This window comes from Azotobacter beijerinckii (assembly GCF_900110885.1).
In the GTDB taxonomy this organism is placed as follows: Bacteria; Pseudomonadota; Gammaproteobacteria; order Pseudomonadales; family Pseudomonadaceae; genus Azotobacter; species Azotobacter beijerinckii.
In genome coordinates this window covers 1-112,530 of record NZ_FOFJ01000007.1, presented here as the reverse complement: position 1 = coordinate 112,530, position 112,530 = coordinate 1, and the positions used below count along the sequence as shown (strand labels likewise).

General features: G+C 67.3%; 99 protein-coding genes and 4 pseudogenes (1 of these 103 only partly in view). 47 read left to right on the top strand and 56 right to left on the bottom strand.

Annotated elements, in window-relative coordinates; genetic code table 11:
- The 13 genes in view from BMY22_RS05740 to BMY22_RS05680 are tightly spaced (at most 45 nt apart) and all read right to left on the bottom strand, a layout consistent with a single transcriptional unit that may run on beyond the window.
- Positions 1-610 carry the start of a hypothetical protein gene (locus tag BMY22_RS05740; protein ID WP_090620258.1) on the bottom strand. Its footprint begins 1,319 nt before the window's first position, so only the first 610 of its 1,929 coding nucleotides appear in the window; the start codon lies at positions 608-610; the stop codon falls past the left edge of the window.
- The gene (locus tag BMY22_RS05735) at positions 607-1,908 is read right to left on the bottom strand and encodes a lipopolysaccharide biosynthesis protein (RefSeq protein WP_090620257.1); all 1,302 of its coding nucleotides are present in this window, start codon (positions 1,906-1,908) and stop codon (positions 607-609) included. Before BMY22_RS05735 ends, BMY22_RS05740 begins: the two co-directional genes overlap by 4 nt.
- Complete coding sequence (locus BMY22_RS05730; RefSeq protein ID WP_090620255.1) at positions 1,895-2,962, bottom strand: polysaccharide deacetylase family protein; 1,068 nt, start codon at positions 2,960-2,962, stop codon at positions 1,895-1,897. The genes BMY22_RS05735 and BMY22_RS05730 overlap by 14 nt, the downstream gene beginning before the upstream one ends.
- Before the next feature lie 22 nt (positions 2,963-2,984).
- Entirely contained in the window at positions 2,985-4,136 is a 1,152-nt protein-coding gene (locus BMY22_RS05725) for a glycosyltransferase (RefSeq protein ID WP_090620254.1), read from the bottom strand.
- On the bottom strand, positions 4,129-5,094 hold the full coding sequence (locus tag BMY22_RS05720) for a glycosyltransferase (protein WP_090620253.1): 966 nt from the start codon (positions 5,092-5,094) through the stop codon (positions 4,129-4,131). The genes BMY22_RS05725 and BMY22_RS05720 overlap by 8 nt, the downstream gene beginning before the upstream one ends.
- Positions 5,091-6,467, bottom strand: coding sequence for an O-antigen ligase family protein (locus BMY22_RS05715; protein ID WP_090620251.1), 1,377 nt, complete (start codon positions 6,465-6,467; stop codon positions 5,091-5,093). Before BMY22_RS05715 ends, BMY22_RS05720 begins: the two co-directional genes overlap by 4 nt.
- 4 nt (positions 6,468-6,471) lie before the next feature.
- Complete coding sequence (locus BMY22_RS05710; protein WP_090620250.1) at positions 6,472-7,584, bottom strand: glycosyltransferase family 4 protein; 1,113 nt, start codon at positions 7,582-7,584, stop codon at positions 6,472-6,474.
- Positions 7,557-9,158, bottom strand: coding sequence for a GumC family protein (locus BMY22_RS05705; protein WP_090620249.1), 1,602 nt, complete (start codon positions 9,156-9,158; stop codon positions 7,557-7,559). The genes BMY22_RS05710 and BMY22_RS05705 overlap by 28 nt, the downstream gene beginning before the upstream one ends.
- A 15-nt stretch (positions 9,159-9,173) precedes the next feature.
- Positions 9,174-10,187, bottom strand: coding sequence for a polysaccharide biosynthesis/export family protein (locus tag BMY22_RS05700; protein ID WP_090620247.1), 1,014 nt, complete (start codon positions 10,185-10,187; stop codon positions 9,174-9,176).
- A 22-nt stretch (positions 10,188-10,209) separates the two neighbouring features.
- Entirely contained in the window at positions 10,210-10,881 is a 672-nt protein-coding gene (locus BMY22_RS05695) for a CpsD/CapB family tyrosine-protein kinase (protein WP_090620246.1), read from the bottom strand.
- A gap of 45 nt (positions 10,882-10,926) precedes the next feature.
- Positions 10,927-11,694, bottom strand: coding sequence for a sugar transferase (locus BMY22_RS05690; protein WP_090620245.1), 768 nt, complete (start codon positions 11,692-11,694; stop codon positions 10,927-10,929).
- Positions 11,651-12,769 (bottom strand): NAD-dependent epimerase, encoded by a 1,119-nt coding sequence (locus BMY22_RS05685; RefSeq protein WP_090620243.1) that lies wholly within the window; start codon positions 12,767-12,769, stop codon positions 11,651-11,653. The genes BMY22_RS05690 and BMY22_RS05685 overlap by 44 nt, the downstream gene beginning before the upstream one ends.
- On the bottom strand, positions 12,766-14,118 hold the full coding sequence (locus BMY22_RS05680) for a UDP-glucose dehydrogenase family protein (RefSeq protein ID WP_090620242.1): 1,353 nt from the start codon (positions 14,116-14,118) through the stop codon (positions 12,766-12,768). The genes BMY22_RS05685 and BMY22_RS05680 overlap by 4 nt, the downstream gene beginning before the upstream one ends.
- Positions 14,119-14,478: 360 nt before the next feature.
- On the opposite strand from BMY22_RS05680, the gene hslO reads away from it, so the two are divergent.
- From hslO to BMY22_RS24825, 3 genes and pseudogenes are all read left to right on the top strand, one after another.
- Positions 14,479-15,372 carry an Hsp33 family molecular chaperone HslO gene (hslO, locus tag BMY22_RS05675; protein WP_090620240.1) on the top strand — a complete coding sequence of 298 codons (894 nt, stop codon included), beginning with the start codon at positions 14,479-14,481 and terminating at the stop codon, positions 15,370-15,372.
- Positions 15,373-15,626: 254 nt separating this feature from the next.
- Positions 15,627-17,171: a phosphoenolpyruvate carboxykinase gene (locus BMY22_RS05670; RefSeq protein WP_090620239.1), complete on the top strand. Its 1,545-nt coding sequence runs from the start codon at positions 15,627-15,629 to the stop codon at positions 17,169-17,171.
- Positions 17,172-17,400: 229 nt separating this feature from the next.
- Positions 17,401-17,628 (top strand): annotated as a pseudogene (locus BMY22_RS24825) (TSUP family transporter); the annotation flags it as partial.
- A 96-nt stretch (positions 17,629-17,724) separates the two neighbouring features.
- On the opposite strand, the gene BMY22_RS05660 reads toward BMY22_RS24825, so the two are convergent.
- The 5 genes from BMY22_RS05660 to BMY22_RS05635 form a co-directional block, all read right to left on the bottom strand.
- Positions 17,725-17,973: a DUF2790 domain-containing protein gene (locus tag BMY22_RS05660; protein WP_244158803.1), complete on the bottom strand. Its 249-nt coding sequence runs from the start codon at positions 17,971-17,973 to the stop codon at positions 17,725-17,727.
- Between the two features lie 281 nt (positions 17,974-18,254).
- The gene (fabF, locus tag BMY22_RS05650; protein WP_090620236.1) at positions 18,255-19,544 is read right to left on the bottom strand and encodes a beta-ketoacyl-ACP synthase II; all 1,290 of its coding nucleotides are present in this window, start codon (positions 19,542-19,544) and stop codon (positions 18,255-18,257) included.
- A gap of 122 nt (positions 19,545-19,666) precedes the next feature.
- Positions 19,667-22,756, bottom strand: coding sequence for an efflux RND transporter permease subunit (locus BMY22_RS05645; RefSeq protein ID WP_090620234.1), 3,090 nt, complete (start codon positions 22,754-22,756; stop codon positions 19,667-19,669).
- Complete coding sequence (locus BMY22_RS05640; RefSeq protein WP_090620233.1) at positions 22,753-23,868, bottom strand: efflux RND transporter periplasmic adaptor subunit; 1,116 nt, start codon at positions 23,866-23,868, stop codon at positions 22,753-22,755. The genes BMY22_RS05645 and BMY22_RS05640 overlap by 4 nt, the downstream gene beginning before the upstream one ends.
- A gap of 83 nt (positions 23,869-23,951) precedes the next feature.
- Complete coding sequence (locus BMY22_RS05635) at positions 23,952-24,569, bottom strand: TetR/AcrR family transcriptional regulator (RefSeq protein ID WP_090620232.1); 618 nt, start codon at positions 24,567-24,569, stop codon at positions 23,952-23,954.
- A gap of 104 nt (positions 24,570-24,673) precedes the next feature.
- Here BMY22_RS05635 and BMY22_RS05630 point away from each other — a divergent pair.
- Positions 24,674-26,114, top strand: a pseudogene (locus tag BMY22_RS05630) (efflux transporter outer membrane subunit).
- Between the two features lie 278 nt (positions 26,115-26,392).
- Positions 26,393-27,844, top strand: coding sequence for a cardiolipin synthase (cls, locus tag BMY22_RS05625; RefSeq protein WP_090620231.1), 1,452 nt, complete (start codon positions 26,393-26,395; stop codon positions 27,842-27,844).
- Between the two features lie 68 nt (positions 27,845-27,912).
- Here cls (BMY22_RS05625) and BMY22_RS05620 read toward each other — a convergent pair whose 3' ends face one another.
- The gene (locus BMY22_RS05620) at positions 27,913-28,389 is read right to left on the bottom strand and encodes a hypothetical protein (RefSeq protein ID WP_090620229.1); all 477 of its coding nucleotides are present in this window, start codon (positions 28,387-28,389) and stop codon (positions 27,913-27,915) included.
- A 231-nt stretch (positions 28,390-28,620) separates the two neighbouring features.
- The gene (gene yrfG, locus BMY22_RS05615; protein ID WP_090620228.1) at positions 28,621-29,286 is read right to left on the bottom strand and encodes a GMP/IMP nucleotidase; all 666 of its coding nucleotides are present in this window, start codon (positions 29,284-29,286) and stop codon (positions 28,621-28,623) included.
- 159 nt (positions 29,287-29,445) lie between these two features.
- Between yrfG and nudE the strand changes: the two genes are divergently transcribed.
- Positions 29,446-30,012 (top strand): ADP compounds hydrolase NudE, encoded by a 567-nt coding sequence (gene nudE / locus BMY22_RS05610; RefSeq protein WP_090620226.1) that lies wholly within the window; start codon positions 29,446-29,448, stop codon positions 30,010-30,012.
- Positions 30,009-30,830, top strand: coding sequence for a 3'(2'),5'-bisphosphate nucleotidase CysQ (cysQ, locus tag BMY22_RS05605; RefSeq protein WP_090620225.1), 822 nt, complete (start codon positions 30,009-30,011; stop codon positions 30,828-30,830). The genes nudE and cysQ overlap by 4 nt, the downstream gene beginning before the upstream one ends.
- A 45-nt stretch (positions 30,831-30,875) precedes the next feature.
- On the opposite strand, the gene BMY22_RS05600 is transcribed toward cysQ, so the two are convergent.
- The 3 genes from BMY22_RS05600 to BMY22_RS05590 form a co-directional block, all read right to left on the bottom strand.
- The gene (locus tag BMY22_RS05600; RefSeq protein ID WP_090620223.1) at positions 30,876-32,774 is read right to left on the bottom strand and encodes a beta-ketoacyl synthase; all 1,899 of its coding nucleotides are present in this window, start codon (positions 32,772-32,774) and stop codon (positions 30,876-30,878) included.
- A 310-nt stretch (positions 32,775-33,084) separates the two neighbouring features.
- Positions 33,085-34,275: a methionine adenosyltransferase gene (gene metK / locus BMY22_RS05595; protein ID WP_090620222.1), complete on the bottom strand. Its 1,191-nt coding sequence runs from the start codon at positions 34,273-34,275 to the stop codon at positions 33,085-33,087.
- Between the two features lie 49 nt (positions 34,276-34,324).
- A complete protein-coding gene (locus BMY22_RS05590; protein ID WP_425265960.1) occupies positions 34,325-35,353 on the bottom strand; it encodes an ArsR/SmtB family transcription factor in 1,029 nt (342 codons plus the stop codon).
- Between the two features lie 262 nt (positions 35,354-35,615).
- Here BMY22_RS05590 and tkt point away from each other — a divergent pair, with 262 nt between their 5' ends.
- The 7 genes from tkt (at position 35,616) to BMY22_RS05555 (ending at position 44,308) form a co-directional block, all read left to right on the top strand.
- Positions 35,616-37,613: a transketolase gene (tkt, locus tag BMY22_RS05585; protein ID WP_090620219.1), complete on the top strand. Its 1,998-nt coding sequence runs from the start codon at positions 35,616-35,618 to the stop codon at positions 37,611-37,613.
- A gap of 111 nt (positions 37,614-37,724) precedes the next feature.
- Positions 37,725-38,771 (top strand): erythrose-4-phosphate dehydrogenase, encoded by a 1,047-nt coding sequence (epd, locus tag BMY22_RS05580; protein WP_090620217.1) that lies wholly within the window; start codon positions 37,725-37,727, stop codon positions 38,769-38,771.
- A 32-nt stretch (positions 38,772-38,803) separates the two neighbouring features.
- Complete coding sequence (locus BMY22_RS05575) at positions 38,804-39,964, top strand: phosphoglycerate kinase (RefSeq protein ID WP_090620216.1); 1,161 nt, start codon at positions 38,804-38,806, stop codon at positions 39,962-39,964.
- A gap of 233 nt (positions 39,965-40,197) precedes the next feature.
- Positions 40,198-41,262, top strand: a complete 1,065-nt coding sequence (fba, locus tag BMY22_RS05570; protein WP_090620214.1) for a class II fructose-bisphosphate aldolase — start codon at positions 40,198-40,200, stop codon at positions 41,260-41,262.
- A 136-nt stretch (positions 41,263-41,398) separates the two neighbouring features.
- The gene (locus BMY22_RS05565) at positions 41,399-42,745 is read left to right on the top strand and encodes a Fic family protein (RefSeq protein ID WP_167363704.1); all 1,347 of its coding nucleotides are present in this window, start codon (positions 41,399-41,401) and stop codon (positions 42,743-42,745) included.
- Positions 42,742-43,233, top strand: a complete 492-nt coding sequence (locus BMY22_RS05560) for a YgjP-like metallopeptidase domain-containing protein (RefSeq protein WP_090620211.1) — start codon at positions 42,742-42,744, stop codon at positions 43,231-43,233. Before BMY22_RS05565 ends, BMY22_RS05560 begins: the two co-directional genes overlap by 4 nt.
- Before the next feature lie 139 nt (positions 43,234-43,372).
- Positions 43,373-44,308, top strand: coding sequence for a DUF808 domain-containing protein (locus BMY22_RS05555; protein ID WP_090620209.1), 936 nt, complete (start codon positions 43,373-43,375; stop codon positions 44,306-44,308).
- Positions 44,309-44,317: 9 nt separating this feature from the next.
- On the opposite strand, the gene BMY22_RS05550 is transcribed toward BMY22_RS05555, so the two are convergent.
- The 3 genes from BMY22_RS05550 to yccS form a co-directional block, all read right to left on the bottom strand.
- Complete coding sequence (locus tag BMY22_RS05550; protein WP_090620208.1) at positions 44,318-44,800, bottom strand: GreA/GreB family elongation factor; 483 nt, start codon at positions 44,798-44,800, stop codon at positions 44,318-44,320.
- 159 nt (positions 44,801-44,959) lie between these two features.
- Positions 44,960-46,354: a cytochrome B6 gene (locus tag BMY22_RS05545; RefSeq protein WP_090620206.1), complete on the bottom strand. Its 1,395-nt coding sequence runs from the start codon at positions 46,352-46,354 to the stop codon at positions 44,960-44,962.
- A 116-nt stretch (positions 46,355-46,470) separates the two neighbouring features.
- Positions 46,471-48,645 (bottom strand): YccS family putative transporter, encoded by a 2,175-nt coding sequence (yccS, locus tag BMY22_RS05540; RefSeq protein ID WP_090620205.1) that lies wholly within the window; start codon positions 48,643-48,645, stop codon positions 46,471-46,473.
- Between the two features lie 162 nt (positions 48,646-48,807).
- Here yccS and BMY22_RS05535 point away from each other — a divergent pair, with 162 nt between their 5' ends.
- The 7 genes from BMY22_RS05535 to BMY22_RS05505 all read left to right on the top strand — a co-directional run bounded on the left by BMY22_RS05535 (position 48,808) and on the right by BMY22_RS05505 (position 54,708).
- Entirely contained in the window at positions 48,808-50,187 is a 1,380-nt protein-coding gene (locus BMY22_RS05535; RefSeq protein WP_090620203.1) for an NfeD family protein, read from the top strand.
- Position 50,188: 1 nt separating this feature from the next.
- Positions 50,189-50,947, top strand: a complete 759-nt coding sequence (locus BMY22_RS05530; protein WP_090620202.1) for a slipin family protein — start codon at positions 50,189-50,191, stop codon at positions 50,945-50,947.
- A gap of 86 nt (positions 50,948-51,033) precedes the next feature.
- A complete protein-coding gene (ald, locus tag BMY22_RS05525) occupies positions 51,034-52,155 on the top strand; it encodes an alanine dehydrogenase (protein ID WP_090620200.1) in 1,122 nt (373 codons plus the stop codon).
- 71 nt (positions 52,156-52,226) lie between these two features.
- On the top strand, positions 52,227-52,814 hold the full coding sequence (locus BMY22_RS05520; RefSeq protein ID WP_090620199.1) for a TetR/AcrR family transcriptional regulator: 588 nt from the start codon (positions 52,227-52,229) through the stop codon (positions 52,812-52,814).
- 47 nt (positions 52,815-52,861) lie between these two features.
- On the top strand, positions 52,862-53,548 hold the full coding sequence (locus BMY22_RS05515; RefSeq protein WP_244158802.1) for a glutathione S-transferase family protein: 687 nt from the start codon (positions 52,862-52,864) through the stop codon (positions 53,546-53,548).
- A gap of 13 nt (positions 53,549-53,561) precedes the next feature.
- Complete coding sequence (locus BMY22_RS05510) at positions 53,562-54,251, top strand: glutathione S-transferase N-terminal domain-containing protein (RefSeq protein ID WP_090620197.1); 690 nt, start codon at positions 53,562-53,564, stop codon at positions 54,249-54,251.
- 211 nt (positions 54,252-54,462) lie between these two features.
- Entirely contained in the window at positions 54,463-54,708 is a 246-nt protein-coding gene (locus BMY22_RS05505; protein ID WP_090620196.1) for a DUF6566 family protein, read from the top strand.
- 439 nt (positions 54,709-55,147) lie between these two features.
- On the opposite strand, the gene BMY22_RS05500 is transcribed toward BMY22_RS05505, so the two are convergent.
- Positions 55,148-57,022, bottom strand: a complete 1,875-nt coding sequence (locus tag BMY22_RS05500) for a diguanylate cyclase (protein ID WP_090620194.1) — start codon at positions 57,020-57,022, stop codon at positions 55,148-55,150.
- Between the two features lie 186 nt (positions 57,023-57,208).
- The gene (gene mdtD / locus BMY22_RS05495) at positions 57,209-58,633 is read right to left on the bottom strand and encodes a multidrug transporter subunit MdtD (RefSeq protein ID WP_090620193.1); all 1,425 of its coding nucleotides are present in this window, start codon (positions 58,631-58,633) and stop codon (positions 57,209-57,211) included.
- Positions 58,634-58,813: 180 nt separating this feature from the next.
- On the opposite strand from mdtD, the gene BMY22_RS05490 reads away from it, so the two are divergent.
- The 3 genes and pseudogenes from BMY22_RS05490 (at position 58,814) to BMY22_RS05480 (ending at position 61,231) form a co-directional block, all read left to right on the top strand.
- Entirely contained in the window at positions 58,814-59,119 is a 306-nt protein-coding gene (locus tag BMY22_RS05490; RefSeq protein ID WP_090620191.1) for a hypothetical protein, read from the top strand.
- 31 nt (positions 59,120-59,150) lie between these two features.
- A complete protein-coding gene (locus BMY22_RS05485) occupies positions 59,151-59,912 on the top strand; it encodes a TraX family protein (RefSeq protein ID WP_279626347.1) in 762 nt (253 codons plus the stop codon).
- A gap of 341 nt (positions 59,913-60,253) precedes the next feature.
- A pseudogene (locus tag BMY22_RS05480) lies at positions 60,254-61,231 on the top strand (Bug family tripartite tricarboxylate transporter substrate binding protein).
- A 37-nt stretch (positions 61,232-61,268) separates the two neighbouring features.
- Here the strand turns inward: BMY22_RS05480 and BMY22_RS05475 are convergent.
- From BMY22_RS05475 to BMY22_RS05460, 4 genes are all read right to left on the bottom strand, one after another.
- Positions 61,269-62,156: an acyltransferase gene (locus BMY22_RS05475; protein WP_090620188.1), complete on the bottom strand. Its 888-nt coding sequence runs from the start codon at positions 62,154-62,156 to the stop codon at positions 61,269-61,271.
- Between the two features lie 70 nt (positions 62,157-62,226).
- Positions 62,227-62,949 (bottom strand): 3'-5' exonuclease, encoded by a 723-nt coding sequence (locus tag BMY22_RS05470; RefSeq protein ID WP_090620187.1) that lies wholly within the window; start codon positions 62,947-62,949, stop codon positions 62,227-62,229.
- Positions 62,946-64,880, bottom strand: coding sequence for a putative nucleotidyltransferase substrate binding domain-containing protein (locus BMY22_RS05465; RefSeq protein WP_090620185.1), 1,935 nt, complete (start codon positions 64,878-64,880; stop codon positions 62,946-62,948). Before BMY22_RS05465 ends, BMY22_RS05470 begins: the two co-directional genes overlap by 4 nt.
- A 244-nt stretch (positions 64,881-65,124) precedes the next feature.
- A complete protein-coding gene (locus BMY22_RS05460) occupies positions 65,125-67,299 on the bottom strand; it encodes a malate synthase G (RefSeq protein WP_090620184.1) in 2,175 nt (724 codons plus the stop codon).
- Positions 67,300-67,590: 291 nt separating this feature from the next.
- Here BMY22_RS05460 and BMY22_RS05455 point away from each other — a divergent pair, with 291 nt between their 5' ends.
- Complete coding sequence (locus BMY22_RS05455) at positions 67,591-68,109, top strand: glycine cleavage system transcriptional repressor (RefSeq protein WP_090620182.1); 519 nt, start codon at positions 67,591-67,593, stop codon at positions 68,107-68,109.
- A 169-nt stretch (positions 68,110-68,278) separates the two neighbouring features.
- Here the strand turns inward: BMY22_RS05455 and BMY22_RS05450 are convergent, their stop codons facing one another.
- Both BMY22_RS05450 and BMY22_RS05445 read right to left on the bottom strand, forming a co-directional pair.
- Positions 68,279-69,253, bottom strand: a complete 975-nt coding sequence (locus BMY22_RS05450) for a serine/threonine protein kinase (protein ID WP_090620181.1) — start codon at positions 69,251-69,253, stop codon at positions 68,279-68,281.
- A 93-nt stretch (positions 69,254-69,346) separates the two neighbouring features.
- Positions 69,347-70,063: a ComF family protein gene (locus BMY22_RS05445; RefSeq protein ID WP_090620179.1), complete on the bottom strand. Its 717-nt coding sequence runs from the start codon at positions 70,061-70,063 to the stop codon at positions 69,347-69,349.
- A 133-nt stretch (positions 70,064-70,196) separates the two neighbouring features.
- Between BMY22_RS05445 and bioB the strand changes: the two genes are divergently transcribed.
- From bioB to BMY22_RS05395, 12 genes and pseudogenes are all read left to right on the top strand, one after another.
- On the top strand, positions 70,197-71,255 hold the full coding sequence (gene bioB, locus BMY22_RS05440; RefSeq protein WP_090620178.1) for a biotin synthase BioB: 1,059 nt from the start codon (positions 70,197-70,199) through the stop codon (positions 71,253-71,255).
- 112 nt (positions 71,256-71,367) lie between these two features.
- Positions 71,368-72,543, top strand: coding sequence for an 8-amino-7-oxononanoate synthase (gene bioF, locus BMY22_RS05435; RefSeq protein WP_090620176.1), 1,176 nt, complete (start codon positions 71,368-71,370; stop codon positions 72,541-72,543).
- Entirely contained in the window at positions 72,540-73,262 is a 723-nt protein-coding gene (locus BMY22_RS05430; protein WP_090620175.1) for an alpha/beta fold hydrolase, read from the top strand. The genes bioF and BMY22_RS05430 overlap by 4 nt, the downstream gene beginning before the upstream one ends.
- Positions 73,255-74,058, top strand: a complete 804-nt coding sequence (bioC, locus tag BMY22_RS05425; RefSeq protein WP_090620173.1) for a malonyl-ACP O-methyltransferase BioC — start codon at positions 73,255-73,257, stop codon at positions 74,056-74,058. The genes BMY22_RS05430 and bioC overlap by 8 nt, the downstream gene beginning before the upstream one ends.
- Before the next feature lie 80 nt (positions 74,059-74,138).
- Positions 74,139-74,762: a CDP-alcohol phosphatidyltransferase family protein gene (locus BMY22_RS05420; protein WP_090620172.1), complete on the top strand. Its 624-nt coding sequence runs from the start codon at positions 74,139-74,141 to the stop codon at positions 74,760-74,762.
- 31 nt (positions 74,763-74,793) lie between these two features.
- Entirely contained in the window at positions 74,794-75,486 is a 693-nt protein-coding gene (locus tag BMY22_RS05415) for a lysophospholipid acyltransferase family protein (protein WP_090620170.1), read from the top strand.
- A 1-nt stretch (position 75,487) separates the two neighbouring features.
- Positions 75,488-76,420, top strand: coding sequence for a phosphatidate cytidylyltransferase (locus BMY22_RS05410; protein ID WP_090620169.1), 933 nt, complete (start codon positions 75,488-75,490; stop codon positions 76,418-76,420).
- 86 nt (positions 76,421-76,506) lie between these two features.
- The gene (locus BMY22_RS23660) at positions 76,507-77,328 is read left to right on the top strand and encodes a hypothetical protein (protein ID WP_143068460.1); all 822 of its coding nucleotides are present in this window, start codon (positions 76,507-76,509) and stop codon (positions 77,326-77,328) included.
- Positions 77,329-77,440: 112 nt separating this feature from the next.
- A complete protein-coding gene (locus BMY22_RS05405; protein ID WP_090620167.1) occupies positions 77,441-78,274 on the top strand; it encodes an arylamine N-acetyltransferase family protein in 834 nt (277 codons plus the stop codon).
- Between the two features lie 31 nt (positions 78,275-78,305).
- Positions 78,306-78,498, top strand: a pseudogene (locus BMY22_RS24290) (phosphatidate cytidylyltransferase); the annotation flags it as partial.
- 334 nt (positions 78,499-78,832) lie between these two features.
- Positions 78,833-79,828 (top strand): phosphatase PAP2 family protein, encoded by a 996-nt coding sequence (locus BMY22_RS05400; RefSeq protein WP_167363703.1) that lies wholly within the window; start codon positions 78,833-78,835, stop codon positions 79,826-79,828.
- A gap of 396 nt (positions 79,829-80,224) precedes the next feature.
- Entirely contained in the window at positions 80,225-81,031 is an 807-nt protein-coding gene (locus BMY22_RS05395) for a hypothetical protein (RefSeq protein WP_090620165.1), read from the top strand.
- Positions 81,032-81,134: 103 nt separating this feature from the next.
- Here the strand turns inward: BMY22_RS05395 and BMY22_RS05390 are convergent, their stop codons facing one another.
- The 3 genes from BMY22_RS05390 to BMY22_RS05380 all read right to left on the bottom strand — a co-directional run bounded on the left by BMY22_RS05390 (position 81,135) and on the right by BMY22_RS05380 (position 83,682).
- On the bottom strand, positions 81,135-81,923 hold the full coding sequence (locus BMY22_RS05390) for a glycosyltransferase family 25 protein (RefSeq protein WP_090620163.1): 789 nt from the start codon (positions 81,921-81,923) through the stop codon (positions 81,135-81,137).
- A gap of 210 nt (positions 81,924-82,133) precedes the next feature.
- The gene (locus BMY22_RS05385) at positions 82,134-82,679 is read right to left on the bottom strand and encodes a lipocalin family protein (protein ID WP_090620162.1); all 546 of its coding nucleotides are present in this window, start codon (positions 82,677-82,679) and stop codon (positions 82,134-82,136) included.
- A gap of 109 nt (positions 82,680-82,788) precedes the next feature.
- Entirely contained in the window at positions 82,789-83,682 is an 894-nt protein-coding gene (locus BMY22_RS05380; RefSeq protein WP_090620160.1) for a PA4780 family RIO1-like protein kinase, read from the bottom strand.
- A gap of 333 nt (positions 83,683-84,015) precedes the next feature.
- Here BMY22_RS05380 and BMY22_RS05375 point away from each other — a divergent pair, with 333 nt between their 5' ends.
- The gene (locus tag BMY22_RS05375) at positions 84,016-84,540 is read left to right on the top strand and encodes a flavodoxin (RefSeq protein ID WP_090620159.1); all 525 of its coding nucleotides are present in this window, start codon (positions 84,016-84,018) and stop codon (positions 84,538-84,540) included.
- Positions 84,541-84,588: 48 nt separating this feature from the next.
- On the opposite strand, the gene BMY22_RS05370 is transcribed toward BMY22_RS05375, so the two are convergent.
- Complete coding sequence (locus BMY22_RS05370) at positions 84,589-85,263, bottom strand: thiopurine S-methyltransferase (protein ID WP_090620308.1); 675 nt, start codon at positions 85,261-85,263, stop codon at positions 84,589-84,591.
- 448 nt (positions 85,264-85,711) lie between these two features.
- On the opposite strand from BMY22_RS05370, the gene BMY22_RS05365 reads away from it, so the two are divergent.
- Together BMY22_RS05365 and bioD are read left to right on the top strand one after the other, a co-directional pair.
- A complete protein-coding gene (locus BMY22_RS05365) occupies positions 85,712-86,212 on the top strand; it encodes a transcriptional regulator (RefSeq protein ID WP_090620158.1) in 501 nt (166 codons plus the stop codon).
- Positions 86,213-86,264: 52 nt separating this feature from the next.
- Positions 86,265-86,948, top strand: a complete 684-nt coding sequence (gene bioD / locus BMY22_RS05360) for a dethiobiotin synthase (RefSeq protein WP_090620156.1) — start codon at positions 86,265-86,267, stop codon at positions 86,946-86,948.
- Between the two features lie 27 nt (positions 86,949-86,975).
- On the opposite strand, the gene BMY22_RS23655 is transcribed toward bioD, so the two are convergent.
- On the bottom strand, positions 86,976-87,122 hold the full coding sequence (locus BMY22_RS23655; protein ID WP_139204295.1) for a lmo0937 family membrane protein: 147 nt from the start codon (positions 87,120-87,122) through the stop codon (positions 86,976-86,978).
- Positions 87,123-87,357: 235 nt separating this feature from the next.
- On the opposite strand from BMY22_RS23655, the gene BMY22_RS05355 reads away from it, so the two are divergent.
- Positions 87,358-88,086 carry a Crp/Fnr family transcriptional regulator gene (locus BMY22_RS05355; RefSeq protein ID WP_090620155.1) on the top strand — a complete coding sequence of 243 codons (729 nt, stop codon included), beginning with the start codon at positions 87,358-87,360 and terminating at the stop codon, positions 88,084-88,086.
- A gap of 22 nt (positions 88,087-88,108) precedes the next feature.
- Here the strand turns inward: BMY22_RS05355 and BMY22_RS05350 are convergent, their stop codons facing one another.
- The 3 genes from BMY22_RS05350 to BMY22_RS24285 all read right to left on the bottom strand — a co-directional run bounded on the left by BMY22_RS05350 (position 88,109) and on the right by BMY22_RS24285 (position 89,436).
- A complete protein-coding gene (locus tag BMY22_RS05350; RefSeq protein ID WP_090620153.1) occupies positions 88,109-88,267 on the bottom strand; it encodes a DUF3309 family protein in 159 nt (52 codons plus the stop codon).
- A gap of 514 nt (positions 88,268-88,781) precedes the next feature.
- The gene (locus BMY22_RS05345; protein ID WP_090620152.1) at positions 88,782-88,979 is read right to left on the bottom strand and encodes a hypothetical protein; all 198 of its coding nucleotides are present in this window, start codon (positions 88,977-88,979) and stop codon (positions 88,782-88,784) included.
- Positions 88,980-89,283: 304 nt separating this feature from the next.
- Positions 89,284-89,436: a hypothetical protein gene (locus BMY22_RS24285; RefSeq protein ID WP_167363702.1), complete on the bottom strand. Its 153-nt coding sequence runs from the start codon at positions 89,434-89,436 to the stop codon at positions 89,284-89,286.
- 178 nt (positions 89,437-89,614) lie between these two features.
- Here BMY22_RS24285 and BMY22_RS24625 point away from each other — a divergent pair, with 178 nt between their 5' ends.
- The gene (locus BMY22_RS24625; protein WP_208599233.1) at positions 89,615-90,142 is read left to right on the top strand and encodes a hypothetical protein; all 528 of its coding nucleotides are present in this window, start codon (positions 89,615-89,617) and stop codon (positions 90,140-90,142) included.
- 701 nt (positions 90,143-90,843) lie between these two features.
- Here the strand turns inward: BMY22_RS24625 and cls (BMY22_RS05335) are convergent.
- The 3 genes from cls (BMY22_RS05335) to BMY22_RS05325 all read right to left on the bottom strand — a co-directional run bounded on the left by cls (BMY22_RS05335) (position 90,844) and on the right by BMY22_RS05325 (position 93,437).
- On the bottom strand, positions 90,844-92,244 hold the full coding sequence (gene cls / locus BMY22_RS05335) for a cardiolipin synthase (RefSeq protein ID WP_244158801.1): 1,401 nt from the start codon (positions 92,242-92,244) through the stop codon (positions 90,844-90,846).
- A gap of 21 nt (positions 92,245-92,265) precedes the next feature.
- A complete protein-coding gene (locus tag BMY22_RS05330; RefSeq protein WP_090620149.1) occupies positions 92,266-93,093 on the bottom strand; it encodes a BON domain-containing protein in 828 nt (275 codons plus the stop codon).
- A 134-nt stretch (positions 93,094-93,227) separates the two neighbouring features.
- On the bottom strand, positions 93,228-93,437 hold the full coding sequence (locus BMY22_RS05325) for a CsbD family protein (RefSeq protein WP_090620148.1): 210 nt from the start codon (positions 93,435-93,437) through the stop codon (positions 93,228-93,230).
- A 265-nt stretch (positions 93,438-93,702) separates the two neighbouring features.
- Here BMY22_RS05325 and BMY22_RS05320 point away from each other — a divergent pair, with 265 nt between their 5' ends.
- Positions 93,703-95,508, top strand: coding sequence for an acyl-CoA dehydrogenase C-terminal domain-containing protein (locus BMY22_RS05320; RefSeq protein WP_090620147.1), 1,806 nt, complete (start codon positions 93,703-93,705; stop codon positions 95,506-95,508).
- A 140-nt stretch (positions 95,509-95,648) separates the two neighbouring features.
- On the opposite strand, the gene ahpC is transcribed toward BMY22_RS05320, so the two are convergent.
- The 6 genes from ahpC to glnA all read right to left on the bottom strand — a co-directional run bounded on the left by ahpC (position 95,649) and on the right by glnA (position 101,868).
- The gene (ahpC, locus tag BMY22_RS05315; protein ID WP_090620145.1) at positions 95,649-96,212 is read right to left on the bottom strand and encodes an alkyl hydroperoxide reductase subunit C; all 564 of its coding nucleotides are present in this window, start codon (positions 96,210-96,212) and stop codon (positions 95,649-95,651) included.
- A 269-nt stretch (positions 96,213-96,481) separates the two neighbouring features.
- On the bottom strand, positions 96,482-97,918 hold the full coding sequence (gene ntrC, locus BMY22_RS05310) for a nitrogen regulation protein NR(I) (RefSeq protein WP_090620144.1): 1,437 nt from the start codon (positions 97,916-97,918) through the stop codon (positions 96,482-96,484).
- Complete coding sequence (gene glnL, locus BMY22_RS05305; RefSeq protein ID WP_090620142.1) at positions 97,915-99,000, bottom strand: nitrogen regulation protein NR(II); 1,086 nt, start codon at positions 98,998-99,000, stop codon at positions 97,915-97,917. The genes ntrC and glnL overlap by 4 nt, the downstream gene beginning before the upstream one ends.
- 183 nt (positions 99,001-99,183) lie before the next feature.
- On the bottom strand, positions 99,184-99,807 hold the full coding sequence (locus BMY22_RS05300; protein WP_208599232.1) for a DUF4124 domain-containing protein: 624 nt from the start codon (positions 99,805-99,807) through the stop codon (positions 99,184-99,186).
- The gene (locus BMY22_RS05295) at positions 99,804-100,322 is read right to left on the bottom strand and encodes a DUF4124 domain-containing protein (protein ID WP_090620141.1); all 519 of its coding nucleotides are present in this window, start codon (positions 100,320-100,322) and stop codon (positions 99,804-99,806) included. Before BMY22_RS05295 ends, BMY22_RS05300 begins: the two co-directional genes overlap by 4 nt.
- A gap of 142 nt (positions 100,323-100,464) precedes the next feature.
- Positions 100,465-101,868, bottom strand: coding sequence for a glutamate--ammonia ligase (gene glnA / locus BMY22_RS05290; RefSeq protein WP_090620139.1), 1,404 nt, complete (start codon positions 101,866-101,868; stop codon positions 100,465-100,467).
- A 322-nt stretch (positions 101,869-102,190) separates the two neighbouring features.
- Here glnA and thiI point away from each other — a divergent pair, with 322 nt between their 5' ends.
- Together thiI and typA are read left to right on the top strand one after the other, a co-directional pair.
- Positions 102,191-103,648 (top strand): tRNA uracil 4-sulfurtransferase ThiI, encoded by a 1,458-nt coding sequence (thiI, locus tag BMY22_RS05285; RefSeq protein ID WP_090620137.1) that lies wholly within the window; start codon positions 102,191-102,193, stop codon positions 103,646-103,648.
- 143 nt (positions 103,649-103,791) lie between these two features.
- Positions 103,792-105,612, top strand: coding sequence for a translational GTPase TypA (gene typA, locus BMY22_RS05280; protein ID WP_090620136.1), 1,821 nt, complete (start codon positions 103,792-103,794; stop codon positions 105,610-105,612).
- 149 nt (positions 105,613-105,761) lie between these two features.
- Here typA and BMY22_RS05275 read toward each other — a convergent pair whose 3' ends face one another.
- From BMY22_RS05275 to BMY22_RS05255, 5 genes are all read right to left on the bottom strand, one after another.
- Positions 105,762-106,199 (bottom strand): cache domain-containing protein, encoded by a 438-nt coding sequence (locus BMY22_RS05275; RefSeq protein ID WP_090620134.1) that lies wholly within the window; start codon positions 106,197-106,199, stop codon positions 105,762-105,764.
- Between the two features lie 165 nt (positions 106,200-106,364).
- Positions 106,365-107,900 carry a glycerol-3-phosphate dehydrogenase gene (glpD, locus tag BMY22_RS05270; RefSeq protein WP_090620132.1) on the bottom strand — a complete coding sequence of 512 codons (1,536 nt, stop codon included), beginning with the start codon at positions 107,898-107,900 and terminating at the stop codon, positions 106,365-106,367.
- Between the two features lie 276 nt (positions 107,901-108,176).
- Positions 108,177-108,932: a DeoR/GlpR family transcriptional regulator gene (locus BMY22_RS05265; protein WP_090620131.1), complete on the bottom strand. Its 756-nt coding sequence runs from the start codon at positions 108,930-108,932 to the stop codon at positions 108,177-108,179.
- Positions 108,933-109,037: 105 nt separating this feature from the next.
- Positions 109,038-110,555 carry a glycerol kinase GlpK gene (gene glpK, locus BMY22_RS05260; protein ID WP_090620129.1) on the bottom strand — a complete coding sequence of 506 codons (1,518 nt, stop codon included), beginning with the start codon at positions 110,553-110,555 and terminating at the stop codon, positions 109,038-109,040.
- 28 nt (positions 110,556-110,583) lie between these two features.
- Positions 110,584-111,423: an MIP/aquaporin family protein gene (locus tag BMY22_RS05255; RefSeq protein WP_090620127.1), complete on the bottom strand. Its 840-nt coding sequence runs from the start codon at positions 111,421-111,423 to the stop codon at positions 110,584-110,586.
- 474 nt (positions 111,424-111,897) lie between these two features.
- On the opposite strand from BMY22_RS05255, the gene BMY22_RS05245 reads away from it, so the two are divergent.
- On the top strand, positions 111,898-112,224 hold the full coding sequence (locus tag BMY22_RS05245; protein ID WP_090620124.1) for a hypothetical protein: 327 nt from the start codon (positions 111,898-111,900) through the stop codon (positions 112,222-112,224).
- Between the two features lie 91 nt (positions 112,225-112,315).
- Positions 112,316-112,530: transposase family protein (locus tag BMY22_RS05240; RefSeq protein ID WP_143068459.1), on the top strand; the 215-nt coding region annotated here is incomplete at its 3' end.

Here is a 112,530-nt window from a genome sequence, read left to right as displayed (position 1 = left end):
CGCGCCCCTGCAGGACCAGGCTCCAGAGCTGGTCCTCGGCCGACACGGGCAGCTCGAGACGGTCGCTCTGGCTGTACTCGCCGTCGCGGGACAGCGGCAGGTAGAGGCTGCGGCCGTCGCTCGGGCGTTCGGCATACAGTCCCTCGACGCCCCCGTGGTACTTGCCGGCCAGCACCGCGTGCTCGCCGGCAAGTACCCGGAAGTACAGGCGCGTGCCGGGCGGCAGTTCGGCGCAGAAGTGCAGCTTGACCGGCTCGAACAGCGCGGCGGTGTCGTCGGCATGCCGGACCCGGTAGCGGCGGAAGCTGTAGCCGGGGATCTCCAGGCGCTGGTCGCCGTCCTGGCGGTGCAGCGCCCAGCGCTGCCGGCCGTGGGTTTCCCCGGCGGCGATGTCGCGCCGGGCCAGCAAGCGCCCGTCGCCGGCCTGCAGGTAGAGGTGCTCGGCATTGGCCTCGGCCTGCCAGGCCGGCTGCCAGTCGATCTGCAGGCTGTCGTCCCGCGGGGCGCGCAGGTACAGCGCACCGTCGCGGATGCCGGGCCACTCCTGGGCCTGCGCCGGCAGCAGCGCACCGAGCAGCAGGCCGCCGAGCAGGGCGGATCGCCCGTTCATGTCGCCGGCCTCAGTTGCGCGCGGAGCAGGCGCAGGTCGCTGGGCAAAATCAGCAGGGTCTGGCCGATGGCGATGCCGCTGACCCGTCCGTAGAGCAGCAGCATGGCCAGGGCAAGGGCGGTGTAGGCGACCGACGAGGCGATCGCCGCGCCGACGATGCCCCAGCGGGGGATCAGCAGCACCGCCAGCAGGAGATCCAGCGCCGCCGCGCCGCCGGCGAACACCGAGAGGGTGCCGGGCCGCTCCTTGCCGAGCAGGTCCAGGTGCAGGATGCTCGAGTAGCACAGGCTGAACATGCCGGGTAGCAGGGCCAGCAGGGCCGGGTAGGCCGGCTGGAAGGCGCTGCCGAAGAGCGTCACGATCAGCCACTCGCCGATCAGCGCCAGACCCAGGCAGGCGGCGAGCATCGCGGTGCCGGTCAGGCGCAACGCCAGCGGGGTGAGCTGATCGATGCCCTCGCCCTGCTGCAGCAGGCGCTTCATCAGCGGCGTGGTGACCGCTTCGGGGACGATGGACAGCAACTCGGCGGCGGCGGTGGCCATGGCGTAGTAGCCGAGCCTCTCGCTGTCGAGCAGCAGGCCGATGAGCAGGTAGTCGGCGCGCATCAGCAACTGCTGGAACAGCACGTCGGGGTGGCTCCGGCTGCCGAAGCGCAGCAGCTCGCCCTGGCTGCCCGAGTCCCAGCGCAGGCGGATGTTGTGGTAGCGGGCGAGCAGGCAGAGGCCGACCGCCACCACCAGGGCCAGGCCGCCGAGCCAGCTGATCAGCGCGGCGCTCAGCGCGGCATGCGGCCACATCCAGAACAGGGCGAGGAACAGCAGCAGCGGCACCAGCGACTCCAGCAGGCGCAGGCCGTTGAAGGTGCCGACCCGGCCGTCGGCGTTGTGCAGGGTGAGCAGGGCGCTCTTCAGTACGAACAGCGGCACGGCCAGCAGCAGCAGCCAGGCGAAGGGGCCGAGCTGGTGCATGATCGCCAGGTCCTGGCCGAACAGCTGCATCATCTCCACGCCGAACAGGGTCGCCAGCGCCGAAGCCAGGCAGCCGTAGATCAGCATCAGCGTCAGCAGCAGCCCCATCGGATGCTGGCGCGCGGCCTGGTAGCCCACGGCGGTGTTCAGCCCGCCGCTGGTGATCGCGCCGATCAGCTCCGGCAGGGCGCCGAGCAGGGCGAACAGGCCGCGATCGGCGGGGCCGAGGATGCGTGCCAGCAGCACGTTGCGCAGCAGGCGCAGGGCGAGCATCGCCAGCTTGGTACCGATACTGAGGATCAGTTGGCGGATATAGTCATTCGACTTCATTGCCGCATTCCTGCAGGTCGTTGCTCTGCGCCGCAGGCGCCGGTGCGCCCGATTGACGGGCGCCTTGCAGGAGGCGCCAGCCGAGCAGGGAGGGCTGGCAGGCGATCCGGTGGCTGACGCCGATGCGCGGCAGCGACAGCGAGGCCGCCTGCCGGCTGAAACGCAGTCCGGTGCGAGTGCCCAGCGCCTGGCTGTAGCCGTGCCGCCGGAGCGCGGCGCAGACCCGCGCGTCGTGGTCGCCGTTGGGATAGCAGTAGACCGGCAGCGGCGCCTGGCAGTGCGTGCCGATCGCTTCGTGCGAGCGCCGCAGCTCGGCCTCCAGACTGTCGTCGTCGAGGCCGGTGAGAATCGCATGGCTGGCGCCGTGCGGGCCGAAGCGGATCAGCCCCGAGGCCTCCATCGCCTGCACCTGCTGCCAGTCCAGGGCGTGCGGCTCGGGCGGGCTCGGGCAGCCGTCGGCGAGTTCCTGCAGGGTCGCCGCCGACAGGCCTTTCAGCTGCTGCAGGAACTGCTCGAGGGCCTGGCTGCGCCGCTGCCCGGCGCTCGCCGTGCGCAGTTCCTCCGGCAGGCTCAGGTGCTGTCGCAGCCGTTCGCCGAGCTGCTCGCGGGCCTCCTCGCCGAAACTGCCCCAGAGGGTTTCGCCGATGGCTTCCCACCAGAAGCGTTGCGGGCTGCCGATGAAGTCGGTGGAGAGGAAGATGCTCGCCGGCAGCCCGTGCTCCTGGAGCAGCGGAAAGGCATGCAGGGCGTTGTCGCGCCAGCCGTCGTCGAAGGTCAGGGCCAGGCGCGGCGGCCCGTTCGCCGGGCCGCTCGGGTCGAGCAGTTCGGCGAGCGGCACGCAGTCGAAGCGGCGCTTGAGCCAGCGCAGCAGGTTCGCGAAGGCCGGTTTGCCGATGCACAGGGCGTTGCGGTGCGGCAGGGCCGCCTGCGCGTCGTCGGCCACCACCCGGTGCAGCATCAGGATGGTGTCGGTCCCGCGCAGCAGGCGCTGCCCGGCGGGGGTGTTGAGGCAGAGCCAGCCGGTGCCGGCCTTGATCAGCTGCTTGAGTGGCATGGGGCTTCCTTAGGGTTAGACCCTAGCGGTTTTGTTGTGGATTCCAGTGCCGATAGCGCCGCCCGCCGAGGAACTGCCAGACGCCGGCGCTCATCGCGGCCAGGGTCACCAGCAGGTAGGCGGCCAGGTGGAAGGGTTTCGGCAGGTGTCGGCGCTGGCCGAGCAGGCCGATCACCGCCAGCCCGTAGCCGGCGAGCTGGGCGAGCAGGGCGAGGCGGTAGAAGACGCCGGCGTTCCACAGCCAGAAACTGCTCAGCAGCAGGGGAATCAGCAGGATCGGCGCGAGCCGGCGGATGAGCTTGTGGGTGAGCAGGCCGAGGGCGAGCAGGCCGTGCCGGCGCGGGTCGAGCAGTTCGCGGCGGTGGGCCAGGCTGCGCAGGCCGCGGGTGGTGATCCGGCGGCGGCGACGGAACTGGTTGTCGGCGCTTTCCACGCCGGCATCGGCGACCCGGGCGGCTTCGGCGAAGACGATGCGTTGCCCGGCCACCGGCGCGCAGGTGCTCAGGAAGAAGTCGTCGGTGACATCCGCCGGCACCGTCTGGAACAGGCTGCGACGCAGGGCCTGCAGCCCGCCGTCGGCCGAGGCCAGGCAGCCGGTGCGGCTTTCCAGGCGGCGCAGCCAGGATTCGTAGGCGCGATAGAGCCGGTCGCCGATGGCCAGCGCCCGGCCTGCGGCGGGGAGGGTCACGTTGCCGATGGTGGCGCCGACCTGCGGGTCGGCGAAGGGGGCGATCAGCGGGCGCAGGGTGTCGCCGGTCCACAGGGTGTCGGCGTCGCTGAACACCAGGATCTCGCCGTCGGCCACCGCCACCGCGTCGTTCAGCGCTCCGGCCTTGCCGCTGCGCGGCAGGTCCAGCACCAGGATGTCGTCCCAGGGGCGGAGCTGGGCGACGCGCCGGGCCAGCGCCACGGTGGCGTCGCCGGAGCCGTCGCTGGCGACGATGATCTGCCGCCGCTCGCGCGGGTAGGCGTCGTCGAGCAGCGAGCGCAGCTTGGCCACGATGTTCCGCTCTTCGTTGTAGGCGGCGACGATCACGCTGACCCGCGGTAGCGCCTGCGGCGCGCCGGCCGGCGCGGGGCGGCGGAACTGGGCGTACAGGGCCAGCAGGGCCGGGTAGCCCAGGTAGGCGAGGAGCGGCAGGAGCAGGCACAGCCAGAAAGTCGCTTCAGCCACGGGAAGGCCTCCGTGCGTTCAGATCGACCAGCCCCATCAGCAGGGCGATGCCGGCGACGTGCAGGCGCAGCCAGTGAAGCACCGTGAGGCGCACCGCCAGCAGCGGGCGCTGTCGGGTGTAGCGGTGGCGCAGGGTCAACAGGACGGCCGGCAGCCAGCCCAGCGCGAAGGCGCCGAGGGCGGCGGCCGGCTGGCCGAGCAGCAGGCCGAGCAGCGCCAGCGCGTCGAGCGCCCAGTGCCCGGCCGCGAGCAACGGGAAGCGCAGCCGGCGCAGGCTGGCGCGGCCCTTGCGCAGCAGTTGGGCCTGACTGCTCTGCCGCCAGAGTTCCTTGCCCAGCCATTCGCCCCAGCTGCTTTCGAAGCCCCAGTTGAGCACCGTGGGGGCGGGCAGGCTGAGCAGGCGCGCGCCGGCCTGGCCGAGGCGCAGGCCGAGGTCCTTGTCCTCGCCGCTGCGCAGGCGCTCGTCGAAGCCGCCGACGCGCTCGAACCAGGCGCGCTCCAGGCACAGGTTGGCGGTCGGCAGCCAGTCCAGCAGCGCCGGCCGGTCGCGCTCGGCGGCCAGCCGCTGCAGCCAGGCGCGGGCGTACCAGGGCGCCTGGGGGGGCGCCTGGTGGAGCAGGCCGAGCACCTCGGCGCGGTCCTCGGCGCGCACCGCGCGCCAGGTGGTCAGCCAGTCCGGGGGCATCTCCATGTCGGCGTCGAGGAAGGCCAGGCAGTCGCCGCTACTCGCCGCGGCGCCGCGGTTGCGCAGGGCGCCGATGCTCATCCCGGGACAGTCCAGCACCCGTGCGCCGAGGCGGCGGGCCAGCGCCTGGCTGCCGTCGCGGGAGCCGTTGTCCGGGACGATCAGCTCGTACTCGAGGCCGGCCTGTTCGGCGGCGCGCCGCGCGGCCTCGAGGGTGCGGCCGAGCCGGGCGGCTTCGTCGAGGGTCGGGACGATGATCGCGATCCGTTTCATGGCCGTGCTCCGGCGGCGTCGTCGTCGGCCTGCAGGCGCAGGACGCTGGTTATCCCGAGCATCACCCAGAGGTACTTGTGGCTCGGCACGCTGAGGAAGAACAGGAAGCAGGCCAGCGCCAGGCAGGACAGGCCGAAGTGGGTGGCCAGCGCCGCCCGTTCGGGATCGCCGCGGCTCAGCCAGTGACGGCGGGCGACCTGGCAGTTGCGCAGGCCGAGCAGCAGCAGGCCGGCGAACAGCAGGCCGCCGGGCAGGCCGATCTCGCTGAACATGCTCAGGTAGGTGTTGTGCGCTTCGCGGAACAGTTGCGTCGGTATGGGCTGGTTGGCGAAGGCGATGGCGTAGCCGGTCCTGGCGAAATGCAGGGGGAAGGTGCCGGGACCGCTGCCGAGCAGCGGATGCTCGGCGATGATCTCGCCACCCACCACCAGGTAGGCGCTGCGCCGGGCCAGGGAGTTGTCGGCGTGGGACTTGACCCCGGACTTCAGGCTGGTGAGGACCTCCAGGCGCTGGATGAAGCTTTCCGGCAGCAGCGCAGGGCTCAGCGGCAGGACGATCGCCAGGGCGAGGATCAGCCAGCCGAGGTGGCGGGTCAGCAGGTGTTTCACGCCGTCGCGGTAGTGCCAGGCGGCGATGGCGGCGGTCAGCACCACCACCAGCAGGCCGGAGCGCGAGCCGGTGCGGCCGAGAGCGGCGAGCAGCAGCACCAGCTGCGCCAGCCATAACAGCCGTTGCGGCCAGCGCGGCGCACGCAGCGTCAGGAGCAGCGCCAGGGGGAAGGCGACGCTGATCAGCAGGGCGAAGTAGTTGGGGTCGGAGAGCAGGCCGATGGCCCTGCCGTCCGGCTGGTGGCTGGCGGAGGCCAGGGCGACCACGCAGGTGCTGGCCACCGACAGCACCACCGCGCGGGCCAGGGCCGGCAGGTCGAGGTCGTGGCCGAGCAGCACGCTGAGGGCGAACAGCACCAGGCCGACGGCGAACTGGCGCAGGTGCTGCAGCGACAGGCCAAGGTCGCTGCTGAACGCCAGGCTGAGCAGGTAGCAGGCCAGGAAGGCCAGCAGCACCGGCCACAGGTTGCTGCGCAGGCGCTGTGCCGGCAGCTGGCGCAGCAGCAGTTGCAGTCCGGCGATGGCGATCAGCGCCAGGCCGAGCAGCTTGTTCGCGGTGACGCCGCCACCGCCGGCGGCGGCGAACAGTCCTTCGAAGGGCACCAGGGCGACCAGCACGAGCAGGCCCCAGACCGGTTTGCGGTAGAGCAGGGCAAGGCCGGCGAGGGCGGGAAGGGCCAGTGGCGCCAGATAGGGATAGGGGCTGGCCAGGAGCAGCAGGCAGGCCAGGCCGAGCAGCAGGGCCAGGGGCAGTACCAGGGGCATCGCATTACCCTCCGACCGCGTTGCAGTACAGCTGGCGCCAATGCTCGGCCTGGGCCGGCAGGTGGTAGTGGCGGAGCTGGGCGAGCCGGGCCTGGTCGGTCAGCGTCTGGCGCAGCGGCTTGTCGAGCAGCAGACGCCCGACCTGGGCGGTCAGCCCGGCAAGGTCGCCGGGCGGGCTGAGCAGGCCGGAGGCCTCGTGCTCGAGCATGTCGGGAATGCCGCCGACGGCGAAGGCGGCGACCGGCACGCCGGCCTGCATGGCCTCGAGCAGCACCATCGGCGTGCCTTCGCTGCGCGAGCTGATGACCAGCACGTCGAGGGCGCGCAGCCAGGCCGGCAGGTCCGTCCGGTAGCCGGGCAGGGCGATGCGCCCGCGCAGGCCGGCGGCATCGATGGATTGCTGCAGGGGATCGCGCAGCGGCCCTTCGCCGAGCAGTACGGCGTGCAGGCGGGGATCGCGATGGCAAAGTGCGATGGCCAGTTCGACGAACAGGTCCGGCCCCTTTTCCGCGCTGAGGCGTCCGACGAAACCGATCAGCGGCGCGGCGGGGGCCGTCGGCGGGCGCAGGTAGACGACCTCGGGGGCGGGCGGCAGGCCGTTGGGCAGCACGTGCAGCTTGCCGGCGCCGACCCCGGCCGCGCGGTGCTGGCGGGCGATGCTGTCGGCCACGCAGACCACCGCACGGACCTGCGGGGTGCGGCACAGCCGCAGGCTGAGCCAGGCGTAGAGGCGCTGCTTGCGGCTGCGCGGCGTGAAGCCGTGCTGGGTGGCGACCAGCGGCAGGCCGAGGCACCATGCACTCAGCCAGCCGTAGAGCAGCCCCTTGAATCCGTGGCCGTTGAGCAGCGTCGGCCGCTCGTCCGGCGGTCCCATCTGGCGCAGCAGGCTGCCCAGGCCGGTGCAGCGGGTCAGTTCCACGCCGGCCTCGCGAAAGCGCCGGGCCAGCGACTCCGGGCCGTCGAGCAGGAGCACCCGGTGTTCGCCGGGGGCGTACAGGCAATGCTCCAGGAGCATCCGCTCGAGGCCGTAGAAGCCGCCGCTGCTGAGCAGATGGGCGACCCGCAGCGGGGTTTTCTCCTGGCTGGCGCTCAGTCGCCGGCCCAGTGTCGAATCCATGGCAGGCTCCCGGGTTTGTGCGGATTGGGCAGCGCGCTGGGCTGCTCGGCATTGATGGTCATCAGCACGGGCAGGCCGAGCTGGCGCAGGAGCTGTTCGGGATGCTTGAAGCGATGGTCGAAGAACTCGCGGATGTAGCCCACGGCGACGGCCAGCAGCAGGGCGGTGAGCAGGCCGAGGGGGATGATCAGCAGGGGCTTGGGAAAGCTCGCCTCGGTGGGCTCGAAGGGCCGGCTGAGGACCTTGGCGTTGGACAGGCCGCCCTCCAGCTGGCTGCGGCTGCGGCTTTCCTCGTAGCGCTGGGTGTAGGTGAAGAAGGCCTGGTGGAGGGCCTCGATCTCGGTGTTGAGCTGGCGCAGGCCGCTCTGCGCGTCCTGCAGTTCGCGGATGCGGCCCTGGTACTCGTCGATCCGCGCGGTCTTCTGGGCGATCACCCCAGCGATGATTTCCAGGTCCTTGGTGCGCTCGCTGATGCGGTTGCTGACCACTTGGAGGAACTGTTGGCGGGTCCGGCTGATCTGCGCGTAGAGGTTTTGCATCGGCACGCTGTCCGAGCGGTAGACGTCGCTCTCGGCACCGTACTGGCCGATCTGCTCGATCAGCCGGTCGCCGAGCTGGCGGATCTCGCGGTCCTCGAAGGCGACCTTGTCGATGGTGCTGGCGAAGGTGTAGGGAAAGCCGTAGTCGGTCAGCCTGGCCTTGCGGGCCACGGCCAGGCTGTTCTGCAGGTAGTCCACCCAGCGCTGGTTCTCCAGCTGGCGGTCGCGGTACAGGTTGAGGGCCTGCTCTTCCTGGTTGATGGCGTTGAGGCGGAAGGTGATTTCCTCCTCGGGGTTGGCCGCGCGGATCCGTTCGAGCAGGGCGAGGCGCTGGCCTTCGAGGCCGCCTAGCTGTTCCTGGTACTGGGTCTTCTTCTGTTCGTAGAAGGCTTCCGGCAGGTCGTTGGAGTGCAACGCCTGGCGCCGCACCAGGTAGGTGTCGAGCAGGCGGTTGACGAACAGGGTGCCGAGGGCCGGATCGCTGGCCCGGTAGTGCACGGAGATGACGTTGGAGCCGGGCAGCGGGACGACGTCGAGGTCCTCCAGGGTCTCCAGGGTCAGTTTGTCGAGGCGGCTGTCGCGGGGTGGATCGACCGTGAGGCCGAGGGCACTGCGCAGCGGATCGAGCACCTGCGCGCGCAGGGGGACGAGCAGGTGCTCGCGCAGCGGAGCGAGCAGCCGATTGAGCAGGCCGTCGTCCTTCAGGACGAGGCCTTCCCCGCGCAGCGTGTCGAGGGTTTCCCGGACCAGCTCGGGGGAACTCAGGATGCTGCTTTCGGTTTCCATGTCGGCCAGGGTCGGCGGCAGGAACTTGTCGGTTTCCTGCTGCAGGGTGGCGCTGTTGGCCTCGGTCTGGGCAACCTTCTTCGACTGCACCATGACTTCCGCAGTGATCTCGAACGACTCCCGAAGCAGCAGCGGCAGCAGCAGGGTGAAGGCGGCGAAGACCAGGAACACCCGCTTGATCAGGCGTCGGTTGGCGAACAGCGTGGAGAAGAACTCATACAGGTGGTTCTCGGTCCTGAGGGCGTCCATCGCGAGGGGTCCTTGTCAGTTGGTTTTATACGTGAAGCCGAAGTTGAAGCCGCTGAAGAGCACCATGTTGGCCAGCTGGCGGGCGGTGTCGCCGGCGCGGACCAGGCCGGCCCGCGGCACGAAGAGCAGGTCGTCCGGCTGCAGGTAGGCCACGCTGGCCGCGGCGGCGTCGTCCTTGAGCAGCGACTTGAGGTCGTAGGTGCGCGCCAGCACCTCGCCGCCGCGGCGGTGCAGGACCAGCACCGAGTCCAGATCGGCGGTGACGGGGTTGTGCCCGCGCGCCAGGGTCAGCGCCTCCAGCACCGACACCGGCCGGCGCACCGGATAGGCGCCGGGCTGGCCGACCTCGCCGAGCACGTACACCTCGTTGGCGGCGGTGGACTTGAGCAGCACGTCGACCTGGATCGGCCCCACTTCGGTGCGGTAGCGCTCGTTCAGTTGCCGCTCGAGTTCGTCGCGGCTCATGCCGCCGAGCTGCATGCTGCCGAGCATCGGGAAGCTGGCGCGGCCGTCGGCGCCGACGGAGATTTCCCGGCTCATCCCGCTGTTCGGGCTGAACAGGGTGTCGCGCAGGTTCTGCGTGCGGCTCTGCGCCTTGGCCACGGAGACGGTGATCAGCGGCGTGCGCAGGGTTTCCCGGTAGCGCTCGACCATCAGGGCCTGGGCGTCCTCGACGGTCAGGCCGGCGACCTTCAGGCTGCCGACGTATTCCAGGTTGACGGTGCCGTCGGGCATCACCGTCTTGATGCCGGTCAGGCCCTTGGCGGTGGCGAACTGGATCTCCAGCTGGTCGCCGGGCTGGATGCGGTAGGCGTTGGGCGAGTCCATCTCGATGTGGAAGATCACGTCGAGCACGTCCTGCGGGCGCAGCACCTGGGTCACCGGGATCAGTTCGGTCTGCGTGGCCTGCGCCTCGGGGGCGGTCAGGAGGGTGGCGGGGATCGTGCGGCTGCTGGGCGGGCTGGAGCAGCCGGCCAGGCCGGCAAGGGCGAGGGTCAGGGCGAGCAGGCGGCGTGTCGGATTCTTCATGGCGTCGGTCCTGTCTGCAGGGTCAAAGAAGCTTGTAGAGCCACTTCGGCATATAGAACTTGCGGGCGTTGAACACGCTGCCCAACAGGTTGGCGTTGGCCTGCCGCAGGCGCTGCACGGCGGCCTGGGCGACTTCCCAGCGGGTTTCTTCGGCGCGGACCACCAGCACCACGCCGTCGGCCATGGCCGCCAGGGTCAGGCCGCTGGTGCCGCTGTAGACGGCTTCGGCGTCGATCACCACGAAACGGTAGCGGGCGGCCAGGCAGCCCAGCAGGCGCTGCAGGTCCTCGGCGGTGAAGCGGCCGCTCGCCGGGGAGGGATGGCCGAGCGGCAGCAGGTCGAAGGGCAGGTCGGGATGGCGCTGGATGCAGCGCCCGAACTGCTGCTCGGGGTGTTCGCTGTGCAGCAGTTCGAACAGGCCCGGGTCGGCCGCCATGCCCAGGCGCGAGCTGAGGCCGGTGGCCGACGGGCTGGCGTCGACCAGCAGGAGCTTGCCCTTGGCCGACTGGGCCAGTTGCCGGGCCATGCTCAGGGCGCTGGAGGTGGTCCCGCAGCCGCTGGTCGGGGCGATCAGCAGCAGGGTCCGGCAGGCCTGGTCGAGCACCGTGGCCGTCAGGTTGACTTCGCTGGGACTGAGGACGCGCTTGTCCTGCTCCAGCAATAGCTTGGTTTCCTCGGAACGGAGCATGGTCATGATGCTGACTCCCTGGTGCGTACACGGCCTGGATGGGATGAGGGTTCAGCTGGCGCCGTGGCCGCTGAACACTTCGATAGGGGTCTTCAGGAGAATCCACAGGTCCAGCAGGGGGCCCTGTCGGCGGATGTAGGCCATGTCGAGTTCGACCCGGTCGTCGAAGTCGACGTTGCTGCGCCCGGAGATCTGCCAGAGGCCGGTCATGCCCGGATAGATGCTCAGCCGGCCGAGGTGGTGCTGGTGGTAGCGGCTGGCGTTGAACGAGGTGGGCCGCGGGCCGACCAGGCGCATCTCGCCGCGCACCACGTTGATCAGGTTGGGTAGCTCGTCCAGGCTGGTGCGGCGCAGCCAGCGGCCGATCGGCGTGACCCGCGGATCGGCGTCGATCTTGAAGTCGATGGACTCGGGGCCGTGCTTGTTCAGATGGCGCAGCGACTCCTTGAGGGCCTCGGCGTTGGCCACCATGCTGCGGAACTTGAACATGCCGAAGCGGCGTCCGCGAAAGCCGGTGCGCTGCTGGACGAACAGCACGGGACCCGGGCTGCCCAGCTTGATCAGCAGGGCGATGCCCAGCAGCAGGGGAGAGAGCAGCAGCAGCAGCAGCAAGGCGGCGAGCGTTTCGCTGAGGCGCTTGGTGCGCGAAAGGGTCCAGGGGCGACCGCCTTGGCGCCCGATAAGCCAGCCGTGGTTGTGCACCCAGAGGGCGTTCTGGATTTTCTCGCGTTGCGAGGGGTCGATGCGTTTTTCCTGGGGGCTGGTTTGTCCGTCCTTAGCGAGGCTGGGTCCTTGGAGTGAGTTTCCCGGGGCATTCATTGCGCATTACCTCGTACGGCAGCTCCCCGCTCGCGGCGGGTTGAGGGGCCGCGGCATCGGGGCTGCCGATCCTGTAGTAGTGGCAAAACCAGGCGACGAAGCGCGCGAGGCCTTCTTCGAGGCTCACCTGGGGCTGAAAGCCGGTGTCCCGCTGTAGTTCCGAGACGTCGGCATAAGTGTCGAGCACGTCCCCGGGCTGCAAAGGCAGCAATTCTCGCAGGGCCTTGCGGCCCAGATGCCTTTCCAAGGTATCGATGTAGTCGGTGAGGGCGATCGGTCGATGCCCGCCGATGTTGTACAGGCGCCAGGGCGCCATGCTGCTTTCCGCCCGGGGCCGTTCGCGGTCCCAGAGCGGATCGGGCTGGGGCGGCTGCGGGAGCAGCCGCACCAGTCCTTCGACGACGTCGTCGATGTAGGTGAAGTCGCGCCGGTGCTGGCCATGGTTGAACAGGCGCAGCGGCCGCCCCTCGACGATGGCCTGGGCGAACTGGATCGGCGACATGTCCGGCCGGCCCCAGGGGCCGTAGACGGTGAAGAAGCGCAGGCCGGTGGCGGGAATGCCGAACAGGTGGCTGTAGCTGTGGGCCATCAGCTCGTTGGCCTTCTTGGTCGCGGCGTACAGCGACAGCGGATGGTCGACGTTGTCCTGCACCGAATAGGGGGTGTGCTGGTTGGCGCCGTACACCGAGCTGGACGAGGCGTAGATCAGGTGCTGCACCGGCTGCCGGCGGCAGCCTTCGAGAATGTTCAGAAAGCCCGCCAGGTTGCTCTGCACGTAGTCCTGCGGATGGCTCAGCGAATGGCGCACGCCGGCCTGGGCGGCGAGGTGCACCACCGCCTCCGGGCGCTGGCTGGCGAAGAGTTCGGCGATGCCGGTGGCATCGTCGAGATCCAGCCGCCACAGCGGAAAGTCGCCGGCCTCGCGGCGCACCCAGCGCACCCGGTCCTCCTTGAGGGCCGGGTCGTAGTAGCCGTTGAAGTTGTCCAGGCCGATCACCCGATGGCCGTCGAGCAGCAGCCGGCGCACGCAGTGGGCACCGATGAAGCCGGCGGCGCCGGTGACCAGGACCTTCATTGCGCGCCCCCCTGCGGGTCGACGTAGGGCAGGCCGATGCCCAGGTAGCGCAGGCCGGCGGCCGCCGCTTGCTGGGGGCTGTAGAGGTTGCGTCCGTCGACGATCAGGCGGTCGCGCAGTTGGTGGGCGAGCAGTTCGAAGTCGACCACCCGGAAGGCCTTCCATTCGGTGCAGATGACCAGCGCGTCGGTGTCCTGCAGGGTGTCGTCGCGGGTAGCGCAGAGCACCAGATCGTCGCGGTAGCCGTACAGGCGCCGGCATTCGGACATCGCCTCCGGGTCGAAGGCGCGCACCGTCGCGCCGGCGTGCCACAGCGCCTCCATCAGGTAGCGGCTGGGTGCCTCGCGCATGTCGTCGGTGTTCGGCTTAAAGGCCAGCCCCCAGAGGGCGATGGCCTTGCCGGCCAGTCCCTCGGGGTAGAGCTTCTGCAGCTTGTGGAACAGCACCAGGCGCTGCGTTTCGTTGACGTCCTGGACGCTCTGCAGCAGGCGCAGCGGCTGGCCGCTGGCGCTGGCGGTGTGCAGCAGGGCGCGCAGGTCCTTGGGAAAGCAGGAGCCGCCGAAGCCGCAGCCGGGGTAGATGAAGTGGTAGCCGATGCGCGGGTCGGAGCCGATGCCCCGGCGCACCGCCTCGATGTCGGCGCCCAGGCGCTCGGCGAGGTTGGCCAGCTCGTTCATCAGGCTGATGCGCGTGGCCAGCATGGCGTTGGCCGCGTATTTGGTCAGCTCCGCGCTGCGGTTGTCCATGAAGATCAGCTTGTCGCGGCTGCGGCAGAAGGGCGCGTAGAGCTCGGCGAGCTGGGCGCGGGCCAGTTCGTCGTCGCTGCCGACGATGATCCGGTCGGGACGGACGCAGTCGTTGACCGCGCTGCCCTCCTTGAGGAACTCCGGGTTGGAGACCACCCGCACCGCCAGCCGGTCCTTGCCCAGGCGGTCGAGTTCGGCGCGGGCGACCGCTTCCACCTGGCTGGCGGTACCCACCGGTACGGTGGACTTGATCACCAGCGTGCAGTCGGCCTGCATGTGGCTGGCGATCTCGCGGGTCACCCCCAGCACGTGGCGCAGGTCGGCGGAGCCGTCCTCGTCCGAGGGGGTGCCGACGGCGATGAAGATCAGCTGGCCGTGGATCACCGCATCGCTGGCCTGGGTGCTGAAGAACAGCCGCCCCTCGCGCAGGTTGTCGTCGATCATCGCGGAAAGACCGGGCTCCTGGATGGGCGGTACCGCCCGCTGCAGCTGCTTGATCTTCACTTCGTCGATGTCGACGCAGAGAACGCGGTGCCCGACGTCGGCCAGGGCAGCGGCCTGGACCAGTCCGACGTATCCGGTACCGAAAACGCTCACATCCATGTTTGGTGTGCCTCGTTGAGAGGGAATGCGGTGATACAGGTATAGGCGGTCGAGCGAGGACACTGTCAAGCACGGAGCCTGATGTCTCCGTGCCACTCGTGGGGTGGCATAACGATGGCCGCCTTGACCCTGTAACCCCTTCAATTCCTTATATTTTTAAGGGTGGTTGGAGTATCGGTTAGGAGCGGGAAATTATCGCTTCACCCGACGAGTGGTAGGGTATGGCCGAATAATGACGGAAAGCTTGGAGGTCCCGGCCTTTCTTCCTAGAATTCCCCGGCGAGTCGGCCGCCTGTGGCGGTTGTTCCGACTTCGCGGACTGGCCATCGCCAGCCCCGTCTCCAGCCATGGCCAGCCGATATGCCCGATTTCGATTTCACCCAACGCTTTCTCTTTGACGACACCGACGTGCGCGGCGAATTGGCCGACCTGCGCGGCAGCTACGCCGAGGTGCTGGCCAAGCACCCCTATCCCGAACCGGTCGCCCAACTGCTCGGCGAGCTGCTCGCCGCCGCTGCGCTGCTGGTCGGTACCCTCAAGTTCGACGGCCTGTTGGTGTTGCAGGCGCGTTCCTCGGGGGCGGTGCCCCTGCTCATGGTCGAGTGCTCCAGCGAGCGCGAGGTGCGCGGCATCGCCCGCTATCACGCCGAGCAGATCCCGACCGACGCCGGGCTGCGCGAGCTGATGCCCGAGGGCCTGCTGACCCTGACCGTCGATCCCGCCCAAGGGCAGCGCTACCAGGGTATCGTCGAACTGCAGGGCGACAGCCTGGCCGACTGCCTGTCCGGCTATTTCGCCAGCTCGGAGCAGCTGCCGACGCGCTTCTGGCTCAACGCCGACGGCCGTCGCGCCCGCGGTTTCCTGCTCCAGCAGCTGCCCGGCGAGCGCCTGAAAGATGCCGAGGCGCGCGCGGCCAGCTGGGAGCACCTGGTCACCCTGGCCGATACCCTGACCGCCGAGGAACTGCTCGGGCTGGACAACGAAACCCTCCTGCACCGCCTCTATCACCAGGAGGCCGTGCGCCTGTTCGAGCCGCTGCCGCTGCGTTTTCACTGCAGCTGTTCGCGCGAGCGCTCGGCCAACGCCCTGTCCAGCCTGGGGCACGCGGATGCCGAGCAACTGCTGAGCGAGCGCAGCGGTCTGGTGGTGGTCGACTGCCAGTTCTGCAACCAGCGCTACGAGTTCGATGCCACCGATATCGCCCAGCTGTTCGCCGGTGGCGGCAGCGAGGAGCCCTCGACGACGCGGCATTGAGTGCTCGGCGGGGTTACCCGCAACGGCGGTTTCCTGCTCGTCCCGGGGGATTCCTGTCGTGCTTGTGATCCATGGCAACGATGTGGCACGGCTTGGGGCGCAGCATTGAACCTTTGCCGGACTAACGGCTCCTACTGTGTCGTCGGCTTTTCTGGCATAATCGACGCACTTTTTTTATCTTTTATCTGTAGCGTGACCGGATGTCGCGCTACAAAAACGTATGGAGGAATCGGCCACAAGCCGATCGGACGCACATGACGCAAGCCACTCAAGCCGTGTTTACCGACATCAGCGCCGCCCAACTGGTAGAAGAAGCCATCCGCCGCGGAGAGGGCGAGCTGGCCGCCAACGGCTCGTTGGTGGTCCGGACCGGCCATCGTACCGGGCGTTCCCCGACCGACCGCTTCATCGTCGAGGAGCCGGGTACCCAGCACAAGATCGCCTGGGGCAGCATCAACCGTCCGTTCCCCGTCGACAAGTTCGAAGCGCTCTGGCTGCGGGTCGAAGCCTATCTCGCCGAGCGCGATCGCTTCGTTTCGCACGTCCATGTAGGTGCCGACCCGGAGCACTACCTGGCGGTCAAGATGAGCACCGAGACCGCCTGGCATAACCTGTTCGGCCGCTGCCTGTTCATCAATCCGGAAAAATTCAATCCCGCCGGCAAGAGCGAATGGCAGATTCTCAACGCGCCCTATTTCGAATGCGTGCCGGAGCGCGACGGCACCGCCTCCGAGGGCTGCGTGATCATCAACTTCGCCGCCAAGAAGGTCCTGCTGGCCGGCATGCAGTACGCCGGCGAGATGAAGAAGGCGATGTTCTCCGTGCAGAACTTCCTGCTGCCGGAACTCGACGTGCTGCCGATGCACTGCGCCGCCAACATGGGCGAAGAGGGCGACGTGACCCTGTTCTTCGGCCTGTCCGGCACCGGCAAGACCACCCTCTCCGCCGACCCGGGCCGCTACCTGATCGGCGACGACGAGCACGGCTGGGGTGTGGGCACCGTGTTCAACATCGAGGGCGGCTGCTATGCCAAGTGCATCGACCTGTCCGAGAAGAACGAGCCGGTGATCTGGAAGGCCATCCAGTTCGGCGCCGTGCTGGAAAACGTGGTGCTCGATCCCCGCAGCCGCCAGCCCGACTACGCCGACAGCAGCCTGACCCAGAACAGCCGCGCCGCCTATCCGCGCGAGCTGATCGAGAAGCGCGTGGCGGACAACCGCGCCGGCGAGCCCAATGCGGTGATCTTCCTCACCTGCGACCTGACCGGCGTGCTGCCCCCGGTGTCGATCCTCGACAACGAGCAGGCGGCCTACCACTTCCTGTCCGGCTACACTGCGCTGGTCGGCTCCACCGAGATGGGCTCCGGCAGCGGCATCAAGTCGACTTTCTCGACCTGCTTCGGCGCGCCTTTCTTCCCGCGCCCGGCCGGCGAGTACGCCGAGCTGCTGATCAAGCGCATCCAGGGCTACGACTCCAAGGTGTATCTGGTCAACACCGGCTGGACCGGCGGCGGCTACGGCGTCGGCAAGCGCTTCAACATCCCGACCACCCGCGGCGTGATCGCGGCGATCCAGAGCGGCGCGCTGATCGGCGTCGAGACCGAGCGCCTGCCGATCATCAACCTGGACGTGCCGAAGGTGGTGCCGGGGGTCGAGACCCAGCTGCTCAACCCGCGCAACACCTGGGCCGACAAGAGCGCCTACGACGAGGCGGCGCGCACCCTGGCCAGGCAGTTCATCGAGAACTTCAAGAAGTTCGACGTCTCCGACGCCATCCGCAACGCCGGTCCGCTGCTGTAAGCCGCAGCGCGTGGTGAAGAGGCCGCCTCCGCAGACTGTGTGAAAACCTGGCAGTCGGTGGGGCGGATGAGGACAATGCCCGTATCGTAAGATACGGGCATTGTCATTTATGGCTTGCATCCGCAGCCAATCCCCCGACCAGGACAGCCTCGGCGCGCCGGCAACTGAGCATCAAGCAGCTCAAGCGTCAGCAGGCGGCCCTGTCAGGCCCTGATGGAGGCGCAGTAGTAGCCAGGTCGTCGCCCAGGGCCTTTCGCTGGCGCTGGCCGCGCCCAGCACGGTGGTCAGCCTGGTCACCTACGCCCTGCACGGACGGGTCGACTGGATGCTGGGCATTTCCCTGGCGATCGGCGGTCTGTTTGGCGTTGGCGTTGGCGTTGGCGTTGGCTGGGGCGTGCGGATGGCCCATGCGTTGCCGGAGCGGGCATTGGTTCTGCTGTTCTGCGGTCTTATGTCGTGCTTCTGCTGCTCGACTAATGCAGCCAGCACGGCAAGGAGGGAGTCCCGTCAACTCCTGTACCCCACGTCCCTGTGGGGACAGGAAGGCGGCGCATCAGGTCTTCAGGAGACAGCCGGCGGATAGTTTGCGATAGGCGACGACCTTGGTTTCGCCGGCGGAGTCCAGGTAGGTCATCCTGGCGTCGACGATCCTGCAGACATAGGGATCGTAGGGCGTCTCGATGGAGATGACCCTGGCGATATCCAGGGGGAGGCCGTAGCGGTACTGCTGGACGGGCGGTTCGGCGGCCTGGGCGAGGGAGACCGCGCAGCAGAAGGGCAACACCAGATACGAACGTTTCATGTCGATCACTGTCGTTCTCAGGAGGTGACTGCACGGAATGTCAGAAGAAACCTTACCGGGTTGCCAACTGCAATCACGCGGGTGAGCTCATAGATCGGGAGGTTCCATGGCTCCACCGCGAGCAGGACGCCGATCGGGTGGAATTCGATCCAGCTATCACCAACGTCATTGGCGAAAGGTCGTAGCCGAGCGGTGCGAAGGCCTCGCTCGCCGCCTGTACCAGCCTCTCGCCGCCTGGCCAACCGGGCCTCTTGCAATCCAGGCTTCCCGGGTCAGAGGTTTCATCGGAATGGTTCCCAGCGACGAAACAGCACGCTGGCATTGACACCACCAAACCCGAACCCGTTTGACAGGGCGTACTGGATCGGCATTTTCCGCGCGACCAGGCCAACCAGATCGAGTCCGTCAGCCGCGTCGTCGGGATCAACGAGGTTCAGTGTGGGTGGGACGATCTGATCGCGTAGCGCCAGGATGGTGAAGATGGCCTCGATCCCGCCTGCCGCCCCCAGTAGATGGCCGGTACTGGATTTGGTCGATGTGATCGCCACGCCCGATCCGGTCCCGAAGACGGACCGAATGGCGGCCAGCTCGCCCCGGTCTCCAACTTGAGTGGAGGTCGCATGTGCATTGATGTGCTGCACATCGCCCGAGGCAATACCGGCCTGCCGCAACGCCTGCTCCATTGCGCGTCGAGCGCCGCTACCGTTCTCCGGGCCCGCGGTCAGGTGATAGGCATCGGCGCTGGTGCCGTAGCCGACCAGTTCCGCCAGTGGCCGTGCGCCGCGTGCCAGCGCATGTTCCAGCGATTCGATCACCAGCAGGCCGGCGCCTTCGGCCATGACGAAGCCATCCCGGTCGCGGTCGAACGGACGCGACGCTTGCTGGGGGCGGTCGTTGAATCCAGTGGACAACGCACGCGCCGCAGCAAAGCTTCCGAGGGTAACGCGATGGATCGCGGCCTCGGTCCCGCCGCACACTGCAATATCCGCTTCGCCGCTACGGATCAGCCGGGCCGCATCACCGATGGCTTGCGCCCCGGCCGCGCAGGCGGTCACCGGTGCCCCGAGCGGCCCCTTGAAGCCGTGCCGGATGGAGACGTGCCCGGCCGCCATATTGGCGAGAAACGAAGGCGCGGTGAATGGCGAGAGCCGGCGCGGCCCGCGCTCGTCCGTGGTGCGCACGGCCTCGGCGATGGCACCGAACCCACCGACACCGGATGCAATGATGGTTGCGGTTCGCTGCCGTTGTTCCTCGTCTGCCGGCTGCCAGGCCGCCTGCGCCAAGGCTTCCTGAGCGGCAACGAGCGCAAACTCGATGAAGCGATCCATCTTCTTGCGCTCCTTGGCGGCGACGATTCGCTCCGGGTCGTAGCCCGCCTGTCTGTCCTCCTCCAGCGTTGGCACCCGCCCGCCTACAGCGCAGCCGGTACCATCGGCCAGATCGGCAGGCAGGGCACGGATGCCCGACTGTCCCGCCAACAGACGGGACCAGACCGTCTCGGTGCCGCACCCCAGTGGTCCGACGGTACCTGTCCCCGTCACCACGATACGAACTGCATTACGGACACTCATCGTCTACCTCGCTTGTCACACGGTCGGCTGCCTCGCAGCGAGCACCGTTTGCTTCTTTCTGGCCGCATATCGGTTATCTCTGGTGAGCGAACACATCTACATCCGATCACCTCAAGCCCCGGTCATGCGTGCTGCGCCTCCATGGGGCGGGTGACTGTGCCGGGCCCGATCTTGAACCAGATGGAATACATGGCCGGCAGGAACACCAGGGTCAGTACGGTTCCTGCGAACGTGCCGCCGATCAGCGTGTAGGCGAGCGTTCCCCAGAACACCGAATGGGTCAGCGGGATGAAGGCCAGGATTGCCGCCAATGCGGTCAGGATCACCGGGCGGGCACGCTGCACGGTTGCCTCGACGACTGCATGAAACGGGTCCAATCCCGCCTGCTCGTTGTGGTGGATCTGTCCGATCAGAATCAGCGTGTTGCGCATCAGGATGCCTGATAGCGCAATCAGACCGACCAACGCATTGATGCCGAACGGCTGCTGAAAAAGAATCAGCGTAGGCACCACGCCGATCAGCCCCAGCGGACTGGTGAGAAAGACCATGGCCATCGCGGAAATCGAGCGCACCTGAAAAATGAGGATGATCAGGGTGATCGCCAGCATGATGGGAAACAGCGGCAACATCGCCACCGTCGCCTTGCCTGACTCTTCGATGGAGCCTGCCTGCTCGATGCGATAGCCGCTCGGCAGTTTCTCCATGATGGGCTGTAGCTGCCGGGTGATGGCCGTTGACACATCCGGCGGCTGCAAACCATCGGCAATGTCGCCCCGCACGGTGATCGTCGGCATGCGGTCGCGCCGGCGCATGATCGGTTCCTCCGTGCGCACATCGACCTTGCCGACCTGCGACAGCGGGATGCGTTGCCCGTTGACGCCCGCCAGGGTGAAGTCCGCGATCCTGGCCGGATCGAAGCGGGTGTCCCCGGCCGAACGGGCCACTACCTGCACCGTGCGGATGTCCTCGCGCACGGCGGTAACGGGCACACCGCTCAGCAGGAACTGCAGTTGTTGCGCGACGGCGCTGGAGGTCAGCCCCACAGCCTGCAAGCGGTCCTGCTGCAAGGTGAAATGCAGCGTGGGCGTGCGCGTGCCCCAGTCGGTGTTGACCGTGCGCATCATCGGGCTGGCATTCATGACCTGCTGCACGTCGGTGGCGATGTCGCGCAGCTTTTCCGCATCCGGGCCGGTGACGCGGTAGGCGACCGGAAACGGCGAATACGGGCCGAACACGAGTTGGGTGACACGCACGCGCGCCTCGGCGGCGAGGCCCTCGGAAATCGCCTGGCGCAGCCGATGTTTCAACGCCTCGCGCTCTTCCTGGTTGTCCGTGCGGACCACGATCTTGGCAAATGACGGATCAGGCAGTTCCGGCCCCATTGCCATGTAGAAGCGCGGCGCGCCCTGGCCGACGTAAGCCGTGACGATCCTGGCTTTGTCCTGCCCGGCCAGCCAGGCTTCCACCTTCGCCGTGGCGGCGCTGGTCTGGGCGATCGAGGTGCCGTAGGGCATCTGCACCTCGACCAGCACCTCGGGCCGATCGGAGATCGGAAAGAACTGCTTCTTGACCAGCCCCATGCCGAGTATGGCCAGGACGAAAAGGCCGACCACCGCACCGGCGACCAGCCATTTGTATGCGATGACGCGCCCCAGCACCCGGCGAAAGCGGTTGTAGCGCGGCGTATCGTAGAGCGCCTCGTGGCCGCCTTCGACCTTGTTGAAGTGAGGCAGCAGCTTGACGCCGAAGTAGGGCGTGAAAACCACCGCCACCAGCCACGACGCAACCAGTGCGATGCCGACGATCCAGAACATATTGCTGGTGTATTCGCCCGCCGTGGAGCGGGCGAAGCCATTGGGCATGAAGCCCACGGCCGTCACCAGCGTGCCCGACAGCATCGGCGCGGCGGTATGGCTCCAGGCATAGGCGGAAGCGGCGATGCGGCTGTAGCCTTCCTCCATCTTCACCACCATCATTTCGATGGCGATGATGGCGTCGTCCACCAGCAGGCCCAGGGCCAGGATCAGGGAGCCCAGGGTGATGCGGTCGAAGTTCTTGCCGGTCGCGGCCATCACCACGAAGACCACCGCCAGCGTCAGCGGCACGGCCGCGGCGACCACCACGCCCACACGCCAGCCCATGCTGATAAAGCTCACCAGCATGACCACCAGCAGCGCGACGAAGAACTTGACCATGAACTCATCGACCGCCGAGCTGATGTTGACGGCCTGATCCGTGACCTTGCTCAGGCTCATGCCCAGCGGCAGCTCGGCGTTGATCGCACGCACCTCGCTGTCCAGCGCCTTGCCCAGGTCGAGACCGTTCCAGCCTTCGCGCATGACGATGCCCAGCAGCAAGGCAGGTTCGCCGCCGTTGCGAATCATGAACGTCGCCGGGTCTTCATAGCCACGCTTGACGGCGGCGATGTCCGACAGCTTCAGCGTGCGGCCCTGCGCCACGACCGGCGTGTCGCGGATCTTCTGCAATTCGTCGAAGGCGCCGTCCAGGCGAATGAACACCTCCGGCCCCTTGGTTTCCACCGAGCCCGCCGGCGTCAGGGCATTCTGGCTATTGAGCGCGGCGAACACCTCCTGCGGGCCGACGCCCAAGGTTGCCAGGCGTTCATGCGAGAGCTCGACATAGACGCGCTCGGACTGCTCGCCGACGATGTTGACCTTCTTCACCCCCGGCACGTGCAGCAGCCGCTGGCGCAGCGCCTCCGCGTCGCGTACCAGCAAGCGCTGCGGCTCGCCCTTGGCCTTGAGGGCGAACAGGGCAAAGGTGACATCCGCGTATTCGTCGTTGACCATCGGCCCGATCACGCCAGACGGAAGCTCCTTCGCCTCGTCGCCGATTTTCTTGCGGGCCTGGTAGAACTCCTCCTGCACTTGCGAAGGCGGTGTGCTGTCGAGCAAGGTCAAGGTCGTGAAGGCCAAGCCGGGTCTTGTGTAGGTATCGGTACGGTCGTACCAGCGCAGCTCCTGCAGGCGCTTTTCGATCTTCTCGGCGACTTGGTCCTGCATTTCCTGTGCGGTGGCCCCGGGCCAGGCGGTAACAATGGTCATCACCTTGACCGTGAAAGCTGGGTCTTCCGCCCGACCCAACTTGAAGAACGCAATGAGCCCGGCCAACGAAATCAGACAGATCAGGAACAAGGTGATGGAGCGCTCACGTACGGCGAGCGCTGACAGGTTGAAACGGCCTTCGCTCACGGACGGACTCCCTCGGCCGCCGCGACGGCGGCTTGACCAGCCACCCGCACCTGCTGGCCGTCGTGCAGCAGGTGCGCGCCGAGCGCGACTATCCGCTCGCCTTGCTTGAGCTGACCGGTGATGCGCGCCCCCTCATCGTCCAGGTGCTGGACCGCGACCGGCTGCCAGTGAACCTGCGTTGGTTCGCCCTGGATGACCCACACTCCGGGGCCCTTGCCTGCGTCGTACAGGGCGCCGATCGGTACCCGCAAGATGCCTTGCATGGAGGAATGCCCAGCCGGGATCTGCAGGGTGACCGTGGTGCCCAACGGCGCGTTGGCCAGTTCCCCTTCCAGTACATAGCGCGCCTCGAAGGTGCGGGTCAGTCGATCTGCAGCATCCGATAGCTGCCGGAGCTTGGTCGGAACGCTAACGTCCTCTTTGCCGAAGAGCGTGGCCTGTGCGGCGGAACCGACTGCCGGGCGCAGGGTTTCCGGCAACTGGATAAGCGCTTCACGGGGCCCGGCATGAGCCAAGCGCACCACGACTTGGCCGGCATTGACGACTTGGCCGGGTTCGACCAACGTTTCCATGACAATGCCATCGGCATCGGCCAGCAACTCGGCATAACGGGTGGCGTTGAGGGCAACTTCAGCCTGGGCCTCGGCCGCACTGAGCTGGGCTTTGGCGGCATCCGCCGCAGCCTTGACCTGATCGTAGGCCGACGCCGATATCGCGCCGGTTCCGCGCAGGTTGCGGTAGCGGGCTTCATCCTCAGCCGTTTGCTGCGCCCGCGCTCGCGCAGCGGCGACCGCTTCGCGCTGTGCATGCGCGGCGAGCTTCAGATCGACGGGATCGATACGCATGAGTGGCTGGCCGCGTTTGACGGTTTGCCCCGTATCCACAAGCCGCTCCAGCACCTTGCCGGAGACGCGAAAGCCCAGGTCGCTCTGGACACGAGCCGCTACGGTCCCGGTGAAGGCGCGTGGCGCAGGGGTTGCCCCCTGAACGATGGCGGCACGCACCAGCGGCGCTTCGGCGCGTGGATCGGATTGTGTTTTTTCGCCGCAGGCGACCAACGCAAACGGCAATACGTAGATGACGGTTGGTAAAAAGAGGCGGCGCCGGAGCATGAGAGTCCCATCGACGAATCGGTCAGGGCTCTTACTCTGAATCTAGTGACTAAAGTAGTCAATAGTCACGGCACCTCCCCGTCTCAGGGCGACAGGCTGCGCAGCACCAGGCCAGACAGCTGGGCGGGCGCTTCGTCGGTGTAGTCGAAGCTGTGCTGCAAGAGCAGCGGGTTGAGGTAAGGACGCATGACCAGATAGATCGCCATCACGGTTTCATCGAGGGGCGTCTTGCGCTCGAAGTCTCCGGTTTGCCGACCTTCCTGCAAGATGTCCTGAAGCAACTTCCGAATGCGCTCTTCATAAGCGAGCGCCGCCTGCCAGCGCTCGGTTGCCGCCGAAGCCGCAATCTCGTAGAGCTTACGGTCCTGGAAAAACAGGCGAAGGCTCGCCTCGACGATCGCCTTGAACATCCGCCGCAGCTTCTCCGGCGGTCGATCGGCCTCATCGACGGCCGCTCTGACCTCGGCCTCGATCTGGCGCAGGCAATTCGCGCAGATCATCTCGCCAATGGCCTGCTTGGACTCGAAGAACTTGTAGATGTAGGCCTTGGAAAAACCGATAGCTTTGGCGAGATCGGAGACGGTCGTCTTCTCGTAGCCATACCGGCTGAAGTGCTCGGTAGCTGCGACAACGATTTGATCTCGCACCTCGTGATCGGCCGGGCCGCGGGCCGAAACTGAATTAGTGACTGCTTTGCTCATGGTTTACAGCTTACTGCCAGTCTTAAAAGGGGATAGCACGTGACCAATATGTATTATGGTCACCATTATTCTGCTCGCCATATCTCCTGCTCCGGAAGAAGCCCATGCTACCCAGGCGCACCCTTGCCATGCTCATCAGTGCCAGCCTCTCGGCAGGCTGCGCCATCGGTCCAGACTACGTTCGCCCCGACATGCCCTTGCCGGAACGATATCTGGGCCAGGCGGCAGTAGATCAACGGCATGCCACTGCCAGCGCCGATCTCGTCGCATGGTGGACGGGTTTCGGCGACCCGCAACTAACTCGATTCGTGATACTTGCGCTGGAGCAGAACCTCGATCTCGCGCAGGTGCCCGCTCGCGTCGCTCAAGCGCGTGCGGGACTCGGGGCGGCAAATGCCGCCTTGTTGCCTTCCGGCAACATCAACGGCCAAGCAGCCAGAACCTACCAGTCGGTTGAAACGCCGTTGGGGCAAGTCCTTGACTCGACGCCCGATTTCGACCGCTATGGCAATGCCTGCGAAGTCAATCTTGGCGCGAGCTGGGAACTGGACCTATTCGGCGGCCTGCGTCGTGGGCGCGAAGCGGCGCTTGCCGAGTACCAAGCTTCGGAGGCCGATGCGACTGCAACACAGTTGGCTGTGGCGGCACAGGCCGTCGACATTTACATCAGCATCCGTGGATTGCAAGCCCGCCTTGACGTTGCACACTGGCAGGTACAAACGCAGCAGGACTTGCTCTCAACTGTCAACCTTCTTTATGGCAAAGGGTTGGCAGCCGAATATCAAAGGCGACAGGTTGAAGGCGCGCTTGCCCAGGTCCAGGCTCCGTACCGGTTCTCGAGACAGGTCTGGACGCAACGATGAACGTATTGGATGTGATGCCGGGCTCGTCACTCGGCACGTATCGGGTGGAACTGGCCGAGGTCGGCGCCATCCCGGTTGCCCCGCAGATCGTGGCCACGGGATCGCCGGGTGAGTTGCTCAGGCGCCGGCCCGATTGGATTGCGGCCGAGCGCCGCCTTGCCGTATCGAACGCGCGAATCGGCGTCGCCATCGCCGAGTATTATCCCAAGCTCTCCCTGAGTGGACTGATTGGCAGCGCGACATCGGTGTCCGGTGGCAACCTGTTCAGTAACGGTGCCAGCCAGGCCGCCGGCATGCTGGGCCTGCGCTGGCGTCTGTTCGATTTCGACCGCATCAGCGCGCAGATCCACTCGGCCAGGGGCCAGGAGGCCGAAGTACTGGCTGCTTATCTGCATGCAACCGAGGACGTAGAAAATGCCTTCTCGGCTCTGGTCAAGCGCGGGGAGCAAGCTACCGTACTCGCCCGGGGTCACTCGGGCGCGTGCGAGGAGCTTCGTTTGCGGCATACCAAAAAGGTGTCGTCAGCCTGATTGAAGTCCTGAAGGCCGACGAAGACTTGCTACATGCTTCCGATGCGCGAGCCCAGGCGCAGACGGAATCAGTGCGAGTAGGCATCGCTGTCTTCAAGGCACTTGATGGGGGTTGGCAATCCCGCAAGTCCGAAACGGTAGCAACCGGGTAACAGACGGTCAGCGAAAACGATGTCCGCTCTGGGGCGGATAGCGCCCATTGCTGGGGGCCCGGCGCCTGATGGCGCTACTGGCCTGAGCGGACTTTTGTCCGCTCTCGGGATTGGGCAGCAGCCCAAAAGCAAACGCCCTGAGCAAGTCGGGACGTTTGTTTAAGCCGCTGTAGCGTGTCTTCCACGGTCTGTCCGGGAGGCTTTTCACGGCCGCTTCCCGACGCTCCATCGCCATGCCTGCCTGTTATGCTCAGGAGGGCATCTCGAAGGAGTGGGGCATGGGCACGGAGCAGGGCGCTTTCCAGCTCTTGGGCTATCTGCTGGCGCTGATCCAGGCGCTCGGAGTGGCTGCGGCCGTCCATGCGGTATTCACCGTGCGCACCGCACAGGGCGCCATCGCCTGGGCCATCTCCCTGTTGTTCATGCCCTATCTCACCCTGTTGCCCTACCTGGTGTTCGGCCGCAGCCGCTTCGATGCCTATATCCAGGCGCGGCGCCAGGCCGACCTGCAGATGCACCGGGCGATGGCCGAGCTGGACTGGCGTCCCTGGGTCGCGGAGGCCCAGGCGGCTCGCGGCAGCGAGGCCTCGCAGAACCTGCAGGTGCTGGCGCGCCTAGGTCGTCAGCCGCCCCTGGCGAACAACCAGGTGCGCCTGCTGATCGACGGTCAGGTCGCCTTCGCGGCGATCTTCGAGGCCATCGCCCAGGCGCGCGAGGTGGTCCTGGTGCAGTTTTTCATCGTTCGTGACGACCGTCTCGGTCGGCGTCTGCAGAGCCTGTTGCTGGAGCGGGCCGCGAACGGCGTGCAGGTGTTCTTTCTCTATGATCGCGTCGGCTGCCATGCCCTGCCGCGCCACTATGTGCAGCACCTGCGCGAGGGCGGGGTGGCGGTGCATGCTTTTTCGGCTGCGGCGCGCAGTGGTTTGCTCAACCGTTTTCAGCTGAACTTCCGCAATCACCGCAAGCTGGTGGTGGTCGACGGCCTGCGCGGCTTTCTCGGCGGGCTGAACGTCGGCGACGAGTACCTCGGGGGCAACCCGCACCTCTCGCCCTGGCGCGATACCCATGTGGAACTGAGCGGTCCCGTGCTGGCCTGCCTGCAGGAGTCCTTTGCCGAGGACTGGTTCTGGGTTACCCGGGAGCTGCCGCCGCTGCTGCTGCCGGAGGGCTACCCCGGTGGCGAGGTGCTCTGCCTGCTGGTCAGCAGCGGCCCGGCCGATGCCCAGGAAACCGGCTCGCTGCAATTCGTCGCGGTGATCAACGCGGCGCGCCGGCGGATCTGGCTGGCCAGTCCCTACTTCGTGCCCGACGAGTCGGTATTCGCCGCCCTGCGCCTGGCGGTGCTGCGTGGCCTGGAGGTGCGCCTGCTGCTGCCGGCGCGGGCCGATCACCGGGTGGTCTATGCCGCCTCCAGCCTGTATGCCTTCGAGGCGCTCGAGGCGGGCATCCGGGTGTTTCGCTACCAGCCGGGCTTCATGCACCAGAAGGTGCTGCTGATCGACGACGATACCGCGGCGGTGGGCAGCGCCAACCTGGACAACCGTTCGTTCCGGCTGAATTTCGAGCTGACCCTGTTCAGCGTCGACCCCGCTTTCGCCGGGACGGTGGAGTGCATGCTGCAGGAGGATTTCAGTCGCTCCCGCGAACTGGACCAGGAGGAGAGTCGCCGCATGCACCGCCTGAACCGCCTGGGCATGCGCGTGGCGCGGCTGATTTCGCCGATCCTCTGAGCAGCAAAAAGCCCGCCAGGGGAAGGCGGGCTTTTTTCGGGGCATTCGGGGGCGGGGTTGCTGCTGGCTCAATCGTTGTGATGGCGGCGGTGCTTGTAGTGGCCGCGATGGTAGCCGTTGTCGTGGCGGTAGTAGTGATCGTGGTGTTCGACATAGCGGCGCTTGCCGTTGCCATCGCCATCGCCGTCGCCCTTGCCGGCGGCGTTGCCCAGGGCGCCGCCGCCGGCGCCGCCGAGTGCGGCGCCGATCAGGCCGCCGGTCGGTCCGCCGATCTGATTGCCGATGGCGGTGCCGCCGGCCGCACCGAGTCCGCCGCCGATGGCCGCTTCGGTCCGGCTGCCGCGTCTGGCACCGATCCCGGCACCGGCTGCACCGCCGACCCCCGAACCGATGACGGCGCCGGTGGAGCCGCCCAAGGTGCCGCCGACCACCGAGCCCAGGGTGCCGCCCAGTGCGCCGCCGACAGCTGCCTCAGTGTTGCTGCCAGCGAGTGCCGCACCGCTGGCCAGGCTGAAGGAGAGCAGGAGTATGGATGCGTACTTCATGACGAAGGGAGCCTCAGTAAGGATGACGGGGCGATCCTCGCCGCCGTGAAAGCTTTGTGCAAGCATTTTCTGCCGATCCGCAGGTTTTTTTATTGCTTTGTAACTCATTGTTTGTTATGGGGAACTTTGTGAAATTGAGGCGGTCAACCTTTTGCTGCAGACCGTTCCCGCGTTTCCCCCCGGCCTGCCGGCGATCGTCTTGATCGGCTCTGGCTGGGGTTTTTCCGGCCCTCAGCCGAGCCCCTCGCACAATGCCGGATAGTTCTCCACGGCGGCGAATTCCTCGGTGTCCTTGGGTTCCTGCCGGCTGTCCGGCTGGCGCACCGCCAGCAGATGGGCGATGCCGTAGCGCCGGGCGCTGCGCAGCACCGGCAGGCTGTCGTCGATGAACAGGCTGCGCGCCGGCGCGAAGCCGAAGTCCTGCTGCAGGGCGAACCAGAACTGCTGGTCCTCCTTGGGAAACCCGTAGTCGTGGGAGCTGATCAGGCGGTCGAACCAGGCCGCCAGCTCGACCCGTTCCAGCTTCAGCGACAGCGAATCGCGGTGCGCGTTGGTGATCAGCGCGACGCGCTTGCCGGCCGCGCGCAGGGCGGCGAGAAAGCGGTCGGCGCCCGGGCGCAGGGCGATCAGGTGGGCGACCTCGCGCTTGAGTTCGACCACCGGCAGCTGCAGCTCGGCGCTCCAGAAGTCCAGGCAGTACCAGGTCAGCCGGCCGGCATGCGCGCGAAACAGCGGCAGCAGTTCCTGCTCGGCCTGGGCGCGGCTGACGCCGTGGTGCTCGGCATAGCGCCGTGGCAGGTGCTCCAGCCAGAAATGATTGTCGAAGTGCAGGTCGAGGAGGGTGCCGTCCATGTCGAGCAGGACGGTATCGATTTCGCTCCAGGGCAGCGGGGGCATGGCGGCTCGTGTCGGGTGGCGGCTTCGGGAAGCGTGGCGTGCGCAAGGCCTGCGCGCCATCGGCGGAGGGCGAGCCGCGGCGCAAGCCGGAGTATGATAACCGGCGACAGGGCTCCAGAAGAACATCAATCGAGCCTCCCATCCAGTCGAGGAATGACTATGCGCCAGAAACCCACCGTACTCGCTCGGGCAATCGTCGCGACCAGCCGTCTGTTTCGCGTCGAGGAATTGCAGTTGCGCTTCAGCAATGGCGTCGAGCGCACCTACGAGCGTCTGGTGGGCACCGGCAGCGGCTACGGTGCGGTGATGATCGTCGCGCTGATCGACGACCAGCACGCCCTGCTGGTCGAGGAATACTGCGCCGGCACCGACGATTACCAGCTGTCCCTGCCCAAGGGGCTGATCGAGCCGGGCGAGGACATTCTGGTGGCGGCCAACCGCGAGCTGAAGGAGGAGGCCGGCTACGGCGCCCACCATCTGGAATACCTCACCGAGCTGTCCCTGTCGCCCGGCTACATGACCCAGAAGATCCAGGTGGTGCTGGCCCGCGACCTCTACGAAAAGCGCCTGCCGGGCGACGAGCCGGAGCCGATGCGGGTCGAGCGGGTCAACCTGCGCGAGCTGTCCGGCCTGGTCCGGCACCCGCAGTTCAGCGAGGGCCGTGCCCTGGCCGCGCTCTATCTGGCGCGCGATCTGCTGATCCAGCGCGGAGTCCTGGTCCTGTGAGCGCCGTCCCGTTCGCCCCGCTGATCGATCTGGTGCGCCAGGCCGGCGCCGCCATCCTGCCGTACTGGCGCAGGGATATCGAAGTGCGCGAGAAGGACGACGCCTCGCCGGTGACCGCCGCCGACCTGGCGGCGCACCGCGTCCTCGGCGCCGGGCTGCAGGCGCTCGAGCCGGCGATCCCGGTGCTTTCCGAGGAGGATTGCGCGATACCGCTGGCCGAGCGCGCGGGTTGGCGCCGCTGGTGGCTGGTCGACCCGCTGGACGGCACCAAGGAGTTCATCGCCGGCAGTGCGGAGTTCACCGTCAACGTGGCGCTGATCGAGGACGGCCGGGTGCTGTTCGGGGTGGTCGGGGTGCCGGCGAGCGGCTGCTGCTATTTCGGCGGTGCCGGACTCGGTGCCTGGCGCAGCGATGCGCCGGGCGTGCAGCAGCCGATCGAGGTGCGCAGCGTACCGGGCGAGGCTTTCGTCGTGGTCGCCAGTCGGCGGCACAGCAGTCCGGCCCAGGAGCGCCTGCTGCAAGGGCTCGATACGCGCTTCGGCCGCCTGCAGCTGAGCAGCGTCGGCAGCTCGCTGAAGTTCTGCCAGGTCGCCGAGGGGCGGGCCGATTGCTACCCGCGCCTGGCGCCGACCTCGCAGTGGGACACCGCGGCTGCCCAGGGCGTGCTCGAGGGCGCCGGCGGCGAGGTGCTGGACCTGCAGGGCCGGGCGCTGGGTTATGCGGCGCGCGAGGACTACCTCAACCCGTCGTTCCTGGCCCTGCCGCGGGCGGCGGGCTGGCGCGACGGGCTGCTCGCGCTGGCGCGGACGCTGGAGTGAGGGGAAAAGGGGCGGGGGCTGAGACCCCCGCCAGGCGAGGCGGCTTCAGTCGAGCATGTCGCTGAAGCGCTCGTCCTTCTTGAAGCGGATCGCCTGACTGAAGCCGGGCACCTTGATCCCCTCCTCGCTCAGTTCGATGGCGTGGTCGTCGATCATGTCCTGGCCGAAGTTGTAGAGGATGTCGAGGCGACCCTGCAGGGCCTGCCCGTCGTAGCGGCGGGCAGCTTCGCGGGTGGCTTCGCGGCGTGCGCAGTAGTCGGCGAAGGCGGCCTCGCCGTGGCGCTTGCGCAGCATCTTCTCGGCGACCCGCGGCGACAGCAGCACGCCGGTGGCGTTGTTGCCGCCAAAGCCCTTGGAGTTGATGAAGCAGACGTCCAGGTCGTCGCGGCGCACGTCGCGGGTGGACAGGCTCAGGTGCTTGTCGTGGACGTCGTCGGCGAAGCGGTCGACGGTCTTGATGCCCGGCAGCAGGCCGTACTTGAAGGTGCCGAGGGCGGAGATCAGCTGGTCGCCGCTGGCGGTGGCCAGGGAGTGGCCGACATAGGCCTTGACCGCGGCGATCGGCCAGTCGGCGATGCCGAAGGCCCCGGCGACGCGGTCCAGCAGCTCCGACTCGGTGACGCGGTTGGCCGGGGTGCTGGAGCCGTGGGCATGGACGAAGCTGTGCTGGCGCACGCCCTCCGCGCCGACCAGCTGCACCGCGCTGGCCACCGCCTTGGCCAGGGTCAGGTAGTTGCCGGGGCCGGGAGCGGAGATGGACTTCTTGAAGCCGTCGGCGTTGACGAACACGTCCGGCACCGCGCCGTGGATATCGGCGCCCAGCTCCAGGGCCAGGGCATCGTCCATCAGCACTACGTACTGCGCCGACTCGGCCAGGGTGAAGCCGCAGTTGGTGCCGAAGGGCCGGCTGGCGCGGCGGAAATCCACCTCGTCGCGGCCTTCGATATGGCGCAGGCCTTCCTCGGTGGCCAGGGCGCCCATGGCCGCATAGCCCTCGACGATCTCCGGGGTGATGGGCGCTTCGGCGTTGCCGACGATGACCACCCGCGCCTGGCCGGAGGTGATGACGTCGATGCCCTTCTGCAGGTTGTAGAGGAAGGTGGCGCAGGCGCCGGTGATGCTGCCGGTGATGCCGACGCTGCCCAGCACGTAGGCGTTGATGAAGTCGGTGGGCATGCTGTTGAAGCCCAGTGGCAGCTGCTTGGCGGAGACGCGGTGACCCTTCAGGCGCGACTGCAGCAGGCCGCCGTAGCCGTTGTCGTCGAGCTGGCTCATGATGCTGCTGGAGAACACCGCCACCTCGTCGGGCTGCACGTGGTCGAGGATGGTCTGCCAGTCGATGCCGGTGGAGCGCAGCGCGTCGGTGGCGGCCACCACCGACAGCTGCAGGCCGCGCGGGTGGAAGCGCGAGTTGTAGAGTTCTCCCGGCTCGAAGCCGGTCGGCAGCTGGCCGGCGGACTTCACCGGCAGCTCGCGGTAGCTGTCGACCTTGAATTCGCAGCTGCCGTGGATGGTCACCCGTACCTGGTTGCCTTCGAGGGGCTCGACGCTCCAGTTGGCCGGCAGCGGCTCCGGCAGCTGCTTGGCGCTGGTGGTGAAGTGCAGCGGCTGGCTTTCGGTGGACAGTGTCAGGTTCTTCTGCCAGTGGGCGGCGTCGACGTCGAAGTACTGCCGCTCGATGCGCCGGATCAGGGTCGAGGCGAGGATCTGCTCGCCGTGGCGGTGCTCGATCTCGGCCGGAGTGAGGGCGGTGCCGTCGCTGTCGCGGTACTCGCCGTCGACCACGCTCACCAGCTTCATCATCACGGCCAGTCCGGCGAGGGTTTCCTGACGGGTCTGGGGGTCGAGGGACTCGATGACGGTGCGACGGAAACCGTGGTGGAAGGAGCTGCGCCCGGCTGAGTTGTAACCACCAAAACCAACGATGACAGGTAAGCGAGACATAGCTCGAAAAACTCCTCACGCAAGAGAACTGCAGACTCCGGGATTGGGGCCGGTCACTGCCAGATTGCCGATCCGCTGGACGGTCCGGGACTCGGACCTGCCGGATCGGTCACGCCGAAGCGGAATTTGGGATGTCCAGGTTGACGAGATCGCCAACGATCGAGTCACGATCACCGCAGGTCTCCCGTCGCGCGGTTTGCGCGGCGGCCTAGGGCGAGGCATCGACGGGCGATCTTAGCCGATTGTAGCTCTGTGCTGCAGAGGGGAAAGGCGACGACCGCCGCCCGTGTGACGGCGGTCGTCGGGTCGGTCACAGACCGGCAGTGGCGCGCAGCGCCTCGGCCTTGTCGGTGCGCTCCCAGGTGAAGGTGGTGAAGGTGTCGTTGCCGACGGTCGTCTCCACCGGGGTGCGGCCGAAGTGGCCGTAGGCCGCGGTCGGACGGTACATCGGGTGGAGCAGGTCGAGCATCCGGGTGATCGCGTAGGGGCGCAGGTCGAAGTGCTCGCGGACCAGCTGGATGATCTTCTCGTCGGCGATCTTGCCGGTGCCGAAGGTGTTCAGCGAGATGGAGGTCGGCTGGGCCACGCCGATGGCGTAGGACACCTGGATCTCGCAGCGCTCGGCGAGGCCGGCGGCGACGATGTTCTTGGCCACGTAGCGGCCGGCGTAGGCGGCCGAGCGGTCGACCTTGGACGGGTCCTTGCCGGAGAAGGCGCCGCCGCCGTGACGGGCCATGCCGCCGTAGGAGTCGACGATGATCTTGCGGCCGGTCAGGCCGCAGTCGCCCACCGGGCCGCCGATGATGAACTGGCCGGTCGGGTTGATGTGGAACTGGGTGTCCTTGTGCAGCAGTTCGGCCGGCAGGGTGTGCTTGACGATCAGCTCCATCACCGCTTCGCGCAGGTCGCCGTACTTCACTTCCGGGTTGTGCTGGGTGGACAGCACCACGGCGTCGATGCCGACCACCTTGCCATTCTCGTAGCGGCAGGTGACCTGGCTCTTGGCATCCGGGCGCAGCCAGGGCAGGAGGCCCGACTTGCGGGCTTCGGCCTGGCGCTCGACCAGGCGGTGGGAGAAGCAGATCGGCGCCGGCATCAGCACGTCGGTCTCGTTGCTGGCGTAGCCGAACATCAGGCCCTGGTCGCCGGCGCCCTGGTCTTCCGGACGGGCGCGGTCGACGCCCTGGTTGATGTCCGGGGACTGCTTGCCGATGATGTTGACGATGCCGCAGGTGGCGCCGTCGAAGCCGACGTCGGAATTGTTGTAGCCGATGTCGACGATCACGTCGCGCACCAGCTGTTCCAGGTCGATCCAGGCGCTGGTGGTGATCTCGCCGGCGACGATCGCCACGCCGGTCTTCACCAGGGTCTCGCAGGCCACGCGGGCGTGCTTGTCCTCGGCGATGATGGCGTCGAGTACCGCATCGGAGATCTGGTCGGCGATTTTGTCCGGATGGCCTTCGGACACGGACTCGGAAGTGAAAAGGGAATATTCGCTCATCTATCGGTTCCTGTTGTTTACCGGTGACTGAGTCGGCCTCGCGGCCGTGTCATACAGCGTTCAATGGGGTCGCTGGCGCTGGCGCTGGCCTGCGCCCGTCGGCGGTCGGGGGTTTGGCGAAATGGCGCATCTGGATCTGGAAGCCGTTGCGCAAACCGACGTACAGGCTTTCGCCGGGCTCCAGGCCGGCCTCCGCGGCCCAGCGCGCCAGTTCGTCCTGGTCGAAGCCGAGCCAGAGGTCGCCGCAGGCCTCGCGGGCCCAGGCCTGGTCGTGGCGGCACAGTTCGGTCAGCAGCAGGCTGCCGCCCGCCTTGACCCGATCCGCCAGCCGCTTCAGCGCCTCGGCCGGTGCGGCGAAGTGGTGCAGCACCATGTTCAGCACCACGCAATCGGCGCGTTCCGGTGCGTCCTGCAGGGCGTCGGCGAGCTTCAGATCGACGTTCCCCAGGCCCTCCTGGGCGCAGCGCTGGCGCGCCAGTTCGAGCATCGCCGGGCTGTTGTCCAGGGCCGTCACCTGCGCGAAGCGCCGCGCCAGCGCCGGCAGCAGGGCGCCGTCGCCGGGGCCGACCTCCAGCGCGCTGGCGGTGCCGGAAAAGCCCAGGGCGTCGAGCAGGGCCAGCAGGCTGTCGCGGTACTGCGGCAGGCCGGCGATCAGGTCCTGCTGGGCCTGGAACTTGTCGGCCATGCGGCTGAAGAAGTCGCGGCTGACCGCAGCGCGTTGGGCGTGCACCTCGGCGATCCGCGCGCGGATCGCGGCCTCCAGTTCCAGCGCGTCGACCTCTGCCAAGAGCGCCGCGCGCAGCACGCCGCCGAAGCCGGCGGCGGCCGGCAGGGCGCGCCGGTAGAAGATCGCGTTGCCCTCGCGGCGCGTCGCCACCAGCCCGGCCTGGGCCAGCACCTTGAGGTGGTGGCTGATGCCCGACTGGCCGATGGCGAAGATCTGCGCCAGCTCCAGTACGCCGAAGGAGTCGCTGGCCAGCACGCGCAGCACCTTGAGGCGCAGCGGGTCGCCGCCGGCCTTGCAGAGGGCGGCCAACTCGTCGCAGTCGTCGTCGCGGCGGAGGGTGGGAATGCGCATGTTCATGGGGTCGGCAGTCTAGTCGGTCGATTTTCGCCCAGCAAGGCTGTATCAAAAAGTTTTGATATTGGCCTGTTGGCGGCCGGATGGACGGAGGCTCCGCGGTCCTCCCCGGAGGCCGCCAGGGCAGGGCGGTGGGGCGCCGCGAACCGCCCATCGGCGGGGCCGCGGCCGGTTAGACTATCTGCGATTGCCGCTGCCCCTGCGGCTGGGCGAAAATAGCCGACTTTTTCGATTCAGTACCCCCGCAGGAGATTCACCGATGCCCAGCCGTCGTGAGCGTGCCAATGCCATTCGTGCCCTCAGCATGGATGCCGTGCAGAAAGCCAACAGCGGCCACCCCGGCGCCCCGATGGGCATGGCGGATATCGCCGAAGTGCTGTGGCGCGACTATCTCAGCCACAACCCGGGCAACCCGCAGTGGGCCAACCGCGACCGCTTCGTGCTCTCCAACGGCCACGGCTCGATGCTGATCTACTCGCTGCTGCACCTGACCGGCTACGACCTGACCATCGACGACCTGAAGAACTTCCGCCAGCTGCACAGCCGCACCCCGGGCCACCCGGAGTACGGCTACACCGCCGGCGTCGAGACCACCACCGGGCCGCTCGGCCAGGGGCTGGCCAACGCCGTTGGCATGGCCGTCGCGGAGAAGGTGCTGGCCGCGCAGTTCAACCGTCCCGGGCACCGCATCGTCGACCACCATACCTACGCGTTCCTCGGCGACGGCTGCCTGATGGAGGGCATCTCCCACGAGGTCTGTTCGCTGGCCGGCACCCTGGGGCTGAACAAGCTGATCGCCTTCTACGACGATAACGGCATTTCCATCGACGGCGAGGTGCACGGCTGGTTCACCGACGACACCCCGGCGCGCTTCGAGGCCTACGGCTGGCTGGTGATCCGCAACGTCGACGGCCACGATCCCGACGAGATCAGGACCGCCCTCGAGACCGCGCGCAAGAGCGAGCGGCCGACCCTGATCTGCTGCAAGACGGTGATCGGCTTCGGCTCGCCGAACAAGCAGGGCAAGGAGGAATGCCACGGCGCCGCGCTGGGCGCCGAGGAAGTGGCCCTGACCCGCGCCGCGCTGGGCTGGAACCACGCTCCCTTCGAGATTCCCGCCGACATCTACGCGGCGTGGGACGCCAAGACCGCCGGCGCCGCCCGCGAGGCCGAGTGGAACCAGCGCTTCACCGCCTACCGGGCCGCGTTCCCGGAGCTGGCCGCCGAGTTCCAGCGCCGTCTGGCCGGCGAGCTGCCCGCCGATTTCGCCGCCAAGGCCGCTGCCTACGTCGCCGAAGTCGCCGCCAAGGGCGAGACCATCGCCAGCCGCAAGGCCAGCCAGAACGCGCTGAACGCCTTCGGCCCGCTGCTGCCGGAGTTTCTCGGCGGCTCGGCGGACCTCGCCGGCTCCAACCTGACCCTGTGGAAGGGCTGCAAGGCCCTGAAGGCGGACGACGCTTCCGGCAACTACCTGCACTACGGCGTGCGCGAGTTCGGCATGAGCGCGATCATGAACGGCATCGCCCTGCACGGCGGCTTCATCCCCTACGGCGCGACCTTCCTGGTGTTCATGGAATATGCCTGCAACGCCGTGCGCATGGCCGCGCTGATGAAGCAGCGCGTGCTGTTCGTCTACACCCACGACTCCATCGGCCTGGGCGAGGACGGCCCGACCCACCAGCCGGTCGAGCAACTGGCCGGCCTGCGCAGCACGCCGAACCTCGACACCTGGCGCCCGTGCGACGCGGTGGAGTCCGCGGTGGCCTGGACGTGCGCCGTCGAGCGCCGGGACGGCCCGAGCGCCCTGGTGTTCAGCCGCCAGAACCTGCCGCACCAGACGCGCAGCGAGGCGCAGATCGCCGACATCGCCCGTGGCGGCTACGTGCTCAAGGACTGCGCCGGCGAGCCGGAGCTGATCCTCATCGCCACCGGCTCCGAAGTCGGCCTGGCCGTGCAGGCCTTCGAGGCGCTGACCGCCCAGGGCCGTCGGGCGCGCGTCGTCTCGATGCCCTCGACCAGCCTGTTCGACCGCCAGGACGCCGCCTACCGGCAGGCCGTGCTGCCCCTCGAGGTCGGCGCGCGGATCGCCATCGAGGCCGCCCACGCCGACTTCTGGTACAAGTACGTCGGCCTGGAAGGGCGCATCGTCGGCATGACCAGCTTCGGCGAGTCCGCCCCGGCCGGTGCGCTCTTCGAGCACTTCGGCTTCACCCTCGACAATCTGCTGGCCACCGCCGAAGAGCTGCTGGAAGACTGATTTCCGTCAGGGTGGAGGGCTTCGGCCATCCACCCTGCGGGTGCAAGCCTTCTGCAGGGTGGAAAACCCGCGCAGCGGTTTTCCACCACCAGCACAACCATCAGAGCTGCCATGCCCAACCGTCCCTACCGCGTCGCCCTCAACGGCTATGGCCGCATCGGCCGCTGCGTTTTGCGTGCCCACTATGAGCGGGGCGCGTCGTCGGAGTTTCGCATCGTCGCCCTCAACGACCTGGCCGACCAGGCCAGCGTCGAATACCTGACCCGCTTCGATTCCACCCACGGCCGCTTCCCCGGCTCGGTACGGGTCGAGGGCGATTGCCTGTACCTCAACGGCGATGCCGTCAAGGTACTGCGCCGGAGCACGCCGGAGGCGGTCGACTGGGCGGCCCTCGACGTCGACCTGGTGCTGGAGTGCTCCGGCGTCTACCACAGCCGCGCCGACGGCGAGCGCTTCCTCGCCGCCGGTGCGCCGCGGGTGCTGTTCTCCCAGCCGATGGCCAGCGAGCACGATGTCGACGCCACCGTCGTCTATGGGGTCAATCAGCAACGCCTCGCGGGCGGCGAGCGGCTGGTCTCCAACGCCTCCTGCACCACCAACTGCAGCGTGCCGCTGCTCAAGCGGCTGAACGAGACGGTGGGGCTGGAGTACGTCTCCATCACCACCATCCATTCGGCGATGAACGACCAGCCGGTGATCGACGCCTACCACCACGAGGACCTGCGCCGCACGCGCTCGGCCTTCCAGTCGGTGATCCCGGTATCGACCGGCCTGGCCCGCGGCATCGAGCGCCTGCTCCCGGAACTTTCCGGGCGCATCCAGGCCAAAGCCGTGCGCGTGCCGACGCTCAACGTCTCCTGTCTCGACATCACCCTGCAGACCGCCCGCGACACCTCGGCCGAGGAGATCAACCGCGTGCTGCGCCAGGCTGCCGAGCAGGGGCCGCTCAAGGGATTGCTGGACTACACCGAATTGCCCCACGCCAGTTGCGATTTCAACCACGACCCTCACTCGGCCATCGTCGATGGCAGCCAGACCCGCGTGTCCGGCCCCCGGCTGGTCAACCTGCTGGCCTGGTTCGACAACGAGTGGGGGTTCGCCAACCGCATGCTCGACGTCGCCGGTCACTGGCTGAACGTCGCCGCGGCACGACAATAGAACTCTCTGTTTCCTGTGGAAGGACCGACCGTATGACCGTGTTGAAGATGACCGACCTCGACCTCAAGGGTAAGCGCGTACTCATTCGCGAAGACCTCAACGTGCCGGTGAAGGACGGCGTGGTGAAGAGCGACGCCCGCATCCTTGCTGCCCTGCCGACCATCCGGCTGGCGCTGGAGAAAGGCGCGGCGCTGATGGTCTGCTCGCACCTGGGCCGGCCCACCGAGGGCGAGTACTCCGAGGAGAACAGCCTCCAGCCGGTCGCCGACTACCTGTCCAAGGCCCTCGGCCGCGAAGTGCCGCTGCTCAAGGACTACCTGGGTGGCGTCGAGATCGCGCCGGGCCAACTGGTGCTGTTCGAGAACGTGCGCTTCAACAAGGGCGAGAAGAAGAACGCCGACGAGCTGGCCCGGCAGTACGCCGCGCTCTGCGACGTGTTCGTGATGGACGCCTTCGGCACCGCCCACCGCGCCGAGGGCTCGACCCACGGCGTCGCCAAGTTCGCCAAGGTCGCCTGTGCCGGCCCGCTGCTGGCCGCCGAGCTGGACGCGCTGGGCAAGGCGCTGGACAACCCGCAGCGGCCGATGGCAGCGATCGTCGCCGGCTCCAAGGTGTCCACCAAGCTCGACGTGCTCAACTCCCTGAGCCAGATCTGCGACCAGTTGATCGTCGGCGGCGGCATCGCCAACACCTTCCTCGCCGCGGCCGGCCACAAGGTCGGCAAGTCGCTCTACGAAGCCGACCTGGTCGACACCGCCAAGGCCATCGCCGCCAAGGTCAGCGTGCCGCTGCCGGTGGACGTGGTGGTCGCCAAGGCCTTCGCCGAAGACGCCGAGGCCACCGTCAAGGCTATCGCGGACGTCGCCGACGACGACATGATCCTCGACATCGGCCCGCAGACCGCCGCGCAGTTCGCCGAACTGCTGAAATCCTGCAAGACCATCCTGTGGAACGGCCCGGTCGGGGTGTTCGAGTTCGACCAGTTCGGCAACGGTACCAAGGTCCTGGCCCAGGCCATCGCCGACGGCGACGCGTTCTCCATCGCCGGCGGCGGCGACACCCTGGCGGCCATCGACAAGTACGGCGTGGGCGAGAAGATCTCCTACATTTCCACTGGGGGTGGCGCCTTCCTCGAGTTCGTCGAGGGCAAGGTGCTGCCGGCCGTGGCGGTGCTGGAAGAGCGCGCCAAGTAATACCCGTGTCTGGATGGCTCCCACGCGCCTGCGTGGGCGCCGCGCTTGGGACGCTCCGGTGTCCCGGTGCATGGACGCCGGAGCGTCCGGGGAGGCGTTCCCACGCTGGAGCGTGGGAACGATCACGCGAGCAAGCTCGCTCCCACGGGCGCGCTACCCGAAATTCTTGACCCTGGCTGTGCCCCTGCGGCCGGCCGGGCAGCGATCCAACGATCATCATTGGGAGTAGAAAGATGGCACTTATCAGCATGCGTCAGCTGCTGGACCACGCCGCCGAATTCGGCTACGGCGTGCCGGCCTTCAACGTCAACAACCTCGAGCAGATGCGCGCCATCATGGAAGCGGCCGACAAGACCGACTCGCCGGTGATCGTCCAGGCTTCCGCCGGTGCGCGCAAATACGCCGGCGCGCCCTTCCTGCGCCACCTGATCCTCGCCGCCATCGAGGAATTTCCGCACATCCCGGTGTGCATGCACCAGGACCACGGCACCAGCCCGGACGTCTGCCAGCGCTCGATCCAGCTGGGCTTTTCCTCGGTGATGATGGACGGCTCGCTGCGCGAGGACGGCAAGACCCCGGCCGACTACGACTACAACGTCCGCGTGACCCAGCAGACCGTGGCGTTCGCCCACGCCTGCGGCGTCTCCGTGGAAGGCGAGCTGGGCTGCCTGGGCAGCCTGGAAACCGGCCAGGCCGGCGAGGAAGACGGCGTCGGCGCCGAAGGCATCCTCGACCACAGCCAGATGCTCACCGATCCGGAAGAGGCGGCGGCCTTCGTCAAGGCCACCCAGGTCGACGCCCTGGCCATCGCCATCGGCACCAGCCACGGCGCCTACAAGTTCACCAAGCCGCCGACCGGCGACATCCTCGCCATCGAGCGCATCAAGGAAATCCACAAGCGCATCCCCGACACCCACCTGGTGATGCACGGCTCCAGCTCGGTGCCGCAGGACTGGCTGAAGGTGATCAACGAGTACGGCGGCGACATCAAGGAAACCTACGGCGTGCCGGTCGAGGAGATCGTCGAGGGCATCAAGTACGGCGTGCGCAAGGTCAACATCGACACCGACCTGCGCCTGGCCTCCACCGGCGCGATCCGTCGCTTCATGGGCCAGAACCCCAGCGAGTTCGATCCGCGCAAGTACCTGGCCAAGACCGTCGAGGCCATGCGCGACGTCTGCATCGCCCGCTACGAAGCCTTCGGCACCGCCGGCCATGCCTCGAAGATCAAGACGATCTCCCTGGAAGGCATGTTCCAGCGCTACGCCAAGGGCGAGCTGGCGGCGAAGGTCAACTGAGCCTGCGCGTCGCGCTCCGCTAGCAACACAAGGCCCGCTGCGTGCGGGCCTTGTGCTTTCCAGTTCCCTCGCGGTTGACAGCGCAAGGCTTGCCGGCAAGACTCAACGCAAATTTCAATTTTTTGCGTCGAGCACCGTGCGAAAGATACAAGTACCTGATTTTCGGAAATTTCTAGCCGAAAACCCCAAAGAAATCTTTTCGCTCCTTGGGCGTTTCGGTGCCGTCGACCACAAGGGGCGCTACCTGCACTGGGCGGATTTCCGTCGCCGGGTACCGACGGATATCGATCCGCTGGCGGCCTGGGCGGCGACCAAGCTCAGCCGCATGAGCCTGCTGAAAACCCTGGAGCTGGTCGCCGAGAACGACCAGCCGTTCCGCTACTGCACGCCCGATGCGCTGGAGAGCGTGTTGCACCTGATCGACCGGCTGTGCGCGCCGCTGCTGAACGAGCGCGACTCTGCGCTGGTCGGCCAGAGCGAGCGCAATCGCTACCTGGTCGAGTCGCTGATGATGGAGGAGGCGATTTCCAGCGCCCAGCTGGAGGGCGCCGCGACCACCCGCAAGGTCGCCAAGGAGATGCTGGAGAACGAGCGACCGCCGCGCAGCGAAGACGAACGGATGATCTTCAACAACTACCTGTTGATGAAGGAAACCAAGCGCCGCAAGGACGAGCCGCTCTCCCTCGAGCTGATCTGCGCCCTGCACGCGATCGCCACGGACGCCACCGAGAGTCCGAATGTGCAGCCCGGCGAGTTGCGCCGCAGCGACGACATCGTGGTCGGCGGGCGCGATGGCGAGGTGGTGCACCGGCCCCCGGCCTTCGTCAGCCTGGCGCAGCGCCTCGAACGGCTGTGCGTGTTCGCCAATACCCGCCACGACGGTCGGGAGGGGCGGGCCTTCATCCACCCGGCGATCAAGGCGATCATCCTGCACTTCATGCTCGGCTACGAGCATCCCTTCGCCGACGGCAACGGGCGTACCGCCCGGGCGCTGTTCTACTGGTTGATGCTCAAGCAGGGCTACTGGCCCTTCGAGTACATCTCCATCAGTCGCCTGCTCAAGGAGGCGCCGATCCAGTACGGCGAGTCCTACCTGTTCAGCAAGAGCGACGAGTTCGACCTGACCTACTTCATCGTCTATCAGGCAGGTATCATCCAGCGGGCGGTGGAGCAATTCCTCGAATATCTGGAAAGGCGCCGGCGCGAGCAGTTGGAGCTGATGCTCTGGCTGGACGAGCAGGGCATCGGCGAGAAGCTCAACTATCGCCAGGGGCAACTGCTGCGCAAGGTGCTGCGCCATCCGGGACGGCTGTTTTCGGTCAAGGAAGTGAAGAACGAATTCGGGGTGGCGGAGAACACGGCGCGTACCGACCTGCAGACCCTGGCACGTTTCAAGGTGCTGACGCCGACCCGGGAAGGCAAATCCGTGTACTACATCGCCCGCGGCGATGCAGTCGAGCAGTTGAAGAAGACCGCACGATGACCCCGCTGAAATACCTCGCCGCCTATCCCGTCCACCTGCAGGACCAGGTCCGCCGGCTGCTCGCCGAGGAGCGCCTCGGCGGGTACCTGGAGAAGCGCTACCCCGGCCGCCACGACGTGCAGAGCGACAAGGCGCTGTACGCCTACACCATGGACCTCAAGCAGCAGTACCTGCGCAACGCGCCGGGCATCGACAAGGTGCTCTACGACAGCAAGCTGGACGTGCTGCGCAACGCCCTCGGCCTGCACACCGCGATCTCGCGGGTGCAGGGCGGCCGGCTCAAGGCGAAGAAGGAGATCCGCGTGGCCGCGCTGTTTCGCGAGGCGGCGCCGGAGTTCCTCGCGATGATCGTGGTGCACGAGCTGGCGCACCTGCGCGAGTTCGACCACAACAAGGCGTTCTACCAGCTCTGCGAGCACATGCTGCCCGGCTACCACCAGCTGGAGTTCGACCTGCGCGTCTACCTGACCTGGCGCGAGCTGGGCTGAGTCCGGCGGGCGGCCTGGTCCGCCTCACAGATCCCCCCGCAATCCCGGCGACTGTCTTTGCCGCGACGTGCCGACCTGCTTTACTGGCGGCCCTGCCAGGTCCGTCAAGCCCCTGGCCGTTTCTGACAAGGAGTTCCCCATGGCTGGTAGCAGTCTGCTGACCCTGATCGACGACATCGCCACCCTGCTCGACGACGTCGCGGTAATGACCAAGCTGGCGGCGAAGAAGACCGCCGGCGTGCTCGGCGACGACCTCGCCCTCAACGCCCAGCAGGTCGCCGGCGTGCAGGCCGAGCGCGAGTTGCCGGTGGTCTGGGCGGTGGCCAAGGGCTCGCTGCTGAACAAGGTGATCCTGGTGCCCGCCGCGCTGCTGGTCAGCGCCCTGGCGCCCTGGCTGGTGACCCCGCTGCTGATGGTCGGCGGTGCCTTCCTCTGTTACGAGGGCTTCGAGAAGCTGGCGCACAAGCTGACCCACAGCGCCGCCGAGGACAAGCTCGAGCACGCCGAGCTGAGCGCCGCGCTGGTCGACCCCAACATCGATCTGGTCGCCTTCGAGCAGGACAAGATCAAGGGCGCGATCCGCACCGACTTCATCCTCTCCGCCGAGATCATCGCCATCGCCCTCGGCACCGTGGCGCAGGCCGCCTTCGTCACCCAGGTCGCCGTGCTGGTGGGCATCTCGCTGATCGTGACCGTCGGCGTCTACGGGCTGGTCGCCGGGATCGTCAAGCTGGACGACCTCGGCCTCTACCTCGAACGCCAGCCCGACGCGCTGCTGAACCGTCTCGGCCAGGGCCTGCTGGCGGCCGCGCCCTGGCTGATGAAGGCTCTGTCGGTGGTCGGTACCGCGGCGATGTTCCTGGTCGGCGGCGGCATTCTGGTCCACGGCCTGCCGTTTCTCGCCCACGGGCTGCACGGCCTGGAGGCCACCACCGGCGCCCTGCCGACCGTGGGCAGCATCCTTTCGGCGCTGCTGCCGACCCTCGCCAACGCGGTGATCGGCATCGCCGCCGGCGGCCTGGTGCTGGCCGGCGTCGGTCTGGTCAAGCGGGTGCTCAAGGCTACCGGTCGCTAAGCGCCCCGCTCAGCTGACCTGCAGCACTTCGTAACGCTGGCGCACCCCGGCCAGCGTCAGCTCGATCTCATCGCCCTCGCCCCGTCCGAGCAGGCGCTGGCCGAGCGGCGAGTGCGGGGTGATGACCATCACCGGCCGGTCGCCGTCCTGGACCTTGAGGCCGGCGGCGTCCGGACCGAGGAACAGCATCAGCTCCTCGTCCTGCCCGTCGACCAGGCGCACCAGGGCGGTCAGCTGGATACCCCGTTCGGCATCGAAAGGACGCAGCTGCAGGTTCTGGTAACGGCTCAGGGCCTGGCGGATTTCCTCCACCCGTCGCGCCTGGCCGGCGGCCAGGTAGGCCGCCTCCAGGCCGAGGGTGTCGTACTTGTTCTCGGCGATGTTCTCTTCGTGGGTCGCCGCCTCGTGGGCCGTCTGCGCGGCGTGCCGGGCAAGGGCGAGGTTGGCCTCCAGGCGGGCGAGGATCAGCGGTAACAGGTCGGCTTTGGTCATCGAAAGGCGTCGGAGAAGTCGGAGGGGATCGGGGCGCGGTGGCGTCCGGTCGATAGTGCCTGAATCGTCGGTGGCGGTTGGGAGTCGTTCGCCAGCCAGGTCCCCGAAGGAGGATGACGCCGTGGCGTCATCCTCCTTCGGCCAGGTCGGTCGGGATGCTCAGAGCGTGCGCAGGAAGGCCACCAGGTCGGCCTTTTCCTCGGCGCTCAGGCCGCGTTGCAGCACCAGATTGAAGAACTCCACGGTGTCGTCCAGGGTCAGCAGGCGGTCGTCGTGCAGGTACGGCGGCGAGTCCTTGATGCCGCGCAGCGGGAAGGTCTTGATCGGCCCGTCGGCCTTGGCCAGGCGGCCGTTGACGGTCTGCGGATCGAAGAAGCGTTCGACCTGCAGGTTGTGCATGGTGTTGTCGGTGAAGTAGGGCGGGGTGTGGCAGCCGGCGCAGGCGGCCTTGCCGTAGAACAGCGCTTCGCCGCGCAGTTCCTGCTCGCTGGCCTTGCCCTTGATCAGCCGCCCCTCGACGTCCAGCTTGGGCGCCGGCGGGAAGTCCAGCAGGGCCTGGAGTTCGCCCATGAAGTGTACCTGGCTGCCGCGCTCGAGGATGTTCACCCCCTTCTTGGTGGCGGTCACCGGGTCGCCGTCGAAGTAGGCGGCGCGCTGCTCGAACTCGGTGAAGTCCTCCACCGACTTCAGCGCGCGTTGCGAGCCGAACAGCCGCTGGACGTTCACCCCGCGCAGCGACGGGGTGTCGATGCGGTGGCGCAGCTCCTGCGGGCGGATGTCGCCGGCCAGGTGGGTCGCCGCCGTGGTGTGGCCGTTGGCATGGCAGTCCAGGCAGGCCACGCCGCGGTGCGGCCGTTCGCTGCGGCGGTCCTCGGTCTGGTTGAACTGCTGCTGCGGGAAGGGCGTGACCAACAGGCGCAGGCCCTCGATCTGCTTGGGATTGAGGATGCCGTTGAACAGCGCGTAGTAGTTGTCGATGGTCACCAGCTTGCCCTGGGAAACGTCGCCGAGGTCGGGCCGGGTGGTGAGGAAGATCGGCGCCGGGAATTCCGGCAGGAAGTGGTCGGGCAGGTCGAAGTCCAGGTCGAAGCGGGTCAGGTCGCGCTGCTCCTGCTTGTTGACCTCGTCGATGAGGAACCGCGGGAAGACCATGCCGCCTTCGCCGTGGTTGGGGTGGGGCAGAGGCAGGAAGCCGGCGGGGAAGAGCTTCTTCTGGCGGATCTCCTCGGGGCTCATCCTGCCCAGCTGGTCCCAGTCGGTGCCGCCTGCCAGCCTGACCCGCACGCCGCCCTGCACCGGCTTGCCGCGGCTCATGGCGACGCCCTGGACGGGCTTGTCGGCGAGGTCGTAGCGATCCTCCAGCAGCGCCTTCTGCTTCTGCATGATCCCGGCCTTGGCGGCCGCCATGCGTTTCAGGGTGGTCTGGAAATCTTCCTTGATCGCTACCGGGCTGTAGCTGGTCGGCTGCTCGGCCGCGCTGCCGCTACCGGCGCTGGCGGCCAGAGCCAAGGCGAAGGGGATCGCCAGGCCCGCCTTCACTGCTGGTCTGCTCATGGGTGCCTCCACACGATGGATTTCCCGAGGGAACAGCAACAGGTATAGACGAGCGCGCCGGGGAAGGCGAAAGGCCGGGGCGGAGCGACGGCAGGGGATTGCCCCGCCGTCGCCGCTCAGGCTGCCGGGTTCTGCTGCAGGTGCGCGGCGAGGCCGCGCAGCGGACCCAACTGGCCGGCGATCAGCGCCAGCTGGCTCTGCACCAGGCGCAGGCGGTCGTCCTGCTCCTCGGGCAGCTGTTCGAGGGTCTGGGCCAGGGCCTGCTCGGTCGTGCCGTCGACGGTCACCGGGCGGTTCCCGGCGAGTTCCCGGGCGATCCCCTCGAGACTGCCGGCGAGGCGCTCGGCGGCCTCGTCGAGCGGCGGGCGGCCGTCCGTCTCGGGCAGCCGCTCGCGGTGCGCGCCGAGCGCCGAGAGGTGGCCGAGCAGGGTGTGGGAGAGGATCAGGAAGCGGAAGCCGAGGTCCGTGTCGCGGCGGAAGTGGCCGGGCTCCAGGAGCATCCCGGAGAGGGTCGAGGAGAGCGCCGCGTCGGCGTTGTGCGCATGGCGCCGGGCCAGGCGGTAGGCGAGGTCGTCGGACTTGCCGCTGCGGTACTGTTGCATCAGCTGGCGCAGGTAGCGGGCGTTGCAGGTCAGGGTGTTGGCCAGTACCTGGTTGAGCTGGCGGTTCTGCCAGTCGGGGAGGATCAGGAACACCGCGAGGCCGGCGATCAGGCTGCCGAGCAGGGTATCGACCAGGCGCGGCCAGATCAGCCCGTAGCTGTCGCCGGTCTGGTTGAAGCAGGACAGTACCAGCAGGGTGATCGCCGCGGTGGCCAGGGTGTAGTGGCTGGCGCGGGTGGCGAAGAACACCACCCCGGCGATCACCGCGAACAGCGACTGCACCAGCAGGCTGGGGAACAGCGCGAACAGCACCCAGCCGGCCAGCAGGCCGAACACCGTGCCGGCGATGCGCTGGCTGACCCGGCGGCGGGTGGCGCCGAAGTTGGGCTGGCAGACGAACAGGGTGGTCAGGAGGATCCAGTAGCCCTGGCTGGGGTGGATCAGGTGCAGCAGGCCGTAGCCGGCGGAGAGCGCCGCGGCCAGGCGCAGGGCGTGGCGGAACGGCCGCGAAGCCGGGGTCAGCTGCTGGCGCAGGCGGTCCAGGGCCTCGCCGAGCGACTGCGGCTCGCGGTCGAGCAGGCTGCTGTCCTGGGCTTCGGCGAGGGCGTCGGGGTTGCGCGCATCGTGCAGCAGGCGGTCGATGTGGGCGAGGTTGTCGGCCAGTGCATCGAGCGAGCGCAGCAGCTTGCGCCAGGCCGGGTTGCTCTGCAGGTGCAGATGCGCCAGCGAGGTCTGCAGGTCGTCGAGGGCCGGGGTCTGGTCGAGGTAGTCGAACGGCTGGCGCAGTTCGATGGCCTGCGCCAGGGCCAGGCAGGACTTGCCCTGCTGGCGTATCACCCGGCGGCAGCGGAACAGCACGTCGCTGTGGAAGAAGGCCTCGGCCAGGGCGTTGTAGGGATAGTGCGAGGAGCTGGCACGCTCGTGGAGGTCCTGGGCGAGGAAGTACAGCTTCAGGTAGCGGTTGACCTCCGGCGTCGGCCGGCCGTTGGCGACCCGGTGCAGGATGATTTCCTTGGCGGCGTTCAGCGCCGCCACCACCTGGCCGTTGCGCTGGACCAGGGCCAGGCGCCGGCTCTCCACGTCGAGGGGGCGCACCGGCTCGAACAACGACGCCTTGAGCTTCAGGTACTCGCCCAGCTCGCGGAACACCCGGGCCAGGCTCTGCTGGACCGGCTGGGTGCTGAACAGCGCCTGCCAGATCACCGAGAGCGCGCCGTACCAGGCGGCGCCGGCGACCAGCACCAGGGGTTCCCGCCACAGGTCGAGCGGCGGCCCGCCGCGCTGGTCGATGCCGATCATGGTGTAGATCGACAGGATCAGCGTGCCCGAGGCGATGGTGGCATAACGCTCGCCCAGCGCCCCGAGCATGGTCAGGCCGAAGCTGGACAGCGCCAGGGCGGCGACGAAGCGCCAGGGATAGGGGAACAGCAGTTCGACGGCGAAGGCCGCCGCGGCGAAGCACGCCAGGGTCACCAGCAGCGCCTGCAGCCGGCCCTCCCAGCTGTCGTCGGTTTCCGCCAGGGCGCTGGCGATGATGCCGAGGAACAGCGGGACGAGCAGGTCCATGCGCTCCAGGGCCCAGCACAGGGCCATGCTGCCGGTGAGGGCGATGAACACCCGCAGGCTGTAGCCGAAGATGTGGTGGGCCCAGAGCTGGCGAAAGGGTTGGCTGAGGGAGGTCGAGGGCATGGGAGCGGCCGGGTGGTGGGGGCGGTCCATTGTAGACAGCGAGGCGGCGGGACGGGAGGCCTCGGCCCGTATCCCCTTCCTGCCGAATCGGCACCGTCCCCAGACCGCGCTTCTCCTCGTCTATCCTTTGTGCATCGCCTATCCACGTCTGCCGGGGAAACCATGCCCGCTCCCGCCCGTTGCCTGTGCCGGGCCCTTGCGCTGCTGCTGCTCGCCGCCCTGCCGGTGCTCGCCGCACCGCCGCCGGTCGCGGTGCTGGCGGTGGACGGGGCGATCGGGCCGGCCAGCGCCGACTACCTGGTCCGCGGCCTGGCCCGCGCCGCGGAGGAGGGCGCGCAGCTGGTGGTGCTGCGCATCGACACCCCCGGCGGGCTGGACACCTCGATGCGCGCGATCATCAAGGCGATCCTCGCTAGCCCCGTGCCGGTGGCCAGCTACGTCGCGCCGAGCGGCGCGCGGGCGGCCAGCGCCGGCACCTACATCCTCTACGCCAGCCATGTCGCCGCGATGGCCCCGGGCACCAACCTCGGCGCGGCGACGCCGGTGCAGATCGGCGGCCTGCCCGGCCTGCCGCCACCGCCGGACGACCCGCGGGCGAAGGGAAAGGGCCCACTGCCGCCCGAACCCGCCGACGCCCTGGGCCGCAAGCAGATCAACGACGCCGCCGCCTACATCCGCGGCCTCGCCCAGCTGCGCGGGCGCAACGCCGACTGGGCCGAGCGGGCGGTGCGCGAGGCGGTCAGCCTGTCCGCCCGCGAGGCCCTCGGACTCGGGGTGATCGACCACCTCGCCGTCGACCTGCCGGATCTCCTCCGCCAGCTCGACGGCAAATCCTTCGCCGTGGCCGGCGGCACGGCGACGCTGCACACCGCCGGCGCCGCGGCGGTCCTGCACGAGCCGGACTGGCGTACCCGAACCCTGGCGGTGATCGCCAATCCCAGCGTGGCGCTGATCCTGATGATGCTCGGCGTCTACGGGCTGTTCTTCGAGTTCTCCAACCCCGGCATCGGGCTCGGCGGCGTGCTCGGCGGGATCTGCCTGGTGCTCGCCCTCTACGCCCTGCAGCTGTTGCCGGTGAGCTACGCCGGCGCCGGGCTGATCCTGCTCGGCGTCGTCTTCATGACCGCCGAGGCCTTCCTGCCCAGCTTCGGCGTGCTCGGCATCGGCGGCGTGGTGGCCTTCGTCATCGGCGCGCTGATCCTGATCGACACCGAGGTGCCCGGCTTCGGCATTCCGCTGCCGCTGATCCTGACCCTGGCGGTGGTCAGCGCCGGGCTGATCGCCTTCATCGTCGGCATGGCGCTGAAGGCACGCCACCGTGCGCTGCAAAGCGGCGACGCCGGGCTGGTCGGCAGCCTGACGGCGGTGATCGCGGTCGAGGCCGGCGACCCGCTGGCCGGCTGGGTGCAATTGCAGGGCGAGCGCTGGCAGGTGCGCAGCCCGGCGCCGCTGAAGCCCGGCCAGGCGGTCCGGGTGGTGGCCCGCCAGGGGCTGCTGCTGGACGTCGCAGTGGCCGAGCGACCCACTCCACAAGGGGACTGACATGGGCTTCGAACTGAGTTTCGGTTTCGTCCTGGCACTGCTGGTGATCGTGCTGCTGTCGGCGTTTCGCATCCTGCGCGAGTACGAGCGCGGCGTGGTGTTCCAGCTCGGACGCTTCTGGAAGGTCAAGGGGCCGGGGCTGATCGTCCTCGTGCCGGGCATCCAGCAGATGGTGCGGGTCGACCTGCGGACCATCGTGCTCGACGTGCCGACCCAGGACGTGATCTCCCGCGACAACGTTTCGGTGAAGGTCAACGCGGTGCTTTACTACCGGGTGCTTGATCCGCAGAAGGCGATCATCCAGGTCGAGGACTACCACGCGGCGACCAGCCAGCTGGCGCAGACCACCCTGCGCGCGGTGCTCGGCAAGCACGAGCTGGACGACATGCTCGCCGAGCGCGAGAAGCTCAACAGCGACATCCAGCAGGTGCTCGACGCGCAGACCGACGCCTGGGGCATCAAGGTCGCCAACGTGGAGATCAAGCACGTCGATCTCGACGAGTCGATGATCCGCGCCATCGCCAAGCAGGCCGAGGCCGAGCGCGAGCGGCGGGCCAAGGTGATCCACGCCGAGGGCGAGCTGCAGGCCTCGGAAAAGCTCATGCAGGCCGCCGAGATGCTCGGCCGCCAGAGCGGCGCCATGCAGCTGCGCTACATGCAGACCCTCGGCGCGATCGCCGGCGACAAGAGCTCGACCATCGTCTTCCCGATGCCCATCGACCTGCTGACGCTGCTCGGGGAGCGGGAGAAGAAGGACTGAATCGCTCGGGGCTCCCGCGCGCCGGGCGCCAGCCCCGTATCCAGCGGAAGGATCACCGACATCGCCCGCCGGGCGAGGAGGTTGCCATGCGCATCGGAGTACCCAGGGAACTCAAGAACCACGAACACCGGGTCGGCCTGACGCCGTCCTCGGTGGCCGAACTGACCGCCCTCGGCCACGAGGTCTGGGTCGAGCGCCAGGCCGGCGCCGCGATCGGCTTCGCCGACGCCGACTACCGGGCCGCCGGGGCGTATCTGGCCGCGGACGGCGCGACGCTCTACGAGGCCGCCGAGCTGATCGTCAAGGTCAAGGAGCCGCTGCCCGAGGAGCGCGCCCGCCTGCGCCCGCACCATACCCTGTTCGCCTACCTGCACCTGGCCCCGGACCGGGCGCAGACCGACGACCTGCTGGCCAGCGGCGCCACCTGCATCGCCTACGAGACGGTCAGCGACGCCCAGGGCCGCCTGCCGCTGCTGGCGCCGATGTCCGAGGTCGCCGGACGGATGGCGATCCAGGCCGGCGCCCACTGCCTGGAAACCGCCCAGGGCGGGCGCGGCATGCTGCTCGGCGGAGTGCCCGGCGTGCCGGCCGGCAAGGTGACGATCCTCGGCGGCGGGGTGGTGGGCAGCCAGGCGGTGGCGATGGCCGTCGGTCTGGGCGCGGACGTCACCGTGCTCGACCGCAGCCTGGATGCCCTGCGCCGGCTCGACGGCCGCTACGGCAACCGCATCGCCACCCTCCTCGCGACCGGTGCGGCGGTTCGCGAACAGGTGCTGGCCGCGGACCTGGTGATCGGCGCGGTGCTGATCCCCGGCGCGGCGGCACCCCGGCTGATCAGTGCGGAGATGGTCGCGCGGATGAAGCCCGGCGCGGTGCTGGTGGATGTGGCCATCGACCAGGGCGGCTGCGCCGAGACCTCGCGCCCGACCACCCACGACGAGCCGACCTACCTGCTCGACGGGGTGGTGCACTACTGCGTGGCCAACATGCCCGGCGCGGTGGCGCGCACCTCGACCCTGGCGCTGAACAACGCGACCCTGCCGTTCGTCGTCGCCCTGGCGGAGAAGGGCGTGCGCCGCGCTTTGGAAGAGGACCCGCACCTGCGCGGCGGTCTCAGTGTGGCCCGCGGCCAGCTCGCCTGCGCCAGCGTGGCCGAGGCCCACGGCCTGCCGTACCGCAGTGCCGCCGAGCTGCTGGCCGCGCTGTGAGCGGCGGTGTTCCACCCTGGCCGCGCAGACCGCCGATTGACTTGTGAACCGTTCGGTCCTAAATTCGCCCGATGAGCCGTGGACGTCCCCGTACCTTCGATCCGGAGCAGTTGCTCGACCAGGCCATGCAGGTGTTCTGGCAGCGCGGCTATGAAGCCACCTCGCTGCAGGACCTGCTGGCGGCGACCGGCCTGTCGAAGAGCAGCCTGTACCAGAGCTATCCGAGCAAGCGCGCGCTGTTCGAGGCGGCGCTGCGCCACTACTGCGTCCAGCGCCGCCGCGAGCTGCGCGAACGGCTGCAGGCGGCGCCCTCGCCGCGCGAATTCCTCCGCGCCTGGCTGCTCGGCGCCCTGGAGGAGGAGCGTGTCGGCGAGACGCCGCGCGGCTGCATGCTGGTCAACGTGGCCAGCGAGTTCTCCCAGGCCGACCCAGAGATCGCCGCCTTGCTGCGCAGCGGCATCGAGGGGCTGCGTCAGCTGCTGGGCGAGGCCCTGCAGCGCGCCCAGGCCTGCGGCGAGCTGGAGGCGAACGCCGATGTGCCGGTGCTGGCCGGCTATCTGCTGTGCGTGATGAGCGGTCTGCGCACCCAACGCAAGGCGGGGGCCTCGGCGGAGATGCTGCAGGCGGCGATCGAGGTGGCCCTGAGTTGTCTCAGGTGATGGTTTGCCTATTTTTGGACCGAAAAGTCCCAATCAAGGAGATAGAGATGCGCGAACTGTACGAACTCTGCGGGGCGTCCCCCGAGGTGGTGTTTTCCCCATACTGCTGGCGGGTACGCCTGGCCCTGGCGCACAAGGGACTGGATTTCACCAGCCGCCCGGTGCGCGTCACCGACAAGGAGGCCCTGGCCTTCTCCGGCCAGAAGCTGGTGCCGGTGCTGCGCGACGGCGAGACGGTGGTCCACGACAGCCTGGCGATCTTCCGCTACCTGGACGAGCAGTACCCCGAGCGCAGCCTGCTCGGCGGTGCGGTCGGCGAAAGCCGCCTGCGGCTGGTCGACCAACTGATCGCCCAGGACCTGCGCCCGGGGCTGTTCCGCCTGCTGGTGCTGCGCATCCTGACGCTGCTCGACCCGGCCGACCGCGAGCCTTTCCGGCAGAGCCGCGAGAAGAACCTGGGCATGACCCTGGAGGCCTTCGCCGACCGCGAGGCCGGGCAGACGCAGCTGGCGCGGGCGCTGCAGCCGCTGGACGCGCAGCTGGCCGGGCAGCCCTGGCTGGACGGCGCGGAACCGGGCGGCGCCGATTATCTGATCGGCGGCTTCTTCTTCTGGGCCTGGACGCTGGGCGAGCAGCCCTGGCCCGAGGCTTCGCCGGTCGGCGCCTGGTTCCGCCGCCTGCTGGCCTTCTGCGAGGAGCGCCAGGGGCCGGTGCGGCGCGCCGCCGCCGTCTGAGAAGGACCGTCCGATGATCGATCTCTACTACTGGACCACCCCCAACGGCCACAAGATCACGATCTTTCTCGAGGAAACCGGGCTGGACTACCGCCTGCGCCCGGTGCACATCGGCAAGGGCGAGCAGTTCGCCCCCGAGTTCCTGAAGATCGCCCCGAACAACCGGATTCCGGCCATCGTCGACCAGGCTCCGGACGATAGCGGCGAGCCGCTGGCGCTGTTCGAGTCCGGCGCGATCCTCGAATACCTCGCGGACAAGAGCGGGCGCTTCCTGCCCCGTGAAACCCGCCCGCGCTTCCAGGTGCTGCAGTGGCTGTACTGGCAGATGGGCGGGCTGGGGCCGATGGCCGGGCAGAACCACCATTTCGTCCGCTACGCGCCGGAGCCGATTCCCTACGCCATCGAGCGCTACGTGAAGGAAACCGCGCGGCTGTACGGGGTGCTCGACCGCCAGTTGCAGGGTCGCGACTACGTGGCGGGCGACTACTCGATCGCCGACATGGCGATCTACCCCTGGGCCAGGCTCTGGGAGGGCCAGCGCCAGCGCCTCGAGGACTTCCCGAACATGGCCGCCTGGCTCGAGCGCCTCGCCGCGCGGCCGGCGGTGCAGCGCGCCTACGCCCTGGCCGAGCAGGTCAGCGCCGACCCCGGCGCGCTGCTCACCGCCGAGGCGCGCCGGCTGCTGTTCGGCCAGGAGCGCTGAGGAGCGCGGAAACCAGGAGAAGGCCCACGGCGCGCTGGGCGTTCACGCGGTGGGTTTTCCCGGTCGATCCCGCTGGCCGGGGAGGCCGCCGGCGTGCTTGCCGGCGACGCACTTGCCGCGAAAATCCACTTGGGGCAGGATCTTCCCCGCTGTTGCTGCAAGTGCCTATCCGCCCGTTTCGACGGGCCAACATCACTATCACGGAGACAATATGAATAATAAGGGTGCCGATGTTGCTATCTACGTGCAGGAGTACAAGGGGTTCGATATGGCCGTCGAGCCGTACCGCTCCGCGCTGGGCAGGCCGTGGACCATCCGAGCCAGCGTGCGTCGCGACAAGGAAGTGTTCACCTCCAGAAAGACCGATATAGATCAGTCCTGGGATGGCCTCGATGCGGCTCGCGAAGCCGGGTTCCGGCATTGCCGAACCCTCATCGACCGGCTGGCCGCGAACTGACGACGGATATTCCTTGCTGCCATCCCCATCGGCTTCGCGCACGATGACCTGGAGCCTGACCGCGGTCGCCCGGCCGATGGTCGCCCAGGCGAGGTTGACAGCACTTTCCCCCGGCCCCGGTTCCGTCGACGCATCGGCGTAACCGCAGCATAACGGCCGCGAAGGCCAGCATTTCCCCGAAATGACTGGCCTTCTTTTCGTAGCGCGCAGCGTCCTCCGATCCTCTTGCCTCAACGGCGCCTAGAGCATTTTCACCCTATTCGGATTCGCCTTTTGGGGGCGATCAGGATAACGACATGCGTGGATGGCCGCTCCGTAGGTCGGGTTAGCGTAGCGTAACCCGACAGCTTGCCCGGCATTGCCTGTCGCGTCGGGTTACGCCCTACGGGCTAACCCGACCTACAGTTGCAGCAGTGATTCGGTATTTCATGAGAATGCTCTAGCTCACCGGCCGGTACGTCGGATCGAGCGGGGGCAGGCCGCTGTCGGCCTGGTGGATGCGGCTGCGCCCGCCGGTCTTGGCCCGGTACATCGCCTGGTCGGCCTCGCGCAGCAGGGTTTCGCAGCTCTGCCCGTGGCAGATGCTGATGCCGATGCTGGCGCTCAGGCCGACCTGCAGCTCGCCCAGTTGCATGGGCTGGCCGAGCGCGTGGAGGATGCGCTCGGCCAGGGTGCGGGCCTGTTCCTCGGAACCGATGGCCTCGCAGACCAGCACGAACTCGTCGCCGCCCAGCCGGGCCACCAGGTCGGTGGCGCGGGCGCTGGCCTGCAGGCGGACGGCGACCTGCAGCAGCAACTGGTCGCCGGCGGCATGGCCGTGGCGGTCGTTGATCGCCTTGAAGCCGTCGAGGTCGATCAGGATCAGGGCGAGCAGTTCCTGCTTGCGCAGAGCGCGCTGCCAGGCCTGGGTCAGGCGCTGGTTCAGCCCGGCGCGGTTGGCCAGGCCGGTGAGCGGGTCCTGCAGGGCCATGGCGCTGAGCCGCGCGTTGGCCTCGGCGAGGGCGGCGGTGCGCTCGGCCACCCGCCGTTCCAGCTGGCGCTCCTGCTCCTGGAGGGCCTGCAGGGCTTCCTGCTGGCTGCGCAGGACGGCGTCGCGGGCCTCCAGCTTGAGGCGCTTGAGTTCGCTCAGGCGCGCCGCCAGGCCGAAGGAGAGCAGCAGCATCTCCAGCGCCGAGCCGAGCTGGACGCTGTAGGCGGTGATCAGGTTGCTCGGCAGCAGGGTGAAGTTGCGCAGCGCCATGAGCAGCGCGCCGGCCATCAGCGCCAGCTCGGCGAGCACGAAGATGCGCGCCCCCGGCAAGCCCCGCAGCAGGCCGGCCAGGCCGCCGCCGAGCAGCAGCAGGATGCCGCCGATGCTGGTCAGCGAGAGCGTCTGCAGCGCCCGGTCGACCGGCAGCAGCAGCGCGGCCAGGGCCACGCCGAAGTGCAGGGTGCAGGCCTGGCCGAGCAGGCGGTGCCAGCGCGGCAGGGCGTGGCGGGTGTCGAGGAACTCGCGGGTGAACAGGGTGCCCATGGCCATGGCGAGGGCCAGAAACAGCGGCAGGGCGCGATTGTCCAGCTCGCTGCCGGCGCTCCACAGGTACTGGGCGCCGAGGCCCGACTGGGCAAGCATGCCACCGCCCAGGCTGGCGGCGAACAGCACGTAGAGCAGGAAGTTGCGCTCGCGCAGGGCGAGGAACAGCAGCAGGTTGTAGCCGCACAGAGCGGCCAGCATGGCGAAATAGCCGGTTTGCAGCATCAGGTTCAGCCGGCTGTGGCGGGCGAAGGCCGCGCTCTCCCAGAGCTGCGCATCCAGGGTCAGGGTGCCGCTCGACTGGGCGCGGAAGAACAGGCTGCGCCGCTCGCCGGGTTCGAGGCGTATGGCGAAGGCCGGCGACAGGTGGGCGCTGCTGCGCTGCTCGACGGGCACCCGGTCGCCGGCCTGCAGGAGCTTGCCGGTCTCGCCGAACAGCTCGATGCGGTCGAGGGAGGGGTAGGCGAACTCGATCTGCCAGTCGCGGGCCTGCGGCGCACGCGACTCGAGCTCCAGGCGCAGCCAGACGACGTCGCGGGTGTAGCCGAAGTTCAGGTCCCGGCGATCCGCCAGCGGGACGAACGGTGCGTCGCCGGCCATGACCTCTTCGATCTGCAGGGTGCCGGTGGGATCGCGCAGCAGGTGCAGGTGGGGACGCAGGTCCAGGTGCCGCTCGCGGCCGTTCAGCGGCAGGCTGGCCGCTCCATCCTGGCCGGCGAGGGCCGGCAGCGCGCCCAGCAGCAAGGCCAGCAGCAGGGTCAGGCGGGCGCCGATCCGCCGGCGAGGGCCCCCCCCGCCCACTTCGTTCGGGGGCTGGCCCCATCGCGCAGACAAAGATATCAACGACTCGCTTCCCTGACCCCTCAAGGGTGTCTCGATCGATCAACCGCCGGATGGCGCACGGGCCCGGGCCTGCGCTCCCGTGAGCCTCGCCGGACCCTCCCAGCAGTGAAGAACGGAACGGCCGATCCCGCCAGCCGCGCGCGGCTAATCCGCCAGCTCGTCCTCGCGGCGCCGTCCGGGGCGGCCGTCCTCGGGGCGCAGCTGGAAGAACAGGGTGGCGCCGAACATCGCCAGCAGGCCGACGCAGACGTAGGTGGTCTGGAAGGCGGCGAGCAGCGAGTCGCCCTGGGCGGCGCCGTCCTCGCTGAAGCCGTTGAGCAGGGCGGCGCCGATGCCCACGCCGAGGCTCATCGACAGCTGGACCACCACCGAGAGCAGGCTGTTGCCGCTGCTGGCGTCGCGGGTGGGCAGGTCGATCAGGGCGACGGCGTTCATCGCCGAGAACTGCAGGGAGTTCACCGCGCCGATCAGCCCCAGGTGGAGGAGCAAGAGCGCATAGGGGGTGCCGCCGTCGACCAGCGCCAGGCTGGCCAGCAGGGCACCGATCAGCAGGGTGTTGCCGACCAGCACCCGGCGGTAGCCGAGGCGGTCGATCAGCCGGGGCGCCAGCGGCTTCATGGCCATCGAACTCAGCGCCACGGGGATCATCGCCATCCCCGCCTTGCTCGGCGAATAGCCCAGGCCCAGTTGCAGCAGCAGCGGGGTGAGGAAGGGCAGGGCGCCGCTGCCCAGGCGGGTGAACAGGTTGCCGAGCACGCCGATGGCGAAGCTGTGGGTGCGGAACAGCCCGGGTGAGAACAGCGGCTCGTCGGCGGAGGTGGCGCGCAGCCAGTAGGCGGCCAGGCAGGCCAGGCCGGCGAGCAGCAGCAGCACGACCCGGGCGTGGGGCAGGCGCAGTTCGCCGAGGCCTTCCAGGGCGATGCTGATCAGCAGCATGGCGGCGCCGAACAGCAGAAAGCCCGGGGTGTCGAAGCGCGTCCGTTGCAGCCCGCGCAGGTCGGGCATCAGGCGCACGGCGATCAGGCAGCCGAGCAGGCCGACCGGCAGGTTGAGCAGGAAGATCCAGTGCCAGCTGGCGTACTCCACCAGCCAGCCGCCCAGCGGCGGTCCGAGCAGCGGGCCGAGCAGCGCGGGCATGGTGACGAAGCCGAGCACCCGCACCAGCTCCGTGCGCGGATAGGCGCGCAGCACCACCAGCCGCCCCACCGGCATCATCAGCGCGCCGCCGAAGCCCTGCAGCACGCGCGCCGCGACCAGTTGCAGCAGCGAGTCGGAGAGCGCGCAGAGCAGCGAGCCGAAGGTGAACAGGAGGATCGAGCCGAGGAACACCCGGCGGGTGCCGAAGCGGTCGGAGATCCACCCGGAGGCCGGCATCAGCACCGCCACGCTGAGCATGTAGGCGATCACCACCGACTGCATGCGCAGCGGGTCCTCGGCCAGGTCGCGGGCCATCGCCGGCAGGGCGGTGTTGAGGATGGTGCCGTCGAGCATCGGCATGAACTGGGCAGTGGCGATGAGCCAGGGCAGCAGGCGGGCGGTGCGGGGAGAGAGCGGCAAGGCAGTGGGCATGGGGTGTCCTGGCTGGAATGCCCGTGCAGTGTAGGGCCTGGGCGAGGATTTCCCCAGCGCGTTGCCCCGCGGCGGACGGCGCGGGCGGCGACCCGTTCCGCCTTGTGCAACCGGCGATGCTCTTCTATGACTTGAAGACCCGCCTCTGCGGGTTTGTCCGAAGAGGAAAGGAGATCAGCGATGCGCCATCTCGCCCTGCCCGTCCTTCTGCTGGCGCTCGCCGGCGTCCTGCCGGCGGTCGCCGGCGAGTGGCCCTCCGGGGCCCGCGAAGCGTTCGTCCGCGACTGTCTGGTCAACGCCAAGGCCCGCCACAAGGAAGGTCCGGCGCGGCATTACTGCGAGTGTTCGGCGGACCGGGTCGCCGCCGAGTTCAGCAGCGCCGAGCTGCTCCATCTGCAGGGCTCGGATGACCAGGTCCCGGCGCCGATGCAGGAGCGTCTGCTCGGCGCGTCCAGCCAGTGCCTGTCGCAGCTCAACCGGCAGTGAGGCCGGAGGGGCCCTCGGGGCACTGCCCGCCTTGAGGCTGGCGGCCGACGCGGAGTGCGCCTCGCGTGCCGTCGGGCAGGCCGCGGCGCGCGAGGCGTCGCTCGACCTGCTCAAGTGGCTGGCGCTCGCGAGCATGCTGCTCGACCATCTGCGCAATGTCTGGCCCGCGCAGATCTGGCTGTACGTGCCGGGACGCCTGGCGTTTCCCTTCTTCTGCCTGATCCTTGCCGCCAACCTGGCCAGGCCCCGCCCCGAGCCGCTGCGCAGGCCCGCCCTGGTGCGCTATCTCGGTTGGTTGCTGGCCTTCGCCCTGCTCTCGGAATGGCCCTACCGGCTGCTGGTCGAGCAGCCGGTCAGCGTCAACGTGCTGCCGACCCTGGCGCTCGGCCTGCTGCTGGCCAATGCCGTGCGCCCGTGCCCGCCGCCGGAGCGCCTGCTCGGCCTCGTCGCGCTGGCGCTGGCCTTCGCGCTGCATGCGCGGCTGATGTTCGGCTTCGGCGGGGTGCTCCTGCCGGCGGCTTTCCTGCTCGCCCTGCGCCGCCCGTCCTGGGGCTGGCTGCCGGCGGGCGTGACCTTGATGGCCAACTACTGGACGGCGCTGTACGTCGAGGCGCTGCTCGGGCGGCTCTTCGCCCAGGCGGTGCTCCTCGCCTGCTTCCTCGCCGCGCCCCTGGGACTCGCCCTGCTGCGCCACCCGCCCGGCTTTCCGGTACCGCCGCTGCGGCGCTGGGTGTACGCCGTCTATCCGCTGCACTTCCTGCTGCTCCACGGCCTGCGCGAGTGGCTGCGTTAATCGAGTGAGTCGTCAACTCGTTGCAACGTTTTCAGGAAAAACAGCTGCTTACTGGGTAATGGAGTTCACTGGCCGAGACACTGCGACAGCAAATAAGCGACAGCTTCCTGAAAGGGCTCTGAAAAACGCTCAAGGACAGTGTTTCAGGTATGGATTCCGACCGCTTCTGTATGAACGCCAGCCCTGCACCGGGCGCCGCCGGGTCGAACCGGCCGCCTCGGTCTTCCCCCGTCCGCTCCATCCCCGTCGCTGCCCGTCCCTGTATCCTGTGCCCGCCGGCATCCGGCCATGTTCCTGCCCGGCCGAGCGCCCGCGCCTGACCCGTACCGGAGGAGATCCTCATGGCCCCACCGATCCTTCGCGCCTTGCTGGCGACCGCCATGCTGTCGTTGTGCAGCGCCCAGGCCGCCGAGCCCGGACCGCCGCAGTGCATCGTTCCCGCGGCGATCGGCGGCGGCTTCGACCTGCTCTGTAAGCTGACGCGCCAGGCGCTGCGGGAGGCCGGGCTGACCCGTCAGCCGATGGATATCGCCTACATGCCGGGCGGGGTCGGCGCGGTGGCCTACAACACCGTCGTCGCCCAGCGGCCGGCCGAGCCCGGCACCCTGGTGGCCTTCTCCAGCGGCTCGCTGCTGAACCTCGCCCTGGGCAAGTTCGGCCGCTTCGACGAAACCGCGGTGCGCTGGCTGGCGATGATCGGCACCAGCTACGGCGCCCTGGCGGTGCGCGCCGATTCGCCCTACAAGACCCTCGACGACCTGCTCGCGGCGCTCCGCAAGGACCCGGATTCGGTGGTCGTCGGCTCGGGCGGCACCGTCGGCAGCCAGGACTGGATGCAGCTCGCCCTGCTCGTCCGGCAGGCCGGCATCGATCCGCACGAGCTGCATTAGATCGCCCTGGAGGGCGGCGGGGAAATCGCCACGGCACTGGCGGCCGGTCATGTACAGGTGGCCAGCACGGACATTTCCAACGCCATGCCGCACCTCAACAGCGGCGCCGTCCGCCTGCTCGCGGTGTTCGCCGAACGGCGCCTGGACGAGCCGGCGATGGCCGCCATCCCGACCGCCCGCGAGCAGGGCTACGACGTGGTCTGGCCGGTACTGCGCGGCTTCTACATGGGGCCGCAGGTGAGCGACGCCGATTACGCCTGGTGGAAGGAGGCCTTCGACCGGCTGCTCGCCTCCGAGGACTTCGCCCGCCTGCGCCAGCGCTATGGGCTGCTGCCCTTCGCGCTGACCGGCCCCGCGCTGGAGGCCCATGTGCACCGGGAGGTCGCCCGCTACCGGGAAATGGCCCGGGACTTCGGCCTGACCCACTGAGCCGGCCTCGCGGGCCGGGGCGACCCCGCCGATGCCCTCACGCCGCGCCGCGCAGCCGGGCGATGCGCGCGTCCTTCTCCTCCCATAGGCGCGACACCCAGTCCTGCACGTACTGGCGAAATTGCGCATCGTCCTGGTAGTCGCCCTGCCAGAGGCGCGGGTCCAGTTCGCGGGTCTGGATGTCGACGATCACCCGCGCCACCTGGCCGCTGATCAGCAGCCAGAAGCCGGGAATGCGCCGGCCGGGATAGACCAGGGTGACGTCCAGCAGCGCGTCCAGCCGGGGGCCGAGGCTGGCGAGGGCGAAGGCCATGCCGCCGGCCTTGGGGCGCAGCAGGTAGCGGTAGGGCGAGGCCTGCTGGGCGTGCTTGAGCGGCGTGAAGCGGGTGCCCTCGAGGTAGTTGACCAGCGTCACCGGGATGTCGCGAAAGCGCGCGCAGGCGCGCCGGGTGATCTCCAGGTCCTCGCCGCGCTTCTCCGGATGGCGTTCCAGGTAGGCCTTGGCGTGGCGCTTCATGAAGGGATAGTCGAGGGCCCAGAAGGCCAGCCCCAGGAGGGGGATCCAGATCAGCTCCTGCTTGAGGAAGAACTTGAAGAAGGGCACCCGGCCGCTGAAGGCTTCCAGCAGCGCGGGGATGTCCACCCAGCTCTGGTGGTTGCACACCAGCAGGTAGGAGCGGTCGCGGCGCAGCCCGGCGCTGCCGCGGATGTCCCAGACGGTGGGGAGGAGCCTGGCGAAGATCCGCTTGCCGATCGTCACCCAGTGCTCGGCGCACCACATCACGCCGCGCCCGCAGGCGGCTCGCAGGCGGCGGCCGGGCAGCAGCAGCCGGAGCAGGGCGAGCAAGAGCAGCGGGACGATCATCAGCAGGGTGTCGATCAGCAGCAGGAGGAGGACGCCGAGGGCGGTGAGCAGCGGACGCATGGGGAATCCCGGTCAAAGAGGCAGGGGCATCATAAATCCGCCGCGGGGCGGCCGCACCTGGCGCCCGGGCTCAGAGCGAGTGGCGGCTGGCGGTGCGCGAGCGCTGCCAGCGGGCGACCCGCTCGCCCAGTTCGGCCACGTTGTCGAGGCCCATGCGCCGGGCGCGGCTGAACAGGATCAGGGCGATCTCGGCGGTGGCCAGGGCGTCGGCCGAGGCGTGGTGGCGCTGGGGCATGTCGAGCCGGAAGTAGTCGATCCAGTGGTCCAGGCCGCCCTGCTGGACGAAGGCCTCGGGAAACAGCATCGGCGCCAGGTCGGCGACGTCGAGGAAGGGGTGGCGCAGCGGGTAGCCCAGCTCGTCCTTCAGCGCGCGGCCCAGCATGCGCTGGTCGAAGGGCGCGTGGAAGGCGAGGAGCACGCCGTCGCCGGCGAACTCCATGAACTGCAGCAGCGCCTCGGCCGGGGCGATGCCGTCGGCCAGGGCGCTGGGGGCGATGCCGTGGATCAGCACGCTTTCGGTGACGGTCTTCAGGCGGCGCTGCAGGGTGCATTCGAACTGGCGGGCCAGGTCGATGGCGTCGTCCTCGATGAGCACGGCGCCGATCGACAGGACGATGTCGCGGTTGACGTTGAGGCCGGTGGTTTCCAGGTCGAGCACCACGAAGCGCTGGCTGCGCAGGGGGCGGCTGTCCAGGTGCGGCGCGCCCGGCAGGCGGCGCAGGCGGCGCCGCTGGTCGTCGTCGAGCGGCAACCTGGCCGAGCCCAGGGAGGACAGGAAGGCGAACGGGTTCATAGTTGGTATCGCATGCCCAAGCGGCTCTGCAGGCGCTGCGCCTGGCGGAAGGACTCCCGCAGTATGCGCTGGTCGAGGCTGTTGAGGGTATCGGGGTCGAGGCGGTTGCCGAACGTGCGGCCTTCGCGCTGCTGGCGCTGGTGATGCTGCATGCGGATCAGCTGGATGAAGTGGTAGGCCTCCTCGTAGGACGCCGCGTCCTTGGCCTCGATCACCCCCTTCGCCGCCAGCTGGCGGAAGCGTTCGAGGGTGTTGCTCTCGCGGATGCCGTTGGCCAGGGCGAGGATGCGCGCGCCGTCGACGAAGGGCGTCAGGCCCTCCACCTTGAGGTCCAGGGTGTCCTTCTCCGCGCCGCGGCTGGCCACCACGAAGTCGCGGAAGCGCCCGATCGGCGGACGGTGCTGCATGGCGTTGCTGGCCATCAGGCGCTGGAACAGCGGGCTGTCGGCGATCGTCTCCAGCAGGCCGTCGGCGAGCTCCCGACAGCCCTGGGTCGGTCCCCAGACCGCGCGCAGGTCGAAGAAGATCGTCGAGCGCAGCAGGTTCTCGGCGTTCGGCGAGTGGATGATCCCGGCGAAGCGGCGCGTCCATTCCTGGCGCGACAGGCACAGCTCGGGGTTGCCGGCCATGATGTTGCCCTTGCACAGGGTGAAGCCGCACTGGTCCAGCGCCTGGTTGATCTCGCGCGCCAGCGGCAGCAGGCGCCCGCGGATGGCGTCGGCCGCGGCGGGGCCGTCGGCCTCGAAGAGGATGCCGTTGTCCTGGTCGGTGTGCAGGGTCTGTTCGCGGCGCCCCTCGCTGCCGAACACCAGCCAGGTGAAGGGCACGCCCGGAGCGCCGTGCTTCTCGAGCATCAGCTCGATCACCCGGCACACGGTGTGGTCGTTGAGCTGGGTGATGATGTGGGTCAGCTGCGCCGGGCTGGCGCCGTGGGCGAGCATGCTGTCGATCAGGTGGGCGATGTCGCCGCGCAGGGCGGCCAGGTTTTCCACCCGGGTGGCGCCGCTGATGGTGCGCGCCAGGTGCACCAGGTCGACACGCTGCAGGGAGAACAGGTCGCGCTCGGAAATCACCCCGACCAGGCGGTCGTTCTCCACCACGCAGAGGTGCGCGATGTGCCGTTGGGTCATGGTCAGGGCGGCGTCGAAGGCGGTGGCCGAGGGCGGCAGGCAGGCCGGATCGGGGGTCATCAGCTCCTCCAGCGGCTGCTCGAGGCCGCCGCTGCCGTCGGCGATCACCTGGCGCAGGTCGCGCAGGGTGAAGATGCCGATCGGATACTCGGCCGCATCGATCATCACCAGGCTGCCGACTTGGTGTTCGTTCATCATCCGCACCGCCTCGCGCAGGCTGGTGCCGGCGGTGCAGGCGACCGGGCGGCGCGCCGCCAGCTCGCCGAGGCGGGTATCCAGCGAGTACTGGGCGCCGAGGGCTTCCGCGGCCTTGAGCTGGACCTGCTGGTTGACCAGGTCGAGCAGGCTGCTGACCCCGCGCAGGGCGAAATCGCGGAACGGATCGGAACTGGTCAGCAGCTTGGCGAAGGCCTGGCGCTCGAGGAGCAGGCAGAAGGTGTCCTCGGCGGCGATGTAGTCGGTGCGGGTCGGGCGTTCGCCGACCAGCGCGGCCACCGGGAAGCATTCGCCCGGGGCGATTTCCATGGTGGTGTCGATGCCGTTGCCGGAGAGGCTCGGGCGCTGGCCGAGGACATGGCCCTGCTTGATGATGTGCAGATGCTCGACCCGCCCGTCGGCCGGCTTGACGACGGAGTCGCCCGCCGCATAGAAGCGCAGCCGGCAGTGCTCCACCAGGTAGGCCAGGTGGCCGCTTTCCATCTGGTCGAACGGCGGATACTGGAGGAGGAACTGCATGGTGCCCTGGATGTTCTGCATGACCGCGGTCTTGCCGGTCTCGGCGAAGGCGTCCGTCTTGCTCATCGGTGTTCTCCTTGAGGGGCTGGATGTCCGCCTTCAATTCTGACACGCGAATGGCGGGGCGGCGGCGCGGGCAGGGCCGCGGAGCTTGACGGCGGGCAGGGAAAGCGCGGTTTTTCGGTCGGTGTCGGCGTGCGGGAGGAGGGGTGCGCCGCGCACCCTCCCGCCGGGGAAGCAGGAGGAAGGCGCGCGGCGCGGGGTGGAGCGCCGGGCCGGCGCTCCGGGTCGGCATCCCTGCCGGAGGGGTTCAGAGACCGTGCTTGGCCTTGAATTCGCGGCGGCGGCGGTGCAGCACCGGCTCGGTGTAGCCGTTGGGCTGCTTGGTGCCCTCGACCACCAGCTCGACGGCCGCCTGGAAGGCCACGCCGTCGAAGTTCGGCGCCATCGGACGGTACAGCGGATCGCTGGCGTTCTGACGGTCGACCACCACCGCCATGCGCTTGAGGGTTTCCATGACCTGCTCGAGGGTGCACACGCCGTGGCGCAGCCAGTTGGCGATGTGCTGGCTGGAGATGCGCAGGGTGGCGCGGTCTTCCATCAGGCCGATGTCGTTGATGTCCGGCACCTTGGAGCAGCCGACGCCCTGGTCGATCCAGCGCACCACGTAGCCGAGGATGCCCTGGGCGTTGTTGTCCAGCTCCTGCTGGATCTCGGCGGCCGACCAGCCGATGCTCGGCGCCAGCGGGATGGTCAGGATGTCGTCCAGCGAGGCGCGTTCGCGCTTGGCCAGCTCCTGCTGACGGGCGAACACGTCGACCTTGTGGTAGTGCAGGGCGTGCAGGGCGGCGGCGGTCGGCGACGGTACCCAGGCGGTGTTGGCGCCGGCCAGCGGGTGGGCGATCTTCTGCTCGAGCATGGCGGCCATCAGGTCGGGCATGGCCCACATGCCCTTGCCGATCTGCGCGCGACCGGACAGACCGGTGGCCAGGCCGATGTCGACGTTCCAGTTCTCGTAGGCGCCGATCCACTTGGCGCCCTTGATGTCGCCCTTGCGGATGAAGGCACCGGCTTCCATGGAGGTGTGCAGCTCGTCGCCGGTACGGTCGAGGAAGCCGGTGTTGATGAACACCACGCGCTCGCGGGCGGCCTTGATGCACGCCTTGAGGTTGACCGTGGTGCGGCGCTCCTCGTCCATGATGCCGACCTTGAGGGTGTTGCGGGTCAGGCCGAGGACGTCCTCGACGCGGCCGAACAGCTCGTTGGTGAAGGCGACTTCCTCGGGGCCGTGCATCTTCGGCTTGACGATGTACACGCTGCCGGTGCGGCTGTTCTTGCGGCGGGTGTTGCCCTTGAGGTTGTGGAGGGCGATCAGGCTGGTGAACAGCGCGTCCTGAATGCCTTCCGGCACCTCGTTGCCGTCCTGGTCGAGGATCGCGTCGTTGGTCATCAGGTGACCGACGTTGCGCACGAACAGCAGGGAGCGGCCGTGCAGGGTCAGCGCGCCGCCGGCGGGAGCGCTGTACTCGCGGTCCGGGTTCATGGTGCGGGTGAAGGTGCTGCCGCCCTTGGCCACTTCCTCGGCCAGGTCGCCTTTCATCAGGCCCAGCCAGTTCTTGTAGATCACCACCTTGTCGTCGGCGTCGACGGCGGCCACGGAGTCCTCGCAGTCCATGATGGTGGTCAGCGCGGCCTCCATCAGCACGTCTTTGACGCCGGCGGCGTCGGTCTTGCCGATCGGGCTCTGCGGGTCGATCTGGATCTCGAAGTGCAGGCCGTTGTGCTTGAGCAGCACGGCCTTGGGCGCGCTCGCCTCGCCCTGGAAACCGACCAGCTGGGCCGGGTTCTGCAGGCCGGTGCCGGTGCCGCCCTGGAGGGCGACGACCAGCTTGCCGCCGTCGATGCGATAGCCGGTGGCGTCGACGTGGGAGGCGCCTTCCAGTGGCGCGGACTGGTCGAGGAAGGCGCGGGCGAAGGCGATGACCCGGTCGCCGCGGACCTTGTTGTAGCCCTGGCCCTTCTCGGCGCCATCGGTTTCCGGGATGGCGTCGGTGCCGTACAGGGCGTCGTACAGCGAGCCCCAGCGCGCATTGGCGGCGTTCAGGGCGAAGCGCGCGTTCATTACCGGCACCACCAGCTGCGGGCCGGCCATGCGGGCGATCTCGTCGTCGACGTTCTCGGTGCTGGCGGCGAAGTCCTCGGGCTCCGGCAGCAGATAGCCGATTTCCTGCAGGAAGGCCTTGTAGGCCACGGCGTCGTGGCCCTGGCCGGCGCGGGCCTGGTGCCAGGCGTCGATCTGTGCCTGCAGGGCGTCGCGCTTGGCCAGCAGGGTGCGGTTCTTCGGTGCCAGGTCGTGGATGATGCCGGCGGCGCCAGCCCAGAAGGCGGCGACATCGACGCCGGTGCCGGGGATCGCTTCGCCGTTGATGAAGTCATACAGGACTTTGGCGACCTGCAGGCCGCCGGCTTGAACGCGCTCGGTCATATTTGCCTCGTTTTCAGTTGGGTTCCGGATCGCACCGGGACGGCGTCTGCTCGTTTTGTAGTGCGTGGCGCAGCATACTACATAAAGGCCGCGGGGAAATCTGCGTTGCAGCGCAGGGCCTACGACGAAAGTCAGACGGCAGGGCCTTTCCCGCCGCGCTCCGGGGATGCGGCCTGCACGGGGCGGCCCGGCCGTTGTACCGTGCCTATACTGCCAGGGATGCGTCTGGCAGATCGGCAGGTTCGCCGCTAACGAGACGGGCGCGAGCCCGGCAGCAGTAAGGAGACGACAGTGGATCATCTGGTACTGACGGTAATCGCCCGGGACAAGCCGGGGCTGGTGGAGCTGCTTGCCCAGTGCATCGCCGGGCATGGCGGCAACTGGCTGGAAAGCCGCATGGCGCGCATGGCCGGGCAGTTCGCCGGGATTTTGCGGGTGGCCGTGCCCGAGGCGGCCCATGCCGATCTCGCCGCCGCGCTGCGGGCCATGGAGGGGCAGGGCATCCGCGTGCTGCTGGCGCCGAGCGGCGCCGAGCCGACCGCGACCTGGCGGTCGATCCAGCTGGAGCTGGTCGGCAACGACCGCCCCGGCATCGTCCGCGACATCACCCGCCTGCTCGCCGAGCACGGCGTCAACCTGGAAAGCCTGGACACCGAGGTGGCGCCGGCGCCGATGAGCAGCGAGATGCTGTTCCATGCCCAGGCCCAGCTGGCGGTGCCCATGGAGCTGTCGCTGGACCTGCTGCAGCAGCGCCTGGAAACCCTGGCCGACGACCTGATGGTGGAGCTGATCCTGCGTCCGGAAGAGTGAACCCCCGGTCATCCGTGCTGCCTTGGCCGCGGTGGATAACGCTTGGCGGTTATCCATGAGGGGTTCGTAGGGCGGGCAACCGCGCCGCGTTGCCCGCCAACGGCCGCGCAGGGGCCGCTCTCGCGCCGGCGGGCCGCGTCTCCAGCGGCCCGGCCCGGCCCGGCCCGGCTCAGAACAGCCGCAGCGGTTCCTCGTCCAGCGCCGCCCGCTGTTCGCGGAGGATCAGGATCTGCTCGCCCCAGTAGCGCTCGCTGCCGAACCAGGGAAAGCTCGGCGGGAACGCCGGGTCGTCCCAGCGCCGCGCCAGCCAGGCGCTGTAGTGGATCAGGCGCAGGGCGCGCAGGCCCTCGATCAGCGCCAGCTGGCGCGGTTCGAAGTCGTGGAACTCCTGGTAGCCGTCCATCAGCTCGGCGAGCTGGCCGAGGCGCTCCTGGCGGTCGCCGGCGAGCATCATCCACAAATCCTGCACCGGCGGACCCATCCGGCAGTCGTCCAGGTCGACGATGTGGAAGCTGTCGTCGCGGCACAGCAGGTTGCCCGGATGGCAGTCGCCGTGGATGCGGATCGCCCGGTAGGGGGTGGCGGCGAACAGTCCGTCGAGGCGCGCGAGCAGGTCGCGGGCGACCGACTCGTAGGCCGGCAGCAGGCTTTTCGGGACGAAGCCGCCGTCGAGCAGGGTGGCCAGCGAGTCGTGGCCGAAGTTCTGCACCTTCAGCGCCTCGCGGTGCTCGAACGGCCGGCTCGCGCCCACCGCGTGCAGCCGGCCGAGCAGGCCGCCGAGGCGGTACAGCTGGTCCAGGTTGCCGGGCTCCGGCGCCCGCCCGCCGCGGCGCGGAAACAGGGCGAAGCGAAAGCCGGCATGCTCGAACAGGCTTTCCCCGTCGCGCACCAGCGGCGCCACCACCGGCACCTCGCAGTCGGCCAGCTCCAGGGCGAAGGCGTGCTCCTCGCGGATCGCCGCGTCGCTCCAGCGCTGCGGCCGGTAGAACTTGGCGATCAGCGGCTGCTCGTCCTCGATGCCGACCTGATAGACCCGGTTCTCGTAGCTGTTCAGCGCCAGCACGCGGGCATCGCTGAGGTAGCCGAGGCTCTCGACGGCATCCAGCACCAGGTCGGGGGTGAGGGACTCGAAAGGGTGGCTCATGGGTGGCTCCGGGGAAGTGGGCCGGTCAGTCTAACGGTTGCGCCGGGGGCTGTATCCGTATGGTCCGCAGGGGGTTCCGGCCGGACGGCGGATTCAGTGCTCGCCCGGGCGGGGCGTGCGCGCCAGGCAGTAGACGTCGACCCGCGCTGCGCCGGCCGCGCGCAGCAGGCGGGCGAGGGCCTCGGCGGTGGCGCCGGTGGTCAGTACGTCGTCGACCAGTGCCACATGCCGGCCGGCCACGGCTGCCGGATCGGCGAGGGCGAAGGCGCCGCGCAGGTTGCGCCGCCGTGCGGCGGCGTCCAGTTGCTGCTGCGCCGGGGTGTCCTGGGGGCGCCGCAGCAGCTCTTCGTCCACCGCCAGTTGCAGCGGCTTGCCCAGCCAGCGGGAGAGCATCGCCGCCTGGTTGAAGCCGCGCCGGCGCAGCCGCCGACCGGCCAGGGGCACCGGCAGCAGGCAGTCCGGGCGCGGCAGGCCTTCGGCGAAGGCGTGCTGCAGGTGGCGCTCGAGCAGCTCGCCGAGCAGCCGGCCCAGCGGCCAGCGCGCCTGGTGCTTGAAGCGGGCGATCAGGGTGTCGACGGGGAAGGCGTAGCGCCAGGGCGCCTCGACCCGGGCGAAGGCCGGCGGCTGCTTCTGGCAGGCGCCGCAGACCAGTCCCGCGGCGGGCAGCGGCAGGGCGCAGACCGCACAGTGCGCGCCGAGCCAGGGCAGTTCGGTCTCGCAGCCGCTGCACAGCGGCAGAGCGGTTTCGGCCGGTTCGTCGCACAGCAGGCAGTGCTGGTTGTTTTTAAACCAGTTGTAGACCTGGTTCATGGATGTGGTTGACAGCGCATGGAGCTTCCCTAAAAATTTCACCCATCCATGTCGGGCCATGCACTCTAGCAGGTCGCGGCCCCCAGACCGAACGCCCGTCAGCCCGGGCCTTTCTTGCAAGGATGAATCCCCCATGAGTGCCTCCGCCGCCACCGCCCTGCGCCACGACTGGACCCTCGCCGAGGTTCGCGCGCTGTTCGAGCTGCCGTTCAACGATCTGCTGTTCCAGGCGCAGACGGTGCACCGCCGGCACTTCGACCCCAACCGCGTGCAGGTCTCGACCCTGCTGTCGATCAAGACCGGCGCTTGCCCGGAGGACTGCAAGTATTGCTCGCAGTCCGGCCACCACAACACCGGGTTGGACAAGGCCAAGCTGATGGAGGTGCAGAAGGTCCTCCAGGCCGCCGCCGAGGCCAGGGCCATCGGTTCGACCCGCTTCTGCATGGGCGCGGCCTGGAAGCATCCCTCGGCCAAGGACATGCCCTACGTGCTGGAGATGGTCAAGGGCGTCAAGGCCCTGGGCCTGGAGACCTGCATGACCCTCGGCACCCTGAGCCGCGAGCAGACCCAGGCGCTGGCCGCCGCCGGCCTCGACTACTACAACCACAACCTCGACACCTCGCCGGAGTTCTACGGCAACATCGTCACTACCCGCACCTATGCCGAACGCCTGGAAACCCTGGCCCACGTGCGCGAGGCGGGGATGAAGATCTGCTCCGGCGGCATCCTCGGCATGGGCGAGTCCCTCGACGACCGCGCCGGCCTCCTGATCCAACTGGCCAACCTGCCGGAGCACCCGGAGTCGGTGCCGATCAACATGCTGGTCAAGGTCCAGGGTACCCCGCTGGAAAACGCCGAGGACGTCGATCCCTTCGACTTCATCCGCACCCTCGCGGTGGCGCGGATCATGATGCCCAAATCCCACGTGCGGCTGTCCGCCGGCCGTTCCGAGATGAACGACCAGATGCAGGCCCTGGCCTTCTTCGCCGGCGCCAACTCGATCTTCTACGGCGAGCGGCTGCTGACCACCGGCAACCCCGAGGCGGAGAAGGACATGCGTCTGTTCGCCCGCCTCGGCATCCAGCCGGAGGCGCGCGAGGGGCATGCCGACGAGGTGCACCAGGCGGCCATCGAGCAGGCGCTGATCGAGCAGAAGAACAGCGCGCTGTTCTACGACGCCACTTCGGCCTGACCTTCCCTTGGCGGATGAGCGAAGCGTCATCCACCCTGCGCAAGATCCGATTTCTGCGTAGGGTGGATAACCCGCTTGCGGTCATCCGCCGTTGCCAACTCGCCGAGCCGCCATGTCCTTCGATCTCGCTTCCCGCCTCGCCGCCCGCCGCGCCGAGCACCTCTACCGCCAGCGCCCGCTGCTGGACAGCCCGCAGGGGCCGGAGGTGGTCGTCGACGGCCGGCCGCTGCTGGCCTTCTGTTCCAACGACTACCTCGGGCTGGCCAGTCATCCCGAGGTGATCCGCGCCCTGCAGCTGGGCGCGGAAAAGTGGGGCGTCGGCGGCGGCGCCTCGCACCTGGTGATCGGCCACAGCACCCCGCACCACGCGCTGGAAGAGGCGCTCGCCGCGTTCACCGGGCGGCCGCGCGCGCTGTTGTTCTCCACCGGCTACATGGCCAACCTGGCGGCGGTGACGGCGCTGGTGGGGCAGGGCGACACGGTGCTGGAGGACCGCCTCAACCACGCCTCGCTGCTGGATGCCGGACTGCTCTCCGGGGCGCGCTTCTCGCGCTACCTGCACAACGATCCGGCGAGCCTCGCCGCCCGCCTGGACAAGGCCGTCGGCAACACCCTGGTGGTCACCGACGGGGTGTTCAGCATGGACGGCGACCTGGCCGATTTGCCGGCGCTCTGCGCTACGGCCAGAGAACAGGGCGCCTGGGTCATGGTCGACGACGCCCACGGCTTCGGCCCGCTGGGTGCCAGCGGCGGCGGCATCGTCGAGCACTTCGGCCTGGGCCTTGATGACGTGCCGGTGCTGGTCGGCACCCTCGGCAAGGCCTTCGGCACCGCCGGGGCCTTCGTCGCCGGCAGCGAGGAACTGATCGAGACGCTGATCCAGTTCGCCCGCCCCTACATCTACACCACCAGCCAGCCGCCGGCGGTGGCCTGCGCCACCCTGAAGAGCCTCGAGCTGCTGCGCACGGAGGGCTGGCGCCGCGCGCACCTCAATCGGCTGATCGCCCGCTTCCGCGCCGGCGCCGCGGAGCTGGGTTTGACCCTGATGGACAGCCCGACGCCGATCCAGCCGCTGCTGATCGGCGGCAGCGCCCGCGCCATGGAGTTCTCCCGCCTGCTGCGCGAACGGGGCCTGCTGGTCGGCGCCATCCGCCCGCCCACCGTGCCGGCCGGCACCGCGCGGCTGCGGGTGACCCTTTCCGCCGCCCACAGCGAAGAACAGGTCGAGCGCCTGCTCGTCGCGCTGGGCGAATGCCGGGCGCTGCTGGCGCCGGAGGATGACGCATGAGCCGACTGATCCTGCTGCCCGGCTGGGGCCTCGGCCCGGCTGCTCTGGAGCCGCTGGCCGGCGCATTGGCCGAGCAGGGGCTGGCCGTCGAACGGGCCGACTTGCCGGCCCTGGAGAGCGCGAACCCCGACGCCTGGCTCGCCGAACTGGATGAGCGTCTGCCGGACGATGCCTGGCTCGGCGGCTGGTCGCTGGGCGGCATGCTCGCCGCCGCGCTGGCCGCCCGGCGCGGCGCGCGCTGTCGCGGACTGCTGACGCTGGCCAGCAACGCCTGCTTCGTCGCCCGCGAAGACTGGCCGTCGGCGATGAGCGCCGAAACCTTCGCCGTCTTCCGCGACGGCTGCGCGCAGGACGCCAGCGCCCTCCTCAAGCGCTTCGCGCTGCTCTGCAGCCAGGGTTGCGGCGAGGCCCGCGCCCTGTCGCGCCAGCTCAACCAGGGCATCCCGGCGCAGGAGGCGGCGCAGCGCCTCGCCGGCCTCGCGGTGCTCGCCGCGCTGGACAACCGCGCGGCGCTGGCGGCCTTCGCCGGCCCGCAGCTGCATCTGCTGGCCGAGGCCGACGCCCTGGTCCCGACGGCGGCCGCCGAGCCGTTGCGGGCGCTGCTCGAACGCGGCGCGGTCGAGCGGGTCGCCGGAACCGGCCACGCCTTCGTCCTCGAACAGCCGCAGGCGCTGGCCGCACGGCTGGCCACCTTCGTCCGCGAGGCCGACGATGACTGAAGCCTCCCTGAGCCCGTTGCCGGACAAGCGCCGGGTCGCCGCCTCCTTCTCCCGCGCCGCGGCCAGCTACGACGGCGTGGCCGGGCTGCAGCGCGCGGTCGGCGCCGAGCTGCTGGCCCGCCTGCCGGCCGGCATGCGCGCACCGCGCTGGGTCGATCTGGGCAGCGGCACCGGCCATTTCTCCCAGGCGCTGGCCGAGCGCTTCCCCGCCGGGCAGGGCATGGCGCTGGATCTCGCCGAGGGCATGCTGCGCCACGCCCGGCCGCGCGGCGGCGCGGCGCACTTCGTCTGCGGCGACGCCGAGCATCTGCCGCTGGCCGGCGCCAGCCAGGATCTGCTGTTCTCCAGCCTGGCGCTGCAATGGTGCGGCGACTTCGCCGCGGTGCTCGCCGAGGCGCGCCGGGTGCTGCGTCCGGGCGGCGTGCTGGCCTTCAGCAGCCTGTGCGCCGGCACCCTGCAGGAGTTGCACGAGAGTTGGCAGGCGGTCGACGGCTTCGTCCACGTCAACCGCTTCCGCCGTTTCCGGGACTATCGGCAACTGTGCGCCGACAGCGGTCTCGACATCCTCGAGTTACGCCAGGAGACGCGGGTGCTGCACTACCGCGACCTGCGCCAGCTGACCCACGAACTCAAGGCCCTCGGCGCCCACAACCTCAACCCCGGCCGCCCGGACGGGCTTACCGGCCGCGCGCGGGTGCTGGCGCTGGTCGAGGCCTACGAGCGCTTTCGCGAGGCCGAAGGGCTGCCGGCCACCTGGCTGGCGGTCTATGGCGTGCTGCGCCGGCGCGCGGAATAAGCGCGGCGCAGGGGCGTCGGCCGGGCAGGGCGGCTGCGGTGCGCTACCCTCGAGAAAGACCCGGCAACGGACCCTGCCCCATGCCCTCCATCTACCAGCTCAAGCCCCGCTTCCAGAACCTGCTGCGCCCGCTGGTGCGGCGCCTTTATGACCGTGGCGTCACCGCCAACCAGGTGACCCTCGCCGCCGCCGTCGTCTCCGTGCTGCTCGGCGCCGCGGTTGCGGTCTTCGCCGGCCACGTCTGGCCGTTCGCCCTGATCCCGCTGTGGATGTTCCTGCGCATGGCGCTCAACGCCATCGACGGCATGCTCGCCCGCGAGTTCGGCCAGCAGTCCGTCCTCGGCGCCTACCTCAACGAACTGTGCGACGTGATCGCCGACAGCGCGCTGCTGCTGCCCTTCGCGCGGGTACCGGGGGTGACGCCGCTGGCGGTGGTCGGCGTGACCCTGCTCGCGGTGTTCGTCGAATACGCCGGGGCGATGGGTCCCTTGGCCGGCGCCGGGCGCCGCTACGACGGGCCGATGGGCAAGAGCGACCGGGCCTTCTGCTTCGGCGTGCTCGGCGCGGGCGTCGCCAGCGGTCTGTTGCCCGGCGCCTGGATCGACGGCCTGCTGGTCCTGATCGCCGCGCTGCTGCTCTGGACCCTGGTCAACCGCGTGCGCCAGGGCCTCGCCGAGGCCGACCGGAACCATCCGCCGGCCTGAGCCGGAGTCATCGCCGCAAGGAGCGACCCCGATGAACAATCCGCAGATTCCCCCGCCCGGCGAAGACCTGCCGACCGTCCCCGCGCCGCGGCCGCGCCCCTCCCCGGCGCAGCGCCTGCTGGCCTGGCCGATCACTGGTTTCGCCCGTCTGCTCACCGGCGCGCGCAGCCTGTGGCGCGGCTGCGCCCCGGAGCCGAAGCAGCGTATCTACTTCGCCAACCACAGCAGCCACGCCGACTTCGTCCTGCTCTGGTCGTCGCTGCCGCCGGCCCTGCGTGCCCGCGCCCGCCCGGTGGCCGGCGCCGACTACTGGCAGCGCGACGCGCTGCGCCGCTTCCTGATCCACCGGGTGTTCCACGGCGTGCTGGTCGACCGCGAACTGCACGACCGGCACCGCAACCCGCTGCAGCCGATGCTCGACGCCCTGGCCGGCGGCGACTCGCTGATCCTCTTTCCCGAGGGCACGCGCAACCTCGAGGACGGCCTGCTGCCGTTCAAGAGCGGCCTCTACCACCTCGCCCGGGCCTGCCCGCAGGTCGAGCTGGTGCCGGTGTGGATCGCCAACCTCAACCGGGCGATGCCCAAGGGCCGCATCCTGCCGTTGCCGCTGCTGTGCACGGTGAGCTTCGGCGCGCCCCTGACCCTCGGCCTCGACGAGGGCAAGAGCGCCTTCCTCGCCCGCGCCCGCGACGCCCTGCTGAACCTGGCTGCGGAGGCCGACTGACATGGACCGCGACACCCTTTCCCTGTTCGCCGGCATCGGCGCCCTGCTGGCGCTGGCCTCCCTGATCGGCTTCGTCCTCCAGTGGCGCTGCCGCGGCGCCGACAGCCCGGTGATCGACAACCTCAACGCGCGGATCAACGCCTGGTGGGTGATGGTCGCGGTGCTCGGCGGTGCCTTCTGGCTCGGCCACGGCGCGGTGATCCTGCTGTTTTGCGCCGTGTCCTTCTTCGCCCTGCGCGAATTCATCACCCTGGCGCCGACCCGCGGCAGCGACTACCCGGCGCTGGCCGCAGCCTTCTACCTGGTGCTGCCGCTGCAGTACCTGCTGATCGCCTACGACTGGTACGGGCTGTTCTCGATCTTCATCCCGGTCTACGTGTTCCTCCTGCTGCCGATCCTCGCCTCGCTGGGTGGCGACACCGCGCACTTCCTCGAACGCACGGCCAAGGTGCAGTGGGGGATGATGATCGCGGTGTTCTGCATCTCCCACGTGCCGGCCCTGCTGACCCTCGACATTCCCGGCTTCGAGGGCCGCCACCTGCTGTTGATCGCTTGGCTGGTGCTGGTGGTGCAGCTCTCCGACGTGCTGCAGTACGTCTGCGGCAAGCTGCTGGGCAAACGCAGGATCGCCCCGCGCCTGTCGCCCTCGAAGACCGTCGAAGGCTTCGCCGGCGGCATCGCCCTCGCCACCCTGACCGGCGCCGCCTTCTACTGGATCACCCCGTTCGACGTCTGGCAGGCTGCGCTGATCGCCCTGGTCGTCACCCTGCTCGGCTTCTTCGGCGGCCTGGTGATGTCCGCCATCAAGCGCGACCGCGGCGTGAAGGACTGGGGCCACATGATCGAAGGCCACGGCGGCATGCTGGATCGGCTGGATTCGGTATGCTTTGCGGCGCCGGTGTTTTTTCATTTGTTGAGGTGGGGGTGGGCGTGAGGGGCAGGGAGCTGGTTTCATAGGGTTAACCCAAGACGGCATATGCACTTGCCGACGATCAATCAACGCAGGGAGCGATTAGTTCTGTGATTAAGGTGCTGGCAAGAAATGTATTAAGGATAATTTTTCTATGGGTGATGGTGCTGCTATGTTTTTGGTTTTTACTTTTTTCTTTTTATAGTTTGGTTTCATATTCGTCTCTGGAGCGGATTTCCCCTGGGTTTGCCGAATTTCTTCGGTATCAGTTTTCGGGTGAGGTAGATAGTGCCAGAGAGAGTTGGCAGTTTCGCGCCGAAGGCTCCAGGAGGGCGTCGCAAAGCTCCTTGGAGGTGGAAGCTTTTGTATGGGCGCAAAACTGCCTTCCGTCATTTGCTACTGAAGATGATAAAGCGGCGCGTATGCAAATGATTCGCTCAATGGTGGTTGATATTAACCAGACATTGATGTTTGAGATAGATCGCTCGAAAGATGAGTTGCAATCGCTGCAGGAAGTTGGAGATATTTTTTCCTCGGTGATTGTGGTGTTGGGAATGCTGGTGACAATATTTACTGCGCTTAACGCATCCGAGTTTAGAGAAAATTCTCGATTGTCGCTGCCTATTAAAGTCGTATCGATAATTCTTCCTGCAACCTTGACGGCTGTAACTGCATTTGGCGAGATTTATGCCGATCCTGATGAGTCTGCAAGAAAGTTTCAGTTGTATAATGGGTTGGTTGGCTTGAAAACTCAGTTGGTTTCAGGTTTGTTGATGGCCGAGTGCCCATTGAATTCTCCTGATGATTTCTCTCGGATGGAGGCTAACGTGGTCGAGTGGAATCGTCGTTTTTTAGAAATGATGTCAAATGTTGAAAGCAGCGACAGTGCTCATAAGCGGTTGCGGCCTGAGGTCAATCTTTCTTCTCAATGATGATCCTTCTGCGTGTGGAAAAAGTCTTGTAGGGCGGGTGCAACCCGCCGGCACCATAATGCGAACATGCGGGTTTCACCCGCCCTACGAATCTGCAGTCAAACCTGAAAATATGAACAACAAAGCCTTCGACCTCGACGACTATCTCGCCCGCCTGAACCATTCCGGCCCCGTACAACCGACGCAGGAGTGCCTGGAGGCGCTCCACCGTGCCCAGCTCTACACGATCCCCTTCGAGAACTTCGATATTCAACTCGGGCGCGGCATCGCGCTCGAGCCCGCGGCGCTGTGCGACAAGCTGGTGCACCGGGCGCGCGGGGGGTATTGCTTCGAACTCAACGGCCTGTTCCTGATGGCGCTCCATGCCATCGGCTTCGAGGCGCGTCCGCTGCTGGGGCGGGTGCATCTGGTCGATCCGCCGTCGGGACGGGAGCACCTGTTTCTCCTGGTGACGTTGCAGGGACGGCCGTGGATCGCCGACGTCGGCTTCGGCGGGCCGGGCTTTCGCGCGCCCATTCCGTTCGCGCTCGACCGCCCGACCAGCCACGACGGGCTGACGTTCCGCCTCGTCGAGGCCGGACCGTTCGGCATCATGCTGCAGGCCCTGAAGCGGGGGCAGTGGCTCGATCTCTACAGTTTCGATCTGGGGCACGTGTTTCCGGCGGACATCGCCCTGGGCAACCACTTCACCTCGACCCATCCCAGTTCCCTGTTCACCGTTGCCCGTGTCGTCGCGCTGCCGACCCCGGGCGGGCGCGTCTCGCTCCTCAACCGCACGCTCAGGATCGTCACCGACGGCGTGGAGCAGGTACGGGAGCTGGCGGAGGGCCAGGCCTATCTCGATGCCTTGAAGACCCATTTCGGCATTGAGCTCGATGCGTCCTACGCGGCGCTCCGTCCGCTTCCGGGCGCTGGGCAGGGAAAAGGGCCCGAGCTTGACTGGTGAGCGTGGGAAAAGGAGCGGATTCATTTTCATGGCCGGCAGCCCGGAGATGTCCGCCATCAAGTGCGACCGCGGCGCGAAGGGTTGGGGCCACAGGCATGTTCGAAGGCTGCGGCGGCATGCCGGATCGGCTGGACTCGGTGTATTTTGCGGCGCCGATCTTTTTTCACCTGCCATGCGGGGGCGTGGGCGGCGATGGGGGAGGGGAATTTTTTCGTAATGAATGAGCCTTCGGAAGGCTACCGCCTAGCTACACTCTTCTCCATTGCAGACAGGGAGTGCCGCAATGATCAGGAGTGTTATCCATCACGCCCATTGGGGCATCATCGCGCCTAATACGCCCTATAGATTCCTGCCGGGGTATCAACTTCGTTATGTCCCGGCGGGAATCTATAGGGCGGCGGGAAGGCTGTTTTTCGGCTTTTCGTTCGCTTGAGTGTCCAGTGCGTTTACACCTCTGCGATGCAGAGGAAAGTGCATTGCCGGATAACCGGTCGCTTGACCGCATACGCCTGCAATGTGGGCGCGGCGCTGGGCTCCGTACCGTCAGGCCGATACACCATGAGCACTGAACTTCAGAGTCCGAATAATTCTCTTGGACGAAAGAATAGATTGGGCTGCTGGGTGGTTGCGGGCTGCCTTGTATTTATCTGCATGACGGTGCTTTTCGATATCGAGTTCGCCATTGTCTTTTTTATATCAAGCATCGCTGGCTTTTCTGTGCTTTGGCTTTTCGCTGTTTTTAACAAACGACACATCCTCTGTTCATCTTGGAGCACTCTTCGAGACCTTGTGTTTTATCTTCTGGTCCTTGCTTGTATTGCCATAGCGAAATCGGTGCTCGTTCCAGCCTTCGGGAGGTTCTTGTCCATGCGTTCGCCTAACATGCGGTTCAAGTCGTTCGTTACGCTGACGGGGGCGTTGCTTGCGCGCCGCTCTTTTACCCGCATGTTGGCCGCCGCAAAAGACTGCCGACGGGGCGCCGTCACGGTCGCTGCTGCGCAGTTTCTGGGGGCATTGCGCGCGCGATTCGCGGTGATGCTCGTTGCGTTGCTCCCTGCCGTCGTCGCCACGCCCACTTACGCCCTGTCGCAGGAAAGTGTGGGCAGCTTTCTGGCAACGGCAATGCCGCTGGCCACGCTCGGCACCGAGTTGTATCGGGGGGATCGGGAAGGGGCCTGGCAATATGCCCTTACCTTTACGACTGCCTCGGTCAGTACGGAAGTGCTCAAGCACGTGATCCATTCCGAGCGGCCTGATGGGTCCGACAATCAGTCCTTCCCGTCGGGCCACGCAACGCGGGCGTTCTCGGCGGCTGCCTATGTGCGCGAACGCCACGGGCTGGAAGCTGCAGCACCTTTGTACGTGACGGCGCTATACGTCGGGTACACCCGGGTGAATGCCGACCGGCACCGCTGGGTCGACATCGCCGGTGCGGCGCTCGTGGCCGAGGTCGCCGCCGCGTGGCTGGTGGAGCGAGCGCCCGCCGCCCAAGTCACCATCTCCCCGGAGTTCGACCGCCGATTCGTCGGCGCACGATTTTTCGCACGCTGGTGATGCCCTGGCGACGGCCTTCCAGACACTGCCGGACAGGTCCGCTCGACAACTCACCTTGCCCGTGGGCGCCAGCGACACGGTGCCCGACCTTGCCACTGAGCGGACCCCCTCCGGTTTAGCCTCGCGCAGCGCCGTGGTCTATCCTGCGCTTTGCGGGGCCGCTGCTCATGTCAAACGCTGGCCGTACAGCCTTTGGCGTAGCCAGACGAGCCGTCCTGCCGACACTACAGCCCTCGCAACTTATTGGGATAAGGAAAAGAGGGGTGGATTTATCTTCAACCGGTATAGATGCCGCGGGCAGTTGAATGCACGGAAGTATTCCATGCTGCAGTCATACGCAGGATTTCAGACGTTCCTGTTTACATGGCCATGAGCGATCCAGGGTAGGAGTCCTCGATGAAAATAGCCGTAGCTTACTTCGGCATCCCCAGGAATTCGAAAATATGTTACCCCTCCATTTTGCAGAATATTTACGCTGCCCTTCCCGAGCGGGCGGATGTCGAGTCGTTCTATCATTTCTATCGACAGGACAGGGTGAGAAATCCACACTCCGGCGAGGATGGAGCGCTGGATTCGGAAAATTACTCGGCATTTGCCGGGATGCAGGGGGTTTTAGAGCCTCCCGACGAGTGCCTGCAGCGCTGGGAGTTCGAGCGGATCAAGGAGTTCGGCGACGCATGGGGGGATGATTTCGTCTCGCTTGGGAATTTGCTGCGTCAGTTGAATTCCTTGTATGAGGTCGTCTCCCAGGTGGAGTCCTTTGCCCCTGATTTTGTCTTGTTCGTGCGGCCGGACCTGTTGTATCACGACCCGATGCCGTCCTATATATTCAGGTTTCCGGGGCTGAGGCGCGATAATGTCTATGTGCCCAATTGGCAATGGTGGGGCGGGCTGAACGATCGCTTCGCCATCTGTGGGCGGGACAGTTACAAGGCCTATGGGCGGCGGATCGAGAGGATATTTGATTTTTGCCAGGCCACGGGGCGTCCTTTGCACTCGGAGCGGCTTCTTAAATATGCGCTTCGGCAGGCTCGGTCGAGAGTCTGCACGCTCAATGTCCGGGCATCCCGTGTTCGGCTCGATGGCAAGGTTGTCGAGGAGTTGTTTTCTTCCAGGAAAAAGATGAAGCGGCGCGAAGACCGGTATATCCATCCCCTGTCGACGTTGAGAACCTTCATGGACAGGTTCTTGTTGATAAGGTAATTGTCGGTATCGTTGTTGGCGGCGCGGCCGGTAGCCAGCTGGGCCGTCGACGAAGCGGCCTGGAACGCCGCTGCGATTCGAAACGCCCCAGGCGGCAGGCCCGTCAGTCCACCAGCCTCCGGTTCCCCATCATCCGCCAGAAAGCGGCCAGAGTTTTCCTTTTGGCCCTGGCGACAAGATTGTCAAGAGTGCTGGAAGAAAAGCCGTCGCCAGAAAACCGCTTGCCTCTGACTCGTGCCCGATCCTTTTCAATGTGGCTATCCGATAGATCGACGGGATGCTTCAGGAGGTTGGAGAAATAAATGCTGACCTCTTTTTCGGGAAAGAAATATCCCCAGTTGTCGGCCAGAACAACTTCGCGACTGTGCTTTTGCAGGACGATCTTTGCCGTTGTCTGTGTGACGACATAACAGCAGGCCCTGAATACGTATTTGTGCGAAAAGAGTGTCAGGCGAAAAACATCTCGATCCAAGGCCGGTTTGCCAAGCAGGTATTTTCGTTTCTTCAGACCATCTTGTCCGCCACAAATAAGTAGCGAATTTTCCGCCAGGCCGCTGGCTATATCGTCGACTCTCCGGATCGATGCATCGTCGCCCAGTACATCGTCTTCCAGAATCAAGGCACGGGGCTCGCCCGAGGCGACGAAAAGCTCGAGTGCCCGAATGTGACTGAGCGTGCACCCCAGCTCCGATGGCGACATGATCTTTCCGGTCGAAGCAACATAACGAAGGTTCTTTTCGTAGTACTGCCTTGCCGAGAGTTCACGCCCATTCACGGCGTTGACGTGAATCATTCCACCATAGTGTTCCGGAAACCGAGCCGCGAGCCGCTCCCTTCTTTCGAGATCGGATTCAAGCGAAACCAGGTAGATCGGAATGCATCTTTCTTTCATCTCAATTACCGATAATCATGCAAATATGTCAGGCATAAGCCGTTCTTATCACAAAAAGCATCGGGCGCGGTATTCGCTCATTTACAGGCAGGATGAAGAGGACCACATAGCGCCAGTGTCCTCCGTCGTACTCGTCATGACCCGGCAGGTGCTGAAGATGGGCCTGCTGCGCCAACTCCGGCCGGGCAAAGAAAGAACGCGACGGCGCCCCTACTCCTGCCGAGTCACCATCAGCTTCCCCAGATCGAATCCCTTCCGACTCAGGCGCTCCAGCAAGGCCTCATACGCCTGCCGCTCGACCTGCGGCGTTCTCGACAGTACCCACAGGTACTCCCGCCGAGGCTCGCTCACCGCGACCAACTGGTGCTGCTCGTCGAGGTCGATGACCCAGTAGTCGCCCCAGACGGCCGGGATCAGGGAAATCCAGGCCGGGGCGAAGCTCACTTCGAATTTCGGCGAGCGGGCGCCGCCGAGCTGACGGGCTGTGCCGATGGCGATTTCGGTCTCGCCGCTCTGTAACCGGCAGCGGTTGATCACCCGGACCTGGCCGTCGGGCATGAGGCTGTAGTCGGCGCGGGTGAAGCCGGCGCATTGCTTCTGGAAGCGGTTCGGATAACGGGCGATCTCGTACCAAGTGCCCATGTAGCTCGGCAGGTCGAGCGCGGCGATGGTGGTCAGGGGCCTGTCGTCGGCGAGGGTGGCGAGCGGGCAGGCACAGAAGAGGGCAATGGCGAGGCAACGCTGGATTCGGCGCATGGGCATGGCTACGAAAGGCGATCAAGCAAGTATCGTGTATCGTGGCGCCATGGCCGGTGGGAAACCGTTGTGCGGGTTTCCCACCCGATGCGGGGCGGTTTGCGCCCCTTTATCCTTGCAGCCACGGCGGCGGCGGTTCCTCGCGCTGCGCCGGCGCGTCTTCCGCCTCCAGCATCGCCCGGCGGCGCGCCTCGTCGGCCAGCGCGGCGTTGATTTCGCGCATCACCGCGTCGACGTCGGCGTCCTCCTCCGGTTCCTCGAACTCGCCGCTCAGCTCGCTGGCCGGGGTCAGCTTGCCGGCCTCGTACAGCGCCCACATCTCTTTGGCATGCTTGCACGTGAGCAGTTCGGGGGCGAAGTAGCCGAAATAGGCGTTCATGTTGGCGACATCGCGCTCGAGCATGCGGAACGCGTGGTTGTTGCCCGCGGCATCCACCGCCTGCGGCAGATCGATCACCACCGGGCCGTCCGGGCCGAGCAGCACGTTGAACTCCGACAGGTCGCCGTGGACCAGGCCGGCACAGAGCATCAGCACCACCTGGCGGATCATGAAGGCGTGGTATTCGCGCGCCTGTTCGGGCGTCAGCACGACGTCGTTCAGGCGCGGCGCCGCATCGCCGTCGGCGCCGGCAACCATCTCCATCAGCAGCACGCCGTCGAGAAAGTCGTAGGGCTTGGGCACGCGCACGCCGGCGCTGTCCAGGCGGTAGAGCGCGGCCACCTCGGCGTTCTGCCAGGCCTCTTCCTGCTCCTTGCGCCCGTGCTTGCTGCCCCGCGCCATGGCCCGCGCGTCGCGGCTGTTGCGTACCTTGCGGCCCTCCTGGTACTCGGCGGCCTGACGGAAGCTGCGCTTGTTGGCCTCCTTGTAGACCTTGGCGCAGCGCAGCTCGGGGCCGCAGCGCACCACGTATACCGCGGCTTCCTTGCCGCTCATCAGCGGGCGTAGGACTTCGTCGATCAGGCCGTCCTCGACCAGGGGCTCAAGGCGTTTGGGTGTTTTCATCGATTTTTGTAGGGCTCGTACTTACCTGGAGGAATCCCGCCACCTTATACGGCAATCGGCCAGCGCGGCGCAGCACGAAAAGGGGCGGATGTGGCGGACGTCGGGCCGGCCCGACGGAGGGTTGACGGAGCGTGGTCGGCACTTTGATAATCATTATTATTTATGTGGATTTCCGGTCCTGGGTTCGCCCTGCCGCTCTGCCGGTATTCGTTCGGCAGGCTGTCCGCCGGCGAGCTGTCGCGAGCGGCGTCGCGCCGGACGGGATCACCGGACGTCCCTGCTGTTTTAGTGGTACACAACATTCATCGTTTCATTCAAGAAGGAAACAGGGGCATGTCACGCATCGGTATCTTCTATGGCAGCAGTTCCGGCGTCACCGGCAAGGTGGCTGAAAAACTCGCCGGGCTTTTGGGCGAGGATCGCTGCGATCTCTTCAACATGGAAGAGGATTTTGTCGATTTCGACGATATGTTGCAGTACGACCACCTGCTGTTCGGCTGCTCCACCTGGGGTTCGGGCGAGGTGCAGAACGACTGGCGCGATCCGCTGCTGGATCTGGCCAACGAAAAGCCCGACTTTTCCGGCAAGACCGTCGCGCTGTTCGGCGCCGGCGACTACGTCGCCCATGGCGAGCAGTTCGTCAGCGCGCTGGGCATTCTGTACGACAAGTTCAAAGCCCGCGGCGCCACCTTGGTCGGCAGTTTTCCGACCGACGGCTACACCTACGAGTACTCCTTCGCGGTGCGCGATGGACAGTTCGTCGGCCTGCCGTTCGACAAGATCAACGAGGCGGACAAGACCGACGAGCGTCTCGAGCGCTGGGTCGCCGTGCTCCAGGAAGAGTTCCTGCCGGCCTGACCGAGGCCCGCGATTGCGCCGGCGTCCCGCCGGCGCCCTGCCGCGCGGCTATCCGGCCGCCCTGCCGGAGAGTCGATAGACCTTGTATTCGGCGCGTCTCGGCGGCTGTTTCGGTGCTTGCGGGTCGCTCTCGAACACGCTCTCGACATGCTCCAGGCTGATCTCGAAACCCTCCGAATACAGGGTCGCGAGTTCTTCGTCCACGCCCAGGGCCTGCACCAGGGAGTCGCCTTCCTCCGCGTCCTCGATGGTCAGCAGAAAGACCCCGGCGCTGGCCGGCACGATCCGACGCAGGTGGGCAACGTAGAGCCGGCGGATGTCTTCCGGCAGGGCGGTGAGCGCCGCCCGGTCGTACACCGTGTCGATCGGTCCCAGATCGGCCTTGTCCAGCGCGAAGTAATCTCCGCAGAGGATGCCGATCCGTCCGTGCTCCCACAAGGTGAAGTCGCCCATCTGCCGTCTGGACGGCTGCAGGCGGTTCTCCCGGAAAAAGGCCCGGACGGCGACGGGGCTCAGTTCGACGCCGATGACGTGGTGGCCCTGCTCGGCAAGCCAGATCATGTCCAGGCTCTTGCCGCAGAGGGGGACGAAGATCCGGCTGCCCTGGGGCCGCGCGAGGTCGGGCCAGAATCTGGCCAGGTAGTGGTTCACCTTCTTCTGGTGGAAGTCGGTTCGCCGGTCGCGCCAGAGTTGCAGCCAGAGGGGGTTGTCGCGGCTGCTCATGACGCTTTCGGCCCCGCCGGCGCCGCCTCCGCGGGGGCGGTAGTGCAGGGCCGGAGAGGCGAAACCGGGCAGGATGGCCGGCATCCGTCGCCAAGGGCGGCGATCGCGAGGGGGTGACAGGCGGGCATGGCACTTTCTTCTCGAGGATGGAGCGTGGTGCATCGGGAAAAGGTTCCGATCGAAGCGCACGGACTTCCGGAGAAGGGGGATGCGGAGCGACAAGACACTCGCGGAGACCGCGCCTGGCATCCATCCGACGAGTCATTCGGGGACAGTATCACGGCTGGCCCGCTTCGGGAGATCCGGATGCCGGCGATGTCGTGCCTGCCGTCGGTTTCGGCGCTGCCTGCTTCTGCGCCGGGCGGACCGGCGGCAGGTCGACCGGAGCGGCCTGGTCTAGACTGCTGTCCGGGTCCATGAGGGACCTGACCGCAATCAAGGAGCCAGCATGTTCAAACATTCCCCCCTCGTTCTGCTCGCCTTTGCCAGTCTGCCGTTGTTCGCCGCCGAAGGCGATGCACCGAGCACCAAGCAGGTCATGCAGGAACACAAGGCCGTCATCCAGAACCGGCTCGCCGACATCGACTACAAGCGCAAGCAGATCGTCGAGGCCAACATGGCCCTCACCGTCCCGGAGGGCGAGGCGTTCTGGCCGGTCTACAACAGCTACCGTACCGAGGCGGACAAGCTGAGCAAGGATGCCATCGCTCTGTTGCTCGATTATGCCCGCGACTACGGCCAGGGCTCGGTGAGCGACGAAAGCGCGGCCAAACTGCAGGAGCGGCTGCTCGATCTGCGCAAGGATCAGCTGGAGCTGAAGGAAAAGTACGCCAAGCGCATCGCCAAGGAGGTTTCGCCGAAGCGCTCGCTGCGCTTCCTGCAGATCGAGGAGCAACTCGACGCCATCAGCCTGCTAGCCAATACCAGCGACATCCCGCTGGTCGAGTGATGGCCTTCGTCGGCTGATATCCTTCTCCGGTTGAACGCGACTGGAGAACGACATGAGCGCCGCCTTTTTCATCGCCGGCACCGATACCGAGATCGGCAAGACCACCGTGGCCTGCGGCCTGCTGCATGCGGCGCGGCGGGCGGGGCTGTCCACCGCGGCGGCCAAGCCGGTGGCCTCCGATTGCCGGGGCACCGCCGAGGGTCTGCGCAACGGCGACGCCCTGGCGCTGCTCGGCGAGTGCTCGCTGGCGCTGGATTATGCCGAGGTCAATCCGTTCGCCTTCGCGCCGGCCATCGCCCCGCACCTGGCGGCTCGGGAAGTCGGCGTCGAGCTGAACGTGGCGGCGCTGCTCGCGCCGGTACGCAAGGTGCTGGCGCGCGGCGCCGACTTCACCCTGGTGGAGGGCGCCGGCGGTTGGCGGGTGCCGCTGGCCGGGCGGGAAAGCCTGTCGGATCTGGCGGTAGCCCTCGGCCTGCCGGTGATCCTGGTGGTCGGCGTGCGCCTGGGCTGCATCAATCACGCCGTGCTGACCGCGGAGGTCATCGCCCGCGACGGCCTGGAGCTGGCCGGCTGGGTGGCCAATGTCGTCGATCCGGCCACCTCACGGCTCGACGAGAACCTCGCGACCCTCGCCGAACGCCTGCCGGCGCCCTGCCTCGGGCGCATTCCGCGCCTTCCCGAAGCTAGCCCGGCGGCGGTGGCGGCGTATCTCGAACTCGGCGCGTTGCGGCGCTGAGCGGCTTGCCGGCCGCATCGGCCGGGGCTATCCCCGGCGGCCCTGAATGAGCTGGACCAGGAACACCACGATTGCCACGACCAGCAGGATATGGATGAGCCCGCCCATGGTGTAGCTCGAAACCAGGCCCAGCACCCACAGGACCAGCAGGATAATCGCGATCGTCATGAGCATGTCTGGATCTCCCATCGTTGCCCGGCAGCAATCTGCCTTTTCGTCAGATTGAGCGTAGCAGCCGGGGTGCGTCTGTTCGCTGGCAGACACAGGGCCATGCCGTTCGGTGCCTCTGCTTTGTCGTCCGTGCGTTGCCCTGCGGGGCCCGTCCGCAGGTCGACCGCTGGCGCGAGGGCGCGGCTGGACTATCCTTCCGGCGTCGAAGGGGAACGTCATTCCCAGCAAGGTAGCCGACATGACCGAGACGCCCACTCCTGCGCAGAATCACTTCCTGGCGGCCCTGCCCGCCGATGTGCGCAACCGCCTGCTGTCTCATCTCGAGCGGGTGCCCCTGCCGCTCGGCAAGGTTCTGTACGAGTCCGGGGATGCCTTGCGTCACGTCTATTTCCCGACCGACTCCATCGTGTCGATGCTCTACGTGATGGAGAGCGGCGCCTCGGCGGAAATCTCGGTGGTGGGCAACGAGGGCTTCGTCGGCGTCGCCCTGCTCATGGGCGGCGGCGGCACCACAGGGCGCGCGGTCGTGCAGAGCGCCGGTCACGCCTGGCGGCTGCCGGCGCTGCGGCTCCGGGAGGAGTTCGAGCGCCACGGCGAGTTGCAGCACCTGGTGCTGCGCTACACCCAGTCGCTGATCACCCAGGTGGCCCAGACGGCGGCCTGCAACCGTCACCACACGATCGACCAGCAGCTGTGCCGCTGGCTGCTGCTGTCGCTGGACCGCCTGCCGGACAACCACTTGACCATGACCCAGGAGCTGATCGCCAACATGCTGGGCGTGCGCCGCGAAGGCGTCACCGAGGCGGCCGGCAAGCTGCAGCGGCTTGGCGTGATCGAGTACAGCCGCGGGCATATCACGGTGCTGGACCGGTCCGCGCTCGAACAGCTGAGTTGCGAGTGTTACGCCGTCGTCAAGCTGGAAACCGATCGCCTGCTGCCCTGGGTTCCCGTGCGCCGCGTCGAGTGACCCGGCCCGCGCGGTGCGTCGCTCACAGCCGCCCCAGCAGCATCAGGACGAGGACGATGATCAGCACCAGCCCCAACCCGCCCATGGGCGCGTAGCCCCAGTTGCGACTGTGCGGCCAGGTCGGCAAGGCACCGAGCAGCATCAGGACCAGAATGATCAACAGGATGGTTCCCAGGCTCATGGCGCTCTCCTTGGACTCGTCGGGGGCAGACTCGCTGCACGGGTGCCGAAGCCGCATGCGGTCATCGGCCTATTTCCAGTTTGGGGTATGTGCCGGCCCGGTTCTGTTCGCCAGCACACACAAGGCCGTTGGTTTCGAGGGATCGAGACCACCATGTCGCCTCGCCCGCCGCTTCGCCGCGGGCGCCTTAAAGCCAGCCCTTTCAAGGTCTTTTGCCTTTCGAGGCCTTGATGAGGCGGTCGGTGGAGACATGGGCGCGAGCGGTCGCGGCATCGACCCAGGCAGCCGGCATCGCCTGCTCCAACGCCAGTCGTGCCATGACACTGGCCGGGGGCGCCTACTGTTCGAATCGCGCCAGAATCTCGTCCCACACCGCCTTGCCCTCTCGCTGGTTTTCGGGAGGGGTTTACGTAAAGACCTTGAAAGGGGTGCCTCTGAGAGGGCCTACAGCGCAAAAGGCGAGCAAAGCGCACAGCGAAACGGCGGCGCTGCATGCCGGGCCGCTGGAGGGCTGTCAGAGGGAAAGCACCCGCTCGAGATTGCTGTTGGGCGACAGGCTCACCGGCATCCGGGCATTGTTTTGCCGGTCCCGATACAGCACCACAGGCGCCTCCTCAATGGTTTCCAGATAGGTCAGTCCGGTCACCACCGGCAATTCCCTGACATCCGCGGGCAAGGCCTGCAGGCAGGCAATCAGTTCGTTGACAGTCAAGGTCGTGATCTCGGGCAGAAGGAATTTCGTTAATTTTCACGGCCTAGCGAAACCGGCAGTTGAGGGTTTCGCCGAGCGGGCGCGGTCAAGAGTGGGGAAGAGCGTTATGAGCTGTGGCGCCTGCCGCTGGGTAGCCGCAAGGCGAAGGCCGACTGACAGTCGGCGACAAGAACACAGTGCATCATGAATACATTGTTTGAACAGTTCTGGAGAATGGCCCCGACTCACTGTTCGGGGCCATCTATCGACCCTGTCATTTACCAGAAGATGACTGGCTGACCGGATCAATCCAGCGGGTCTTTTATTACTTGGACGGGTTGCGGTCTTGTTGACCCTGGCTCCGGTTGCGGTCCTGCTGGCCGGTCTGCTTGGCGCCTTCGCTGCCTGCACGCTGCCCCTGTTGCGGCTTGCTTCCTCCTTGCTTGCTTGGCTGACCTGGTTGTTTTTCAATGGCCATGATGAAGTCCTCACATAACATCACATCGTTCGTTTGGGCGCTGGCTCATGGGCTCGAATTGATTAGCTTTTCCTTTGTTCAATAATCTTTCAATCTTCCTGACACGTTGGCTGCCCTTGCACTGCCTCACCGCCCTCGTATTCGATTTCCTCTATGGAAATCGTGGTTGTGAACCGCCTTGGCGACTTACCGCTCTTATCTTGCGGCATGTCTCGTCGACGGTCATTGCGCAGTTGCTTATATATTGACCTTATTGCTTGGATGGGTTGCGGCCTTGCCCTTGTTGTTCCTGGTCCTGCCGAGCCTGGTTCGCTTTGCGCTGCTCCTCTTCGCTCAGGTTGCTGCGCTGTTGCCCTGGTTGACCACCCTGACGGCCTTGCTGGTCTTGTTGACCTTGCTGGCCTTGTTGCCCGCCCTGATGGCCTTGCTGGCTGCTACCCTGCTGTCCGGCTTCACGGCCTTGTTGACCTTGCTGGCCCTGTTGCCCGCCCTGATGGCCTTGCTGGCTGCTGCCCTGCTGTCCAGCTTCACGGCCTTGTTGGCCTTGGCTCTGGTTGCGGTCCTGCTGGCCGGTCTGCCCGGCGCCTTGGCTGCCTGCACGCTGGCCGGCATTCTGGTCCAGTTGCGGATCGACTCCTCCTTGCTTGCCTGGCTGACCTGGTTGACCTGGTTGTTTTTCAGTGGCCATGATGAAGTCCTCACATAACATAACATCGTTCGTTTGGGCGCTGGCTCATGGGCTCGAATTGATTAGCTTTTCCTTTGATCAATAATCTTTCAATCTTCCTGACACGTTGGCTGCCCTTGCACTGCCTCGCCGCCCTCGTATTCGATTTCCTCTATGGAAATCGTGGTTGTGAACCGCCTTGGCGGCTTACCGCTCTTATCTTGCTCTTGCGGCATGTCTCGTCGACGGTCATTGCGCAGTTGCTTATATATATGCAACCTATATGCAATCCCTACCAACCATTCTGCGCTTCTTGATTTTCCCTATGCCTGATTAAGCTTCAAGCATCATTGCGCGCTTTCAGTATAGCCACTTTTTTGTTTTGTCAAATTCCCAGCACAAAAAAGCGACCATGCCATATCCTTTCCCGCCTGTTTCAAAAATACTTACACTAACCTTGGGCTTATTCATATTTCCACCCAGTCCTCAATGATAAAAAGTAATCACCCCGGCAGCCGGCACAACTGATAAAGCCTGACTGCCTGTGTCTATTTCCACTTTCTTCAGTCCTTGGCAACCTGGGTACGGGCGAATATCCAGAGCAGGTGGGTGCCACGCAGGGAGAATACCTTTACCTCACGGATTAGACCTGCGCCTCCGTTTTAGTCTACTGAAGCGGTATCAACCTCACTCCTTGGGCTCCCCAATGGGAAAGTGCAAGACCTTGAAAGGGGGTCGCCTTAAAGCCAGTACTCCCAGAGGCGTCCGAGCAGCTCCCGGGCGCGGTCGTCAAGCGGGCGGCGCCGCCATTTTTCCAAGGCGATCGCGTCCGACTTCGCCAGGTCGGCGAGAAACGCGGCCCGCATCCGGTCGCCGAATTCGCTGCCGAGCACCACGGCATTGACCTCGTGGTTGTGCAGGAAACTGCGCCAGTCGAGGTTGGTCGAGCCCACCGTGGACCATACGCCGTCGATCACCGCGGTCTTGACGTGCAGCAGGGCGTCGCGGCGCTGGTAAAGCTTGACGCCGGCCTCCAGCAGCTCGCTGTAGTAGGCGCGACCGGCCTGGAAGACCAGCCACGAATCGGTATGGCCGGGCAGCAGCAGCCTGACGTCGACGCCGCGCGCCACCGCCGCCTTGAGCGCCGCTAGCAGCTGCGGGTCGGGCACGAAGTAGGCGTTGGTCAGCCAGATTTCGCTTTGCGCGCTGCGCAGTGCCGAGATCAGCGTGACGTAGATCAGGCTGTAGGGGTCTTCCGGCGAGCTGCCGATGGCGCGCACCACCTCGTTGCCCTTGCGTTCGACCGGCGGAAAGTAGAGGCGTGCCGCCAGCGGCGGGCCTTGCTGCTTTTCCCAGGTGTCGACGAACAGCTTTTGCAGCTCGGCGACCACCGGCCCTTCGAGCCGCAGGTCGGTGTCGCGCCAGGGCGACGTGCCGCCGGGCCGCACCTTGGAGTGCCGCTTGAACGATCCGCCCGAATAGACGCTGCTGATGTTGATGCCGCCGAGAAAGGCGATGCGTCCGTCGACGATCAGCAGCTTGCGGTGGTCGCGCTGGTTCATCTGCCAGCCGGTCTTGGCGGTCAGCGGATTGACCGGGTTGAACTCCAGCACGTTGATGCCGGCGTCGGTGAGGCGGGTGAAGAATTCGCCCGGCGTGCCGAGGGTACCGACGCTGTCGCGGATCAGGTTGACCTGCACGCCCTCCCGCTGCCGGGCGATCAGCGTCTCGGCGAAACGCTGGCCGACCGCGTCGTCGTCGAGGATGTAGGTCTCCATGTTGATATGGTCGCGTGCGGCACCGATGGCCTTGATCATCGCCTGATAGGTTTGCGGGCCGTCCTGCAGCAGCTCGACCTTGTTGCCCGTGGTCAGGGGGCTGCCGGTGATGGCTTCTTCGACCGCCAGGTGCAGCGCGAAGATGTCGGTGGCCACGCCGCCGGCCGCGAGGCGCTCGAGGATGGCCTTGCTGCGCTCGGCCGACAGCGGTCCGTGGGCGTCGTCGAGCTGCACCGGCGGCGGGGCAGGGCGCGCCATGTCCGGTACGAGGGTCGGCAACGAACGGTAGGCGCCGAACAGTGCCAGGACCAGGAGCAGCACTGCCGCCGCCGCGATCGTCGCCGCACGCCTGCGCGCGTGCACCGCCGGCACCCTCGCGGTGCGCTAGAACGTCAGGCCCTTGGCGTCGACGCTCTTGACGCCGCGGACGTTCTGGGCGAGTTCGACCGCCAGGTCGCGCTCGGCGCCGTTGTTCACCTTGCCGCTCAGGGTGACGATGCCGCCCTGGGTGCTGACCGCGATGTCGGAGCCGGCAACATTGCTGGAATACAGGAGGGTGGACTTCACCTTGGTGGTGATCCAGCTGTCGGAGATTTCCTCCTCGGCCTTGCTCATGGAACTCTTCGCGCTATCGACGGCGTTCGATTTGTTGCTGTCGATCACCAGCTGATTGCTCACCGAGACCACGCCGCGGGTGCTCATGGCCAGGCGTCCGGCGGTATCCTGGGCTGCCGCACTGTCGGCGGTGCCGCTCAGCGTCACCCGGCCCCGGCGGGTCTCGACCTTGGTGGATAGCCCATTGGTGTGGCGGTTCCACAGCAGCTTCGACTTGATCGCCGTGGTGATGCTGGTGTCCTCGATGCGCTCGCCATAACCGGGCTCGGCGCTTGGCTTCGGCGTGAAGTCGGCCTTGACCGCGATCTGGTTGTCCACCGCGGTGATGCCGTGGACGCCCAGGGCGATCTCCTTCGCCAGCTCCTTGTTGACCTCTTCCTCGACCACGCCGGTCAGCGTGGCCTTGCCGTTGTGCACCGACACCTTGAGGTCGTTGGCGCGCAGGTAGGGGCTCAGGGCATAGGTTGTCCAGATCTGGGTTTCCTGCCGTGCATCGGTGATTTCCTGGTCCGTCGCGGCGGCGACCATGCCGCTCATGACGCTCATCGCCAGGGCGATGCCGGAGGCCAGGATGAGCTTGCGGGGCGGTGCGTACATGTTGTTTCTCCAGCGTGGAAAGGAATCGCCACCGCTCGGGAACCGTCGCACGACGGCCCCGGGCGGCCTGAGCGTCGTCCTGACCGCCTGCCGTCCGGGGCGTTACGGCGCGGCAGGTATTCCGACCGACCGCGCTACTTGAGTTTCCCGAGGAAGTCCTTGACCTGTTTTTCGGCTTCGTCGCGGGTGATGGCGTAGCGCTCCTGAATCAGGCCGGCGAGCTTCTCCTCGCGGCCTTCGGCTTGCAGCAGCTCGTCCTCGGTCAACTTGCCCCAGGCGAGCTTGGCGGCGCCGACCTGCTGTTTCCACTGGCCTTTGAGTTCGTCTGCACTGGGTAGGCCCATGATGGCGGGTCCTCCTGATCCGCGGTCTCGCGAAATTGCGAGGCGCCGGTAGGCCGACGATGGCAGCGAACCAGCCCTGTGTCGGTGCGCTGGCCCACGTATGCCATGTGGATCGGGCGTCGTTGCCGATGCAGGCGGCCGCTGTGCGTATCCGCTGGCGGGCCGCGCCGCGGTTGGCCTGGCGAATGCGGCGAACCGCTTGCCCGGGCGGCGAATCGGCCATACCTTCTTCTGGACAACAGGACGGTTTCAGAGGACGACGACCATGCCCGAGTTCAAGGCTCCCCTGCGCGACATTCGTTTCGTTCGCGACGAACTGCTCGACTACCCGACCCACTACCGGGAGCTGCCCGGCGGCGAGGAGGCCACGCCGGACGTGGTCGACGCGATCCTCGAGGAAGGTGCGCGCTTCTGCGAGGAGGTGATCGCGCCGCTCAACCGGGTGGGCGATCTCGAGGGCTGCAGCTGGAGCGAGTCGGGGGTGAGGACCCCGAGCGGCTTCAAGGAGGCCTACCGGCGTTATGTGGAGGGTGGCTGGCCGAGTCTGGCGCATGCCGTCGAGCATGGCGGGCAAGGGTTGCCGGAGTCCCTCGGCGTCGCCGTCACCGAGATGGTCGGCGAGGCCAACTGGGCCTGGGGCATGTACCCGGGGCTGGCCCAGGGGGCGATGAACACCCTGTTCGCCCACGGCACCGAGGAGCAGAAGGCCGCCTACCTGACCAAGCTGGTGTCCGGCGAGTGGACCGGCACCATGTGCCTCACCGAGCCGCACTGCGGCACCGACCTCGGGCTCCTGCGCACCCGCGCCGAACCCCAGGCCGACGGCAGCTACCGGGTCAGCGGCACCAAGATCTTCATCTCCGCCGGCGAGCACGACCTGGCCGAGAACATCGTGCACATCGTGCTCGCCCGCTTGCCCGACGCGCCGCCCGGGACCAAGGGCATCTCGCTGTTCATCGTGCCGAAGTTCCTGCCGGGTGCCGACGGCGGGCTGGGCGCGCGCAACCGGGTGTCCTGCGGCTCGATCGAGCACAAGATGGGTATCCACGGCAACGCCACCTGCGTGATGAACTTCGACGGCGCCACCGGCTTTCTGATCGGCCCGCCGCACAAGGGCCTCAATTGCATGTTCACCTTCATGAACACCGCCCGCCTGGGCACCGCGCTGCAGGGCCTGGCGCATGCCGAGGTGGCCTTCCAGGGGGCGATCCGCTACGCCCGCGAGCGCCTGCAGATGCGCGCCCTGAGCGGCCCGAAGGCGCCGGAGCTGCCGGCCGATCCGATCATCGTCCACCCCGACGTGCGGCGCATGCTGCTGACCATCAAGGCTTTCTCCGAGGGTAACCGGGCGCTCCTGTACTTCTCCGCCAAGCAGGTGGACATCGCCCGCTACAGCCAGGATGCGGCGGAGCGGGCGGCGGCCGACCTGCTGCTGGGCTTTCTCACCCCGATCGCCAAGGCCTTCATGACCGAGACCGGCTTCGAGGCGGCCAGCCTCGGCCTGCAGGTCTACGGCGGGCACGGCTACATCCGCGAGTGGGGCATGGAGCAGAACCTGCGCGACAGCCGCATCGCCATGCTCTACGAGGGCACCACCGGGGTGCAGGCGCTCGACCTGCTCGGGCGCAAGGTGCTGATGACCCAGGGCGAGTCGCTCAAGGCCTTCACCAAGATCGTGCACAAGTTCTGCAAGGCCCACGCGGAGGACGAGGGGCTCAAGGCCTTCGTCGAGCCGCTGGCCCGGCTGAACCAGGAGTGGGGCGAACTCACCCTGAAGATCGGCATGCAGGCGATGCAGGACCGCGAGGAGGTGGGCGCCGCCGCAGTGGATTACCTGATGTATTCCGGCTACGCCTGCCTGGCCTACTTCTGGGCCGACATGGCGCGCGTGGCGCAGGAGCGGCTGGCCGCCGGCAGCGGCGAGGCGGCTTTCTACCGCGCCAAGCTGCAGACCGCGCGTTTCTATTTCGCGCGCATCCTGCCGCGCACCCGCGGCCATGTGGAGGCGATGCTCGCCGGGGCTGGCCCGCTGATGGAGCTGGCGGCGGAGGACTTCGACCTGGGGTATTGAGGGTATGGGCCGGTGGAAAACGCTGACGCGATTTTCCACCCTACGGCTGCAATGAAAAACGCCCGGTCGCAGCGCGGCCGGGCGTTTTCGTGCGCGGGCGGGGCCGGTTTCGGCGCCGTGGCGCGGAGGTCTGGGGCGGCTTAGATCTTGCCGACCAGATCCAGCGACGGCTTCAGGGTGCCGGCGCCTTCCTTCCACTTGGCCGGGCAGACTTCGCCCGGGTGGGCGGCGACGTACTGGGCCGCCTTGATCTTGCGCAGCAGTTCGTTGGCGTCGCGGCCGACGTTACCGGCGTTCAGCTCGATGATCTGGATCTTGCCCTGCGGGTCGACGACGAAGGTGCCGCGCTCGGCCAGGCCGGCTTCTTCGATCAGCACTTCGAAGTTGCGGGAGATGGTCAGGGTCGGGTCGCCTACCATCGGGAACTGGATCTTCTTGATGGTTTCGGAGCTGTCGTGCCAAGCCTTGTGGGTGAAGTGGGTGTCGGTGGACACGGCATAGATTTCCACGCCCAGCTTCTGGAATTCGGCGTAGTTGTCGGCCAGGTCGCCCAGTTCGGTCGGGCAGATGAAGGTGAAGTCGGCCGGGTAGAAGAAGAAGACGGACCACTTTCCTTTCAGGCTGGCTTCGGTGACGTCGACGAACTTGCCGTTGTGGAAGGCGGTAGCTTTGAACGGCTTGACTTCGGTGTTGATCAGAGACATCTGCGAACTCCTTTTTGTGGATGGGTAAAACAGTGGCGATACTACGCGATCCGGACGAAAACCTTGATTGATTGACCGCATGGGGTCCATTGCTCCGGTCAATCGAAGGTTTCGGCGATTGCGCCCACCGAATACCCGATATGGGGCCGGGCGCCCCACGATACAACCCCAGCATGTCGGAAAGATGCCCGTCGCCGGTGCGGCGCGAATCGCCGCGGCCCGAAACGAAAAGGCCCGCGCAGGGCGGGCCGGGTCGGGACGCGGAAGGCTCAGCCCTCGTCGCCGTCGTCCTCGTCGTGGCTGCCGACGTTCATCCCGAGTTCCTTGATCTTGCGCGTCAGGGTGTTGCGTCCCCAGCCGAGCAGCAGGGCGGCGTCGCGGCGGCGTCCGGCGGTGTGCTTGAGCACGCTCTCGATCATCACCCGCTCGAAGGCCGGCACGGCGATGTCCAGCAGGTTCGACTGGCCGCGGGCCAGCGCCTGGTCGGTCCACAGGCGCAGGGCCTGTTCCCAGTTGTTGGCCGGCGCGCTCTCCTGGGCATGGCTGAGCAGCTCCGGCGGCAGGTCGTCGACGTGCACCTCGCGGCCGGAGGCCATCACGGTGATCCAGCGGCAGGTGTTTTCCAGCTGGCGCACGTTGCCGGGCCAGGGCAGGTGGCTCAGGTAGTCCTCGGTTTCCGGCTTGAGCGTCTTGGGCTCGACCGCCAGCTCCAGGGCGGCGCGGTGGAGGAAGTGGCGGGTCAGCGCGGGAATGTCGGCGCGGCGGTCGGAGAGGCGCGGGATGTGGATGCGGATGACGTTCAGGCGGTGGAACAGGTCCTCGCGGAACTTGCCGGCCTGCACCAGGTTTTCCAGGTTCTGGTGGGTGGCGGCGATGATCCGCACGTCGACCTTGACCGGCGTGTGGCCGCCGACCCGGTAGAACTCGCCGTCGGCCAGCACGCGCAGCAGGCGGGTCTGGGTGTCGGCCGGCATGTCGCCGATCTCGTCGAGGAACAGGGTGCCGCCGTCGGCCTGCTCGAAGCGGCCGCGGCGCAGGCTGGCGGCGCCGGTGAAGGCGCCCTTCTCGTGGCCGAACAGCTCGGACTCCATCAAATCCTTCGGGATCGCCGCCATGTTCAGCGCGATGAACGGCGCCTTGGCGCGCGGGCTGTGGCGGTGTAGTGCGTGGGCGACCAGCTCCTTGCCGGTACCGGACTCGCCGTTGATCAGCACGGTGATGTGGGAGTGGGAGAGGCGGCCGATGGCGCGGAACACCTCCTGCATCGCCGGCGCCTCGCCGATGATTTCCGGGGTGCTGGCCTGGATGGCCGGCTCTTCGAACCCCTGCTGCTCCTGGGCGTGCAGGTTGGCGCGCTTGATCAGCGACACGGCCTCGTCGACGTCGAACGGCTTGGGCAGGTACTCGAAGGCGCCGCCCTGGTAGGAGGCCACCGCGCTGTCCAGGTCGGAGTGCGCGGTCATGATGATCACCGGCAGGCGCGGGTAGTGCTCGCGGATCTGCGCCAGCAGGTCGAGGCCGCTGGCGCCGGGCATGCGGATGTCGGAGATGATCACGTCCGGCTGCTGGCGGGACAGGCGGTTGAGCACGCCGTCCGCGCTGTCGAAGCTCTGGGTGGTCATGCCTTCCTGCTGCAGGGCCTTTTCCAGGACCCAACGGATGGAGCGGTCGTCGTCGACGATCCAGACGGTTTCGCTTCGGCTCATGTGGGTGAGGCTCCTAGATCCAGCGGCAGGTAGATCGAGAAGCGGGTGTGGCCGGGGTGGCTGTCGCACTCGATCAGGCCCTGGTGCTGGCTGATGATGTTCTGGGTGATGGCCAGGCCAAGTCCGGTGCCGTCCGGGCGACCGCTGACCATGGGATAGAACATGGTTTCCTGAAGGTCGGCGGGGATGCCGGGGCCGTTGTCGACGATTTCCACCTGGCAGACCAGGCGATGGCGGACGTGGCCGATGGTGAACTGGCGCAGGGTGCGAGTGCGCAGGAGGATGCGGCCGAGGCGCAGGTCGCTCTGGCCGGCCAGGGCCTGCATGGCGTTGCGCACGATGTTGAGCACCGCCTGGATCATCTGCTCGCGGTCGATCAGCAGTTCCGGGATGCTCGGGTCGTAGTCGCGCACCAGCACGATGCGCCCCTCGCTTTCCGCCACCACCAGGCTGCAGACCCGCTCCAGCACCTCGTGGATGTTGGTCATCGCCAGGGACGGCAGCTTGTTCGAGCCGAGCATGCGGTCGACCAGATTGCGCAGGCGGTCGGCCTCTTCGATGATGACGTTGGTGTAGTCCTGCAGCGCCTCGTCCGGCAGTTCGCGGGCGAGCAGCTGGGCTGCGCCGCGGATGCCGCCGAGCGGGTTCTTGATCTCGTGGGCGAGGCCGCGCACCAGCAGCTTGGTGGTTTCCTGCTTGGACAGCTGGGCCTCCTCCTTGGTGATCCGCAGCAGCCGATCGCGCGGATAGACCTCCAGCAGCAGCAGCGTCTGGCCGCGATTGATGACCGGCGTCACCGCGTAGTCCACCGTCTGGGTCTTGCCGGTCAGCGAGGTCAGCTGGGCCTCGCGCTTGGTGAAGGGATGCGCCTCGGCCACGGCCTGGCGCAGGGAGATCAGGGCTTCGGGGGACTCGGTGAAGAGTTCGCTGATGAATTGTCCGTGACTGCGCTGGCCGCTGACCGCCAGCAGCATTTCTGCCGCGGGGTTCATGTACTCGAGGCGCAGCTCGCCGTCGAGCAGGATGGTGGCGGTGGTCAGGTTGTCCAGCAGCAGTCGGTGCAGGCTGTCGTTGTCAGGCATTGGCTGGTCTACCAGGGCTCCGGCGTCGGGTCGGCAAATGCAAGAAATGAACCAGGGTGTTCAGAAAGGGCGCGGTAGGGTGTTCCGTGCCGGCTTTTGGCGCGTCCCCGTGGACAGGGGATGAACCAATATGGGGACAGTATAGAGGAGCATTTCGGTGGTCGCCCTAAAACGGGGCGATCTTCACAGGAAGGGCACGTAAGGGATATCCCGCCTCTGGGCTGGCTTGTCCTCCAGCGGGCATTCCGGGCGTACGCCGTAATCGGCGGTCTGGCAGGGGTTGACCAGGCGCCGTTGGGTCAGCGACGTGCGCTGCACATGCACGGCCTGTTCGGCGCTACGCTCCAGGAGATGGCCGTCGGCATCGAGGATTTCCACGACCAACTGGTGGGTGCCGCGCTCCAAGTCGTTCAGGGAGAAGACCGGCTGCCCCCCGCCCGGCCCGGTCGCCGCGCCGTCGAGCAGCAGCCGATAGCGGTGGCCGGGATACAGAGCGGGCTCGCTGGCGGCCGTCACCGTCAGCGCATCCGCCGTGTCGTGCAGGGTGACGTCCGGCTCCGGTTCGAGAATGCGCAGCCAGCGGTAGCCGGGCTTCCGCGCTCGGGGGGCGGGCTTCTCCACGGCTGGCGGCGGAGCGGGCGCGGCAGGCATGCGGTTGGTCGGCTTCAGGCGCAGCGTCGGTGCGCCGTCCTGGGGCTGGTCGGTGAAGACCCGGTTGCCCTGGGCGTCGACGTAGCTGTAGATCTCCGCCGGCGCGGAGCCGGCGAGCAGGGCCAGGCAGAATGGCAGGAGGCGTATGGCGGTCATCGGCCCACGTGGACGCGCTGGAGGGTGAAGAGGAGCGGCGCGCTTTTCTGCAGGGAGCGCTCGTCGGCGAGCACCTCGACCTCGAGGCTGTGCTCGCCGCGATTGAGGTTGACCAGTTCCAGGTGCGTCGATCGGCCGGGCTGGCCGTAGGGCTGGCCGTCCAGCAGCAGACGCAGGCTGTGGCCGGGGCGCAGCTTGGGTTCGATGGTCACCTCGACGCTGAAGCTGCCGTTGTTGGCGCGCAGGGATTCGCCGTCGGCAATCCCGGTCAGTTCGAGGCGGGTGTAGCGGATCTCGCCGGACGGCTCCTGGGTCTTGGGCTTGGCCGCTTCCGGTTGGCTGGGCGGTTGCGGTGCGACAATGCTGGGCGCCGGCAGTTCGACCTTTTCCGCGGCCACGCCCTCGGGGGGCTGGCTGCTGAAGACCGGGTTGCCGTTGGCGTCGAGGTATTTGTAGATCTGTGCGCCGGCCGGAAGGGCCAGTAGCAGAAGCAGGCCGGGCAATGCGCTGCGCATGGGGGAGGGCTCCGCGAAAGTCGTTGGACGAAGCCTTGCACCCTGGCGGCGGGCTGGCAAGGCCGGGCCTGCCGGAGCGTTACCCGGATCACCGAAAAGAAAAGGCCTCCCGAGGGAGGCCTTTTCGATCGTGCCGGCTGGCTTAGACGCTGTAGTACAGGTCGTATTCCAGCGGGTGCACGAAGGTGCGCACCTTGATTTCTTCCTCGGACTTCAGCTCGATGTAGGCATCGATGAAGTCGTCGGAGAAAACGCCGCCCTTGGTCAGGAAGGCGCGGCCCTTGTCCAGCTCTTCCAGGGCTTCCTTCAGGCTGCCGCACACCTGTGGGATGTTGGCAGCTTCTTCCGGCGGCAGGTCGTACAGGTTCTTGTCGGCGGCGTCGCCGGGGTGGATCTTGTTCTGGATGCCGTCCAGGCCGGCCATCAGCAGAGCGGCGAAGGCCAGGTAGGGGTTGGCCGCCGGGTCCGGGAAGCGCGCTTCGATGCGGCGGGCTTTCGGGCTGTTGACGTAGGGGATGCGGATGGAGGCGGAACGGTTGCGGGCCGAGTAGGCCAGCATCACCGGGGCTTCGAAGCCCGGGACCAGACGCTTGTAGGAGTTGGTCGACGGGTTGGTGAAGCCGTTCAGCGCCTTGCCGTGCTTGATGACGCCGCCGATGAAGTACAGGGCGGTATCGGACAGGCCGGCATAGCCTTCGCCGGCGAAGGTGTTCTTGCCATCTTTGGCGATGGACACGTGCACGTGCATGCCCGAACCGTTATCGCCGTACAGGGGCTTGGGCATGAAGGTCACGGTCTTGCCGTAGGCGTCGGCGACGTTGTGCACGCAGTACTTCAGGGTCTGCACTTCGTCGGCCTTGGCCACCAGGGTGTTGAAGCTGACGCCGATCTCGTTCTGGCCGGCGGTAGCCACTTCGTGGTGGTGAACTTCGACCTTCAGGCCCATCTCTTCCAGGGCGTTGCACATGGCGGTGCGGATTTCGTGGTCGTGGTCGACCGGCGGAACCGGGAAGTAGCCGCCCTTGACGCCCGGACGGTGGCCCTTGTTGCCGCTTTCGATGTCGGCGTCGGTGTTCCAGGAGGCCTGCTCGGAGAAGATCTTGAACATCGAGCCGGAGATGTCGGACTTGAACTTCACTTCGTCGAAGATGAAGAACTCGGGCTCCGGACCGAAGAAGGCGGTGTCGCCGATGCCGGTGGTCTTCAGGTATTCCTCGGCGCGACGGGCGATGGCGCGCGGATCGCGGTCGTAGCCCTGCATGGTGGAGGGCTCGATGATGTCGCAGACGATGATCAGGGTCGGCTCTTCGGTGAACGGGTCCAGCACGGCGGTGCTGTCGTCCGGCATCAGGATCATGTCGGAGGCTTCGATGCCTTTCCAGCCGGCGATGGAGGAGCCGTCGAACATCTTGCCGTATTCGAAGAAGTCGTCATCCACGTCACGCGCCGGCATGGTTACGTGCTGCTGCTTGCCTTTGGTGTCGGTGAAGCGCAGATCAATCCACTTCACGTCATGTTCTTTGATCAATTGAAGCGACTTCGACATGTTGTCCTCCAGGTGGAGAGAGCCTGAAAAGGCTCTCGGAAATTCGGGTAAAACCGGGCGGCGATGATCCGCCAAGGCAAGCCGCGCCACAAGGGAGCAAGTTTCATGCCACCGTCCCGCGGGGACGGAAAGGCTCTCCGGCAGGCCTGCCATGCCGGCGGCGGATATTCTGGCGAAAAGTTTCGCTCCGTTCATGTGCCTGGATCAGGTGTTTTGTTTCATTTCGGTGCGCGTGTGCCGCTCTTCCGATAGGCGATCAAGTCTTGAGCAAGATCCGCTATAATCGCGCCCCCTTTTTGCCTGTCCGGCCCGTGCTGCCTTCATGAAACTCATCGTCAAACCCTTCGCGGAAATCACCATCAAGAGCCGGCCGGTGCGCAAGCAGTTCATCCGCCAGCTCGGCAAGAACATCCGCACGGTGCTCAGGGACCTCGATCCGGCGCTGCAGACCGAGGGCGAATGGGATAACGTCGAAGTGCAGACCCGGATCACCGACCCGCAGGTGCTCCGCGAGATGTTCGAGCGCCTGCGCTGCACGCCGGGCATCGCCCACTTCCTCGAGGTGCACGAGTACCCGCTGGGCGACTTCGACGACGTCACCGAGAAGTGCAAGCTCCATTTCGGCGCGCAGCTGCCTGGCAAGGTGTTCGCGGTGCGCTGCAAGCGCTCCGGCAACACCCACGACTTCTCCTCGGTCGAACTGGCCGCGCACGTCGGCAGCCGCCTGCGCCGCGAGTGCGGTGCCGCCGGCATCGACCTCAAGCATCCCGAGGTCGAGGTGCGCTTCGAGGCGCGCTACGATCGCCTGCTGGTCGAGCATGCCCGTCACGAAGGGCTGGGCGGCTACCCGCTGGGCTCCATCGAGCAGACCCTGGTGCTGATGTCCGGCGGTTTCGACTCCACGGTGGCGGCCTTCCAGATGATGCGCCGCGGGCTGCTGACCCACTTCTGCTTCTTCAACCTCGGCGGGCGCGCCCACGAGCTAGGGGTGATGGAAGTCGCCCACTACCTGTGGGAGAAGTTCGGCCGCTCGCACCGCGTGCTGTTCATCAGCGTACCCTTCGAGGAAGTGGTCGGCGAGATCCTCGGCAAGGTCGACAACAGCCAGATGGGCGTGGTCCTCAAGCGCATGATGCTGCGTGCCGCGTCGCGAATTGCGGAAGAGTTGCATATCGATGCGCTGGTCACCGGCGAGGCGATCTCCCAGGTCTCCAGCCAGACCCTGCCGAACCTCTCGGTGATCGATTCGGCCACCGACATGCTGGTGCTGCGCCCGCTAATCGCCAGCCACAAGCAGGACATCATCGACACCGCGACGCGCATCGGTACCGCCGAGTTCGCCAAGCACATGCCCGAATACTGCGGGGTGATCTCGGTGAACCCGACCACCCGCGCCAAGCGCGAGCGCATCGAGCACGAGGAGCGCCAGTTCGAGATGGCGATCCTCGAGCGCGCCCTGGAGCGCGCCCGCCGGGTGCCGATCGATCGGGTGATCGACGAACTCGGCGAGGAGATCCGCGTGGAGGAGGTCGGCGAGGCTCTGGCCGGGCAGATCGTCCTCGACATCCGCCATCCGGATGCGGCCGAGGACGCGCCGCTCGCGCTTCCCGGCATCGAGGTGCAGGCGCTGCCCTTCTACGCGCTGAACAACCGTTTCAAGGAGCTGGACGCCAACCGCCAGTACCTGCTGTATTGCGACAAGGGTGTCATGAGCCGCCTGCATGCTCATCATCTGCTCAGTGAGGGGCATGCCAATGTGCGCGTTTATCGTCCGGCCTAAGCAGCCCGGGCTGCTGGGTGGCAGCATCCGCCACCGCCCTCCCGACCGGTAACGGCCCGCAACGTCGCGGCCGGACGGCCCGGCCGACTTTCCTTCTTCCAGCTTCCAGCCTTCAGCTCGAAGCTTTCATAGAGATAGAACCTGTGATCGAAAATCTCCGCAACATCGCCATCATCGCCCACGTCGACCATGGCAAGACCACCCTCGTCGACAAGCTGCTCAAGCTCTCCGGCACCCTGGATCGCAAGGAAGCCGAAAGCGAGCGGGTGATGGACTCCAACGACCAGGAAAAAGAGCGCGGCATCACCATCCTGGCGAAGAACACCGCCATCGAGTGGAACGGCCACCACATCAATATCGTCGACACCCCCGGGCACGCCGACTTCGGCGGCGAGGTCGAGCGCGTGATGTCGATGGTCGACTCCGTGCTGCTGGTGGTCGACGCCCAGGACGGCCCGATGCCGCAGACCCGCTTCGTGACCCAGAAGGCGTTCAAGGCCGGCCTGCGTCCGATCGTCGTGGTCAACAAGATCGACCGTCCCGGCGCGCGTCCGGACTGGGTCATCGACCAGATCTTCGACCTCTTCGACAACCTCGGCGCCACCGAGGAGCAGCTCGACTTCCCGATCGTCTACGCCAGCGCCCTCAACGGCATCGCCGGCATGGACCACGAGAAGATGGACGACAACATGGACGCTCTGTTCCAGGCGATCCTCGACCATGTGCCGGCGCCCAAGGTGGACGTCGACGGCCCGTTCCAGATGCAGATCTCCCAGCTGGACTACAACAGCTTCCTCGGCGTGATCGGCATCGGCCGCATCGCCCGCGGCAAGATCAAGTCCAACACCCCGGTGGTCTCCATCGACGCCGCCGGCACCAAGCGCAACGGCCGCATCCTCAAGATCATGGGCCACCACGGTCTGCAGCGCGTCGAAGTGCCGGAAGCCCAGGCCGGCGACATCGTCTGCATCAGCGGCTTCGAGCAGCTGTTCATCTCCGACACCCTGTGCGACCCGACCGCCGTCGAAGCCCTGCCGCCGCTGTCCGTCGACGAGCCGACCGTGAGCATGACCTTCCAGGTCAACGACTCGCCGTTCTGCGGCCGCGAAGGCAAGTTCGTCACCAGCCGCAACATCAAGGAGCGCCTGGAGAAGGAGCTGCTGCACAACGTCGCCCTGCGCGTCCAGGACGGCGACAGCGCCGACAAGTTCAAGGTCTCCGGCCGCGGCGAACTGCACCTTTCGGTGCTGATCGAAACCATGCGTCGCGAAGGCTTCGAGCTGGCCATCTCCCGTCCGGAAGTGATCATCAAGGAAGTCGACGGCGTGAAGCAGGAGCCCTACGAGAACGTCACCATCGACATCGAGGAAGTCCACCAGGGCCCGGTGATGGAGCAGATGGGCCTGCGCAAGGGCGACCTGAGCAACATGGTGCCGGACGGCAAGGGCCGCATCCGCCTCGAATACACCGTGCCGGCGCGCGGCCTGATCGGCTTCCGCAACTCGTTCCTGACCATGACCTCGGGCAGCGGCATCCTCACCAGCACCTTCAGCCACTACGGCCCGCTCAAGCAGGGCGAAGTCGCCCACCGCCAGAACGGCGTGCTGGTCTCCATGGCCACCGGCAAGGCGCTGACCTACTCGCTGGAAACCCTGCAGGACCGCGGCAAGCTGTTCCTCGAGCCGGGCCAGGAGATCTACGAAGGCCAGCTGGCCGGCATCCATAGCCGCGACAACGACCTGGTGATCAACCCCACCAAGGGCAAGAAGCTCGACAACATGCGCGCTTCCGGCAAGGACGAGACCATCCAGTTGGTCCCGCCGATCAAGTTCACCCTGGAGCAGGCGCTGGAGTTCATCGACGACGACGAACTGGTCGAAGTGACGCCGAAGTCGATCCGCCTGCGCAAGAAAGTGCTCAACGAGAACGACCGCAAGCGTTACGAGCGCAGCAGCAAGGTCTGATGCGCTGAGTGAGCGGCAATGAAAAAGCCCCGCCGGAGTGATCCGGCGGGGCTTTTTGCTGTTGGGTCATCCGCCGCCGGCGCCGGTTCGGGCACGCCGGGTCGGGCGTCCTGCCGGTCGAAGGCCGGCGCGGCGGCGGGGCCGGGCTCTTACTTGTAGTAGCCGACCGCGCACACCTGGTCGTCGGCCTTGGTCACGAAGGTGATCTTCTCGACCGGCGCATCGGTGCCCGGTCGCGGCCACATGTAGGCCACTTCGCCGATCTTGCCCGCTTCGGCCTTGGCGTAGATTTCCTCGCCCAAGGCCTTGCCGGCCTTGTCCTTGAGATCCTTCAGGCTCTTGCCGACCAGCGTGGGATGCGCGGTGAAGGTGCCGTCCGGGCCACCGCAATAGGGGTAGAGGTCGCGATCCTTGAAGCCGTCCTCGCCCTTGGTGAACTTCTCCAAGGCGGAGGCCTTGTCGGTCTTGACCGCCGCCACGGCCCTTTCGAGCATGGCCTTGGCTTCCGCGGCGGTGCCGAACTCGCCGGCTTGAGCGGTCAGGTGGATACCCGCAGTGCACAGCATTACCAGCAGGGTCTTGCGCATGAATGTCTTACGCCTCTTGTTCTTGTTATTTCATGGTTTTGTTCGAGGCCTCCGGGCGGTGGCCTCGGCTCGATCCTAAGTCAGCCGGGCAAGACCGATAAACTGCGACCATGGTCGCGCTTACCCTGCCCGTGGGGTTGTGCCTGGGGGCGTAGCCGTGCGGGGTCAGGAAGAAGCCAGGGCGCCGCTCTCCGGCTGGCAGGTCGCCGCGTCCAGGTAGGCGCGCAGCCGCGCTTGCTCCTTCTCGTTCAGGAACAGGCCGAGCTTGCTGCGCCGCCAGAGGATGTCCTCGGCCTCCCGTGCCCATTCCTGCCGGCACAGGTAGTCCACCTCGCGGGCATGCAGGGTGGCGCCGAAGTGTTCGCCGAGATCGGCGGGCTCCTCGACGCCCTCGAGCAGGCGCCAGGCGCGGCTGCCGTAGCTGCCGGCCCAGCGCCGGGCGAGTTTCGGGGCGAGCCAGGCGTGGCGCTGGCGCAACTGCTCGGCCAGAGTGTGGCTGTCGCTCATCTCTTCGCCGCCCGGCAGCGGCGCCGCGGCGGTCCAGCATGGGCCCATCTGCGGGAAGAAGGGCGCCAGCCGCTCCAGGGCCGCCTCGGCCAGCTTGCGGTAGGTGGTGAGCTTGCCGCCGAACACCGACAGCAGCGGTGGCTCGCCCGGGCTGGCCGACAGCGCCAGGGTGTAGTCGCGGGTCACCGCCGAGGGATCGGTGGATTCGTCGTTGCACAGCGGCCGCACGCCGGAATAGCTGTGCAGGATGCTGGCCCGGCTCAGCTGGTGCTTGAAGTGGCGGTTGACCACTGCGAGCAGGTAGTCGGTTTCCTCCGCGCTGATCCGCACCTGCGCCGGATCGCCCTGGTATTCGCGGTCGGTGGTACCGATCAGGGTGAAGCGCTCCAGGTAGGGGATGGCGAAGACGATGCGCCGGTCCTCGTTCTGCAGGATGTAGGCATGCTCGCCCTCGTAGAGCCGCGGCACGATCAGGTGGCTGCCCTGGATTAGGCGGATGCCGTAGGGCGCCTTCTGCTGCAGGCCGCTTTCGATGAAACGGGCCACCCAGGGACCGGCCGCGTTCACCAGCGCCCTGGCGCGGATCGAGAAGCTGCTACCGTCGGCGCGCTCCAGCTGCAGGTGCCAGTGGTCCTGGTGGCGGCTGGCGGCGATGCAGCGGGTGCGGGTCTGCACCTGGGCGCCGTGCTCGCGGGCAGCCATCGCGTTGAGCACCACCAGGCGGGCGTCGTCGACCCAGCAGTCGGAGTATTCGAAGCCGCGGCGGATCTCCGCCTTGAGCGGGCTGCGAGCACCGAAGCGTAGGCCGCGCGAGCCTGGCAGCTTCTTGCGCTTGCCCAGGTGATCGTAGAGGAACAGGCCGGCGCGGATCATCCAGGCTGGACGCAGATGCGGACGGTGCGGCAGCACGAAGCGCAGCGGCTTGACGATGTGCGGGGCCTTGGCCAGCAGCACTTCGCGTTCGGCGAGCGCCTCGCGGACCAGACGGAATTCGTGATGTTCGAGATAGCGCAGGCCGCCATGGATCAGCTTGCTGCTGGCGGAGGAGGTGTGCCGGGCAAGATCGTCCTGCTCGCAGAGAAACACCGAAAGACCGCGGCCGGCAGCGTCGGCGGCGATGCCCGCGCCATTGATACCGCCGCCGATCACGGCGACATCGTAGCGCTCGGGATTGGAGGAATTGGAAGGGCTCATGCGGGTTACCTTTGCTGAAACGAAAACGAATGTTCGATTTAGAAAATAGTATGGCAATAAAACGAACGTTGCCACCCCTGTCCGTGAATGTTTTCGAACTTTATTGTGGCAGTCGGAAGACGGTGCGAAAGGGCGGGACGGGGAGCCCGCGGAGGGTGCGGGCAGGAGAGGGGCGGAGTGCGGGAGCGAAGGGGCGGTGGGACGACGGCCGCCGAACGGCTCAGTCGTGGGGTGGGTTAGGCCGCAGGCCGTAACCCCGCGAGCGCTCTGGTGCCGTCAAACGACTTCCAGCTTGACCTTGTGCTCGGCCAGCAACTGGACCAGCCGGGGGGCCGGCTGGGCATCGGTGAAGACGCGGTCGACCTGGGCGATGGAGCCGAGGCGGACCATGGCGTTGCGCCCGAACTTGCTCGAGTCGGCGGCGAGGAACACCTGGCGCGCGTTGTCGAGGATGGCCCGGGAGACCCGCACCTCGCGGAAGTCGAAGTCCAGCAGGCTGCCGTCCTCGTCGATGCCGCTGATGCCGACCAGGGCGTAATCGACCTTGAACTGCTGGATGAAGTCGACCGTGGCCTGGCCGACGATGCCGCCGTCGTTGCGCACTTTGCCGCCGGCGACCAGTACCTCGAAATCCTCCTTGGCGCCGAGGATGCCGGCCACATGGAGGTCGTTGGTGATCACCTTCAGCGCCTGATGGCCGAGCAGGGCGCGGGCGATCGCCTCGGTGGTGGTGCCGATGTTGATGAACAGCGAGGCGTGGTCCGGCACGGCGGCGGCGACGGCCTCGGCAATGCGCCGCTTCTCGTCGTGCATCTGGCCGGTACGCATGGCGTAGGCGGTGTTCTCCACGCTGGAGTCGTAGGCGGCGCCGCCGTGATAGCGGCGCAGCAGCCCCTGTTCGGCGAGCTGGTTGATGTCGCGGCGAATGGTTTGCGGCGTGACGGCGAAGGAGTGGGCCAGTTCTTCGATGCTGACGTAGCCGCGTTCGCGGACCAGGTCGAGGATGTTCTGTTGGCGGGGCGCTAGGCTCATGCGGCGTTCCTTGGTGGCGCCCGAAGTATACTCCAGCGAGCCCCCGGGCCAACCGCCGCCGCCCGGGCATCCCGCCTGACTGGGCACGAAGGTTCCGCCCGGCGCTCAGTCGTCCTCGGTCCAGCGCCGGGTGCGCGCCACCGCCTTCTTCCAGCCGGCATTCAGCACCCGGCGCTTCTCGTCGGAGCAGGCCGGCTCGAACACCCGCTCGATCCGCGCCTTGTCGCGCAGCTCGTCGAGGCCGCTCCAGAAGCCGGTGGCCAGGCCCGCCAGGTAGGCGGCGCCGAGCGCGGTGACTTCCTTCACCGCCGGGCGCTCGACCGGCGTGCCGAGCAGGTCGGCCTGGAACTGCATGAGGAAGTTGTTGCGCACCGCGCCGCCGTCCACGCGCAGCGCCTTGAGGCGCTCGCCGGCATCCTGCTGCATGGCGTCGAGTACGTCGCAGGTCTGGTAGGCGATGGATTCGAGCGCGGCGCGGATCAGGTGGTCGGCCTTCACCCCGCGGGTCAGGCCGAACACCGCGCCGCGCGCATAGGGGTCCCAGTAGGGCGCACCCAGGCCGGTGAAGGCCGGCACCAGGTAGACGCCGTTGCTGTCCTTGACCTTGGTGGCGAAATATTCGGAATCGAACGAGTCGTCGATCAGCTTGAGTTCGTCGCGCAGCCATTGCACCGTGGAGCCGGCGTTGAAGATCGCCCCTTCCAGCGCATAGGCGATTTCCCCGCGCGGGCCGCAGGCGATGGTGGTGAGCAGCCCGTGGGCCGACTGCACGGCCCTGGCGCCGGTGTTCATCAACAGGAAGCAGCCGGTGCCGTAGGTGTTCTTGCCCTGACCCGCCTCCACGCACCTGTGGCCGAACAGCGCGGCCTGCTGGTCCCCGGCGATGCCGGCGATCGGGATGCCGTCGTCCTCGTTGCCGCCGGCGAGAAAGGCGTGGCCGTAGACCTCGGAAGAGGAGCGCACCTGCGGCAGCATTTCGCGCGGGATGTCGAGGACCTCGAGCAGGCGGGCATCCCAGTCCAGCGCATGGATGTCGAAGAGCATGGTGCGTGCGGCATTGGTGTAGTCGGTGACGTGCACCCGGCCCTGGGTCATCTTCCAGACCAGCCAGGAGTCGATGGTGCCGAACAGCAGCTCGCCGCGCCGCGCCCGCTCGCGGCTGCCCTCGACGTGGTCGAGGAGCCACTTGATCTTGGTGGCGGAGAAATACGGGTCGATGACCAGACCGGTGCGCTCCCGGACATATTCCTCCAGGCCGTCGCGCTTGAGTTCCTCGCAGATCGCGGCGCTGCGCCGGCACTGCCAGACGATGGCGTTGTGGATCGGCCGGCCGCTCTGCTTGTCCCAGACCACCGTGGTCTCGCGCTGGTTGGTGATGCCGATGGCGGCCACCTGCCACTGCTCGATCCCGGCCTGGGCCAGCGCCTCCACCAGGGTGGCGCTCTGCGTGGCCCAGATTTCCATGGGGTCGTGCTCGACCCAGCCCGACTGCGGGTAGATCTGGGTGAACTCGTGTTGCGCCACGCTGACGACGTTGGCATCGCGGTCGAGCACGACGGCCCGCGAACTGGTGGTGCCTTGGTCCAGGGCGACGATGTACTGCTTGTTGTTGGTCTGGGTCATGACGGTGGCCTTCTGGAGAGCGGGATAATCAGGCGCGGGCCTTGCCGGCCGGTGGGGTGGCTTCTTCCTGTTCGGTGCGGCCGGGCAGGTGACGGGCGATCAGCCCACGGTAGGCGGCGGCCCCCAGGCAGGCGCCGAGCAGCGGTGCGGTCAGGGGGACCAGGAAATAGGGTACCTCGCGCCCGCCGGTCAGGGCGATATCGCCCCAGCCGGCAAGAAAGGTCATCAGCTTGGATCCGAGATCGCGGGCCGGATTCATGGCAAAACCGGTCAGGGGCCCCATCGAGCCGCCGATGACCGCCACCAGCAGGCCGATCAGTAGCGGCGCGAGAGGGCCGCGCGGCAGCCCGTTGCAGTCGTCGGTCAGAGCCATGACGACAGCCATCAGGATAGCGGTGATCACCGTCTCCACGGCGAAGGCCTGGCCGACCGAAAGCAGGGGATTGGGATAGGTGGAGAACACCGAGGCCAGCGCGAGACTGGCCTGGCTGCCGCGCACGATCTGGTGGCTTTGTTCGTAAGCGAAAAACAAGTTCGAATACAGCCCGTAGACCAGCGCCGCGGCACAGAAGGCGCCCGCCAGTTGGGCGAGGATGTAGGCGGGCAACTTGCGGCGCTCGAAGCCGGCGAACAGGCACAGCGCGATGCTCACCGCCGGATTGAGGTGGGCGCCGGAGACGCCGGCGCTGACGTAGATCGCCAGGCTGACAGCGAGGCCCCAGATCAGGCTGATCTCCCACAGGCCAAGGCTCGCGCCGCCGACCACCAGGGCGGCGACGCAACCGGTGCCGAAGAAGACGAGCAGGGCCGTTCCGAGAAATTCGGCCAGGCATTGGCCTGGGAGTGTGGGAGAGCGCATGCCGTTCATGGAGCCTTCCTTCGTTTTTGTAGTTGTTATCGAGCCTTGCGGCTTTTTCGTTTTCGAAAAATTATACGCGAAAGTGAACCGTGTCAACTCGAAAAGCTGCCAGTTCCTGTCGTCCGGCAGGTGGAGCGCCGACCTGGGAAATCGGCGGTCAGCCGATCTCGGTTGTCTTCAAATGGCGCAGGCGCTATCGGGGAATGCAGAGTCGAACTGGCTGTGCTTCCAGGCGGCCTTGTAAGCGCATCCGCGTCTTCGATGGACGCTCCTTCTCGAATCTGGATGCAGAGTCTGCAGCAGGTCCGGGGGAGCGGCACCGACTTCGGACGGATCGCCGCCGAGGCCAATCCTGAGTTGAGCAGGCATGGTCGTTTCGGGCGAAATGCCACTATTTTGCCGATATTTCTCTGGATAAGACTGTCACTCTGCAGTCATCTGGCCTGCGCATGCTGCCGTCCAAGTTCATGCAGGGAGCCGTTCATGAAACCGATCATGTGTGCCGTCGCCGTGCTGGCGTTCGGTCTGTCCGCGCAGGCCGTTGCCGGGAGTCAGCCGTCCGTGGGGATGTTTCCAGGAGGGCAGCCGGATTGGCCGAATCTCGGCCGAGACGAGCAGGGAGCCAGCGGGGGGGAGCGTTGGGCGGCTCCGCTGCGTTTTGCCGAGTACGAGGTGCAGCGTGGCCTCTTCCCGGCCATCTACACCGTCGGCGGACAGGCCTGGAGCCGGGACTACCGGCCGCTCGACGAGGGTGGCGCGGCTGTCGCGCCCAGCATCGTTGTGGCCAGGCCGGCACTCTTCTTTTTTTGAGGGGCGGCCTGCACTCAGGGCAATCGCGCTACATCGCTCTTGCGTTGGACGAGGATTAGCGGTAACGGACAAGACTTTTCCGAGCCCCATCATGCTGCCCAATCCACAGCCCTACTTCGCCAGGCTCGTCGACCCACGGCGCGAAACCCGCAACAAGCTGCACGCCCTGCAGGACATCGTCATGATCACGCTCTGCGCTACTCTGTGCGGTTATGACGACTGGGTCGGCATCGAGGACTTCGCCCACGAGAACGAAGCCTGGCTGCGCGAGTTCCTGCCGCTGCCCAACGGTATTCCCTCGCACGA

Excerpts from the sequence above, each read along its gene's own strand:
- thiI (WP_090620137.1), top strand. The coding sequence starts at position 102,191 with ATGAAACTCATCGTCAAACCCTTCGCGGAAATCACCATCAAGAGCCGG.
- BMY22_RS05410 (WP_090620169.1), top strand. The coding sequence starts at position 75,488 with ATGGACCGCGACACCCTTTCCCTGTTCGCCGGCATCGGCGCCCTGCTG.
- metK (WP_090620222.1), bottom strand. The coding sequence starts at position 34,275 with ATGAGCGAATATTCCCTTTTCACTTCCGAGTCCGTGTCCGAAGGCCAT.
- BMY22_RS05530 (WP_090620202.1), top strand. The coding sequence starts at position 50,189 with ATGGGCTTCGAACTGAGTTTCGGTTTCGTCCTGGCACTGCTGGTGATC.
- glpK (WP_090620129.1), bottom strand. The coding sequence starts at position 110,555 with ATGACCCAGACCAACAACAAGCAGTACATCGTCGCCCTGGACCAAGGC.
- BMY22_RS05620 (WP_090620229.1), bottom strand. The coding sequence starts at position 28,389 with ATGAAGTACGCATCCATACTCCTGCTCTCCTTCAGCCTGGCCAGCGGT.
- BMY22_RS05365 (WP_090620158.1), top strand. The coding sequence starts at position 85,712 with ATGTTCAAACATTCCCCCCTCGTTCTGCTCGCCTTTGCCAGTCTGCCG.
- BMY22_RS05385 (WP_090620162.1), bottom strand. The coding sequence starts at position 82,679 with ATGCGCCGAATCCAGCGTTGCCTCGCCATTGCCCTCTTCTGTGCCTGC.
- BMY22_RS05275 (WP_090620134.1), bottom strand. The coding sequence starts at position 106,199 with ATGCGCAAGACCCTGCTGGTAATGCTGTGCACTGCGGGTATCCACCTG.
- epd (WP_090620217.1), top strand. The coding sequence starts at position 37,725 with ATGCCCAACCGTCCCTACCGCGTCGCCCTCAACGGCTATGGCCGCATC.
- BMY22_RS05460 (WP_090620184.1), bottom strand. The coding sequence starts at position 67,299 with ATGACCGAGCGCGTTCAAGCCGGCGGCCTGCAGGTCGCCAAAGTCCTG.
- BMY22_RS05295 (WP_090620141.1), bottom strand. The coding sequence starts at position 100,322 with ATGCGCAGCGCATTGCCCGGCCTGCTTCTGCTACTGGCCCTTCCGGCC.
- BMY22_RS05300 (WP_208599232.1), bottom strand. The coding sequence starts at position 99,807 with ATGACCGCCATACGCCTCCTGCCATTCTGCCTGGCCCTGCTCGCCGGC.
- glpD (WP_090620132.1), bottom strand. The coding sequence starts at position 107,900 with ATGAGCCCTTCCAATTCCTCCAATCCCGAGCGCTACGATGTCGCCGTG.
- BMY22_RS05265 (WP_090620131.1), bottom strand. The coding sequence starts at position 108,932 with ATGAGCCTAGCGCCCCGCCAACAGAACATCCTCGACCTGGTCCGCGAA.
- BMY22_RS05685 (WP_090620243.1), bottom strand. The coding sequence starts at position 12,769 with ATGAAGGTCCTGGTCACCGGCGCCGCCGGCTTCATCGGTGCCCACTGC.
- BMY22_RS05550 (WP_090620208.1), bottom strand. The coding sequence starts at position 44,800 with ATGACCAAAGCCGACCTGTTACCGCTGATCCTCGCCCGCCTGGAGGCC.
- BMY22_RS05450 (WP_090620181.1), bottom strand. The coding sequence starts at position 69,253 with ATGAGCCACCCTTTCGAGTCCCTCACCCCCGACCTGGTGCTGGATGCC.
- BMY22_RS05690 (WP_090620245.1), bottom strand. The coding sequence starts at position 11,694 with ATGAATGCCCCGGGAAACTCACTCCAAGGACCCAGCCTCGCTAAGGAC.
- BMY22_RS05330 (WP_090620149.1), bottom strand. The coding sequence starts at position 93,093 with ATGTACGCACCGCCCCGCAAGCTCATCCTGGCCTCCGGCATCGCCCTG.
- ntrC (WP_090620144.1), bottom strand. The coding sequence starts at position 97,918 with ATGAGCCGAAGCGAAACCGTCTGGATCGTCGACGACGACCGCTCCATC.
- ahpC (WP_090620145.1), bottom strand. The coding sequence starts at position 96,212 with ATGTCTCTGATCAACACCGAAGTCAAGCCGTTCAAAGCTACCGCCTTC.
- BMY22_RS05350 (WP_090620153.1), bottom strand. The coding sequence starts at position 88,267 with ATGAGCCTGGGAACCATCCTGTTGATCATTCTGGTCCTGATGCTGCTC.
- BMY22_RS05490 (WP_090620191.1), top strand. The coding sequence starts at position 58,814 with ATGCGCCATCTCGCCCTGCCCGTCCTTCTGCTGGCGCTCGCCGGCGTC.
- cls (WP_090620231.1), top strand. The coding sequence starts at position 26,393 with ATGGGCACGGAGCAGGGCGCTTTCCAGCTCTTGGGCTATCTGCTGGCG.
- bioC (WP_090620173.1), top strand. The coding sequence starts at position 73,255 with ATGACTGAAGCCTCCCTGAGCCCGTTGCCGGACAAGCGCCGGGTCGCC.
- bioD (WP_090620156.1), top strand. The coding sequence starts at position 86,265 with ATGAGCGCCGCCTTTTTCATCGCCGGCACCGATACCGAGATCGGCAAG.
- yccS (WP_090620205.1), bottom strand. The coding sequence starts at position 48,645 with ATGCCCTCGACCTCCCTCAGCCAACCCTTTCGCCAGCTCTGGGCCCAC.
- BMY22_RS05720 (WP_090620253.1), bottom strand. The coding sequence starts at position 5,094 with ATGAAACGGATCGCGATCATCGTCCCGACCCTCGACGAAGCCGCCCGG.
- BMY22_RS05535 (WP_090620203.1), top strand. The coding sequence starts at position 48,808 with ATGCCCGCTCCCGCCCGTTGCCTGTGCCGGGCCCTTGCGCTGCTGCTG.
- BMY22_RS05695 (WP_090620246.1), bottom strand. The coding sequence starts at position 10,881 with ATGACCATGCTCCGTTCCGAGGAAACCAAGCTATTGCTGGAGCAGGAC.
- BMY22_RS05660 (WP_244158803.1), bottom strand. The coding sequence starts at position 17,973 with ATGAAACGTTCGTATCTGGTGTTGCCCTTCTGCTGCGCGGTCTCCCTC.
- BMY22_RS05670 (WP_090620239.1), top strand. The coding sequence starts at position 15,627 with ATGACGCAAGCCACTCAAGCCGTGTTTACCGACATCAGCGCCGCCCAA.
- hslO (WP_090620240.1), top strand. The coding sequence starts at position 14,479 with ATGCCCGATTTCGATTTCACCCAACGCTTTCTCTTTGACGACACCGAC.
- fba (WP_090620214.1), top strand. The coding sequence starts at position 40,198 with ATGGCACTTATCAGCATGCGTCAGCTGCTGGACCACGCCGCCGAATTC.
- BMY22_RS05245 (WP_090620124.1), top strand. The coding sequence starts at position 111,898 with ATGAAACCGATCATGTGTGCCGTCGCCGTGCTGGCGTTCGGTCTGTCC.
- BMY22_RS05520 (WP_090620199.1), top strand. The coding sequence starts at position 52,227 with ATGAGCCGTGGACGTCCCCGTACCTTCGATCCGGAGCAGTTGCTCGAC.
- glnL (WP_090620142.1), bottom strand. The coding sequence starts at position 99,000 with ATGCCTGACAACGACAGCCTGCACCGACTGCTGCTGGACAACCTGACC.
- BMY22_RS05355 (WP_090620155.1), top strand. The coding sequence starts at position 87,358 with ATGACCGAGACGCCCACTCCTGCGCAGAATCACTTCCTGGCGGCCCTG.
- BMY22_RS05510 (WP_090620197.1), top strand. The coding sequence starts at position 53,562 with ATGATCGATCTCTACTACTGGACCACCCCCAACGGCCACAAGATCACG.
- BMY22_RS05545 (WP_090620206.1), bottom strand. The coding sequence starts at position 46,354 with ATGAGCAGACCAGCAGTGAAGGCGGGCCTGGCGATCCCCTTCGCCTTG.
- BMY22_RS05380 (WP_090620160.1), bottom strand. The coding sequence starts at position 83,682 with ATGAAAACACCCAAACGCCTTGAGCCCCTGGTCGAGGACGGCCTGATC.
- BMY22_RS05320 (WP_090620147.1), top strand. The coding sequence starts at position 93,703 with ATGCCCGAGTTCAAGGCTCCCCTGCGCGACATTCGTTTCGTTCGCGAC.
- BMY22_RS05390 (WP_090620163.1), bottom strand. The coding sequence starts at position 81,923 with ATGAAAGAAAGATGCATTCCGATCTACCTGGTTTCGCTTGAATCCGAT.
- glnA (WP_090620139.1), bottom strand. The coding sequence starts at position 101,868 with ATGTCGAAGTCGCTTCAATTGATCAAAGAACATGACGTGAAGTGGATT.
- BMY22_RS05640 (WP_090620233.1), bottom strand. The coding sequence starts at position 23,868 with ATGCTCCGGCGCCGCCTCTTTTTACCAACCGTCATCTACGTATTGCCG.
- BMY22_RS05470 (WP_090620187.1), bottom strand. The coding sequence starts at position 62,949 with ATGAACCCGTTCGCCTTCCTGTCCTCCCTGGGCTCGGCCAGGTTGCCG.
- BMY22_RS05635 (WP_090620232.1), bottom strand. The coding sequence starts at position 24,569 with ATGAGCAAAGCAGTCACTAATTCAGTTTCGGCCCGCGGCCCGGCCGAT.
- BMY22_RS05730 (WP_090620255.1), bottom strand. The coding sequence starts at position 2,962 with ATGCCACTCAAGCAGCTGATCAAGGCCGGCACCGGCTGGCTCTGCCTC.
- BMY22_RS05715 (WP_090620251.1), bottom strand. The coding sequence starts at position 6,467 with ATGCCCCTGGTACTGCCCCTGGCCCTGCTGCTCGGCCTGGCCTGCCTG.
- BMY22_RS05600 (WP_090620223.1), bottom strand. The coding sequence starts at position 32,774 with ATGTCTCGCTTACCTGTCATCGTTGGTTTTGGTGGTTACAACTCAGCC.
- BMY22_RS23655 (WP_139204295.1), bottom strand. The coding sequence starts at position 87,122 with ATGCTCATGACGATCGCGATTATCCTGCTGGTCCTGTGGGTGCTGGGC.
- BMY22_RS05735 (WP_090620257.1), bottom strand. The coding sequence starts at position 1,908 with ATGAAGTCGAATGACTATATCCGCCAACTGATCCTCAGTATCGGTACC.
- BMY22_RS05680 (WP_090620242.1), bottom strand. The coding sequence starts at position 14,118 with ATGGATGTGAGCGTTTTCGGTACCGGATACGTCGGACTGGTCCAGGCC.
- BMY22_RS05465 (WP_090620185.1), bottom strand. The coding sequence starts at position 64,880 with ATGAGCAAGACGGACGCCTTCGCCGAGACCGGCAAGACCGCGGTCATG.
- yrfG (WP_090620228.1), bottom strand. The coding sequence starts at position 29,286 with ATGCCCCCGCTGCCCTGGAGCGAAATCGATACCGTCCTGCTCGACATG.
- BMY22_RS05445 (WP_090620179.1), bottom strand. The coding sequence starts at position 70,063 with ATGAACCAGGTCTACAACTGGTTTAAAAACAACCAGCACTGCCTGCTG.
- BMY22_RS05255 (WP_090620127.1), bottom strand. The coding sequence starts at position 111,423 with ATGAACGGCATGCGCTCTCCCACACTCCCAGGCCAATGCCTGGCCGAA.
- BMY22_RS05325 (WP_090620148.1), bottom strand. The coding sequence starts at position 93,437 with ATGGGCCTACCCAGTGCAGACGAACTCAAAGGCCAGTGGAAACAGCAG.
- BMY22_RS05505 (WP_090620196.1), top strand. The coding sequence starts at position 54,463 with ATGAATAATAAGGGTGCCGATGTTGCTATCTACGTGCAGGAGTACAAG.
- BMY22_RS05395 (WP_090620165.1), top strand. The coding sequence starts at position 80,225 with ATGAAAATAGCCGTAGCTTACTTCGGCATCCCCAGGAATTCGAAAATA.
- BMY22_RS05405 (WP_090620167.1), top strand. The coding sequence starts at position 77,441 with ATGAACAACAAAGCCTTCGACCTCGACGACTATCTCGCCCGCCTGAAC.
- BMY22_RS05415 (WP_090620170.1), top strand. The coding sequence starts at position 74,794 with ATGAACAATCCGCAGATTCCCCCGCCCGGCGAAGACCTGCCGACCGTC.
- BMY22_RS05705 (WP_090620249.1), bottom strand. The coding sequence starts at position 9,158 with ATGGACGCCCTCAGGACCGAGAACCACCTGTATGAGTTCTTCTCCACG.
- BMY22_RS05515 (WP_244158802.1), top strand. The coding sequence starts at position 52,862 with ATGCGCGAACTGTACGAACTCTGCGGGGCGTCCCCCGAGGTGGTGTTT.
- BMY22_RS05590 (WP_425265960.1), bottom strand. The coding sequence starts at position 35,353 with ATGCGCATTCCCACCCTCCGCCGCGACGACGACTGCGACGAGTTGGCC.
- BMY22_RS05375 (WP_090620159.1), top strand. The coding sequence starts at position 84,016 with ATGTCACGCATCGGTATCTTCTATGGCAGCAGTTCCGGCGTCACCGGC.
- BMY22_RS05560 (WP_090620211.1), top strand. The coding sequence starts at position 42,742 with ATGACCCCGCTGAAATACCTCGCCGCCTATCCCGTCCACCTGCAGGAC.
- BMY22_RS05420 (WP_090620172.1), top strand. The coding sequence starts at position 74,139 with ATGCCCTCCATCTACCAGCTCAAGCCCCGCTTCCAGAACCTGCTGCGC.
- BMY22_RS05370 (WP_090620308.1), bottom strand. The coding sequence starts at position 85,263 with ATGAGCAGCCGCGACAACCCCCTCTGGCTGCAACTCTGGCGCGACCGG.
- nudE (WP_090620226.1), top strand. The coding sequence starts at position 29,446 with ATGCGCCAGAAACCCACCGTACTCGCTCGGGCAATCGTCGCGACCAGC.
- BMY22_RS05555 (WP_090620209.1), top strand. The coding sequence starts at position 43,373 with ATGGCTGGTAGCAGTCTGCTGACCCTGATCGACGACATCGCCACCCTG.
- BMY22_RS05700 (WP_090620247.1), bottom strand. The coding sequence starts at position 10,187 with ATGAAGAATCCGACACGCCGCCTGCTCGCCCTGACCCTCGCCCTTGCC.
- BMY22_RS05475 (WP_090620188.1), bottom strand. The coding sequence starts at position 62,156 with ATGCGTCCGCTGCTCACCGCCCTCGGCGTCCTCCTCCTGCTGCTGATC.
- bioF (WP_090620176.1), top strand. The coding sequence starts at position 71,368 with ATGTCCTTCGATCTCGCTTCCCGCCTCGCCGCCCGCCGCGCCGAGCAC.
- BMY22_RS05400 (WP_167363703.1), top strand. The coding sequence starts at position 78,833 with ATGAGCACTGAACTTCAGAGTCCGAATAATTCTCTTGGACGAAAGAAT.
- BMY22_RS24285 (WP_167363702.1), bottom strand. The coding sequence starts at position 89,436 with ATGGCCATTGAAAAACAACCAGGTCAGCCAAGCAAGCAAGGAGGAAGC.
- fabF (WP_090620236.1), bottom strand. The coding sequence starts at position 19,544 with ATGAGTGTCCGTAATGCAGTTCGTATCGTGGTGACGGGGACAGGTACC.
- ald (WP_090620200.1), top strand. The coding sequence starts at position 51,034 with ATGCGCATCGGAGTACCCAGGGAACTCAAGAACCACGAACACCGGGTC.
- tkt (WP_090620219.1), top strand. The coding sequence starts at position 35,616 with ATGCCCAGCCGTCGTGAGCGTGCCAATGCCATTCGTGCCCTCAGCATG.
- bioB (WP_090620178.1), top strand. The coding sequence starts at position 70,197 with ATGAGTGCCTCCGCCGCCACCGCCCTGCGCCACGACTGGACCCTCGCC.
- BMY22_RS05430 (WP_090620175.1), top strand. The coding sequence starts at position 72,540 with ATGAGCCGACTGATCCTGCTGCCCGGCTGGGGCCTCGGCCCGGCTGCT.
- BMY22_RS05710 (WP_090620250.1), bottom strand. The coding sequence starts at position 7,584 with ATGGATTCGACACTGGGCCGGCGACTGAGCGCCAGCCAGGAGAAAACC.
- mdtD (WP_090620193.1), bottom strand. The coding sequence starts at position 58,633 with ATGCCCACTGCCTTGCCGCTCTCTCCCCGCACCGCCCGCCTGCTGCCC.
- BMY22_RS05575 (WP_090620216.1), top strand. The coding sequence starts at position 38,804 with ATGACCGTGTTGAAGATGACCGACCTCGACCTCAAGGGTAAGCGCGTA.